103 protein-coding genes, 4 tRNA genes and 1 pseudogene (2 of these 108 cut by a window edge) are annotated in these 115,343 nt (G+C 54.3%); 63 read left to right on the top strand and 45 right to left on the bottom strand.

The window, feature by feature from the left end; translation table 11 throughout:
* From Y017_RS01065 to Y017_RS01025, 9 genes are all read left to right on the top strand, one after another.
* Positions 1-441, top strand: partial view of a protein-L-isoaspartate(D-aspartate) O-methyltransferase gene (locus Y017_RS01065; protein WP_011588452.1) — the 3' portion only. It extends 222 nt beyond the left edge of the window; only the last 441 of its 663 coding nucleotides appear in the window; the start codon falls outside the window, past its left edge; it ends in the stop codon at positions 439-441.
* Positions 442-554: 113 nt separating this feature from the next.
* Positions 555-1,466, top strand: coding sequence for a DUF368 domain-containing protein (locus Y017_RS01060; protein ID WP_011588453.1), 912 nt, complete (start codon positions 555-557; stop codon positions 1,464-1,466).
* A 108-nt stretch (positions 1,467-1,574) separates the two neighbouring features.
* Positions 1,575-2,336: a peptidoglycan DD-metalloendopeptidase family protein gene (locus tag Y017_RS01055; protein WP_011588454.1), complete on the top strand. Its 762-nt coding sequence runs from the start codon at positions 1,575-1,577 to the stop codon at positions 2,334-2,336.
* Positions 2,337-2,365: 29 nt separating this feature from the next.
* Positions 2,366-3,280, top strand: coding sequence for a cation diffusion facilitator family transporter (locus tag Y017_RS01050; protein ID WP_081737549.1), 915 nt, complete (start codon positions 2,366-2,368; stop codon positions 3,278-3,280).
* A gap of 133 nt (positions 3,281-3,413) precedes the next feature.
* Entirely contained in the window at positions 3,414-4,055 is a 642-nt protein-coding gene (locus Y017_RS01045) for a hypothetical protein (RefSeq protein ID WP_035458322.1), read from the top strand.
* Complete coding sequence (locus tag Y017_RS01040) at positions 4,052-5,617, top strand: FAD-dependent oxidoreductase (RefSeq protein ID WP_035458321.1); 1,566 nt, start codon at positions 4,052-4,054, stop codon at positions 5,615-5,617. The genes Y017_RS01045 and Y017_RS01040 overlap by 4 nt, the downstream gene beginning before the upstream one ends.
* Positions 5,618-5,884: 267 nt before the next feature.
* Positions 5,885-7,042: an iron-containing alcohol dehydrogenase gene (locus Y017_RS01035; protein ID WP_035458320.1), complete on the top strand. Its 1,158-nt coding sequence runs from the start codon at positions 5,885-5,887 to the stop codon at positions 7,040-7,042.
* Between the two features lie 54 nt (positions 7,043-7,096).
* The gene (locus Y017_RS01030) at positions 7,097-7,540 is read left to right on the top strand and encodes a thioesterase family protein (protein ID WP_035458319.1); all 444 of its coding nucleotides are present in this window, start codon (positions 7,097-7,099) and stop codon (positions 7,538-7,540) included.
* A 126-nt stretch (positions 7,541-7,666) separates the two neighbouring features.
* Positions 7,667-8,782 carry a 4-phosphoerythronate dehydrogenase gene (locus tag Y017_RS01025; protein ID WP_035458692.1) on the top strand — a complete coding sequence of 372 codons (1,116 nt, stop codon included), beginning with the start codon at positions 7,667-7,669 and terminating at the stop codon, positions 8,780-8,782.
* Here the strand turns inward: Y017_RS01025 and Y017_RS15285 are convergent.
* Positions 8,757-8,930, bottom strand: a complete 174-nt coding sequence (locus Y017_RS15285) for a PA1571 family protein (RefSeq protein WP_011588461.1) — start codon at positions 8,928-8,930, stop codon at positions 8,757-8,759. The genes Y017_RS01025 and Y017_RS15285 overlap by 26 nt on opposite strands.
* An 89-nt stretch (positions 8,931-9,019) precedes the next feature.
* Here Y017_RS15285 and Y017_RS01020 point away from each other — a divergent pair, with 89 nt between their 5' ends.
* Positions 9,020-10,168 (top strand): ATP-NAD kinase family protein, encoded by a 1,149-nt coding sequence (locus Y017_RS01020; protein ID WP_035458318.1) that lies wholly within the window; start codon positions 9,020-9,022, stop codon positions 10,166-10,168.
* Positions 10,169-10,314: 146 nt separating this feature from the next.
* Here Y017_RS01020 and htpX read toward each other — a convergent pair whose 3' ends face one another.
* Positions 10,315-11,211 carry a protease HtpX gene (gene htpX, locus Y017_RS01015; protein ID WP_011588463.1) on the bottom strand — a complete coding sequence of 299 codons (897 nt, stop codon included), beginning with the start codon at positions 11,209-11,211 and terminating at the stop codon, positions 10,315-10,317.
* 211 nt (positions 11,212-11,422) lie between these two features.
* Between htpX and Y017_RS01010 the strand changes: the two genes are divergently transcribed.
* Positions 11,423-12,367 carry a class I SAM-dependent methyltransferase gene (locus Y017_RS01010; protein WP_035458317.1) on the top strand — a complete coding sequence of 315 codons (945 nt, stop codon included), beginning with the start codon at positions 11,423-11,425 and terminating at the stop codon, positions 12,365-12,367.
* Positions 12,368-12,458: 91 nt separating this feature from the next.
* Here the strand turns inward: Y017_RS01010 and Y017_RS01005 are convergent, their stop codons facing one another.
* Together Y017_RS01005 and Y017_RS01000 are read right to left on the bottom strand one after the other, a co-directional pair.
* On the bottom strand, positions 12,459-12,941 hold the full coding sequence (locus Y017_RS01005) for a hypothetical protein (protein WP_035458311.1): 483 nt from the start codon (positions 12,939-12,941) through the stop codon (positions 12,459-12,461).
* A gap of 71 nt (positions 12,942-13,012) precedes the next feature.
* Positions 13,013-14,242, bottom strand: coding sequence for a pyridoxal phosphate-dependent aminotransferase (locus Y017_RS01000; RefSeq protein WP_035458310.1), 1,230 nt, complete (start codon positions 14,240-14,242; stop codon positions 13,013-13,015).
* Positions 14,243-14,349: 107 nt separating this feature from the next.
* On the opposite strand from Y017_RS01000, the gene Y017_RS00995 reads away from it, so the two are divergent.
* From Y017_RS00995 to Y017_RS00985, 3 genes are all read left to right on the top strand, one after another.
* A complete protein-coding gene (locus tag Y017_RS00995; RefSeq protein WP_035458309.1) occupies positions 14,350-15,018 on the top strand; it encodes a DNA-3-methyladenine glycosylase I in 669 nt (222 codons plus the stop codon).
* Positions 15,019-15,126: 108 nt separating this feature from the next.
* Positions 15,127-17,037, top strand: coding sequence for an FTR1 family protein (locus Y017_RS00990; RefSeq protein ID WP_035458307.1), 1,911 nt, complete (start codon positions 15,127-15,129; stop codon positions 17,035-17,037).
* A 388-nt stretch (positions 17,038-17,425) separates the two neighbouring features.
* Positions 17,426-18,382 (top strand): zinc transporter ZntB, encoded by a 957-nt coding sequence (locus Y017_RS00985; protein ID WP_035458305.1) that lies wholly within the window; start codon positions 17,426-17,428, stop codon positions 18,380-18,382.
* Positions 18,383-18,422: 40 nt separating this feature from the next.
* On the opposite strand, the gene Y017_RS00980 is transcribed toward Y017_RS00985, so the two are convergent.
* The 3 genes from Y017_RS00980 to Y017_RS00970 all read right to left on the bottom strand — a co-directional run bounded on the left by Y017_RS00980 (position 18,423) and on the right by Y017_RS00970 (position 20,935).
* Complete coding sequence (locus Y017_RS00980) at positions 18,423-18,911, bottom strand: DUF934 domain-containing protein (RefSeq protein WP_035458302.1); 489 nt, start codon at positions 18,909-18,911, stop codon at positions 18,423-18,425.
* Positions 18,904-20,550, bottom strand: a complete 1,647-nt coding sequence (locus tag Y017_RS00975) for a nitrite/sulfite reductase (RefSeq protein ID WP_011588471.1) — start codon at positions 20,548-20,550, stop codon at positions 18,904-18,906. The genes Y017_RS00980 and Y017_RS00975 overlap by 8 nt, the downstream gene beginning before the upstream one ends.
* Positions 20,551-20,683: 133 nt before the next feature.
* Complete coding sequence (locus Y017_RS00970) at positions 20,684-20,935, bottom strand: DUF2970 domain-containing protein (protein WP_011588472.1); 252 nt, start codon at positions 20,933-20,935, stop codon at positions 20,684-20,686.
* Between the two features lie 268 nt (positions 20,936-21,203).
* Between Y017_RS00970 and nfuA the strand changes: the two genes are divergently transcribed.
* The gene (nfuA, locus tag Y017_RS00965; protein WP_035458300.1) at positions 21,204-21,800 is read left to right on the top strand and encodes a Fe-S biogenesis protein NfuA; all 597 of its coding nucleotides are present in this window, start codon (positions 21,204-21,206) and stop codon (positions 21,798-21,800) included.
* A gap of 130 nt (positions 21,801-21,930) precedes the next feature.
* On the opposite strand, the gene Y017_RS00960 is transcribed toward nfuA, so the two are convergent.
* Positions 21,931-22,719 carry a M48 family metallopeptidase gene (locus Y017_RS00960; protein WP_011588474.1) on the bottom strand — a complete coding sequence of 263 codons (789 nt, stop codon included), beginning with the start codon at positions 22,717-22,719 and terminating at the stop codon, positions 21,931-21,933.
* Positions 22,720-22,727: 8 nt separating this feature from the next.
* Positions 22,728-24,389 (bottom strand): AarF/UbiB family protein, encoded by a 1,662-nt coding sequence (locus Y017_RS00955; RefSeq protein WP_035458299.1) that lies wholly within the window; start codon positions 24,387-24,389, stop codon positions 22,728-22,730.
* A gap of 182 nt (positions 24,390-24,571) precedes the next feature.
* Between Y017_RS00955 and Y017_RS00950 the strand changes: the two genes are divergently transcribed.
* Positions 24,572-24,895 carry an SET domain-containing protein gene (locus Y017_RS00950; protein ID WP_011588476.1) on the top strand — a complete coding sequence of 108 codons (324 nt, stop codon included), beginning with the start codon at positions 24,572-24,574 and terminating at the stop codon, positions 24,893-24,895.
* A 14-nt stretch (positions 24,896-24,909) separates the two neighbouring features.
* Here the strand turns inward: Y017_RS00950 and Y017_RS00945 are convergent, their stop codons facing one another.
* The 5 genes from Y017_RS00945 to Y017_RS00925 all read right to left on the bottom strand — a co-directional run bounded on the left by Y017_RS00945 (position 24,910) and on the right by Y017_RS00925 (position 30,979).
* Positions 24,910-25,524: a pseudouridine synthase gene (locus tag Y017_RS00945; RefSeq protein ID WP_101234989.1), complete on the bottom strand. Its 615-nt coding sequence runs from the start codon at positions 25,522-25,524 to the stop codon at positions 24,910-24,912.
* A 49-nt stretch (positions 25,525-25,573) separates the two neighbouring features.
* Complete coding sequence (gene lon / locus Y017_RS00940) at positions 25,574-27,958, bottom strand: endopeptidase La (RefSeq protein ID WP_035458297.1); 2,385 nt, start codon at positions 27,956-27,958, stop codon at positions 25,574-25,576.
* Positions 27,959-28,012: 54 nt separating this feature from the next.
* A complete protein-coding gene (locus Y017_RS00935; RefSeq protein WP_011588479.1) occupies positions 28,013-28,648 on the bottom strand; it encodes a methyltransferase in 636 nt (211 codons plus the stop codon).
* Positions 28,649-28,997: 349 nt separating this feature from the next.
* Positions 28,998-29,954, bottom strand: coding sequence for an alpha/beta fold hydrolase (locus Y017_RS00930; RefSeq protein WP_011588480.1), 957 nt, complete (start codon positions 29,952-29,954; stop codon positions 28,998-29,000).
* Between the two features lie 179 nt (positions 29,955-30,133).
* The gene (locus Y017_RS00925) at positions 30,134-30,979 is read right to left on the bottom strand and encodes a DMT family transporter (protein ID WP_011588481.1); all 846 of its coding nucleotides are present in this window, start codon (positions 30,977-30,979) and stop codon (positions 30,134-30,136) included.
* Between the two features lie 236 nt (positions 30,980-31,215).
* Between Y017_RS00925 and thpR the strand changes: the two genes are divergently transcribed.
* Positions 31,216-31,653, top strand: a complete 438-nt coding sequence (thpR, locus tag Y017_RS00920; RefSeq protein WP_035458691.1) for an RNA 2',3'-cyclic phosphodiesterase — start codon at positions 31,216-31,218, stop codon at positions 31,651-31,653.
* Between the two features lie 164 nt (positions 31,654-31,817).
* Entirely contained in the window at positions 31,818-32,450 is a 633-nt protein-coding gene (locus Y017_RS00915) for a YbhB/YbcL family Raf kinase inhibitor-like protein (protein WP_035458295.1), read from the top strand.
* A 56-nt stretch (positions 32,451-32,506) separates the two neighbouring features.
* On the opposite strand, the pseudogene Y017_RS15545 reads toward Y017_RS00915, so the two are convergent.
* The 4 genes and pseudogenes from Y017_RS15545 to Y017_RS00900 all read right to left on the bottom strand — a co-directional run.
* Positions 32,507-32,796, bottom strand: a pseudogene (locus Y017_RS15545) (integrase core domain-containing protein); the annotation flags it as partial.
* Positions 32,797-33,146: 350 nt separating this feature from the next.
* Positions 33,147-33,329, bottom strand: a complete 183-nt coding sequence (locus Y017_RS15145; protein WP_155849232.1) for a hypothetical protein — start codon at positions 33,327-33,329, stop codon at positions 33,147-33,149.
* A gap of 223 nt (positions 33,330-33,552) precedes the next feature.
* Positions 33,553-36,153: a bifunctional aconitate hydratase 2/2-methylisocitrate dehydratase gene (acnB, locus tag Y017_RS00905; RefSeq protein WP_011588484.1), complete on the bottom strand. Its 2,601-nt coding sequence runs from the start codon at positions 36,151-36,153 to the stop codon at positions 33,553-33,555.
* Between the two features lie 193 nt (positions 36,154-36,346).
* A complete protein-coding gene (locus Y017_RS00900) occupies positions 36,347-37,255 on the bottom strand; it encodes a lysophospholipid acyltransferase family protein (protein ID WP_035458292.1) in 909 nt (302 codons plus the stop codon).
* Positions 37,256-37,375: 120 nt separating this feature from the next.
* On the opposite strand from Y017_RS00900, the gene Y017_RS00895 reads away from it, so the two are divergent.
* The gene (locus Y017_RS00895) at positions 37,376-37,990 is read left to right on the top strand and encodes a tRNA-(ms[2]io[6]A)-hydroxylase (RefSeq protein WP_011588486.1); all 615 of its coding nucleotides are present in this window, start codon (positions 37,376-37,378) and stop codon (positions 37,988-37,990) included.
* A gap of 112 nt (positions 37,991-38,102) precedes the next feature.
* On the opposite strand, the gene Y017_RS00890 is transcribed toward Y017_RS00895, so the two are convergent.
* Genes Y017_RS00890 through Y017_RS00880 form a run of 3 tightly spaced genes read right to left on the bottom strand, consistent with a single transcriptional unit; the run spans position 38,103 to position 39,960 of the window.
* Positions 38,103-38,834, bottom strand: coding sequence for a UDP-2,3-diacylglucosamine diphosphatase (locus tag Y017_RS00890; protein ID WP_035458289.1), 732 nt, complete (start codon positions 38,832-38,834; stop codon positions 38,103-38,105).
* Positions 38,835-38,836: 2 nt separating this feature from the next.
* Entirely contained in the window at positions 38,837-39,457 is a 621-nt protein-coding gene (locus Y017_RS00885; RefSeq protein ID WP_051428668.1) for a peptidylprolyl isomerase, read from the bottom strand.
* Between the two features lie 5 nt (positions 39,458-39,462).
* Positions 39,463-39,960: a peptidylprolyl isomerase gene (locus tag Y017_RS00880; protein WP_011588489.1), complete on the bottom strand. Its 498-nt coding sequence runs from the start codon at positions 39,958-39,960 to the stop codon at positions 39,463-39,465.
* 155 nt (positions 39,961-40,115) lie between these two features.
* Between Y017_RS00880 and Y017_RS00875 the strand changes: the two genes are divergently transcribed.
* The gene (locus Y017_RS00875) at positions 40,116-41,801 is read left to right on the top strand and encodes a glutamine--tRNA ligase/YqeY domain fusion protein (protein ID WP_035458288.1); all 1,686 of its coding nucleotides are present in this window, start codon (positions 40,116-40,118) and stop codon (positions 41,799-41,801) included.
* A gap of 181 nt (positions 41,802-41,982) precedes the next feature.
* Here the strand turns inward: Y017_RS00875 and folD are convergent, their stop codons facing one another.
* A complete protein-coding gene (gene folD, locus Y017_RS00870) occupies positions 41,983-42,828 on the bottom strand; it encodes a bifunctional methylenetetrahydrofolate dehydrogenase/methenyltetrahydrofolate cyclohydrolase FolD (RefSeq protein WP_035458287.1) in 846 nt (281 codons plus the stop codon).
* Between the two features lie 242 nt (positions 42,829-43,070).
* Between folD and Y017_RS00865 the strand changes: the two genes are divergently transcribed.
* The 10 genes from Y017_RS00865 (at position 43,071) to Y017_RS00820 (ending at position 52,232) form a co-directional block, all read left to right on the top strand.
* Positions 43,071-43,147: transfer RNA gene (locus Y017_RS00865), tRNA-Pro, on the top strand.
* Between the two features lie 24 nt (positions 43,148-43,171).
* Positions 43,172-43,248 (top strand) — tRNA-Arg (locus Y017_RS00860).
* Positions 43,249-43,278: 30 nt separating this feature from the next.
* Positions 43,279-43,354: transfer RNA gene (locus Y017_RS00855), tRNA-His, on the top strand.
* Between the two features lie 179 nt (positions 43,355-43,533).
* Positions 43,534-44,847: a trigger factor gene (gene tig, locus Y017_RS00850; protein ID WP_035458286.1), complete on the top strand. Its 1,314-nt coding sequence runs from the start codon at positions 43,534-43,536 to the stop codon at positions 44,845-44,847.
* 287 nt (positions 44,848-45,134) lie between these two features.
* Positions 45,135-45,791 carry an ATP-dependent Clp endopeptidase proteolytic subunit ClpP gene (clpP, locus tag Y017_RS00845; protein ID WP_011588493.1) on the top strand — a complete coding sequence of 219 codons (657 nt, stop codon included), beginning with the start codon at positions 45,135-45,137 and terminating at the stop codon, positions 45,789-45,791.
* Positions 45,792-45,907: 116 nt separating this feature from the next.
* Positions 45,908-47,188 (top strand): ATP-dependent Clp protease ATP-binding subunit ClpX, encoded by a 1,281-nt coding sequence (gene clpX, locus Y017_RS00840; protein ID WP_011588494.1) that lies wholly within the window; start codon positions 45,908-45,910, stop codon positions 47,186-47,188.
* Positions 47,189-47,243: 55 nt separating this feature from the next.
* Positions 47,244-49,640 carry an endopeptidase La gene (lon, locus tag Y017_RS00835; RefSeq protein WP_011588495.1) on the top strand — a complete coding sequence of 799 codons (2,397 nt, stop codon included), beginning with the start codon at positions 47,244-47,246 and terminating at the stop codon, positions 49,638-49,640.
* A 183-nt stretch (positions 49,641-49,823) separates the two neighbouring features.
* Positions 49,824-50,096, top strand: coding sequence for an HU family DNA-binding protein (locus Y017_RS00830; RefSeq protein ID WP_011588496.1), 273 nt, complete (start codon positions 49,824-49,826; stop codon positions 50,094-50,096).
* A gap of 10 nt (positions 50,097-50,106) precedes the next feature.
* Positions 50,107-50,183 (top strand) — tRNA-Asp (locus Y017_RS00825).
* Between the two features lie 117 nt (positions 50,184-50,300).
* Positions 50,301-52,232, top strand: coding sequence for a SurA N-terminal domain-containing protein (locus Y017_RS00820; RefSeq protein ID WP_035458285.1), 1,932 nt, complete (start codon positions 50,301-50,303; stop codon positions 52,230-52,232).
* An 81-nt stretch (positions 52,233-52,313) separates the two neighbouring features.
* On the opposite strand, the gene Y017_RS00815 is transcribed toward Y017_RS00820, so the two are convergent.
* The 8 genes from Y017_RS00815 to gloB all read right to left on the bottom strand — a co-directional run bounded on the left by Y017_RS00815 (position 52,314) and on the right by gloB (position 63,161).
* Positions 52,314-53,111: an enoyl-ACP reductase gene (locus Y017_RS00815; protein ID WP_035458284.1), complete on the bottom strand. Its 798-nt coding sequence runs from the start codon at positions 53,109-53,111 to the stop codon at positions 52,314-52,316.
* Between the two features lie 243 nt (positions 53,112-53,354).
* The gene (locus tag Y017_RS00810) at positions 53,355-54,956 is read right to left on the bottom strand and encodes an ABC transporter ATP-binding protein (protein ID WP_035458282.1); all 1,602 of its coding nucleotides are present in this window, start codon (positions 54,954-54,956) and stop codon (positions 53,355-53,357) included.
* On the bottom strand, positions 54,953-55,996 hold the full coding sequence (locus Y017_RS00805) for an ABC transporter permease (protein WP_011588500.1): 1,044 nt from the start codon (positions 55,994-55,996) through the stop codon (positions 54,953-54,955). The genes Y017_RS00810 and Y017_RS00805 overlap by 4 nt, the downstream gene beginning before the upstream one ends.
* Positions 55,996-57,072 carry a microcin C ABC transporter permease YejB gene (locus Y017_RS00800; RefSeq protein ID WP_035458686.1) on the bottom strand — a complete coding sequence of 359 codons (1,077 nt, stop codon included), beginning with the start codon at positions 57,070-57,072 and terminating at the stop codon, positions 55,996-55,998. The genes Y017_RS00805 and Y017_RS00800 overlap by 1 nt, the downstream gene beginning before the upstream one ends.
* Positions 57,072-58,877, bottom strand: coding sequence for an extracellular solute-binding protein (locus Y017_RS00795; protein ID WP_035458279.1), 1,806 nt, complete (start codon positions 58,875-58,877; stop codon positions 57,072-57,074). The genes Y017_RS00800 and Y017_RS00795 overlap by 1 nt, the downstream gene beginning before the upstream one ends.
* Positions 58,878-58,889: 12 nt before the next feature.
* On the bottom strand, positions 58,890-60,722 hold the full coding sequence (locus tag Y017_RS00790; protein ID WP_011588503.1) for an extracellular solute-binding protein: 1,833 nt from the start codon (positions 60,720-60,722) through the stop codon (positions 58,890-58,892).
* Entirely contained in the window at positions 60,700-62,319 is a 1,620-nt protein-coding gene (locus tag Y017_RS00785; protein WP_011588504.1) for a LysM peptidoglycan-binding domain-containing protein, read from the bottom strand. Before Y017_RS00785 ends, Y017_RS00790 begins: the two co-directional genes overlap by 23 nt.
* A 68-nt stretch (positions 62,320-62,387) precedes the next feature.
* The gene (gloB, locus tag Y017_RS00780; protein WP_035458278.1) at positions 62,388-63,161 is read right to left on the bottom strand and encodes a hydroxyacylglutathione hydrolase; all 774 of its coding nucleotides are present in this window, start codon (positions 63,159-63,161) and stop codon (positions 62,388-62,390) included.
* Positions 63,162-63,256: 95 nt separating this feature from the next.
* Between gloB and Y017_RS00775 the strand changes: the two genes are divergently transcribed.
* From Y017_RS00775 to dnaQ, 3 genes are read left to right on the top strand one after another with little or no spacing between them, the layout of a single operon-like run.
* Positions 63,257-64,033: a class I SAM-dependent methyltransferase gene (locus Y017_RS00775; protein ID WP_035458277.1), complete on the top strand. Its 777-nt coding sequence runs from the start codon at positions 63,257-63,259 to the stop codon at positions 64,031-64,033.
* A gap of 4 nt (positions 64,034-64,037) precedes the next feature.
* A complete protein-coding gene (gene rnhA, locus Y017_RS00770) occupies positions 64,038-64,493 on the top strand; it encodes a ribonuclease HI (protein ID WP_011588507.1) in 456 nt (151 codons plus the stop codon).
* Positions 64,493-65,236 carry a DNA polymerase III subunit epsilon gene (dnaQ, locus tag Y017_RS00765; RefSeq protein WP_011588508.1) on the top strand — a complete coding sequence of 248 codons (744 nt, stop codon included), beginning with the start codon at positions 64,493-64,495 and terminating at the stop codon, positions 65,234-65,236. Before rnhA ends, dnaQ begins: the two co-directional genes overlap by 1 nt.
* Positions 65,237-65,331: 95 nt before the next feature.
* Here the strand turns inward: dnaQ and nhaB are convergent, their stop codons facing one another.
* Positions 65,332-66,924: a sodium/proton antiporter NhaB gene (gene nhaB / locus Y017_RS00760; protein ID WP_011588509.1), complete on the bottom strand. Its 1,593-nt coding sequence runs from the start codon at positions 66,922-66,924 to the stop codon at positions 65,332-65,334.
* A 394-nt stretch (positions 66,925-67,318) separates the two neighbouring features.
* Here nhaB and Y017_RS00755 point away from each other — a divergent pair, with 394 nt between their 5' ends.
* The 9 genes from Y017_RS00755 to Y017_RS00715 all read left to right on the top strand — a co-directional run bounded on the left by Y017_RS00755 (position 67,319) and on the right by Y017_RS00715 (position 76,193).
* Positions 67,319-68,998: a hypothetical protein gene (locus Y017_RS00755; RefSeq protein WP_035458276.1), complete on the top strand. Its 1,680-nt coding sequence runs from the start codon at positions 67,319-67,321 to the stop codon at positions 68,996-68,998.
* Between the two features lie 22 nt (positions 68,999-69,020).
* Positions 69,021-69,821 (top strand): NAD(+) diphosphatase, encoded by an 801-nt coding sequence (nudC, locus tag Y017_RS00750; RefSeq protein ID WP_035458275.1) that lies wholly within the window; start codon positions 69,021-69,023, stop codon positions 69,819-69,821.
* A 12-nt stretch (positions 69,822-69,833) separates the two neighbouring features.
* On the top strand, positions 69,834-70,481 hold the full coding sequence (locus Y017_RS00745) for a hypothetical protein (RefSeq protein ID WP_011588512.1): 648 nt from the start codon (positions 69,834-69,836) through the stop codon (positions 70,479-70,481).
* 175 nt (positions 70,482-70,656) lie between these two features.
* Positions 70,657-71,682: a protease SohB gene (gene sohB, locus Y017_RS00740; protein ID WP_231483321.1), complete on the top strand. Its 1,026-nt coding sequence runs from the start codon at positions 70,657-70,659 to the stop codon at positions 71,680-71,682.
* A 32-nt stretch (positions 71,683-71,714) separates the two neighbouring features.
* Positions 71,715-72,707 carry a YhdH/YhfP family quinone oxidoreductase gene (locus Y017_RS00735; protein WP_011588514.1) on the top strand — a complete coding sequence of 331 codons (993 nt, stop codon included), beginning with the start codon at positions 71,715-71,717 and terminating at the stop codon, positions 72,705-72,707.
* 412 nt (positions 72,708-73,119) lie between these two features.
* Positions 73,120-74,046, top strand: a complete 927-nt coding sequence (locus Y017_RS00730) for an NAD(P)-dependent oxidoreductase (RefSeq protein ID WP_035458273.1) — start codon at positions 73,120-73,122, stop codon at positions 74,044-74,046.
* Entirely contained in the window at positions 74,046-74,834 is a 789-nt protein-coding gene (gene hyi / locus Y017_RS00725; protein WP_035458272.1) for a hydroxypyruvate isomerase, read from the top strand. Before Y017_RS00730 ends, hyi begins: the two co-directional genes overlap by 1 nt.
* The gene (djlA, locus tag Y017_RS00720) at positions 74,834-75,673 is read left to right on the top strand and encodes a co-chaperone DjlA (RefSeq protein ID WP_035458271.1); all 840 of its coding nucleotides are present in this window, start codon (positions 74,834-74,836) and stop codon (positions 75,671-75,673) included. Before hyi ends, djlA begins: the two co-directional genes overlap by 1 nt.
* A gap of 286 nt (positions 75,674-75,959) precedes the next feature.
* Positions 75,960-76,193, top strand: a complete 234-nt coding sequence (locus Y017_RS00715) for a YdcH family protein (protein ID WP_035458270.1) — start codon at positions 75,960-75,962, stop codon at positions 76,191-76,193.
* 58 nt (positions 76,194-76,251) lie between these two features.
* Here the strand turns inward: Y017_RS00715 and Y017_RS15365 are convergent, their stop codons facing one another.
* From Y017_RS15365 to Y017_RS00685, 7 genes are all read right to left on the bottom strand, one after another.
* Complete coding sequence (locus Y017_RS15365) at positions 76,252-76,440, bottom strand: hypothetical protein (RefSeq protein WP_148201434.1); 189 nt, start codon at positions 76,438-76,440, stop codon at positions 76,252-76,254.
* 88 nt (positions 76,441-76,528) lie between these two features.
* On the bottom strand, positions 76,529-78,469 hold the full coding sequence (locus Y017_RS00710; RefSeq protein WP_035458269.1) for an acetoacetate--CoA ligase: 1,941 nt from the start codon (positions 78,467-78,469) through the stop codon (positions 76,529-76,531).
* Positions 78,466-80,475: a biotin carboxylase N-terminal domain-containing protein gene (locus Y017_RS00705; protein ID WP_011588520.1), complete on the bottom strand. Its 2,010-nt coding sequence runs from the start codon at positions 80,473-80,475 to the stop codon at positions 78,466-78,468. Before Y017_RS00705 ends, Y017_RS00710 begins: the two co-directional genes overlap by 4 nt.
* Positions 80,476-80,686: 211 nt before the next feature.
* Positions 80,687-81,460, bottom strand: a complete 774-nt coding sequence (locus tag Y017_RS00700; RefSeq protein WP_011588521.1) for an enoyl-CoA hydratase/isomerase family protein — start codon at positions 81,458-81,460, stop codon at positions 80,687-80,689.
* A gap of 54 nt (positions 81,461-81,514) precedes the next feature.
* Positions 81,515-83,122: a carboxyl transferase domain-containing protein gene (locus Y017_RS00695; RefSeq protein ID WP_011588522.1), complete on the bottom strand. Its 1,608-nt coding sequence runs from the start codon at positions 83,120-83,122 to the stop codon at positions 81,515-81,517.
* 68 nt (positions 83,123-83,190) lie between these two features.
* Positions 83,191-84,354: an isovaleryl-CoA dehydrogenase gene (locus Y017_RS00690; protein ID WP_035458268.1), complete on the bottom strand. Its 1,164-nt coding sequence runs from the start codon at positions 84,352-84,354 to the stop codon at positions 83,191-83,193.
* Entirely contained in the window at positions 84,347-84,745 is a 399-nt protein-coding gene (locus Y017_RS00685; protein WP_011588524.1) for a MerR family DNA-binding transcriptional regulator, read from the bottom strand. Before Y017_RS00685 ends, Y017_RS00690 begins: the two co-directional genes overlap by 8 nt.
* Before the next feature lie 123 nt (positions 84,746-84,868).
* On the opposite strand from Y017_RS00685, the gene Y017_RS00680 reads away from it, so the two are divergent.
* The 6 genes from Y017_RS00680 to Y017_RS00655 all read left to right on the top strand — a co-directional run bounded on the left by Y017_RS00680 (position 84,869) and on the right by Y017_RS00655 (position 91,799).
* Complete coding sequence (locus Y017_RS00680) at positions 84,869-87,169, top strand: RND family transporter (RefSeq protein WP_035458266.1); 2,301 nt, start codon at positions 84,869-84,871, stop codon at positions 87,167-87,169.
* Positions 87,170-87,309: 140 nt separating this feature from the next.
* A complete protein-coding gene (locus tag Y017_RS00675) occupies positions 87,310-89,451 on the top strand; it encodes a response regulator (RefSeq protein ID WP_035458265.1) in 2,142 nt (713 codons plus the stop codon).
* Positions 89,448-90,140 carry an NAD(P)H-binding protein gene (locus tag Y017_RS00670; protein WP_011588527.1) on the top strand — a complete coding sequence of 231 codons (693 nt, stop codon included), beginning with the start codon at positions 89,448-89,450 and terminating at the stop codon, positions 90,138-90,140. Before Y017_RS00675 ends, Y017_RS00670 begins: the two co-directional genes overlap by 4 nt.
* A 43-nt stretch (positions 90,141-90,183) precedes the next feature.
* The gene (rraA, locus tag Y017_RS00665) at positions 90,184-90,666 is read left to right on the top strand and encodes a ribonuclease E activity regulator RraA (protein ID WP_011588528.1); all 483 of its coding nucleotides are present in this window, start codon (positions 90,184-90,186) and stop codon (positions 90,664-90,666) included.
* Between the two features lie 93 nt (positions 90,667-90,759).
* Positions 90,760-91,170, top strand: a complete 411-nt coding sequence (locus Y017_RS00660) for a CBS domain-containing protein (protein WP_011588529.1) — start codon at positions 90,760-90,762, stop codon at positions 91,168-91,170.
* Between the two features lie 50 nt (positions 91,171-91,220).
* Positions 91,221-91,799, top strand: a complete 579-nt coding sequence (locus Y017_RS00655) for a DUF805 domain-containing protein (protein WP_035458264.1) — start codon at positions 91,221-91,223, stop codon at positions 91,797-91,799.
* Between the two features lie 129 nt (positions 91,800-91,928).
* Here the strand turns inward: Y017_RS00655 and Y017_RS00650 are convergent, their stop codons facing one another.
* A complete protein-coding gene (locus Y017_RS00650) occupies positions 91,929-92,909 on the bottom strand; it encodes a malate dehydrogenase (protein WP_035458261.1) in 981 nt (326 codons plus the stop codon).
* Between the two features lie 143 nt (positions 92,910-93,052).
* Between Y017_RS00650 and Y017_RS00645 the strand changes: the two genes are divergently transcribed.
* Positions 93,053-94,141, top strand: coding sequence for an NAD(P)/FAD-dependent oxidoreductase (locus Y017_RS00645; protein WP_035458258.1), 1,089 nt, complete (start codon positions 93,053-93,055; stop codon positions 94,139-94,141).
* Here Y017_RS00645 and Y017_RS00640 read toward each other — a convergent pair.
* Positions 94,123-95,160, bottom strand: coding sequence for an AraC family transcriptional regulator (locus tag Y017_RS00640; RefSeq protein WP_231483320.1), 1,038 nt, complete (start codon positions 95,158-95,160; stop codon positions 94,123-94,125). The genes Y017_RS00645 and Y017_RS00640 overlap by 19 nt on opposite strands.
* A gap of 558 nt (positions 95,161-95,718) precedes the next feature.
* Between Y017_RS00640 and Y017_RS00635 the strand changes: the two genes are divergently transcribed.
* The 6 genes from Y017_RS00635 (at position 95,719) to modC (ending at position 101,246) form a co-directional block, all read left to right on the top strand.
* Positions 95,719-97,236 (top strand): carboxylesterase/lipase family protein, encoded by a 1,518-nt coding sequence (locus Y017_RS00635; protein ID WP_035458257.1) that lies wholly within the window; start codon positions 95,719-95,721, stop codon positions 97,234-97,236.
* A 141-nt stretch (positions 97,237-97,377) separates the two neighbouring features.
* Positions 97,378-97,737, top strand: a complete 360-nt coding sequence (locus Y017_RS00630) for a BolA family transcriptional regulator (protein WP_011588535.1) — start codon at positions 97,378-97,380, stop codon at positions 97,735-97,737.
* The gene (locus Y017_RS00625; protein WP_011588536.1) at positions 97,734-98,687 is read left to right on the top strand and encodes a rhodanese-related sulfurtransferase; all 954 of its coding nucleotides are present in this window, start codon (positions 97,734-97,736) and stop codon (positions 98,685-98,687) included. The genes Y017_RS00630 and Y017_RS00625 overlap by 4 nt, the downstream gene beginning before the upstream one ends.
* A gap of 81 nt (positions 98,688-98,768) precedes the next feature.
* Positions 98,769-99,497 (top strand): molybdate ABC transporter substrate-binding protein, encoded by a 729-nt coding sequence (modA, locus tag Y017_RS00620; RefSeq protein ID WP_035458255.1) that lies wholly within the window; start codon positions 98,769-98,771, stop codon positions 99,495-99,497.
* A complete protein-coding gene (gene modB, locus Y017_RS00615) occupies positions 99,487-100,173 on the top strand; it encodes a molybdate ABC transporter permease subunit (RefSeq protein WP_035458254.1) in 687 nt (228 codons plus the stop codon). The genes modA and modB overlap by 11 nt, the downstream gene beginning before the upstream one ends.
* Positions 100,170-101,246 carry a molybdenum ABC transporter ATP-binding protein gene (modC, locus tag Y017_RS00610; protein ID WP_035458253.1) on the top strand — a complete coding sequence of 359 codons (1,077 nt, stop codon included), beginning with the start codon at positions 100,170-100,172 and terminating at the stop codon, positions 101,244-101,246. The genes modB and modC overlap by 4 nt, the downstream gene beginning before the upstream one ends.
* Here modC and Y017_RS00605 read toward each other — a convergent pair.
* On the bottom strand, positions 101,224-102,372 hold the full coding sequence (locus tag Y017_RS00605; RefSeq protein WP_035458252.1) for a prolipoprotein diacylglyceryl transferase family protein: 1,149 nt from the start codon (positions 102,370-102,372) through the stop codon (positions 101,224-101,226). The two genes, modC and Y017_RS00605, sit on opposite strands and share 23 nt — an antisense overlap.
* A 135-nt stretch (positions 102,373-102,507) precedes the next feature.
* Entirely contained in the window at positions 102,508-102,765 is a 258-nt protein-coding gene (locus Y017_RS00600) for a hypothetical protein (protein ID WP_011588541.1), read from the bottom strand.
* A gap of 223 nt (positions 102,766-102,988) precedes the next feature.
* Here Y017_RS00600 and Y017_RS00595 point away from each other — a divergent pair, with 223 nt between their 5' ends.
* The gene (locus tag Y017_RS00595) at positions 102,989-104,557 is read left to right on the top strand and encodes a GMC oxidoreductase (protein WP_035458251.1); all 1,569 of its coding nucleotides are present in this window, start codon (positions 102,989-102,991) and stop codon (positions 104,555-104,557) included.
* Positions 104,558-104,584: 27 nt separating this feature from the next.
* On the top strand, positions 104,585-105,169 hold the full coding sequence (locus Y017_RS00590) for a hypothetical protein (RefSeq protein ID WP_035458249.1): 585 nt from the start codon (positions 104,585-104,587) through the stop codon (positions 105,167-105,169).
* A 208-nt stretch (positions 105,170-105,377) separates the two neighbouring features.
* Here the strand turns inward: Y017_RS00590 and Y017_RS00585 are convergent, their stop codons facing one another.
* Together Y017_RS00585 and Y017_RS00580 are read right to left on the bottom strand one after the other, a co-directional pair.
* Positions 105,378-105,935, bottom strand: a complete 558-nt coding sequence (locus Y017_RS00585; RefSeq protein WP_231483318.1) for a YecA family protein — start codon at positions 105,933-105,935, stop codon at positions 105,378-105,380.
* Positions 105,936-106,058: 123 nt separating this feature from the next.
* Positions 106,059-107,147, bottom strand: a complete 1,089-nt coding sequence (locus Y017_RS00580; RefSeq protein WP_231483317.1) for a diguanylate cyclase — start codon at positions 107,145-107,147, stop codon at positions 106,059-106,061.
* A 152-nt stretch (positions 107,148-107,299) separates the two neighbouring features.
* On the opposite strand from Y017_RS00580, the gene Y017_RS00575 reads away from it, so the two are divergent.
* The 5 genes from Y017_RS00575 (at position 107,300) to Y017_RS00555 (ending at position 113,754) form a co-directional block, all read left to right on the top strand.
* Entirely contained in the window at positions 107,300-108,394 is a 1,095-nt protein-coding gene (locus Y017_RS00575; RefSeq protein ID WP_035458246.1) for an acyl-CoA dehydrogenase family protein, read from the top strand.
* Positions 108,395-108,403: 9 nt separating this feature from the next.
* Positions 108,404-109,600 (top strand): acyl-CoA dehydrogenase family protein, encoded by a 1,197-nt coding sequence (locus tag Y017_RS00570; RefSeq protein WP_035458245.1) that lies wholly within the window; start codon positions 108,404-108,406, stop codon positions 109,598-109,600.
* 112 nt (positions 109,601-109,712) lie between these two features.
* Complete coding sequence (locus Y017_RS00565; protein ID WP_035458244.1) at positions 109,713-110,510, top strand: SDR family oxidoreductase; 798 nt, start codon at positions 109,713-109,715, stop codon at positions 110,508-110,510.
* Complete coding sequence (gene ttcA, locus Y017_RS00560) at positions 110,510-111,364, top strand: tRNA 2-thiocytidine(32) synthetase TtcA (RefSeq protein WP_011588549.1); 855 nt, start codon at positions 110,510-110,512, stop codon at positions 111,362-111,364. The genes Y017_RS00565 and ttcA overlap by 1 nt, the downstream gene beginning before the upstream one ends.
* Positions 111,365-111,594: 230 nt before the next feature.
* Complete coding sequence (locus Y017_RS00555; protein ID WP_011588550.1) at positions 111,595-113,754, top strand: malate synthase G; 2,160 nt, start codon at positions 111,595-111,597, stop codon at positions 113,752-113,754.
* A gap of 160 nt (positions 113,755-113,914) precedes the next feature.
* Here Y017_RS00555 and Y017_RS00550 read toward each other — a convergent pair whose 3' ends face one another.
* Positions 113,915-114,679, bottom strand: a complete 765-nt coding sequence (locus tag Y017_RS00550) for a hypothetical protein (RefSeq protein ID WP_035458243.1) — start codon at positions 114,677-114,679, stop codon at positions 113,915-113,917.
* A gap of 165 nt (positions 114,680-114,844) precedes the next feature.
* Here Y017_RS00550 and Y017_RS00545 point away from each other — a divergent pair, with 165 nt between their 5' ends.
* Positions 114,845-115,343, top strand: partial view of a tRNA (guanosine(46)-N(7))-methyltransferase TrmB gene (locus Y017_RS00545; RefSeq protein ID WP_035458242.1) — the 5' portion only. Its footprint extends 179 nt past the window's final position; only the first 499 of its 678 coding nucleotides appear in the window; the start codon lies at positions 114,845-114,847; its stop codon lies off the right edge, out of view.

Below are 115,343 nucleotides of genomic sequence, written 5' to 3'. Positions count from 1 at the left end.
GCACGGATGACCGAGCTGCTGATTGCCAAGGGCAAGCCCCGCAAGGTGCTAGAAATTGGCACTGGCTGTGGTTACCAAACAGCGGTGCTGGCGCCTTTTTGCGACGAGCTTTATTCGGTGGAACGTATTCGCCCGTTACAGGATCTGGCACGCAAACGTCTGCTACAGCTGGGGCTGGCCAAGGTCCAGCTCAAACATGCTGACGGCGGCTTCGGCTGGACAGCGGAGGCGCCATTCGATGCTATTCTTGCGGCCTGTGCCCGCGTGGATATTCCTGAGGGTTTATTATCGCAGTTGGCAGATGGTGGCCGCCTGGTGATGCCTGTCGGCGGCGATCGTCAGCAGGTTCTCACTGTGGTTGATCGTGACGGTGACCAGTTCCGTAGCCAAACGCTGGATTCGGTACGGTTTGTGCCTTTTCAGCGCGGGGTGTTGAGGTAAGGTGGCTAAAAGCTACAAGTCGCGTTGAAGCTCGTTGTTTGCTTCTTCAGCGGTCGAGAAAATTCATTCCCACCCCGCATTGATGTGTGCAGCGTGATGCATGAGGCGTAAAGATGATTCGACCCGGTATTTTTTTTCGTGGCATGGCCATGGGAACGGCTGATGTGGTGCCCGGTGTTTCCGGTGGTACTCTGGCGTTGATTACCGGTATCTATGAAGAGCTGATCAATACTCTGGGGGGGATCACTCCCCGGTTGCTGGTCGTGTGGCGCCAGCAAGGTTTCGTTGCTGTCTGGCAGCAGGCCAATCTGACTTTTCTTTTTACCTTGCTGGCCGGTATTTTTACCAGTATCGCGGTGTTGGCACGGCTGATTACCTGGCTTTTGGAAACCCATCCAGTACCGATTTGGGCGTTTTTTAGCGGTTTGATACTGGCCAGTATCCCGCTGGTTTTAAAACCCTTGCAGCAGCGCGGGGCAATACAGATTGGTGCCTTTTTTCTGGGCACAGTGGTCGCGGTGGCGATTGGTTTAGCGCCGGCATTGTCCGCGGCAGGTAGCGGAGCATTGGTTTTTTTCTTCAGCGGCATGCTGGCTATTTGCGCCATGATTCTGCCCGGCATTTCGGGCAGTTTTATTCTTCTTTTACTGGGCATGTATCAACCTGTGCTTGAAGCTGTGAAGCAGGCGCAGTTTTCATTACTGCTGGCATTTATGGCGGGTTGTGCGGTTGGCTTGTTGAGCTTTGTACATGTGCTCAAGTGGACGCTACAGCGTTTCCATGACACCGTCATGGCGCTATTGGCAGGCTTTATGGCCGGTTCGTTGTTGAAGCTGTGGCCGTGGCGAATCAGTGGCGAGCAGGGTATTTCCGATCAATGGCTGTGGCCAGCACAGTATGCCCAGGTTACGGGCCAGGGGGCGCAATTACCCCTGTCGTTGATAATGTTGGTTGTGGCTGCAGTAGTGGTCTGGTTACTTTATCGGGCTGCTCCGGTACATAATGTTGCACAAGCTAAGGACTGAATGCTGGCTCAGTATGGGTTACGGTGCAGTAGGCACTTCAAATTCGGTTTCCTGGTAACGGGGAGGGTTAATGGCAGTAACAATTCACACAGGCACTGATAGGTACTGATGCGTTCTCTGGCAGCGTTTGTGGTGTGGGTTCTGTTCAGTGGTTGTAGCGCGGGCAATTTTGCACCGGTGGTCGATATTTATGGCCAGGAGCCGAAGCCGCGTAAAGTGACCTCTGGTACCCACCATGTGCGTGAAGGGGAGACCCTATACTCCATTGCTTGGCGTTATGGGTGGGACTTTCGTGCCCTAGCTCGCGCCAATAATATTCCTGCTCCTTACACCATTTATCCCGGCCAGCGCATTTCCATGGCTCTCAAGGCACCCGATTCCGGCGTAGCTAGTAAGCCGAACACATCGTCGTCAAAGCCCGCTAGCAAGCCCTCCGTGTCAAAGCCTACCTCCAAACCCACGCCGAAGCCTGCTCCAAGCTCGAAAACACCCGTGGGGCTAGTAGAGTGGCGTTGGCCGGCCAGCGGCCAGGTGGTGGAATCATTTTCCTCTGCTAGCCAGGGCCGTAAGGGCATTGCTATTTCCGGGCGCCTTAATAGCCCTGTGGTGGCGGCAGCATCGGGCCGAGTGGTTTACCGGGGCAGTGGGCTTACCGGTTATGGTAACTTGCTGATTATCAAACACAGCGAACGCTGGTTAAGTGCCTATGCCCATAATGATAAAATGATGGTGAAAGAAGGGGATGCGGTGAAAGCTGGGCAGCAGGTTGCCACTATGGGTGCCAGTGGCACCTTTCGCACCCAACTACATTTTGAAATACGTAAAGATGGTAAGCCTGTGGATCCCATGGGGTATTTGCCTAAGCGTTAATTTTTTGTACCTACTAACGGAACACTTGCATGCCCCGCGATAACGCCCGTGAACACCGTTTATTGATATTGGCTGGTTTGGCCTCCGTGTTCACCGCGCTGATCCTGATTGCGGCCAAGGCGATTGCCTGGTTGATGACTGGCTCGGTAAGTTTGCTGGCCTCGCTGGTAGATTCTGTGATGGATTCGCTCGCGTCATTGATTAACTTTTTTGCTATCCGCTATTCGCTGGTGCCAGCGGATGAGGAGCACCGGTTTGGGCATGGTAAAGCAGAAGCGTTGGCGGGCTTGGGCCAGGCGATTTTTATTGCTGCTTCTTCTGTGTTTTTGATCTATCAGTCTATATTGAAACTGATGGAGCCAAAGCCTATTGAAGAAAACGCGGTGGGGGTGGCTGTGATGGTGTTTTCCATCGCCATGACCTTCGGGCTTTTGCTGATTCAGAAATACGTGGTTCGGCAAACCGGTTCTACCGCGATTGAGGCAGATTCTCTGCACTATCTGTCTGACCTAGCTGTGAACGTGGGTATTATTCTGGTATTGGTTGTCAGTCAATTTGGCTATCTGTGGCTCGATGGGGTCGTCGGGTTGGTCATCGCCGTATTCATTTTATTTAGCGCCTGGCAAATTGCCTCTGAATCGGTTCAGCTGTTGCTTGATCGAGAGATCCCTGGCGATGTGAGAGAGGTGATTAGCGCGATTGTGGCGGATCATCCTCAGGCGCTGGGCTTTCATGATTTGCGTACCCGGCAGTCCGGGCGCACTCAGTTTATTCAGCTGCATGTGGATATGGACCAGAATCTGACATTGCTGAAGTCTCATGATTTGGCCTCACGGATAGAAACGCGTATTCAGGACGCCTTTCCCATGGCCGATGTGATCATCCACCAGGATCCGGTGGCCGTTGGCCCTAAAGTAACGTTGGACGATCGCCCTCCGGCCTGATGCCTTCCTCTCTACCCCTTGTCTCGCTTGGTTTGTGCTGTGCGGTCAAACCGGGCTGTGCAGGTAAACATATTGTATTCATAAGGGCTTTTCAGTAGCGTCAACACTGACTTTTTTGTGTTGAGGACAGGCCATGAAAAAAATCCATTCCGCCCCCATTGTGGCGGCGACCTGGCAACGGGGCATGGCCCGCCGGCGCTTTTTGAAATGGGGTTTGCTGGGGTCTGCTGGTGTTGCGGCTGTCGCCGCTGGCGGCTTTGCCTTTCTACGGCGCTCGCCGTTGGATAAACAGCCTGTACCCGCATGGGTAACGGGGCTTTCGGCCGCAGAATATCATTTGTTCGATCGCGCTAGGCAGGTGTTATTGCCGGTGGAAGGCACCCGCCTGACGCCCAGCGATCAGGTGCCGGTTGTGCGCAACGTGCAAGCCCTGCTCGATAATTTGGACCCGGAAATCCGCAAGGAAATGGCGACAGGTTTGGGCCTGTTCGATAATGCGGCTGTGCTGAGCCATGGGCGCCGTTTTGTGGATTTGTCGGACGCGGATGCCTGTGCCTATTTCGATAGCTGGGGGCACGCCAGTGTCATTCAACGCACCCTCGTTACAGTGATCAAGCAGCTAACGTACACGGCCTATTGGCAGGAGTCGGCCACTTGGGCACCGACGGATTTCGATGGGCCGGTTAGCGACAAGTGGGGCCTGGCTTACCTTGGCAATGCGCCGCTGCCTGCAAACGATGTACTGCAGATTAATCAGCCGGAGGGGCGGGCATGAGTGAAACAATAACAGCAACAACAGCCAGCTCGGCGAAGTGGCAGGCAACAGGCCTTGCCGTACACCAAGCCAGTGATGTAACAGACACAAACATCGAGATTCAGGCGGATGTTGTGATTGTGGGGTCTGGAGCCGGGGGAGCGGTTAGTGCTTATGAGTTGGCACGGCGGGGCTTTAAGGTGGTGGTGTTGGAAGCGGGCGCTTATGTGCCCTCCAAGGACTTTACGGAACGTTTCAGTGAGAGTCTGGGTACTCTTTATCAGGATCACGGTGCACAGACCAATAGCAGTGGTGATTTATTGGTGCTGCAGGGGGCCTGCGTGGGTGGCTCCACAGTAGTTAATGGCTGCGTTTGTTTCCGTACCCCGGATTTCATTTTGCAGGACTGGCAGCGAGATTTTGGCCTTAGCGATCTGACCACCGCAGAACTCACTCCCTATTTTGAGGAAGTAGAAAAGAATCTGTCGGTGGACGACAACGGCGAACATGAGATTCCGAATCACAGCCGTCTAATTCGCGCTGGCGCTAACCGTCTTGGTTGGTCGGTGAAACCGTTAAAACGCAATATTCGTCAATGCGGGCTTACCGGGCACTGCTTGTCTGGTTGTAAAACGGAACGCAAACAATCCATGTTAGTGACCTATCTGCCTTGGGCAGCAGCCCATGGTGCGCAGATTTATGCGGATACTCGAGTGGATAAAATTCTTACTGAGAATGGTAAAGCCAGTGGAGTAAACGCGACGGTCACCCATCGTGATGGCACTGTGGCCGCGCGCATGACGGTAACGGCGCCGCGGGTGGTTGTGGCGGCTGGCGCGGTACAAACCCCGTTGTTGATGCTAAAAAGTGCTCTGGGCAACCGTTCTGGCCAAGTGGGTAAAAACTTTGCTTGTCACCCGTCATTGTATGTTCCGGCCCGCTATCCGGAGCCGGTGTATCCGTGGCGCGGTGCCCTGCTTGGTGTCTATGTGGACGAATTCATGCCTCTGGATAAGGGTGGTTTCATACTTGAAGACGGAGGTTCTGGCCTGGTGGAACTCACCATGGGGGCGGAGCCGGGCACTGGCAAACCGTTTATGGCGTATATGGAAAAGGCTAAATATCTGGGTGGCTTGGTTACTCTGATCCACGACCATAATGTAGGAACGGTAGAATGGGATGGCGAACGTAAAAAAATCGATTATCAGTTGAGTGACATGGATTTTCCTTCCATGCAGCGAGCCTTGAAAGCGGCAGCACGCCTACATTTAGCGTCCGGTGCGGAAGAGGTTTATGTGCCTGCTAGTGACCATCGAGTAATCCGTAGCGAAGCGGATATCGATACCATGGTCGACAGTCTGGAAAATCAGCCACAGCATTTGCGCATGGTCAGCTACCACCCTCAGGGTACCTGCAGGATGGGGGTGGACCCGGATAACAGTGTGGTAGGCAGTGATGGGCAGAGCCATGATGTGCCTGGCTTATACGTGGCAGATGCGAGTGTTTTGCCCACCTCTATTATCGTTAATCCGCAAATTACAGTGTATGCACTCGCCACCCGCATTGCCCGCCAAATGAGCTAAACGGGGAGGGTAGGATTACTCTCATACCCATTAAGTCACCGTTTTTGACTATGCTGATTACGCCCCCGGTTATGCCGGGGGTTTGGGTGTGTATAACGCTTCTTTATGCACTCAAAACATAATCATGCTTGGCAAATATCCGTCCACCAATAACCACAAGCAATCATAGCAACCAGGCTAGCCAAAGAGTAATATCCGTGCGCCTTGGGCCATTGCCACCTGTGCTAGCATGAAATTCACATTCCAATATGTTGATGGAGAAACACCATGGTGGGGTTTGAATTTGCCACCACGCACCGCGTGCTGGTGGAAGTGGGTGCAGCCAAGCGGCTCCCTGAACTGTGTCAGCAGCTTGGCGGCAGTCGGGTCATGTTGGTTACGGATCCAGGTATTCGCAGCACGCCGTTACTGAAGCCAGTGGAAGATAGCTTCCGTACTGCAAACATGACCCTGGTGATTTTCGATCAGGTCAGTGCCGACCCGGCTGATTCGGTGGTGCTTAATGCCGCGGAGCAGGCTCGCGATGCCGGTGCTGATTTAGTCATTGGTTTTGGTGGTGGCTCTTCTATGGATGTGGCCAAACTGGTGGCATTGCTCTCGCACCCCAAGAGCAGCCAGCAATTATCCGATATTTACGGCGTTGGTTTGGCTGCCGGCCCACGGTTGCCGCTGCTGCAGGTGCCGACGACGGCGGGGACCGGGTCAGAAGTCACGCCGGTGGCGATTGTGACCACCGGGGCGACCACCAAGGCGGGCGTTGTCGCTCCGTCGCTCTTACCGGATCTTGCGGTACTGGATGCCGAGCTAACGCTGGGCTTGCCGCCTCAGGTAACGGCCGCTACCGGGGTGGATGCCATGGTGCATGCTATCGAGGCTTATACCAGCGCCCATAAGAAGAACCCTTATTCCGACATGTTGGCCCGCGAAGCGCTGCGGCTGCTGGGAGGGAACCTGGCCACTGCCGTAAAAGAGGGCAGTAACCTGGCGGCCCGTGAAGCTTGCCTGTTGGGCGCCATGATGGCAGGGCAGGCGTTTGCCAATGCCCCTGTGGCGGCGGTGCACGCACTGGCATACCCGCTGGGTGGTCACTTCCATATTCCCCATGGTTTGAGCAACTCCCTGGTGTTACCGGAGGTGTTGCGCTTTAACCTTCCCAAGGCTGTACCGCTGTATGCGCAGCTGGCGTCGATTCTCAGTGATCGCCCCTTTGCAGACCATGAAGATGGCGCCGGGGTGCTGATTGCGGCATTGGAGTCGCTGATCAATGAAGTGGGTTTGCCAACAAAACTGCGTGAGGTCGGTGTTAGTGAAGACAGTTTGGACGTTCTGGCTTCAGATGCCATGTTGCAGCAGCGGTTGCTGGTCAATAACCCGCGGGAAGTGACTGAGGCAGATGCGTTGAATATTTATAAAGCAGTGTATTGATAAAAGAGGCGCAGCGCAGCCCTTAACACGCGCTGCTTTTGCAAGGATAAACCCATGAGTGATAAACCCAAACGCCCGCTGCGCGAGGAGTATGGCTACCTTTGTCCGGTGGATAGTCGCTGGAGCGATAACGATATCTACGGTCACATTAACAACGTGGTGTATTACAGCTATTTTGACTCCACCATTAATCGTTACTTAATCAACGAAGGTGGCTTGGATATCGATGAAGGCGAGCATATTGCCTATGTGGTCAGCTCTGGCTGTGACTATCTGGAAGCGGCAGCGTATCCCGAATCGCTGGTGGTGGGAATGAAGGTGGACAAGCTGGGAAACAGTTCTGTGCGTTATGGCCTGGCATTGTTCGGCGGCGAAGGTGGGGCCAAGGCCACCGGTTTTGTGGTGCATGTATTTGTGAATCGTGCAACGGGACGGCCTGTGGCAATCCCTGATGCCCTGCGCGAAGCGTTAGCAAGGTTGGCTATGATCGAGGTATAAAGCAGTCATACCGACAGTAAAAAAGTAGCGTGCCCATAGCCATAATATAGGTCGACTTAGGAGTAGCCGTAAGCCGACACAGTGGCTCTAAATTTTTTTATAGGCAGCCTAACTCCGAGGACAATGATGCACATTATTGCCGATGCCAATATGCCGGGGCTGGAGCCCTTTGAGGCGTTTGCTACCGTTGAGCGAGTAGATGGTCGTTCCCTGACTCGGGAGCAACTGGGTGACGCTGATGTTCTATTGGTGCGTTCAGTCACCCGTGTTAATAGGGCCTTGCTAGCCGGCTCGCAGGTGAAATTTGTGGGGTCTGCGACCATTGGCACAGACCATGTAGACCTGGCGTATCTTAGTGAGGCGGGAATTCAATTCGCTCACGCGCCGGGGTGCAATGCTCGTGCAGTGGCAGAATACGTCCTGCAGGCGGTGTTGTTGCTGTGTGCTAGGCAGGGACGAGAAGTGCAAGGGGCCCGTGTGGCGGTGGTCGGCCTAGGTAATGTGGGACGGCGGGTGGCGGATTGGCTCAGCGCCCTCGGCATTGAGGTGCGCGGCTGTGACCCTCTGTTGGATGCTCAGGGCTACGCGGGGCCAGTGGCACTGGCACCGTTGGATGATTTGCTGGATGCGGACATTATCACCTTGCATGTGCCGCTAACCCAGAGTGGAGAGCATGCCACCGGGCATTTGCTGGATGCTTCTAGGCTGTCCCGCCTTGGGCCTGGGCAGATGCTGATCAATACCTGTCGGGGGCCAGTTATCGATAATCTGGCGCTTTCAGAGCAGTTGGCCAGTGGCACTGGGCCGATGACGGTGCTGGATGTGTGGGAAACGGAACCGCAGGTACCAGCCACCCTGTATCAGCAGGTAGTGATGGGGTCACCACATATCGCGGGGTACAGTCTTGAAGGCAAGCTCAAAGGCACGAGCATGCTCTACGACGCCGTGTGCCAATGGTCCGGGCAGGGGATTGCATCAGGAACTGCGATGGCAGATGCTCCGCCGCTGAATCCTGCAGTGAACAGTGAGGCTGATTTATTGGCGTTACTACAGGTGGCTTATCGGCTTGAAGACGATCATCGGCGATTGGGCGAAAGCCTGCATGATACAGACCCTAGCGCTGCCTTTGATCGCTTACGCAAGCACTATCCGGTTCGCCATGAACTGCACTATTGGCAATATGACGGAAGTGTGGACGATACTTGGAGGGCTATTATTAGCCGTCTTTTTGAGCCCGATTGAATTGCGCAGTGGGGTATTGCCAATGATTTTCCAAGTGTTCACAGGCGCGCTGGATCATTTCTTCAGTGATGGGAATTTCCCGGCCTTGCTCATCAATGATGGCGGCGCCATGGAATGGTGATGGTGAGGTTGTGTTGTTTAGATTCATGACGTATTTCTTCCCTGTGCCTTTGATTTAAATTTACTTTGGCTGTCGATGACAGCAACGCCATTTTTGTATCTGGATATGACCCTTCTATGAAAGTCGATCAAGGTCTTTGTTTCGCAGTGCTGGTTAATCCTTATGCGGGCCTGGGGGGCAGCGTGGCCCTGAAAGGCAGTGACGGGGAGCAAACCCGTGATGAGGCTCTGCGCCGTGGCGCTGAGCCCCAGGCGCCGCAACGAATGAGCCGAGCGCTGAAAGTCTTACCCGCCGATGCGAAGGTATCTGTTCTGACCTGGGGCGGTGAAATGGGCGAGACCAGTTGTCGGCTGGCTGGGCTGCCCTGCACAGTGATCGACGAGTCTTCCATGCCCAGTACCCCAGAGGATACTCGTACCGCTGCTGCCGCCTTGAAAGCGGCAGGTGCCGAATTGATTTTGTTTGCCGGTGGCGATGGCACGGCCCGGGATTTGGTCGATGCTATTGGCTTGAGTTCTCCTGTGCTGGGGGTTCCGGCGGGCTGCAAAATGCACTCCGCCGTGTATGCGGTAAACCCTGAAGCGGCGGGTCAGTTGCTGGCGGAATTGGCCGGTGGAGGCCTTGTTGCCTTGGAGAATGCGGAGGTGCGAGATATCGATGAGGCCGCTTTTCGTGAGGGGGTGGTCAAGGCGCGACATTATGGCGAGCTACAGGTGCCCGCAGAAGCGCGCTATCTGCAACAGGTCAAATGCGGTGGCCGGGAAGTGGAAGATCTGGTGATCACCGAGGTAGCCGCCTGGGTAGCTGACACCCTAGAAGAGGATACCTGGTATTTGATGGGCTCCGGCTCCACTGTGGCCGTGGTTATGGAGCAACTGGGGTTGGACAATACCTTGTTGGGGGTGGACTTGGTCCGCAATGGTGAAGTGGTCGCCTCCGACTTGGGCGCTCAACAATTGCTGGAGTTCATTGGCGATGCGCCGGCCAAAGCGGTGATCACGGTGATTGGTGGGCAGGGTCATTTGTTTGGTCGTGGCAATCAGCAATTCAGCCCCGCGCTGATCCGTCGCCTGGGTAAGGAGAACATCCAGGTACTGGCCACGCGTAGCAAACTGGAAACCTTGGAAGGGCGGCCCTTGCTGGCGGATACCGGTGATGCCGATCTGGATAAACAGTTGTGTGGGCTATGGCCGGTGACGACCGGGTATGAGGATACGATTTTGTATCGAGTAGGGACCGATGCGTCCTTAATTGATAATGGCTAGTGGACAGTTGATAGCTCGCGCTTGAGCGTTCATTAAGCCTGAAATGAAAGAGGCCACGCTCATGGGCAGCAGCGCGGCCTCTTTGCTTTGTGTTCATCGCCACGTGTGTTCGGGCTATGAACACAATCAACTGTCAATTTTCACCCTCATCCGTGCCGTTTCTCCTGTAGCGCGGCGATACGATCATCCAGCGGTGGGTGCGAAGAAAATAGCGCTTTCAGGCCTTGTTTGACGCCGGAGTTAATACCAAAGGCCACCAGCGAATCTGGCATTTGGTTGGGAACCTTGGCTTCCGCTTTTAGCCGTTGTAGAGCCGAAATCATATCGCGGCGGTCGGCCAGTTGGGCGCCCGCCACGTCCGCCCGGTATTCGCGAAAACGGGAGAACTTCATCACGATAGTGCTGGCAGCAATACCAAAGATGATTTCCGTTACGATAACCACAATGTAGTAACCGAAGCCTAGGCCGCCGCCGCCGTCGCGGCGCATGAAGCTGTCGATGACATAGCCCACCACGCGGGCAGCAAAAATTACAAAGGTGTTCACTACGCCCTGAATCAGGCTAAGGGTAACCATGTCGCCATTGGCCACGTGACCAATTTCGTGGGCCAGCACGGCACGTACTTCTTCGGGGCGGAAACGGGTCAATAGCCCCTGAGAAACGGCCACCAACGCATCATTCTTGTTCCAGCCGGTGGCAAACGCATTGGACTGCTGGGCGGGGAAAACACCCACTTCCGGCATCTTGATGCCGGCCTTATCAGACAGCTCTTTTACCGTATCGAGTAACCAGCGTTCAGCCTGATTGCTGGGCTCATTGATGGTCTGGACCTTAGCGGACCATTTGGCCATGGGTTTGGAGATCAGCAGTGAGATCAACGAACCGGCAAAGCCGAATACGGCGCTGAAAATCAGTAGGCTGGTCAGATTTAGACCACTACCGTTCTGGGCTAAATAGCTGTCTACACCAAGCAGACTGAGGGTGATACTGGCAACCACAATCACCGCCAGGTTGGTAAGCAGATAAAGCGCTATGCGCATCATCGTAGGGTTTCTCCGTCAGATAGATAATAATTTATTGGGGGCAAGGCGCGTGGGTTCAAGGCTTTGAAGCCTATGGATAATGCCTTGTCTAGGCATGTAAGGCGTTATTCAAAGACTCCCCTGAGCTATAATTAGCCCTTGTCAGCTGGAGAGAAGCATCCTGTGTTTCTGCCAGCATGCTTTGTCTCTCTTACTGCTTGTATTGATCCCTATGCTCTCGACCCAGCTATCAGACCTGCTTGCTCCGTATCTGGTTCCATTGTCTCAACCAAAACATCGCCTTTTTCATGGTCGCGGTAAAACGGTGCCATCCCTAGAATGGCTGACGATAGATTGCTTTCCTCCTCTGCTGGTGGCCACTCTGTTTCGCGCACAGGAAGCGGAGGTGTTGGCGGCGCTGGAGGTTTATTTAAGCGAAACCATGGCGTCACTGGGCTGCGATGTGCTGGTTTTTCAACATCGTTATGATGGCAAGGCCGATAATGTTGTCGTGAAGGGTGAAATGCCCTCTCACTCTGTGGCCACAGAGCAAGGGCTGGTTTTCAAACTGGATTTTCAGCGCGGCCAGAACTTGGGATTCTTTGCCGATATGGCTCAAGGCCGGCGCTGGATACGCGAACGGGCTGACGGCAAGAAGGTGCTCAATCTGTTCAGTTTTACGTGTAGTTTTTCTGTGGCTGCACTAGCAGGTGGAGCCCATTCCGTGGTGAATATTGATTTATCTGATGCGGCGCTGACCCTAGGTAAACAAAACCATGCGTTGAATGGTTTCCAGGACGCCCGAGTTCACTATTTACCGCACAATATATTTCGGAGTTGGAAAAAACTGAATCAGTTGGGCCGCTATGAATTGATTGTGATTGATCCCCCCAGCGCCCAGCGTGGCAGCTTTATGGCGCAAGAGGATTACCCAAGAGTGCTGCGCAAGCTGCATAAATTGTTGGCGGTAGAAGCAGAGTTACTGGTCTGCCTCAATGCCCCTTGGCTGGATTATGATTGGCTGGAACAGTGCGTGGAAAAAAATCTTCCCGGTGCAGAAAAAGTCTCTAGATTGCCGGGGGCGATCGGTTTTGATGAAGTCGGTGAGCCGGCGTTAAAGACTGTGCATTATCGTTATCGTCGCCCTCAGGCTTTGGATGAAGGTAATACTCCGTAGTCACTCAAGTTTGCTGGTTGGCAACAGCGGGCAACCCCTTTATGCACTCTGGCCGGTACTTTTGTCGCCGCGGAGTTAACGCTCGCCCTGGTTACAGCTTGGCCCCGATGGGAGCGAACTCCTCCTTGCCCACCGGTTGCGGGTTACGCGAAAGCAAATAGCGAACGAGTGCGGTGGTACGCGATGAATCTTGTGCGCGAATAGCGTGAATGATTTGTTCGGCGAGGGTGGCTTTTTCCAGCCGCACGGTGGCGGGTAATTGCGGGTCTGTTTCCTCAAAGCGCAAATCGCTGAGGGCGGTGAGTAATACAAAGGCGCGGTTAGTTAATACTGCTTGTTCAAGCCCCTCCTGAAAAATCGTGGCCTGGTAGCGCAGATAGCCTTCGTCGGCCAGCCACAGCATGGCGCCCAAGCAGCTCATATGACGAGTGCTGTGCAAACCCACATCATCCACTTCGGTTGGGCCGACAATATCTTCCACATATAAGGCTACTGGGCGAGGGAAGCTCATGTAGCACTGCATGAGAATGCGTGCCACATCGTGGGTGAAGTCGTCGATATGCAGGTGGGACATGGGCCGCTCTTTGATAGGGTAGGGCGCCGCTAGCGGCGCTCCTACAAACACATTTTCGGGATTAATCCCTGTTATTTTTTTCGTGCCCGATCCAGGTAGCGCGCAATGCGGCCGATGGAATCTTCCAGGTCATCCGGGCGGGGCAGGAATACTACGCGGAAGTGATCCGGATCCGGCCAGTTAAAGGCGGTGCCCTGGACGATCAGCACTTTCTCTTCGCGCAATAGGTCCAGTGCGAAGGCTTCGTCATCTTCAAAGGGAAAGACCTTAGGGTCCAGCTTCGGAAAGAGGTAGAGGGCAGATTTTGGTTTAACGCAGCTTACCCCTGGAATCGAGTCGAGCATTTCCCAGGCTAGGTCACGCTGGCGCCCCAGACGCCCGGTGGGCAGAACTAAATCATCAATGCTCTGGTAGCCGCCCAGGGCCGTCTGGATGGCATGTTGGCTGGGCACATTGGCGCACAGCCGCATGCTGGCGAGCATGTCTAGGCCTTCGATATAGCTTTCCGCCCGGTGTTTGGCCCCGGAAATAACCATCCAACCCGCGCGGAAACCGGCGGCGCGGTAGTTTTTGGATAGGCCGTTAAAAGTGATGAATAGCAAATCATCAGCCATGGAGGCGATGGAGGTGTGTTCTTCGCCGTCGTAGAGAATCTTGTCGTAGATTTCATCGGCGAATACGATCAAGTTGTTCTCGCGGGCTATCTGCAATAGCTCGCGCAACATGGCAGGTTCGTAATTGGCCCCGGTGGGGTTGTTCGGGTTGATAATGACCAGCGCTTTGGTGTTCTTATTGACCTTAGCGCGAATGTCTTGCAAAGAGGGCTGCCAATCTTGCTGTTCATCGCACAGATAATGCACTGGGGTGCCACCGGATAATCGCACCGAAGCGGTCCACAGCGGGTAATCTGGGGCGGGCAATAGTACTTCATCGCCACTGTTGAGTAGGGCCTGCATGGCCATGACGATCAGCTCGGACACCCCGTTGCCAATAATCACGTCATCCACGGTGACGCCTTCAATGCCCTTGGTTTGGGTGTACTGCATTACCGCTTTGCGAGCAGGGAATAGCCCTTTGGAATGGCAATACCCAGTTGATTCCGGGAGATTGGCGATCACGTCCTGAAGCAGTTCTTCCGGCGCTTCAAAGCCAAAAGGCGCCGGGTTACCGATGTTCAGTTTGATGACCCGGTGGCCTTCATCTTCCAGCCGGTGCGCTTCACGCAGCACGGGGCCGCGGATGTCGTAACATACGCCGTTGAGTTTGTCGGATTTGCTGACGTGATATTGATCGATTGTCATGAAGTTCCCGCAGGTCGACTCGAAGAGGACAGGGGAGTGATTCTACAATGCGTCCTTTTCACTGTATATCTGGCGCTTAGATGCAATGGCGCAAACTGGAGTAGGGTATGACCCCATTCAAGGATTTATTGGCGCTGGCGGTGAACCGTAAAGGTTCACTAAAGGCTGTGCAGGCTCAGCTGCCCACGGTGGCCGATTCAGATACTTTGCGCCATCGTGATGATGCATTTTATATGTCTGCGCTGACTCGCCGCATTTTCCGAGCCGGGCTGAAGCATTCCCTGGTGGACAATAAATGGCCTGCCTTTGAGAAGGCTTTTTTCGGCTTTGACCCACAAAAGCTAGTGTTAATGCCGGACACCATGCTTGATGACCGTATGCAGGACGCTAGCCTGATTCGTCACTGGGGCAAGATGAAAGCGATCCGCCATAACGCTCAGTTGGTCCTCGACTTGGCAGAAGAGTACGGCAGTGTGGGGAACTGGCTGGCGGACTGGCCGGTGGACGATACCGTGGGTATGTGGTGGTTGCTGAAAAAACGGGGCAAGCAACTGGGAGGTAATTCTGGGGCGGCTTTCTTGCGTATGGTAGGCCGCGATACGTGGTATTCCACCGCCGATGTAGTGGCTGCTCTAAAGGCACAAAATATCATCGACAAGCCGCCAGCAAGCCAGCGAGACCAAAAGGCTGCCCAGGCCGCCTTCAACACGTGGCAAAGGGAAAGCGGTTGGCCGCAGTCCCATATCAGCAAGGTGCTGGCCTTTACTGTGGGCTGAGCGGCGACGGAACATCTGCTCCTTATTAAGGGTCCCGATTCCCTTGATGCAGGCGTGAACATAAATGATAATGACTCGTCTTTAATGTTATGAATTGGGTTCACTCCTATGCCGCGTACCTTCTTGCCCCGCCACTTTTTTGCGGGCCTGCTCGCGTTTTTCTTTTTCTCCCAGTCTGCTTTTGCCGCCAGCCAGACCGCTCTTGTGCAGTTGGTCGAGTATGTGGGGGCGGACTATATCAATGCTGTGGTGGATGGTGAGATTGTCAGCCCGGAAGAATATGCCGAGATGGCAGAATTTTCTGCGTTACTCGCTGAAGGCGTGGCAGAGTTACCCGTTGCGCAGGGTCAACAGACGTTGCAACGCCAGGCTAACAGCCTGCAGCAGGCGGTGATCGATAAAGCCGCGGAAAGTGAGATCAAAGGCCTAGCGCAATCTATTCGTGCCACCTTGGTGAGTGTCTACGGTATTCCTGTATCGCCCAAGCAGGCCCCGGATCAAACGCATGCTGTTGAGTTGTATCAAAGTCACTGTGCCGCGTGCCATGGTGCGCAAGGTAAGGGCGATGGCCCTGCCGGAGTAGCACTGGAGCCCGCCCCCACGGATTTTACCGAGGTAGAGCGCTATAACGGCCGTTCACTGCTGGGTTTGCACACCACCATCACGCAAGGGGTGGATGGGACCGGGATGGCTGCCTACGCGGATACCTTGAGCGAGGAAGACCGGTGGGCGTTGGCGTTCTATGTGGGCGCCAAGGCCGTTACCGATGATGTGGCCGAAGATGGCGAACAGATCTTCACCACCGTGCCCGGTATGAAAACCGCCCTCGACCTAGACACTCTGGTGGCTCAGGCCCCGGAAGATGTGCTCAAGGAACAAGGGCCGAAGGCTTACGCGGCTTTGGGCTACCTTCGACGTACCCCCGACGCGCTATTCAATAAAAATCGGTTTATCGCACTGAGTCATGACAAGCTGGACGTTGCGGATGCTGCCTATCAGGCGGGTGATAAAAAGACGGCCAAGGCGGCGGCACTTTCTGCTTACCTGGACGGTTTTGAAATGATCGAGCAGCAGCTGTCTGCCGTGGACAGCGAGCTGATGCGCAGTGCAGAGTCCCGTTTCATGGCCGTGCGCGAAGCCATTGACCGTGATCGTACTGCCAGCGAAGTGAGTGAAAAGGTGGCTGCAGCCCAGCAAGGCTTGGCTGAGGCCAGTGATGCCTTGGCTGGCGATGGCCTCAGCCCAGCGGCAACGCTGTCGGCCAGTTTTTTCATCTTGTTCCGTGAAGGCCTCGAGGCCCTGTTGGTGGTGGCGGCGTTGCTAACCTTCACCCGCAAGGCCAACGCCGTGAAAGCCACTCGCCATATTCATTATGGCTGGATTACTGCGCTGCTGGCGGGCGGGCTGACTTGGTACGTGGCTAATACGTTGATTACCTTCAGCGGGGCATCGCGGGAAATGACTGAAGGCTTTGCCGGGGTAATTGCGGCGGGCATTTTGTTCTATGTGGGCTTCTGGATGCACAGCAATAGCAATAGCCAGAAGTGGATGGGTTACATCAAAAACAAGGTAGACAATGCCCTTGGTAGCGGCACCATATGGGTGTTGGCGTTTGTCTCATTTATTTCCGTTTATCGCGAGATTTTCGAAACCATTCTGTTCTATGAAGCGCTGTTAAGTCAGGTGACCGCCGCCACCCAGCCCTATGTGTTCTACGGTATTGCCGCAGCGATTGTGGCTCTGGCGGTGGTGTGCTTCCTGTTCTTTCGCATCGGTATGCGCTTGCCGCTCAGCCTGTTCTTCCGTGTGACCAGTATAGTCTTGCTGATGTTGTCGGTGATTCTACTGGGCAGTGGGATTGCTGCCTTGCAGGAAGCTGGAGTGATCAGCGCCTTTTACCTGGGCGTGCCGACCATTGAATGGCTGGGGCTCTATCCCACGATGCAAGGGGTGGCTGCGCAAGGACTGGTAATTATCCTCAGTGTGATCTTCTGGCTACGTGGGCGTAACGCTCAGTAGCCTGGCTGTTTATGATGACAGCACACATAGCAAAAGCAGCTAAGATTCTCTGTTGTCCCACAATTTAGGGACAAATGAAAAAGCCTGAACCGAACGGCTTACAATGATTCTGCGGAAAAACATGGTGAGCAGGGAGGTTCAGGCTTTTTCACATCATAAGGCGGCCTTCCTGCAATGGTTGCTCAAGCCTGAATGACATATTTTTTGCGTTAAGAGCCCACTGTACCCGATGGGTGTGCACCACTGGTTCCCAGCAGCTGTAGGCTTTATCTAGCACTATCGCTGTTTCGCGGGGAGCGCGCGATCAACCTTTTGTTTGTACGTCTTTGTCAGCTCAAGCATGCTGTGATGCGACCACATGTGGTGTGGTTCGGAATGAAGGATGCGTATGAACGAGTCCCATTGGTTGAAAATAGCTCTGACATTGGATGGGCAGGGCGGGGCGAGCCCCCTTGATGCTCAGGTGTCACTGAACGAAACGGTGCCATATTGGGTTCATCTGGATTATTCACAGCCTGAAAGCCAACACTGGCTGGAGCAGCAAGACATTGCGCCGATGGTGATTTCGGCACTTACGACCATGGAAACTCGGCCTCGCGTTACAGAGGTGGCGGGGGGCTTGTTGGTTTACCTGCGTGGCGTCAATCTTCATCCTGGAGCGAGACCTGAGGACATGATTGCCTTGCGCTTGTGGGTTGGCCCCAAGGGGCTGGTAAGCACCCAGAAGCGAGCGCTGTTGTCGCTAATAACGGTGCAGGAGGAGCTTGAGCGTGGAGAGGGGCCTGCCGACATTCCCGGCTTAGTGGCGCGGTTGGTTGATCAGTTAATTTGGCGAATGGAAGATGTCATTGAAAACTTAGAATCCGAGGTGGAAGACTGCGCGTTATCCATCGAGGAGTCACCTACCATTAGTTTGACGCCGCGTCTTAGCCAGATTCGCCGTCGATCCATTACGTTGCGCCGCTTCTTCGCGCCGCAGCGTGAAGCGTTGATGAAATTGCAGAACGAATCCATGTTCGCAGGGGGAGATGCTTTGCTGCTTCGCGAAGCCGGTGACCGGCTACAGCGTCTACTGGAAGATCTGGATGCAGCCCGTGAGCATGCGACTTTGTTGCAGGAAGAAGTGTTCTCTGTGCAGAACGAAGCAATCAACGACCGGATGTACCTGTTGGCGATGATTACGGCTTTGTTTCTTCCTTTGGGCTTTCTTACCGGTTTATTTGGTATCAATGTGGGCGGGCTGCCCGGTGTCGATGATCCCGCAGGCTTTTGGTGGTTTATGGCGGGAATTGGCGTGGTGAGTTTGGGGGTGTTGGTATGGATGCTAAAACGCCGCTGGCTTTAAAGCGACAGCGGCGTCTTGTCAGCGCGATAAAGCCGTTTGACTAGCCTCGACGGTATAGGGGCCGAGGCTCATTTACGTCACCTTGATAGGTCACACTGAAATCATTCAGACTCTCAAGCGCTTCTTCGATGCTGCGATCTTCGCGCACTTCAAACGCATTGAAACCACAGCGGGTCATGTAGAAGAGCTGGTCACGCAATACGTCGCCGGTGGCGCGTACTTCACCCTTAAAGTGGTAACGGGTGCGCAGCTCACGGGCATAAGAATAACCGCGCCCGTCCTTGAAGGCCGGGAAATGGATGGCAACCAAGGGCAGGGAGCTCAGGTCGTCTCCTAGGTCTTTTGGTTCTTCACCTGGCGCCAGCCACACGGCCACATCGCCACGGCTTAGCAGAGCCTCTCGGTGGGCCTGCCAGTAGGCGAGCGGTACAATGATCTTGCCGCCGGGTAGCTCAGCATCCAGAGCCTCACCCTCAAGGCATTGCCATTGATTGTCTACGATGGCGCCATCAATGATGACCTTATCCATAGATGCGCTCCTTGAACGGGTCCATGCCAATACGCTCGTAGGTGTCGATAAACGGTTCGTTCTCGAGGCGTTTCTCTACATAGAGATTAATGATTTTTTCCACGACGTCGGTGATTTCTTCGGACTCAAAAGAGGGCCCCATTTTCTCTCCGATACGGGACAGCTTGTCGCCACGGCCACCGAGAGTGACCTGATAGAACTCTTTGCCTTTCTTGTCCACGCCAAGAATGCCGATGTGGCCAATGTGATGATGGCCACAGGCGTTCATACAGCCTGAAATATTCAGGTCCAGCGGGCCCAAATCGTGGAGGTAATCCACATCATCAAAGCGGCGTTGAATGGATTCGGCAATGGGGATCGACTTGGCGTTGGCCAGGGCGCAGAGATCGCCACCGGGGCAGGCCACGATATCTGTCAGCAGACCCAAGTTCGGAGTGGCAAAGCCGAGTTCGTCCAGTGCTTTCCAAAGATCATAGAGATCATGTGCCGCAACATCAGACAGCACCATGTTCTGCTGATGGCTGTTGCGCAGTTCGCCAAAGCTGTACTGGTCAGCCAAGTCTGCCACCGCTTCCAGCTGATCATCACTGATATCGCCAGGTACACGACCTGTACGTTTCAGTGTGAGGGTAACCGCACGGTAGCCGTGCTGTTTGTGAGCACGGGTATTGGTGTGGTACCAGCGGCTGAAAGCCTTGTCTTCGGCCAGCTTGCTCTGCAGAGCAGCGGTGTCTGGGTTCTGGTAGTCGGGGGCAGTGAAACAGCCCTTAATGCGAGCCACTTCTTCGCTGGTCAGGGTCATCTCGCCGCCTTTCAGCTCGGCAAACTCCTGCTCGACCAATTCGCGGTATTTTTCAGCTCCTAGTGCTTTCACCAGAATCTTGATACGCGCCTTATATTTGTTGTCCCGGTTACCGTACTTGTTGTACACCCGAAGGATGGATTCAAGGTAAGCAAGCAGATCCTGCCAGGGCACAAATTCACCGATGACGGCACCGGTCATTGGGGTGCGGCCCAGGCCGCCACCAGCCCATACTTGAAAACCGGTTTCGCCATTGGCGTTGTGTACAATTTGCACACCGATATCGTGGACACCAATGAGTGCGGGGTCCGCGTCAGGAACGGCGTTAACCGCAATCTTGAATTTACGCGGCAGGTAAGCGAATTCCGGATTGAAGGTGGACCATTGGCGGATGATTTCGCACCAAGGGCGTGGATCTTCAATTTCTTTTGGATTGACGCCAGCAAATTCATCGGTGGTGATATTACGGATGCAGTTACCGCTGGTTTGGATCGCGTGCATCTGTACGTCGGCTAGTTCTGCCAGAATATCCGGCACTTCTTCTACGCAAGGCCAGTTCAGTTGAATGTTCTGGCGGGTGCTGACATGGCAGAAGCCTTTGTCATAGGTCCGCACGATATGAGCAAGACGACGCAGTTGGCGACTTGCCAGCAGGCCGTAAGGAACGGAGATACGCAGCATTGGTGCATAACGCTGGATATAAAGGCCGTTTTGCAAGCGAAGGGCCAAAAACTCATCTTCGCTGAGCTCATTGGCGAGAAAACGGCGGGTCTGGTCGCGATACTGCGCCACCCGCTCTTCCAGCAACCGTTGGTCGTATTCCTGATAGACGTACATGGGACTGTATCACCGTCCTTAAATGCTTAAAATTCAATAGGTAAGCTCTGCTCCCAGAGGGCGCAGTGCGGCACTCTAACAAAGCGCCCTTATAGTGAAAAGAAATATCTTGGCATATCGCTATTACTTAGCGCTATTTGGCGGCGGCATCGATTACCAAGTTCACGGCGACAACCATTCCGATCACTAGCGCTACCACTAGCACTACGTAGACACCAATAAAGTTGCCTGCGTCGCCTTTGGTGAAATCACGCTCCCGATTCTTACTGCTCTGCACACCAAGCAGACCGGCGAGAATACTGTGAATGGTCTGCCATAGTGTCGGTTTGCCACTGCTCGGGTCATGATCTTGGGTTTGATTCTGTGTGGGTGGTCGATCTGACATGGGTGATCCTGTGTTTTGGCTGAAAGGCTAAACGTTGGATGTTCACGGGCGGTGACTATATGACAGGGCGCCCAAGGGGGCATATTGTACCCCTGACTGCTTCACAGCGACAGGGTTGAGCGGTAGGCCTTGAATTATACGTGGGTTGATGCCATTGCAACTGCTCAGTACCTGACTAAAATAGTCAGGAAAGAAAGCTTGCGTACGTCGCTGCTTTACCTTTTACGCTTATTGTTGCGTATGGGTTCATTCATCTCAACCAGGAATTATGATGGCAGAGCAGTTGATCGACATTACCGAAACCGCCAAGGATTACTTGCGTGACTTGCTAAGCAAGCAGGATCAGGCAGAGATTGGTGTGCGTATCTTTGTCGAGCGTCCAGGTACGCCGCACGCAGAGTGCTGTATGGCGTATTGCCCGGAGGGCGAGCAGGAAGAAAGCGATGTTCGCTACGATTATGAAGGGTTTCATGCTTGGATTGAGGGAAAAAGCGTTCGCTATCTCGAAGATGCGGTAATCGACTACAAGAAAGATAGCATGGGCGGACAGCTCACTTTCCGAGCGCCTAAGTCTCGGGTGCCGGATATCAGTGAAGACGCGACTATCGAAGAGAAGATTAATTACGTGCTTTACGCTGAGATCAACCCTAACTTGGCAGCCCACGGTGGTAGTGTGCAGTTGTTGGAACTGACCGATGATAATGTGGCTGTTTTGGAATTTGGCGGAGGCTGCCAGGGCTGCTCTGTGGTAGATGTGACCCTGCGTGACGGGGTGGAGAAAACCCTCCAGGAGCGGATTCCGGAACTCGCCGGCGTTCGCGACAAGACCGACCATACCGTGACGGATAACGCATATTACAGCTAACAGGTAAGCTTCTAGCTACAAAAAAACCGCGCCCGAAAGGGTGCGGTTTTTTTGTTTCAAGCCGTGGCTCAGCGTGAGGCTCGGCATTTCTAGCAAGAGGAGTTTACTTAGTGCCGTGGCTTGCTGTTCTTTACCCGCATTGCGGGTTTCGGCCAGCCGCTTTCGCCTGATTATACAGTGGCATAACTTCAGGGATACGTGCTTCAAGGCCATTGATACGGGTGCTGTTCGAGGGGTGAGTTGACATGAATTCCGGTGGCTCTTCGCCGTTAGCGGCACTCATATTTTGCCACAGGGACACGCTCTCGCGTGGATCAAACCCTGCCTGTGCCATGAGCTGTAGCCCGATAATATCGGCTTCGGCTTCATGTTTGCGGCTGAAGGGGAGGGTTAGTCCGTATTGAGCACCTACGCCTAGGGCCGCGAGTACGCCTTGTTTGGCGGCGCTGTCTGCTCCGGCCAGAGCCCCCAGCACTTGCATGCCGCCTTGGGTAGCGTATTGCAGCGACATTCTTTCATTGGAGTGCTGCGCTTGGACATGGCCAATTTCATGGCCAATCACCGTGGCAAGCTGACTTTGGTTGTTGGCTACTTTCAATAGCCCCGTGTTAACCCCGATTTTTCCACCGGGTAGAGCAAAGGCGTTGGCGGAGTCATCTTGGAAGAGATTGATTTCCCACTGCTGAGAATCATCCAAGGTGCTGGTAATTGCGGTGGCGACACAACGTACATAAGCCGTTTGTTGTTCGCTGCTACTTAACGGGTTTTCCTCCTTCATCTGTGCGTAGGCGGTCACGCCCATTTCATCTACCTGATTCGCAGGCAATAACAGGAACTGTTGCCGGCCAAGCGGAGAGGTGGCACAGGCGGCAAGGCTTGCGGCCAGTACGCCAAAAGTGAAAAAGTTACGCAACGTCATGGTCTATTTTACTCCCATTCCCGAAGAAAGCGTCGGGACACAAACATTAGCCAGGCAGCCCAGCCGGCACTGGAAATAAACATGATAAAGCCAAACACCGAGATTCCCCAAGGGGCAGGTGGGACTCGACCACTAAGCATGATAGCACCGGCTAACAATCCCCCTGTTATAAGCAAGGTTTGTACCTGTCGATATTGACCTCGTTCAATCCGGGTGATCAGCCGTTCGAGATGCCTTGGATCAATGCCGGCTTCCCCTGGGGACGTTTGGCCTGATACGGGGGGTGGGGCGTATACCTTATCCACCACGTCCAACGCTCGCAGGCTAAGGTTCTTGGCCAGCCGTAGCGGGGAATAACGGGTGCGAATCATACGCTTAAGAAGCGGCTCGGCTTCGCTAATCAGGTCGAAGTTCGGATTTAATAACCGGCCGAAACCTTCCAAGGTGATAATCGCTTTGATGAGCAAAGCGATATCGCTGGGTAGAACCAGATTATGATTACGCACCAAGGCGGTAATGTCGTTAAGCAGGGCGGAGATATCCAGCTGAGAGAGGGAGACGCCGTGATATTGGTTGATCACGTCTTCTACATCGGAAACCAGCTGATCAAATTTGATGGGTTGGCCCTCTGCCCAACCCGCCAGCACTCCGGCGCATTGCTCCGCTTCACGCATGACCATTGCCCGCGTGATCTGTAGGATTTGCTCACGGCGACTGTCGCTGAGTTTGCCCACCATGCCAAAATCGAGCATGGCAATACGGTTCCCAGGCATAATGATAAAGTTGCCAGGGTGCGGATCAGCATGAAAAAAGCCGTCTTCCAGCGCCATTTTCCATGCGGCCAAGGCGCCTCGACGCGCGATTAATACCCGGTCTAATCCCGCTGACTCAAGCCGTTCCACGGATTTAGCAGGAATCCCCTCAATTTGTTGCTGAACCTGAACCGTCGACGATGACATTTCCCAATATACTTTGGGAATGCGGAGCCATTTAAACTCCTTCAGATTTTTACGAATACGCTCTGCATTGCGTCCTTCAATGGTGAAGTCCAATTCGCGAATTAATGAACGTTTGAATTCGCGCACCAGTTCCACAGGGCGATAGCGACGTAGTTCTATGGAGTTATCGGCGGCCAGTTTGGCCAGTTGATCTAGGAGGCGAAGATCCGAGTCGATCTTGTCACCGATGCCGGGCTTCTGGATCTTCAAAATTACTTTTTGGCCTCGCCGGGTCAGGGCGCTGTGTACCTGGCCGATAGACGCGACCCCGATCGGGTCTGGATTGATGTGTGAGAATAGGGTGTCGATGGGTTTTCCCAGCGCGGCTTCTATGTGAGGTGTCAGCGTGCTGAAGGGGATGGGTTGTGCCTGATCCTGCAATTTTTCGAACTCGGTGATCCAGTCCATGGGAAACATATCCACACGGGTTGCCAGAACTTGGCCGAGTTTAACGAAGGTGGGGCCCATTTCCTCCATGGCATGGCGTAACCGCTGTGCGGTGCCCATGCGAAGCATGTCGGGCTTCATGCTGCTGCGAACCAGTTTTCCCGCATGCTCCACCGGGGTGGAAAGGCCAAGCCGGCGAATTACATCGGCGAAACCGTATTTGAGCAGAATCGCGGCCAGTTCATTCATGCGCAGAATATTTTTGCCAGTGTGCACAATGTTCACAACATATGTCCCTGTAGGCTGGTGCTGTACCGTTCGTTTTGGCCCTGTTGTCGCAAGGCTGCAACAGGTTACTGATAGTACGGTGCCCTTTCTGCAGGCCCCAAGGTGTTCCACCTTCGCTAACAGCATTCATGATTTTCTGGCAAGATGCCATGGCAGTCACAGCAAGGTAAAGCGTAAACATGTCTGAACATTATCTACGTGATGATCTGGTTGAAGTCCGTGAAAGTCCGGTACACGGGCGGGGCCTTTTTGCGAGCCAGAATATTCCCCGCAATACTGAATTGGGGCAATGCAAAGTGAAACGGGCTAAGGGTAGCGGGCCCTACGTTTTGTGGCTGGATGACGATGGTGAAGAACGCTATCGGGTTCTGTGCGACTTACGATTCATCAACCACAGTAAACGCGCCAATGTGGTTTATTACGATGATTTCAGTGTGGTAGCCCTGAAAACCATTAAAGCTGGAGAGGAACTGTTTCACGATTATGGCGAAGAGTGGTGTTAGCTGACTTTATCCTGTTAGAAAGGGCAGGGGGACGTGAACTCTTGCCACAATCCAGTAAGTGGGTGGTTGAAGGCCAGCCATTCTGCATGGAGCAATAAGCGAGGGCTCAGTGCTTCGATTTCCGCAGGAGCGTACATGTCGCAACCGATGATCGGGTGCCCCAGTTCACGGCAATGAATTCGTAATTGGTGGCTACGCCCGGTGACTGGGCTCAGCGCTAGCCGAGTGCGATTTCCAGGGATGTCTCGTTCCAGAACGCGATAATGGGTCAATGCGTTTTTGCCTGTCTCGTGACAGACCTTCTGCAAGGGGCGCTTGGGCCAGTCTGCGATCAAGGGAAGGTCGATGCTACCGGCGTTCTTCTCAACCAGCCCATGCACAATCGCTTGATAGCGTTTTTTTACTGTTCGAAGCTGAAATAGCCGGCTCAACTTACTTTGTGCAAAGGCGGTGAGCCCGAACACCATGATCCCAGAGGTATCCAAGTCCAGTCGATGAACCAGCCGGATATCCGGGTAACGCTGCTGCAGACGGCGAATGGCACAGTCTTTATTTTCTGGTGCACGCCCTGGCACGCTTAACAGGTAGGCGGGTTTGTTGATGAGCAGGAGGTGCTCATCGCGGTATATCGTCCCCACCCGCTCATGGCAGAAGGGGACGATATAGTAGGGTGAGCTCTCAGGCCCAGAGGATGCGGAAGACATCGCTGTATTGTTCGGCAAAATGTACGCTGAGACCGTGTTTGAGGTAATCAGGGAGTTCGTCGAAATCGCGACGACAGGCCTCTGGAAGAATGATCTCCTTGATGCCTACCCGCCGAGCGGCGATTACTTTTTCGCGAATCCCTCCCACCGCTAGCACCTGGCCGGTGAGAGTAAGCTCGCCGGTCATGGCAACCTTACGGGGGACCCGTTTTTTCATTAGCAGTGAGAGTAGTGCCGTAGCCATGGTGATGCCAGCACTGGGGCCGTCCTTCGGGGTGGCTCCTTCAGGCACATGCAGGTGCACAAAGGCATCATCCAGCTGTTCCTTGCTTAGGGAGAACAGCTCAAGATTACTCGCCACATAGCTGTAAGCAATTTCGGCAGACTCTTTCATTACATCACCCAGCTGCCCGGTGAGTTTGAAGCCCCGTTGCTTACTGTGCACCACGTTGGCTTCAATGGACAGGGTTGCGCCCCCCATGGATGTCCAGGCCAAGCCGGTGACGACACCCACGCCCCGTTGGGTCTTCTCGGTCTGGAAATACGGTTGGCCAAGGAAGTCCGTCAGGTTTTTACCGGAAATACTGATTTTCTTCTCTCCGGCCAGCAGTTTTACTGCCGCTTTACGGATCATCTTGTTGAGCTGTTTTTCTAGATTCCTTACCCCTGCTTCGCGGGCATAGCCTTCGACCACCTGGCGCAGGGCACTGTCACTGATTCGTAGCTGAGCGGGTTTTACTCCAGCGCGTTCCAGTGACCGAGGCCATAAGTGTTGCCGGGCGATGGCCACTTTCTCTTCGGTGATGTAACCGGAGAGACGAATGACCTCCATGCGATCGAGCAGAGGGCCGGGGATGCTGTCCAGTGTGTTGGCGGTACAGATGAAAAGGGCATGGCTCAGGTCCAGTCGCTCGTCCAAGTAATGGTCGAGAAAATCCTGATTTTGTTCCGGGTCCAGCACTTCCAACAGCGCTGAGGCCGGATCGCCTTGAAAGGACTGGCCCAGTTTGTCGACTTCGTCGAGCATAATCACCGGATTGCTAGTGCCGGTTTCTTTCAAAGCCTGGACCAGCTTGCCGGGCATGGCGCCGATATAGGTGCGCCGGTGCCCCTTGATCTCGGCTTCGTCACGCATACCGCCCAAGCTAAATCGGTAGAAACGGCGACCCAGTGCATCGGCAATGGATTTACCGATACTGGTTTTGCCCACCCCGGGTGGGCCTACCAAAAGAATGATTGAGCCTTTGACTTCCCCCCGTAGGGCTCCCACGGCAAGGAATTCAATGATGCGATCTTTGACATCATTCAAACCAGTGTGATGCTCTGAAAGCACAGCCTGTGCGTGTGCTAGGTCTAGATTATCATCAGTGTACTGTCCCCAGGGCACGCTGGTTAGCCAGTCAAGATAATTGCGGGTAACGCCGTATTCTGGCGAGCCGGTTTCCAACACGGAAAGCTTATGCAATTCGTCATCAAAACGCTTTTTTACTGGCTCAGGCGGTGACAAGGCGTCCATGCGTTCGCGAAAAGTATCGGCTTCCGCGGTTTTGTCATCTTTGCTCAGGCCCAATTCCCGCTGAATAATTTTCAGCTGTTCGCGCAGGAAGAACTCACGCTGATGCTGACTTACCTTTTCGTTCACCTCGTCAGAAATTTCGCTTTGCAGCCGGGCAACCTCCAGTTCCTTTTTAACTAGAGTGAGCACTTTTTCCATGCGCGGCTTCAGTGGCACAGTTTCTAGAATGGTCTGTAACTCTACGCCGTTGGCACTGGTTAGTGCGGCAGCGAAATCTGTAAGTGGTGATGGTTCACTGGGGGAGAAATTCTGCAAATAGTGCCGCAGACCTTCATTGTATAGAGGGTTCAGTGGCAGTAGTTCTTTAATGGTGTTGATGATTGCCATGCCATAGGCTCGGATGGTTTCATCGGCATCCGCCCGTGGTTCCGGGTAGCTGACTTCCGCCATGAAGGGGCGTTTACGATTCAGCCAGGTATTGACCCGAAAACGGGCCGTGCCCTGAGCCACTAGCTGGAACTGATCATGCTCTTCATTGAGGGCATGAACTTTGACTAGGCAGCCATACTCAGGAAAATCATCAACGCTAACCGAGTCGGGGTTTTTTTCGCCAACGTACACCAAGCCCAACGATTGGTGGGGGGTTTGGCTTACACGCTCTAAAGTTTGTTGCCAGCGTTTTTTATCAAGCATTACAGGCTGCACCAACCCAGGCATGAAGGGGCGATGCTTGACCGGAATCAAATAGATTCGCTGGGGTGGTGTGTGGTCCGGCACGGAAAGGCTGCCGGACAGCGGTTGCGCAGTGTCGTTATCGTGATGGGCAGTATCGTTGTCAGTCATAATCCTGTCACTTCCATGGTCCGTGAGATGAACATGGTGGCGAGGCTGGAAAATTCAATTGTCGATGATTAATAGATCTGCGCAAAGGGGTTTTGGTGTTTGGGTGCGGCGCTCAACCACGCGGCTGTTGAGTTTCCCCGCTTCGCACTTCTCTGCCAGCGCATAGAACGGGGAACGACCAGGGTCGGCAATGACAATTTGCTTAACACCGGCCCGCAAGCTGCGGCGAATAAGGTTATACAGTACAGGGGTGAGTTCATCCCAAAAGCAGATATCGGCACCAACGACGATATCCACATTTGCAAGCCTTGCCTTGGTCAATTTTTCAAACCGCGTCTGGAGAGGCGTTACCTGAACTTTATTGATGGTGGCGTGCAGGTCCAGATAGGGGTACACATCCGGGTCCGCATCCACGGCGGTTACCTGGCAGCCGAAACGCTTGGCACTGAAAATGGATAACGGGCCCCAGCCGCAGCCGATATCCATCAAATGCTGATCAGCAGTCACCTTGCTTTTGGTAAGGTGATCCATGATCAGGTAGCTGGAATTCCAGATTTTATTGCCATGAATGGATGGCGTGTGGTTTGCCCGTTTCAGGCGCCGGATTTCCTTGTGGCCGGAACGCAGCAAGGTAATGCCACGGGTGCGAATGGTGTGGGGGTCTCCAGCACGTATAACGGTTCCTGACATGGTTCGCTCATCAGCGGCAAAGTTTGGAAACAGTACGGTTAAGCCTGCTGTGATTCAAGTATCAAATCACAGGCGCCTTGCAAGCATGGCGACACCCTTGGCCAAAACCAATGATACGAACGCTATCTTTGTATTTTGTTGGCTTGCCGGGCACTGCCACCTTCAAGAGAGCCACTCTTGTGAATGGCCCATCCATACCGGAATCAAAGAGCCCTCCACACTGCAGTGTTCGTGGACATTACGGGAAACGTTGATGCCCACAGTTGAGCGCCTTATCCACGCTCTTTGGCCTTGGTTATTATCGAAAGAGAGGGCGTTTTACCTCTCTCTTTACGTTTGCAGCAAGCGCTTAGGGGCGAACTTCGCGCCAGAACGCCCGGAATGCGTCAGCGCTTTTGCCAGGGGCTTCGGCCATGGGTACGTGACCAATGCCATCGAGAACAATGGCTCGAGACTGAGGTAGCTCTTCAAGAAAGGCTCCCACATTATCTACGCCGAGCAATCGATCTTCGCGGCCCCACAGTACCAGCGTCGGAATCTGGATGGAGGGCAGTACGTTTTTGTCTTCGAGCATCATGCCCGGGTCCTCCAAGAGGTCACGCCAGACTTTCTCCGCGACCGCTGCATTAGCGGCCTTCTTCTTGCCCATGATATCCACGACAAAACTTGGCAGGTAGGGTGGCTCTTCCATCGCCCATTGGAGTGTGGCTTGAAACTGTTCTGCGGTATGAGGAATTAATGGGTTGCTATTACTATCTGCCAGAATTGTCTTGAACCCTTCGGTTTGGCGGGTCAGCCCGGCTGAATCGATCAGCCCTATGGAAAGAACCCGCTGCGGTGCTTGCTGTGCCAATGCAAGAGAGATAGCGCCGCCCATGGAGTTGCCTGCTACGTGGAAGTGTTGAATCTGTAACGCGTCCATCAGTGTCAGCAGTCGGGTTGCCTGAGCGCTCATGGTGTAAGTCAGGTCCAGGTTGCGCGTGGTTTCGCCGTGGCCAGGCAGGTCCGGCACAATGAAAAAGAAGTCGCCTTCAAGTTCATTGGCAAAGCGTACCCAGTTACTGGAATCGGCACTGAATCCATGAATCAGTAATACCGCTTCCTTTTCAGCGATAGGCTCAGCACTCGTCTCGCTGGTTAGGATGTGCCAAGTGATGCCGTCTGCGGTGGTCAAGATCTGGTCCTTTAGGCCCGCGCGGTTTTTCTCCATGGCCAGACCCTTTTCGTAAGCCCAGTTCGTTATGTCTTCGCAGCCGCTGAGGAAAAAGGAACAAACAATAAAAAGAAAAAGGTGTTTCAGTTGCATGCAGGACTCTCCGTTGTATGGCCTGACATCCGGGGGGCTGGCGGCCTTATGATGTAAAGGGCATGGTAAATAAAGCTTATTACCTCGACCCAAGCTGAGCCAAGCATAGGGGAAATAATCGTCAAGAAGCCTTCTTAACGGGCCATTTTATAAAGTCATTAGCGGAATTATGGCAACGGTTAACGGGATTTAAGATTCCAGATTCCGGCAGCCACAATCAACAAGGTCCCGAGGATTGTTGTTAGCACTAAGGTTTCCCCCCAGAACATCCAACCAAGTAATGCGGCCCAGATGACGGAGGAATAATTGTAAACCCCGACTTGGCCGGGACGGGCAATTTGGTAGGCTGTGGTCATGGCGTATTGCCCGCCGGTGGCCACAAGCCCGATGGCCAGTAGCCAAAGGTAGTCGGAGCCAGCGGGTATCGTGTTGGCCCAGAATAGGGGGAAGGCGGAAAACAGGGTGGCAAAGAGGGCAAAATAGAACACCACTCTTTGTGCCGGCTCGGATATGGCCATGCGGCGTATGCTCACCTTGGCAATGCTCATGATGGCGGCACCGGCCAGTGCCACCCACATCACTGGGTCAATTTCTCCTTGTCCTGCACGCATGATCACAGCAACCCCGACAAATCCGGCGATAATGGCCAGCCAGGTGTGCAATCCAATACGTTCACTAAGCCATAACCAGGCGATTACCGGGAGAAAAAATGGCACGGTCATTTTCACCAGCACCGCCTCGGTCAGCGCAATGTGTCCTATGGCATAGAAAAAACAGAACATGGCGCTAACGCCGGTGAAGGCGCGAATCAGATGCAGATGCACAAAGCGGGTACGTAATTGGCCAAAGCCCCCACGGGTGCTGATTATCATCAGCAGAAACATCAGCCCGAACAGATTTCGGGCAAACACAATGACCTCGGTGTCGAGATGGTCCGACAGGTGTTTGACCATGGCTGCCATCACGGCTAACAGGCCTTCCCCCAGTACCAGTAACAAGGCACCTTTTAGTGGTTGGTCATTCATTGGCACGGTATCCGGTGGTGGCAGAGCTGTGGGTTATGCGGGGGTTGGGTTGCGTCTCTGTGCCGAGGTAATGTTCGTCGTCGCGGCGCGAATAGTCATCAGCGTGCGGCTGGGCCAGTATGCGATGGACGGGCTCCTGCGCTTCGCAGTTATCGGGCGGCATTCTATCGTTGTCCCTGTCTGGACGCTATGCCAGTAGCGTGAAGGGAAAAAGGGTAAAAGGAGTAAAATGATATATGCGTTGTTTTATCGGGATTCCGGTTGTCCGACCGCTTGCAGATCAATGCAGGATGTTGTCCCAGGGCATGGGGCTTGCTACCCCCGCGGCAAATCTACACCTTACCCTCGCGTTTTTGGGTGAACAGAGCGCATCGGATCTGAATGGCTTAAAAGGATCGGTGTCAGCACTGGCCGATAAGCATGCGTCGTTTGCACAGCTCTTCGATCGCTGTGAGCCGTTTCCCCGTGATCAAGGGCCGTTTATTGCGTTAACAGGGAAGGCCAGTTCGCCGCTTCAGCAGCTCCACGCTGGCCTGGAGGAGTGTCTTGAATTTCACGGCTTGCCGTTGGAGAGCAGGTCGTTTCGGCCACATATTACTCTGGCTAGGCCTGGGGCTGCGGTGACGTCTTTTCAGACTACGGGTGAGTGGGTGTTGCCGGTTAACGCGCTGTAGTTATTCGCTGGGCGGCCAAGGCCGAGCAATGTCTGTTTCAGCCACACGCCTTGTTATTTTATCTTGGCAGCAGATGAGGCGCTTGGCTCCAGCAACTTGAAATAGCGGTTATTGCCCGCATGGCTGATACCGTAGGCATGTAGTGCAACAAGGAGAGATTATCCATGCAGTTACTCAGCAACAGCCTCACCGATCAGGCGCCGATTCTGGAAAAATTTGCCTTTGCGACGATAAACCCGGACACCCATGTATCCTTAGCCAGTAATATTAACCCGCATTTAGCTTGGAAAGGTGCTCCTGAAGGGACGCGTTCCTTTGCCATTGTGTGCGTGGACCCGGATGCGCCTAGTGCAGCAGATGATGTGAACAAGGATGACAGAGAGGTTCCGGCTGACTTGCCACGGGTGGATTTTTATCACTGGACTCTGTTCAACATTCCTGCTGAACAGAGTGAAATTCGTGAGGGTAGCCACTGTAATAAAGTGACTCCGAAAGGTAAACCTGGGCCCGCTGCGCCAGATGGTCAGCGCCATGGGCTAAATGATTACACGGGTTGGTTTGCAGGTGATGCTGATATGGAAGGGCAATACTTTGGTTACGACGGCCCGTGTCCACCCTGGAATGACAGCATCGTCCACCGTTATGTTTTTACCGTTTATGCACTGGATGTGCCGGCGTTGCCTGAAGAGAAAGACCTGAGTGGTGCAGCGCTGGCTGAGCAGATTAAGTCTCACTCCTTGGATCAAGCGAGCCTTACGGTAAGTTACACACTGAACCCACGCTTAGCGCAGGGATAAACATTTTTGCAGGATTTCAGAGTCTAGTCCTGAAATAGGTTGTCACCTATTTCGGCTCAACACGCCCGCTGTACTGCATCGGGCGTGCTGTATTTCAGAGCCAGATGCGGCGGGTTATGGTTATAGAGGGCCACCGATTCATCGACCATCGTACGGGCTTGATCCCAGTCCCCAGGCTGCGCCAGTAAAATTCAGTCTTGAATATCCCCTTTATTCGCTCTGCCAGGGCATTCTGATAGCAATCGTAGCCGTCAGTCATCGAGCACTGAATATCATGCTTACGATGGATTTTTGGGTAACGGTCACAGCAGTACTGGATGCCTCGATCTGAGCGGTGGATTAACGATTCCTTATCTGGCCGTTGCCGAAACCTGTTCCGGCCCAGACTTGAGGAGATTGGGGTGGCGAGGCAAGTGGTGACGACGGTGTGTGGTCTTATGATAAGCCCGCCGACGTGCCATTAGAGGACGCCGGGTGCGTAACAGTAGGAACAAACGGTCACGGCCCAGATGCAGTGCTTTATCCCGTTGCGGGTGCAGAAGATAGTGAAGCTTGCGGGTACCAATGCGGGGCTGGAAGCGCCGGAGAAATAGTACGAAACTCAGCTCCTTCTACTCCTGAGCCTCCCGGATCTGCTGCGGTCGATCAGCCTGATCCCAAGCTTGACGGCTGATTCCCAGAAAGCGGCCTGTCCCGCTAATTGTCAATTCGGCAATGCGTTCTTGGATGAGGGCTTGCCGGGCTGCTTTTTACGGGCACCCCGTAATCTTTCTCCATCACATCAACAAAGGCTTCGAAGAATTGGGCTTTCTGCTCAGTGAGCCGCAGCTTTTCTTCAAGCTCCTTGATACGTTGTTCTGGGGTCAGCGGTTTAGGCACGGCAAGATCCCGACTGAGACGCTCTGGGGCACCAGGATGCTAGTCCTGATGACCATATCGACGTAAGCACGTTGCGTACGCTTAACCCGTTGATTCATCACGTTCTCTCATAATAAAGACGGGAACGTGCCAACTCTATCCAGGAGCGGGGCAGTAGACACAAAAAAGCCCGGCTTCGCAGCCGGGCTTTTCTGTGTTCCGTGAAGCGGTTAGTCAGTCGTCGTTATACGGACTGGGCAACCGGGATCTTCACGGTGTCTGCCACTTCCTGGTATTCGGCCATTTGGTCGAAGTTAAGGTAGCGGTAGATCTCGGAGGACATGGAGTCGATGGTGTTCGCATACTCCATGTACTCTTCCTTGCTTGGCAGCTTGCCGAGGATAGACGCCACAGACGCCAGCTCAGCGGATGCCAGGTATACATCTGCACCCTGACCCAGACGGTTCGGGAAATTACGGGTGGAGGTGGATACCGCAGTGGACTTCGGCGCAATGCGAGCCTGGTTACCCATACATAGGGAGCAGCCCGGCATCTCGGTACGCGCACCGGCGCTACCGAAGATGTTGTAGTAGCCTTCTTCGGTAAGCTGGTGCTGATCCATCTTGGTCGGCGGAGCGATCCACAGACGGGTCGGCATGGTGCCGCTTTCCACTTTCTGCAGCAGCTTACCGGCGGCGCGGAAATGACCGATGTTGGTCATGCAAGAACCAATGAAGACCTCATCGATTTTGGCACCCGCGACTTCAGACAGAGTTTTAGCATCGTCTGGGTCGTTCGGGCAGCACAGTACCGGCTCGCTGATCTGGTCCATATCGATTTCGATGACGGTGTGGTACTCAGCATCGGCATCGGCACGCATTAGGCTCGGGTTTGCCAGCCACTCTTCCATGCCCTGAATACGGCGTTCGATGGTGCGCGCATCGCCGTAGCCATTGGCGATCATCCACTTGAGCATGGTGATGTTGGACTTCAAGTACTCGGTCACGCTGTCTTCGGACAGAGTGATGGTACAGCCAGCAGCGGAACGCTCGGCGGATGCATCAGACAGTTCGAACGCTTGTTCAACGGTCAGATCATCCAAGCCTTCAATTTCCAGTACGCGACCGGAGAAGACGTTAACTTTACCTGCTTTTGCAACGGTTAAGTGGCCATCTTTGATCGCCTGCATTGGAATGGCGTGTACCAGGTCACGCAGGGTGATGCCGGGCTGGCGTTTACCCTTGAAGCGAACCAGCACCGACTCCGGCATGTCCAGCGGCATAACGCCAGTGGCCGCGGCGAACGCAACCAGGCCGGACCCGGCCGGGAACGAGATACCCATGGGGAAACGAGTGTGGGAGTCGCCACCGGTACCCACGGTATCCGGCAGTAGCATGCGGTTCAGCCAAGAGTGGATGATGCCGTCGCCCGGGCGCAAGGAAACACCGCCACGGTTCATGATGAAGTCAGGCAGGGTGTGCTGCGTTTCCACGTCAACCGGCTTGGGGTAAGCGGCGGTGTGGCAGAAAGATTGCATTACCAGGTCGGCCTGGAAGCCCAAGCAAGCCAGATCTTTCAGCTCGTCACGGGTCATTGGGCCAGTGGTATCCTGGGAGCCAACGGTGGTCATCTTCGGCTCGCAGTACATACCGGGGCGAACACCGTCCATGCCGCAAGCTTTGCCGACCATTTTTTGAGCCAGAGTGAAGCCCTTGTCGGAATCGCCAGGCTGTTCCGGCTTACGGAACAACTCGGAAGGTGCTAGGCCGAGGGCTTCGCGCGCCTTAGTGGTCAGGCCGCGACCGATGATCAGGTTGATACGGCCGCCGGCGCGTACTTCGTCCAGCAGAACCTGTGAGCGAAGATTGAACTCAGCGATAACTTCGCCGTCTTTTTCCACCTTGCCTTCGAAGGGGTAAACATCGATTACGTCACCGGTGTTCATTTTTTCTACATCGCACTCGAAGGGCAGGGCGCCGGAATCTTCCATGGTGTTAAAGAAGATCGGAGCGATTTTGCCGCCGATGCAGACGCCGCCTGCGCGCTTGTTCGGTACAAACGGGATGTCGTCACCAAAGTGCCATAGCACAGAGTTTGTAGCGGACTTACGGGAAGAACCAGTGCCTACAACGTCGCCCACGTAGGCAACCGGGTAGCCTTTTTTCTTCAGCTCGTCCATTTGGGTCAGCGGGCCGATTTCGCCGTCTTTTTCCGGGATGATGCCTTCACGAGCATTTTTCAGCATGGCGTTGCCGTGCAGAGGAATATCCGGGCGGCTCCAAGCGTCCTGTGCAGGGGACAGGTCGTCAGTGTTGGTTTCACCGGTGACCTTGAATACGGACAAGGTCATTTTTTCGGCCAGATCGGGACGCTTAGTGAACCATTCTCCTTCCGCCCAAGACTCGATGACTTCCTTAGCCTTGGCGTTGCCGGCTTTCATTTTGTCTTCCACATCGTGGAACGCATCGAAAACTAGCAGGGTGTGCTTGAGTTGCTCGGCCGCTTCATCAACTAGCTCGGCATCGTCCAGTGCGTCAATCAGCGGGGCTACGTTGTAGCCACCCTGCATGGTGCCCAGCAGCTGCACGGCACGTTTCTTATCAATAAGAGGGGAGCTGGCTTCACCTTTCACAATCGCGGTTAGGAAAGCGGCCTTAACATAGGCGGCTTGATCCACACCCGGCGGAACGCGGTTTACGAACAGGTCCAGGATAAACTCTTCTTCGCCAGCCGGCGGGGTTTTCAGCAGTTCTACCAGGTCGGCAACTTGCTGTTCGGTAAGCGGCTTGGGCGGTACACCTTCAGCGGCGCGCTCTTCTACATGTTTGCGATAGGCTTCTAGCACAGCGTTTCCCTCATCGTCGTCTTTGCTGATTTCTTTTAGAAATCAGTCTTTTAGGGTGTTACTGGGGGTTGGAATAGCGCGCGGAGTATAGCGGAATAGCCATCAATTGTTAAGCCAAACCACGATTGCAGCCATTCATTCCATGAATACTCATAATCACTGAGAACATGGGCCTGCATTCAAGGCAAAGTAATCAGTACGGTGTGTCACTCCCGGGAGGGGGGCGGCGAAAACGTTTGTAGCTCCAAAGATACTGATTGGGTGATTCGTCGATTAGCTGTTCGATGGAGTGGTTCATGGCCGCAAGAGCGTTATCCAGATCGTCGTCGGCTATCGCGGTGTCGGCTGGGCGAACTCGGATTTCGTAGCCCTGGGTGCCGGGCAGGCGACGAGCCCAAGCCATGAATGTGACAGCTCCGGTTTGGCGAATAAGTTTGCATGCCAGCGTGCCGGTATAGGCCGGGTGCCCGTAAAACGGCACATGGCGACCACTTCGGCGGTCGGGAACCTGATCGGGGAGAATGGCAGTGAGTGCGCCCTTTTTCATGGCACGTACTAGGCCCGCAACGCCGCGGGCCGTAGTGGGATACATTGTGGAACCAAAATGCTCCCGGCCACTGCGTACCAGATTATCCACTTCGGGTAGCCCGGAGGGGGCAAACATGGCATGCAGGCCAAATTCAGTGGCCAGCCAGAAATTGAGCACTTCCCAGCAGCCAAGATGAGGCGCCAGGATCATGATCGGTTTGCCATCCGCAACAGCCTGGCGTAGAGGGGCATCACCGTCTACCGCTGCTACGCGCTGCAGTCCCTGGGCGGGGCGTCGCCAGAACAAGGCGATTTCAAAGGTGTTCTTGATACTTTCAATCAGTGACTCACGGGCCAGTTGCGCGCGCTTGGCATCGGAAAGTGCAGGATAACAAAGTGCCAAATTCGTTTTGCTAACCTTTAGCGCTTGGGTCGGTAGCCGGGCCACGATCACACCAATAATGGTGGCAAGCGCACGGTTAATGACAAAAGGTAAGGCGCCAATCAGTCGCAATGCGACAATTGCAATCTGACCTTTGGCCCGCTGTATTCGAGGATGTGTTTTTCTGCCCATGGCGCGACAGTATACGGGCGCGGCGGGAGAGCACCAGCGGTGCGGATGAGATTGCGTACAAAAACGCTATAATGCCGGCGCCTGTCTGCGGATAGGTTACCTTGAGCCAACGAGAGCCCCATGCACGACATTTCCCATATCCACGATTTTCTCCCCTGCGCCACACCGTCAGCTTGGGTCGACTGGGCATTGCAGCACCCGGATATTCTGTTGATTGACCATGCGCACTGCGAAAAGAAAGCGGCCAGCACAGCGATTAACTTGATGTTTCGTTATGTGGATCGTCCTGAGCTGCTGGACACGTTGAGCCAGCTGGCCCGCGAGGAGTTGCTACATTTCGAGCAGGTGGTACAGCTGATGCGTGAACGTGGTGTGCAATACGATCATATGACGCCGGCACGTTATGCCAAGGGGTTGCGCCAGCACATTCGCACCTCTGAGCCTGGCCGCCTGGTCGACACCATGATTGTGGGAGCGTTGATTGAGGCGCGTAGTTGTGAGCGTTTTGCGGCGCTGGCGCCCCATGTGGATGAGGAGCTTGGTCGTTACTATCGATACCTGTTGAAAAGTGAGTCGCGACACTTCGAAGATTACCTGAAGCTGGCCGAGCAATACGCCGGCGCGCCGATCGAACAGCGAGTGGCGTTTTTCAAAGAAGTGGAGCGGGAGCTGGTGGAGTCGCCGGATTCTGAATTCCGGTTTCATTCGGGAGTGCCTAGGGCCGTTGACCGCTAACACTCGCGATTTTGCTGTGATCATTTTGAAATGTAAGAGGCCGTGTCCAAAGGGTGGGCACGGCCTCTCGCGTTTCATCTTACAACAAACTGTTTCGCGCAGCGTTCAACGCTCAACTAATCTCAAAGCTTTCCAGCGTTAGCCCAGTTTTACTGTCCGCCACAATCTGCCAGCCAAGTTCACCCCAGTCCCCCAATACCCAGCGCTTGCCTGTTCCCTCAGGCAGAGCGATGTCGTGCACGTCCGGGCGGTGGGTATGGCCGTGGATCAGGTGCTGAACGCCGGCCTCCTGCATCTCCCGAACCACTTCTTGTGGGGTAACATCCATGATGTTTTCCGCCTTGTTGGCATTGTTGCCCTGGCTTTGCATGCGCATGCCTTGGGCGATCATGCGCCGCTCTTCCAGCGGTTTGGCAAGCATCCCCTGTTGCCATTGAGGGTCGCGGGCCATGGTGCGGAACTGCTGATAGGCGGTGTCCAGGGTGCACAGGCTGTCGCCATGCATCAGAATGGCGGCGGTGCCGTAGAGATCCACTACGGTGCCCTCATCCAGCAAGGTGCCGCCGCAGGCAGCGGCGAAATCGTTGCCGAGCATGAAGTCCCGGTTGCCGTGCATAAAGTAGAGCTTGCTGCCGCTGTCAGAAAATTGGCGGAAGGCAGCGATGGCCTCTAGGTTGAACGGGGTGTCATCATCATCGCCGATCCAAGCTTCAAACAGGTCGCCCAGAACATAGAGGGCATCGGCTTTGCCGGCATGTTGTGCCAGCAGTTTTTTCAGTCCATCCAGATGCTCAGGGCGTGCCGGGTCCAGATGCAGATCAGAAATGAAGAGGCTGTAACTCATGGTTATTGAGCGTCCTTCACTTCGCTTGCCGGCTGCTTTTCTTGAGCGGACGTAGTGTCGTTATCAAGACGGTAAGCCTTGGTGATCAGAATGGGTACTTGCGGGACGTCGCGTGCCATCATGCCGTTAAGGCGCTGGCTGGTGGTAGGTTCCTGGGCAATGTTGTCGGCCACATTCATGCCCTCGGTGACGGCACCAAAAACCGCATAGCCCCAGCCTCGGCTGTTTTTGCCGGTGAAATCTAGGCTGCGGTTATCGACCAGATTAATGAAGAACTGGGCGGTGGCGGAGTGTGGGTTGCTAGTGCGGGCCATGGCCAAGGTGCCGCGCTTGTTCTTGAGGCCGTTGTCGGCCTCGTTCTGAATAGGCGCGCGTGCGGCCTTACGCTGGCCGCTCTGGTCAAAGCCACCACCCTGAATCATGAACCCGCGGATAACGCGGTGAAACTGGGTGTTGTTGTAGAAGCCACTATCGACATACTGAAGAAAGTTGGCGACGCTTTTGGGGGCTTTGTCTTCGTAGAGCTCAATGGTCACCGGGCCGGCGGTGGTCTCTAGACGGACCAGCGGATTAGCCAGCAACAGACCAGGAAGCAGGGCGAGCAGGGCAGCAGCAAGGCGCATGGCTATCAGTCCTCGATCAGCTCGGCGGATTCGATCAGAACCGGTTCTACCGGCACATCCTGATGGCCGCCTTTATTGCCGGTGGCAACGTTGCGGATTTTTTCCACCACATCCATGCCATCGGATACGGCGCCAAATACAGCATAACCCCAGCCATCCTGGCTGCGTTCCTTATCTAAGAAATGGTTGTCTGCTACGTTGATGAAGAACTGCGCGGAGGCTGAGTGCGGATCCGGTGTGCGTGCCATGGCAATGGTGCCGGCTTTGTTGGACAGGCCGTTACCCGCTTCATTCTTAATAGAGGCACGTGTCGGTTTTTGCTGCATATCTTCGCTGAAGCCGCCACCCTGGATCATGAAGTTGCTGATGACGCGGTGGAAGATGGTGCCGTTAAAATGGCCATCTTTAACGTACTGCACGAAATTTTCAGTGGTTCCCGGCGCTTTCTCTGCGTCAAGTTGCAGGGTGATTTTGCCGTAAGTTGTTGTCAGCAACACTTTCATTGATGTTTCTCCGCAGGGGTGGGCCCGTCAACTAACGCCTATTTGCGCGCAGAAGAGCCCTGAGTCTTTGACTGTTGGGGGGGCTACAGTACACTAGCGCACCTTCATTTTCACTGTACCCATTTACCGTATCTCTATCCGGACTGGCCAAGGCAATGAGCGAAACGAAAGCGCCAAGCAATTTTATCAGACAGATCATCGACCGTGACCTTGCAGAAGGTAAAAATGACGGCAAAGTAGTGACCCGTTTTCCACCGGAGCCCAATGGTTATCTGCACATTGGTCATGCTAAATCTATCTGTCTTAACTTTGGTATCGCGGAAAGCTATGGCGGCAGCTGTAATTTGCGCTTTGACGATACTAACCCGGAGAAAGAAGAGGACGAGTACATCCAGTCCATCAAACAGGATGTACAGTGGCTGGGTTATCAGTGGAGCGGACAAGAGCGCTTTGCCAGTAACTACTTTGATCAGCTTTATGATCTGGCGGTGGGCCTGATCCAAAAAGGGCTAGCGTACGTGGATAGCTTAAGTCCGTCAGAAATTGCTGAATACCGCGGTAATTTTACCACTCCAGGCAAACCGAGCCCCTATCGTGAGCGTTCGGTGGAGGAGAATTTGACGTTGTTCGAGCAGATGCGCGACAACAAACTAGAGGAGGGGGAGGCCGTACTGCGTGCGAAAATTGATATGCAGAGCCCGAATATCAGCCTGCGTGACCCAATCCTTTACCGTATTCGCAAAAAGACCCACCACCAGACCGGTGATAAGTGGGTGATCTATCCTATGTATGATTTCACGCATCCGTTGTCTGATGCTATCGAAGGCATTACGCATAGTCTATGCACCCTGGAGTTTGAGGATCACCGCCCCTTTTATGATTGGGTGGTGGAAAATACGTCAGTGACGACCACTCCGCGCCAGTACGAATTTGCCCGCCTGAATTTGAATTACACGCTAACGAGCAAGCGCAAACTCAAGCAATTGGTGGACGAAGGGTATGTAAACGGCTGGAATGACCCGCGCATGCCGACCATCTCTGGGCTGCGACGCCGTGGCTATACGCCAACCTCCATTCGAACTTTCTGTGAATCTGTTGGCGTTAGTCGTGCGGATTCTGTGGTTGATATGGCCATGCTTGAAGCGGCGATTCGAGATGACCTTAACCAGCACGCTCCTCGAGCTATGTGTGTGATGAACCCGTTGAAACTGGTAATCGAGAATTGGGATGAGGGCAAGGAGGACGTTCTGGTGGCTCCGGTGCACCCTCAGAATGAGGCCAGAGGTACCCGGCAGGTACCGATGACGCGTGAGTTGTATATTGATCGCGAAGACTTCCGAGAGGAGGCTAATAAGAAATTCAAACGTTTGGTGTTGGGCGATCGTGTGCGTTTGCGTTACGGCTATGTTGTTCGGGCCACCGATGTTGTGCGTGACGATCAAGGTGAAATCGTGGAGGTGCGTTGCACCTATGATCCTGACACCTTAGGCAAAAACCCCGAGAACGCAGAGGGGCAGGGGAAAATGCGTGGCGTCATTCACTGGGTGAGTGCGGATAAAGCGTTGCCTTGCGAAGTGCGTTTGTACGATCGCCTATTCAGTGTCGCCAACCCCAACAAGGAATTAGAAGAAGGGCAGACTTTTCTGTCACACATCAACCCAGACTCTCTGACCGTTCTGGAGAACTGTTTAGTAGAACCGGGGCTTCGTGGTGCCTTGGCTGAGACTCGTTATCAATTTGAACGGGAGGGGTATTTTTGTGTGGATCAGGACAGTACCGAGAACCGGTTAGTATTCAATCAGACCGTGGGGTTGCGCGAATCTTGGCCTAAGGAAGCCTGAGTTCGGGTGAGGGGCCGCTTTTGAGAAAACCGTACCTAAAAGGGGTGCGGTTTTTTTATGTCCACTCCCCAACGGGATAAATTGCGTACAATGAAAGTGTGGGAGTGTTGGCTTGGCGAGAGGGGGCGAACAAGAGAATGCAGAGAGAGAGAAGGGGGGCGCTGTTGGGCCCCCGTTGCGCTTAGCCGAAGGCTTTCTCACCGGATTGCAGGGTCTGGAAAATCAGTGTGTTGATGGTCATGGGTCCAACACCTCCGGGGACGGGGGTGTAGGCGGCTACGCGATCAACCAGTGGTGCCAGCTCGATGTCTCCGCACCGTTCCGGGTGGAAGCCGGCGTCCACGACTACGGCTCCATCTTTTATCCAGTCTGCTTTGATGAATTCTGGCTTACCTACTGCGCCCACCACGATGTCCGCTTGCTTGACCAGCTCGGGCAGGTTTTGAGTACGACTGTGGCAAATAGTGACGGTGGCATTAGCTTCTAGCATCATCATGGCCATGGGCTTGCCCAAAATGGCACTGCGCCCCACAACCACCGCATGTTTACCTTCCAGTTCGACTTGATAGTGCTCTAATAAGCGCATGATACCCTTAGGCGTTGCACAGCCATAGGCTGCCTCTCCCATGCTCATGCGGCCAAAGCCGAGGCAGGTCACGCCGTCTACATCCTTCTCTAGGCTGATAGCGTCGAAACAAGCGCGTTCATCAATTTGAGCCGGCACTGGATGTTGAAGCAGAATGCCATGCACATCCTGGTTGTTATTCAGCTCATCAATTTTGGCCAGTAACTGTGCGGTGGTGGTTTCTTCGCTCAGTTCGATGGCGACGGATTCCATTCCGACCCGCTGACAGGCGTTGCCTTTCATCTTTACATAGGTAGCAGATGCCGGGTCGGCACCCACCAGAATGGTGGCAAGAATCGGCGTGTGGCCGTTGGCCTTAGCTTTCAGGGCGTCGACACGCAGGCGCATCTCCTGTTCAAACTGTTGGGCCAAGGTTTTGCCATCAAGAATCTGGGCAGTCATGTGGGCGGTCTCTCTGAAATTGACAACAGTGGGGGGCTTAGTAAGGTTGCGACTATTATCGCAGCCTACTGGGGGTAGCCGTGGACGGCGCGATTCTCGCATGTGGAGGCCTTGCGCGCAAAAGTTGTCTAAAATCTGAGCGTTAGAGATTTTTTGTATCAAATACCGTTGACGCTCATGGGGGTGCCGAGTATTATGCGCGCCTCGCTTTCGAGCTTAGTCACTGACGCAGCTTTAAGAGACGGGGTGTAGCGCAGCCTGGTAGCGCGCCTGCTTTGGGAGCAGGATGTCGGGGGTTCGAATCCCTCCACCCCGACCAGTTGGCTTGATGGCGAACCTGCAAGCGCCTGTAGCTCAACCGGATAGAGCAACGGCCTTCTAAGCCGTCGGTTGCAGGTTCGAGTCCTGCCAGGCGCGCCAGGCAGGTAGAAGAAAGCAAACAGTTTTATGGTGATTGTAGCTCAGTTGGTAGAGCTCCGGATTGTGATTCCGGCGGTCGTGGGTTCGAGCCCCATCAGTCACCCCATATAAAAAGCCTCCGGGATCGATCCCTGGAGGCTTTTTCGTATGGGCTTCAGTTGTTGCGCTACAGGCAGACTGTAGGCAGAGAAGCTCCCTTGAACTATAATCTTCGCCCTTCATTAGGCCGTCTTCGCGTTATTTCGGCGGCGGGCAGAGATATAAGTCTTTTTTAAAGAGGATGTTATGCAGGTTTCTGTTGAAACGACTTCAGGTCTTGAGCGCCGTGTGACGGTGGGTGTACCCGCAGAAAAAGTGGACGTGGCAGTAGAAGGCAAGCTGCAGGAAGCCCAGAAAACAATCCGTCTGGACGGCTTCCGTCCAGGTAAAGTGCCCATGCGTGAAGTAAAGCGTCGCTTTGGCGGGGCTGTGCGTAACGAAGTGCTGGCTGACGTCATGCGCGAAGCTTTCATTGAAGCAGTTGAGCAGGAAAAACTGCAGCCAGCAGGCATGCCGGGCTTTGAGGCTACCACTAACGAAGCGGGCAAGGATCTAGAATTTGTTGCCACCTTCGAGGTTTATCCGCAAGTCGAGCTGGCAGCGTTCGATAGCATTGAGGTTGAGAAGCCCCAGTCTGAAGTTACCGATGCTGATGTGGATACTATGATCGAAACGCTGCGTCAGCAGCGCGCTGAGTTTGCTGATGTAGATCGCGCCAGTGAGATCGGCGACCGCGTTAATATTGATTTTAAAGGCCTGAAGGACGGCGAAGCCTTTGAGGGTGGCACCGCTGAAGGCCAGAACCTTGAGCTGGGCTCTGGCCAGATGATTCCGGGTTTCGAGGATGGCATCGTCGGTATGAAAGCCGGTGAAGAAAAAGACATCGATGTGACCTTCCCGGAAGATTACCAGTCCGAAGACCTTAAAGGTCAGGCAGTTGTGTTCCATATCAAGGTCAACAAAGTAGAAGGTAAGGCTTTGCCGGAAGTGGACGCTGAGTTCATGGAAGGATTTGGCGTTGACGACGGCGACGAAACCAAGTTTAAGGCTGAAGTGCGCAAAAATATGGAGCGTGAGCTCAAAAACGCTATCACTAGCAAGGTGAAAGAGCAGGCAATGGACGGGTTGGTCAACTTGCACGAGTTTGACCTGCCGGGTGCTCTGGTAACCCAGGAAATTCAGCGCATGCGTCAACAGATGATGCAGCAGTTCGGTGGTGGTCAGCAGTTCGACCCCTCCATCCTGCCGGATGATCTATTTAAAGAGCAAGCTGAGCGCTCCGTGCGTTTGGGGCTGGTTGTTCGTGCCATTCTCGACAAAAACGAAATCAAGGCCGATGCCGATAAGGTAAAAGCTCGGGTTGAAGAAATTTCCGAGCAGTACGAAAAGCCTGAAGAAGTGGTGAGCTGGGTATACAGCAATCCTCAGCAGTTGCAGCAGATTGAAGGCGCTATTCTTGAAGAGCAGGTTGTTGATCTTGTGCTGGAAAGCGCAAAGGTTGAAGAGAAAACCATGCCCTACCAGGATGCAGTGAAGCCCCGCGAGCAAGCGGAAGGCTAACGGAAGCTCCTCTGTTGGACCTTCGAAACGGGGCCTTTGGGCCTCGTTTTGCGTTATTTATGCACAATTTGCGCAAGAATTGCGCACTTGAACCTTTCTCCTGCCCGCTTTTATAGACGCCCCCTTTGGTACCGTCATAAGATGTTTGGACACCTACTTGCGGTGGCTGCCTTGCATTATGGCCTTTAACCCCCCAAGACAGCCCAAGTACATGCCGGTTGTTGACCGCCGACATCAATAAACAGTTGAGAGTGTCCACGGACAATCAACGAGAAGGATAGCGCTACATGATCGACTTCAGCCGTATTAACTCGCTTACCCCGGAAATGAGTCAGCTCATCAAAGATCCGACTAACCTGGGTTTGGTACCGGTGGTGATCGAGCAGACTGCCCGTGGAGAGCGTTCTTTTGATATTTACTCCCGCCTTTTAAAGGAGCGAGTGATCTTCATGATCGGTCAGGTGGAAGACCATATGGCCAACCTGATTGTGGCGCAGATGCTATTTCTAGAATCTGAGAACCCGGACAAAGATATCCATCTGTATATCAATAGCCCAGGGGGTTCGGTAACAGCAGGGATGTCCATCTACGACACCATGCAGTTCATAAAGCCGGATGTATCCACTATGTGTATTGGCCAGGCGGCCAGCATGGGCGCTTTTCTGCTTACCGCGGGTGCTGCTGGCAAGCGTTTTGCGCTACCCAATGCCCGGGTGATGATTCATCAACCGCTGGGTGGTTTTCAGGGTCAGGCGTCAGATATCGAGATCCACGCCAAGGAAATCCTAAAAATCAAAGGCCAATTAAACAGTTTGCTGGCGCATCACACCGGCCAGCCAATTGAACAGCTGGAAAAAGATACTGACCGCGATAACTTTATGAGTGCCGACGAAGCAAAAGAATACGGCATCATTGACGCGGTATTGAGCCAGCGCCCTGTTTAATAGGCTTGTTGGTACAAGAACAGTTCTAACGGTGCGGTATAGCAGCTCGGTGGGCTTGAAAAACAGCGGGCGACACGGCATCTTCAAAGCAAATACACAGGTTTAGAGGCAATTCGATGACCGATTCCACTGGCAAGGGCGACGACGGCAAGTTGCTGTATTGCTCATTCTGCGGCAAAAGCCAGCATGAGGTACGCAAGCTAATTGCGGGGCCCTCGGTCTTTATTTGCGATGAATGCGTGGATCTGTGTAACGACATTATCCGCGAGGAAGTGCAGGAAGACACCAGCGAGACTGATGGCGAACGCCTGCCTAAGCCCAATGAAATTAAAGATACCCTCGACGAGTACGTGATTGGCCAAGAAAGGGCCAAGAAGGTGTTGGCCGTGGCGGTTTACAACCACTACAAGCGCCTGCGCAGTGGTGGCAAAGGCCGTGATGAAGTTGAGTTGGGTAAGAGTAATATTTTGCTTATTGGTCCTACCGGTAGTGGTAAGACCCTGTTGGCAGAAACGTTGGCCCGCATGTTGAACGTGCCCTTTACCATTGCTGATGCCACCACCCTTACCGAAGCCGGTTATGTCGGTGAGGACGTGGAAAATATTATTCAAAAATTGCTACAGAAATGTGATTACGATGTGGACAAGGCTCAGCGCGGCATCGTTTATATCGATGAAATCGATAAGATTTCTCGCAAATCGGACAATCCCTCTATTACCCGTGATGTGAGTGGGGAGGGTGTTCAGCAAGCGCTGTTGAAGTTAATTGAAGGCACTGTAGCCTCAGTGCCACCTCAGGGTGGGCGCAAACATCCTCAGCAAGAGTTTCTGCAAGTAGACACCTCGAACATGCTATTTATCTGTGGCGGAGCCTTCGCGGGCCTGGACAAGGTGATCCGCGAGCGCTCTGAAAAGGGGGGGATTGGTTTCTCCGCTGAGGTGAAGAGCAAAGATAATACGCGCAATCTGGGTGAGCTATTGGTCGATGTTGAACCAGAGGATCTGGTCAAGTACGGCCTGATTCCAGAGTTTATTGGTCGCCTACCCGTTATCGCTACTCTGGAAGAGCTTAGCGAGGATGCACTAATTCAGATCCTCACAGAGCCGCGCAATGCATTGACCAAGCAGTATGCTCGCCTGTTCGAGATGGAAGGGGTGGAGCTGGACTTTCGCGAAGATGCATTAAAAGCGATTGCCAACAAGGCGATGGTGCGCAAAACGGGTGCCAGGGGCTTGCGTTCAATTCTGGAAAGCGTGCTGCTTGATACCATGTATCAGGTGCCATCCATGGAGAGCGTTGCCAAGGTAGTTATTGATAGCCCTACTATCAAAGGCGAATCTGAGCCCTTGTTGATTTACGAAAACAACGAGCAGTCTTCCAAGGTCGCGCCGGATTGAGATCTGGACAGAGTCCGGATCCGTCCTTGTGCAACCTAAGTCATAGAGGCAATACGTGCTGAAAGATATTCCGCTTTTACCGCTGCGTGATGTAGTAGTGTACCCGCACATGGTTATTCCGCTGTTTGTTGGCAGGGAAAAATCCATTGCGGCTCTCGAAGCTGCGATGGCCGCCGATAAGCAGATTATGCTGGTAGCCCAGCGTAATGCTTCCGATGACGATCCATCTGTGGATGACGTTTACCGGGTGGGCACTATTTCCACCATTCTTCAGTTGCTTAAATTGCCCGACGGGACGGTTAAGGTTTTGGTTGAAGGCGGTCAACGTGCGCATTTGGCCAAGGCCGAATTTGGCGACAATGGCGCAGTTGCGGATGTCCGCGAACTGGAAGAAGGATTGCCTGAAGAGAGCGAACAGGATGCGCTATCTCGTTCTTTGCAAGGTCAGTTTGAAGACTATGTGAAACTGTCAAAGAAAGTGGCTCCAGAGGTTACCGGCTCCGTTTCTTCTATTGATGAAGTTAGTCGCTTGGCCGATACCATTGCCGCCCATTTACAGCTCAAGCTTGAAGAAAAGCAAGATGTGTTGGAAATGGTAGACGTGCGAGAGCGCGTGGAGCATTTGATTGCGCTGATGGAATCAGACATCGATGTGCTGAAAGTAGAAAAGCGCATTCGTGGCCGCGTAAAGAAGCAGATGGAGAAAAGCCAGCGCGAGTACTATCTGAACGAACAGATGAAAGCCATCCAGAAAGAGTTAGGCGATCTGGAAGACGGTGGTAACGACCTAGACGATTTGGAAAAGAAAATTGACAGTGCGGGCATGCCTAAAGAAGCCCATGACAAGGCACTGGCTGAACTGAATAAACTTAAGATGATGTCACCCATGTCAGCGGAAGCCACGGTGGTACGCGGATACCTTGACTGGATGACGTCGGTGCCATGGAAAAAGCGCAGCCGAGTTCGTCATGATCTTAAATATGCGAAAGAGGTTTTGGACCGGGATCATTACGGTTTAGAAGATGTTAAAGACCGCGTGCTGGAATTTCTTGCAGTCCAAAGTCGGGTAGGCAAAGTGAAAGGGCCGGTGTTGTGTTTGGTCGGCCCGCCGGGTGTCGGCAAGACTTCGTTAGGACAATCCATTGCCAGTGCAACCAACCGAAAGTTTGTGCGCATGGCTCTGGGTGGCGTTCGAGATGAAGCTGAAATTCGTGGCCATCGCCGTACTTATATTGGCTCCCTACCTGGTAAGGTAATTCAGAAAATTTCTAAAGTGGGAGTGCGTAACCCGCTGTTTCTATTTGATGAAATAGACAAGATGGGCATGGATAGTCGTGGCGATCCAGCATCTGCTTTGTTGGAAGTGCTCGATCCAGAGCAGAATGATACGTTCAGCGATCATTACTTGGAAGTGGATTACAATCTGTCTGAAACGTTGTTTATCTGTACTTCTAATTCCATGAATATTCCAGCGCCACTGCTGGATCGCATGGAGGTGATTCGCCTTCCTGGTTACACAGAGGAAGAAAAGATCAATATTGCTTCGCAGTATCTGATTCCCAAGCAAATCAAAAACAACGGTTTGAAAAAAGGTGAGCTGCTTTTTGATGAAGCCGTGTTACGGTACATCGTGCGTCATTACAGCCGTGAAGCGGGTGTGCGTGGTCTCGAACGTGAGATCAGCAAGATCTGCCGCAAAGTAGTGAAGGAACATTTGCTAAGCGGCGAGGCCAAAACAGTCACCATGACCGAAGAGCTGCTTGAGCATTATCTTGGTGTGCGTAAGTTCAGTTTTGGTCGTGCTGAAGAGCAAGATCAGATCGGGCAGGTAACGGGACTGGCTTGGACATCCGTTGGTGGAGAGCTGCTCACTATTGAAAGCGTTTCTACACCGGGTAAAGGACGTGTGATTTCTACAGGCTCCCTTGGTGATGTGATGCAGGAATCTATTCAAGCTGCATGGACAGTGGTTAAAAGCCGCGCAAGCACCTTGGGTATTCGGCGCCGAGCCTTGGATCGTAACGATCTGCACATGCATGTCCCCGAAGGGGCAACGCCGAAAGACGGCCCCAGTGCGGGTGTGGGTATGTGCACGGCCATGGTGTCTGTGCTTACGGGCATTCCGGTACGTGCTGATGTGGCGATGACCGGTGAGATTACTCTGCGTGGGCAGGTGCTACCAATTGGCGGCCTCAAAGAGAAATTACTTGCTGCCCATCGTGGTGGAATTAAGACAGTATTGATTCCAGATGAGAATGAGCGGGACCTCAAAGAGATCCCCGATAATATCAAGGCGTCCTTGGATATTCGACCAGTAAAATGGATTGACCAGGTACTTGATGTGGCTCTAAGTCGTCAACCAAGCCCGCTTTCTGAAGCGGAATTGGAAGAAGATTTGGCGTTAGCAGATGAGAAAAACCAGGAAGGTAACAAGCGTCCTAGTACTCATTAATAGATCACTTTTGAACATTTTAAATAGTTGATCTGCAAGGTATTTTCAATACGTTTAACTTGGGTGAGATCGTACTTTTCCTTTCTTGACGCCCCTAGTACCCGTTGGTATAAAGGCGGCCTTGCATAAGGAGAGTGCATCCGCCTCGACCATAAAACCGGAAAATAGAGAAAGGGGAACTTTGTGAATAAATCAGAGTTGATTGATGCGATTGCCGCTAGCGCGGATATTTCCAAAGCCGACGCTGGTCGCGCTCTGGATTCTACTTTGGAAGCGGTAACTGGTGCCCTGAAAAATGGTGACAGCGTTTCTCTAGTAGGTTTTGGTACTTTTGCTGTTAAGCGTCGTGAAGCTCGCGATGGTCGTAACCCGCAAACAGGTCAGACTATCAAAATAGCTGCTGCCAACGTGCCGGGCTTCAAAGCGGGTAAAGCGCTGAAAGATGCGGTGAACTAAACTGTTTGCAGGAGCGGTAGTTCAGCTGGTTAGAATACCGGCCTGTCACGCCGGGGGTCGCGGGTTCGAGTCCCGTCCGCTCCGCCAGTTTGAGAAAGCGTACTCGTAGCGAGTACGCTTTTTTGCATTATAAGGGAACCCGCAGCGACTTGTCGGTTCTGAATAACAAGGTCCAATTACAGAATATCCTTACGGAGTAATTTCATGCAGGAGTTCAGACGGTTTGTCCGCGGTCCCGTGGGCAAGGTCCTGCTTGCCGCTATCATTCTTCCTTTCGTGATTTCCGGCTTTTATGGCTATTTTGTCGGAGGAAGTACTGGCGATGTGGTAGCTGAAGTTGAAGGTAGTAAGATCACTCGTGGCGTAGTCAATCAACGGGTTGAGCGGGTTCGTAACATGCTTCGCGAGCAGAGCCCGAACATGAACCCCGCCTTGCTAGATTCCTTTGTGCGTCCGGAAATGGTGTTGGATGGAATTGTTAACGAGCAATTGATCCTTTCAGCGGCTGAGCAATCAAATATGGTGTTCAGTGAAAAACAGGTTGCCGCCGATATTTACAAAGTGCCGTTATTTCAAGTAGACGGAAAGTTTTCTGAACAACGATTTGAACGTGAGCTGCGCGCCCGTGGCATGAATCCACAAACCTATGTTCAAGGCCTACGTCAGGACATGCTTAAAGAGCAGTTCCGTGCCGGTTTTATGCAGACGGATTTTTCGCTGCCCTTAGAATTGAACGAGCAGCGACGTTTGGGTGAACAGTCACGGGACATTCGCTATGTACAATTGGATATCGATTCTCTGCGCAAGCAATTCACCGTATCGGATGAAGACGTCAAAGCGTTTTACGACGACAATCAGGGTGAGTTCATGCGTCCTGAAGAATTCAAGGTTTCCTACGTTGAATTGTCCGCTGATAAGTACACAGATCAGGTCAGCGTGACTGACGAAGAGGTAAAGGCGGAATACGACGTTCGCAAATCCATTATGGAAGAAGCGGGCGCCGGTGACGCACGGCGTCATGTGTCGCATATCCTCATCGAATTGAATGATGATCGTGATCTTGATCAGGCAAAGGCCCGTGCCCGTGAAGCGGCTAAAGCCATTGCAGATGGTGCTTCTTTTGCGGACGTCGCTGCCCAATATTCCGATGATTTAGGCAGTGCCCAATCCGGTGGTGAGCTGGGCGTGGTATCTAAAGGAGCCTTGCCTGAAGAAATGGAAACAGCGATTGCAGAGTTGTCGCCTGGAACCGTTTCTGCTCCGGTGGTTACTGATGCAGGTGTGCACCTTATATTCGTAACGCAAGAAGACACTGCGACAGCGTTGCCGTCATTAGCCGATCTGTCTGATCAGATCCGTGCTGATTTGACTAAAGCCCGAGCAGAATCGTTGCTGAACGAGGATGTGTCGAAGCTTGAAGAGCTTCTTTATGAGCATCCAGACCTACAGAGTCCAGCTGAGCAAGTAGGTGTTTCCGTGGTGACGACTGATTGGATTGATCTTGCTGCTGCAAATGCACCGTTATCGTTGCCGCAAGTGCAACAGGCTCTTAATTCAGAGCAGGTTCGTCAGCAAGGCCATAACAGTGATTTAATTGAAGTGGATTCCACGCATTATATCGCTGTGCGTATTGCTGAAGATAAGCCTGCTGAGCCGATGCCCCTTGACGAGGTTTCTTTTGTCATTCGCGAGCGGTTGAAAGGTGAGCTAGCGATGGACAAAGTACAGCAACTGGCAAAAATGGCTGAGAAAACGATCGAGGAAGGTGGCAACCTGGAATCAGTGGCTACATTGTTTGATGTGGAAATCGCCGAACAGGAAGGCTTGCAACGTGGCGGCGCCGAACCCGCGATGGAAGTGGTAAATGGTGCCTTTAGTGCTCCTCGCGCTGCAGAAGGTGACGCTTCACCAGTCTCGATTACTCGTTTGGGCAATGGTTCAGTTGTTGCCTATCAGGTAACCAGTGTCGCAGACGGTAATGCAGAGCCGCTGAGTGCTGCCCAACAGCAGGCAGCTCTTATAGAGCTTGGCAACGTCGAAGGCCAACGAAACTTCCGTCAGGTGGTTGCTTTACTCCGTGATGAAGGTGATGTGGAACTGTATCCGTCTCGATTGAGTGCCAACCAGGGCGAATAATACTCTGAAAGTTCCGCCCACAAAAAAGCCCACCTAAGCGGTGGGCTTTTTTGTGGGCGTTAATAAGTAAGAAAGACGTTCTTAAAGCTCCAGTTCAAACGGCATAGACACAGTGCTCGCACCAGCATCAACGTAGGTGATTTCGCCGGTGATGCCGGAGGCCAAGTCTGAGCATAGGAAGGCAGCAGTATTGCCCACTTCCTCAATGGTTACGTTGCGGCGTAATGGTGCTTTGGCCGCATTGTAATCCAGCATGCTGCGAAATTTCTTAATGCCGGAGGCTGCAAGGGTACGGATAGGGCCGGCAGAGATGCCGTTTACCCGCACACCGTCTGGTCCCATGCTGGCGGCCAGGTAACGCACTGAGGCTTCCAGGCTGGCTTTGGCCATGCCCATCACGTTGTAGTTCGGTACAGACTGGCGCGCAGCATGGTAGGTAAGGGTGAGCAGGGCGCCATTACGGCCAGCCAACATGCTTTTTCCGGCCTTGGCCAGAGCTACGAAGCTATAGCTGGAAATGTCATGGGCAATCTGAAAACCCTCGCGGGTGGCTACATCGACAAAGTTACCATCCAGTTCGTTAGCGGGGGCGAAACCGACGGCGTGCACAATGCCGTCGAGGCCATCCCATTGTTTGCCGAGTTCAGAGAAAACGGCATCAATAGCCTCGTCGCTGGTGACATCACAGGGGAAACACAGGGCTTCACTGCTGCCATAGCGCTCTGCGGCTTTGAGTACGCGGCTTTTCAGCTTGTCATTCTGATAGGTGAAAGCTAAGTCAGCACCTTCGCGGTGCATGGCTTCAGCAATTCCGGTGGCAATGGAGCGGTCGCTGGCGACTCCGACAATCAGGTAACGTTTGCCTGCAAGAAATCCCATGTTCATCCTCGATATACTTTTGAGTCGAAAGTTGAAAGTTGAAAGTTAATAAGCACGATCTGGCTTGCTTGCTATCGGCATAAACCATTCCCGAGCCTGGAAGTAAACAGCTCTACTACCGCAAGGTTTACGATGAAGGTAGTCCAGATTGCCGCTAATGTGATCTGCGCTTTTAACTTTCAACTTTGAACTTGTCACTAATTATAGGCAATTAGTCCGGTTATTACGCCCGATCGAGGGCGATCAAAGTGCAACCGTCTGTTTCCTGCTGTTGGCAAAGGCCGCATCGATCAGCGTTTGGGTGTACGGTTGCTGTGGGTTTTCAAAAATGGCCTCAGTATCGCCCTGTTCCACGGTTTTGCCGTCTTTCATCACCAACACACGGTGACAAATAGCACGGATAACTTTCAGATCATGGCTGATAAACAGATAGCTGAGTCCCCGTCGCTGTTGTAGTGCCTTCAGCAATTCCAGTATCTGGTGCTGAACACTGCGATCCAGCGCTGAGGTGGGTTCGTCCAGCACCAGTAATGCAGGCTCCATGATGAGCGCACGGGCAATGGCAATGCGCTGGCGTTGCCCGCCAGAAAACTCATGGGGGTAACGGTGACGAACGGTAATGGGCAACCCGACCTCCTCGAGAATGCGGCAGACACGATTTTCCCGCTCTGTACTCGTCAGCTCTGGAGCGTGAACGGCCAAGCCTTCGGCGACGATTTGGCCTACTGTCATGCGCGGGTTGAGGCTGCCATAGGGGTCCTGGAATACCACTTGAAAATGGCTGCGCCATTGCCGTAATCCTGTGCGAGAGAGGGCGCGAATATCAGTGCCATTCATGTCAATGTCACCGTCACTCTTGATCAAGCGCAGTAAAGCCAGGGCCAGGGTCGATTTACCTGAGCCAGATTCACCAACGATACCCAGGGTTTCACCCTCGCGCAGGGTAAGATTGATGTGGTCTACCGCGTGTAGCAGGCTTGGTGGCGTGAATAGAGACTGGCGCTTGCCCTTGAAAGTGACGGCAATGTTGGTGGCACTCAGCAGCACGGGGGTGCCATCGGGCAATGGTTTCGCGCGCCCCTGTGGCTCCGCCTCGATAAGGTGACGGGTATAATCCTGTGTTGGTTGGCTTAATACCGTCTCGGTGGGGCCAGATTCCACACGCTTGCCGTTATGCATGACCACAATGTCCTCGGCAAAACGGCTGACTACACCTAAGTCGTGGCTGATCAATAGTATGGAAAGATTCAATTCTTTCTGTAAGCGTTTGATCAGATCGAGAATGGTTTCTTGTACCGTTACATCCAGGGCGGTGGTCGGTTCATCAGCGATGAGTATCTGAGGTTCATTAGCCAGCGCCATGGCGATCATGACCCTTTGCCGCTGGCCGCCGCTAAGTTGGTGCGGATAACGGCTCAGCATATCGGCTGTGGCGGGGAGCTCGACTTGCTCCAGCAACGACAGGCAGCGCTCACGGGCCCGCTGCTTGCTCATGCCCTGATGGACGAACAGGCTTTCGCTGATTTGCTTCTCTACCGTATGTAAGGGATTGAGGGCGGTCAGCGGTTCCTGGAAAATCATGCCGATACGGCCACCACGCAGTTTACGTTTCTGTTCGCGGTTGAGTGACTGTAGATCGGTGCCATCCAGCTGCAGGCTTTCTGCCTGCCACTGTGCGTTTTCCGGCAGCAGATCCATCACCGACAGGGCAGTGAGGGATTTTCCGGAACCAGACTCGCCCACCAGCGCCAGCATACGGCCGGGATGGAGTTCCAGCGACATGTCATCAACGGCAAGCTGACCGGCGAAACGAATACTCAGCCCTTCGATGCGTAACAGACTCATTGCAGAAACTTCCTTGTGTCGAACGCATCGCGAATGGCTTCACCGATAAATACCAGCAAAGTCAGCATCAACGTGAGAGTGGCGAAGACGCTGATGCCTAACCAGGGAGCATGCAGGTTGGCTTTTCCCTGGCCGACCAGTCGGCCCAGCGAAGGTGCATCTGGCGGCATGCCGAAGCCGATGAAATCAAGAGAGGTGAGGGTGACCACTGCGCTGTTGAGAATAAATGGCAGGAAAGTAATAGTGGCGACCATGGCATTGGGCAGCATATGCCGGAACATGATAACCGGAGTGCGAACGCCCATGGCGTGGGCGGCACGGACATAGTCCATGTTCCGGCAACGCAGAAACTCTGCCCGCACCAGATCCACCAGAGCCATCCAGGAAAATAGCAGCAGGATCACCAGCAGTGTCCAGAAACTGGGTACCACAAAGCTGGAAATGATGATGATCAGATACAGCGTGGGCATGCTCGACCAGATTTCCAGAAAACGCTGGCCGGCCAGATCCAGCCAGCCGCCATAGTAGCCTTGAATTGCCCCGACAATAATGCCGACGATGCTGGAAAGGATGGTCAATACCAACCCAAATAGGACAGAAATACGAAAGCCGTAAATCAAGCCTGCCAATACATCACGGCCTTGATCATCTGTGCCGAGCCAGTTTTCGGCTGATGGTGGGGCCGGTGCTGGCACCGCCAGATCATAATTGATGGTGTTATAGCTGTAGCGAACCGGTGGCCACAGCATCCAGCCCTTATCGTTAATCAGTTCTTTGACGACTGGGTCGCGATAATTGGTTTCCGATTCGAAAAAACCGCCAAAGGTGGTTTCCGGATAGGTATTGAAGACGGGAACGTAGAATTCGTTATCGTAGCTGACCAGTAGCGGCTTTTCGTTGGCAATCAGCTCGGCACCGAGGCTGATGACAAACAGGGTGACAAAAATCCATAGCGCCCAATAGCCGCGTTTGTTTGAACGAAACGCCTGCCACTGGCGTTGCCAGACCGGGTTGCGCGTGAGCGGGTTGCTAAAGGCCATTAGCTCTGCCTCCGCTCAAAATCAATGCGCGGGTCCACCCACATGTAGGTCAGGTCGCTGACCAATTTCAGCAATAAGCCAATCAGTGTGAAGATAAACAGGGTGCCAAACACCACCGGGTAGTCCCGGTTAATCACTGACTCGAAGCCGAGCAGGCCAAGGCCGTCGAGGGAAAAAATAAACTCGATAAGCAGTACCCCGGTGAAAAACATGCCCACAAAGGCCGCGGGGAAGCCGGCGATAATGATCAACATGGCGTTGCGAAAAACATGGCCGTACAACACCTGTTTTTCGCTTAGCCCTTTGGCTCGAGCGGTTTGCACGTACTGTTTGCGAATTTCATCCATGAAAGAATTTTTCGTCAGCATGGTCAGGGTGGCAAAACTGCCAGCGACGATCGCGAGGGTAGGTAAGGTGATATGCCACAGATAATCAGTCACTTTGCCAAACAGACTCAGTTGCTCAAAATTATCCGAGGTGAGGCCCCGCAGGGGGAACCATTCAAAGTAAGAACCGCCGGCAAACAGCACGATCAACAGGATACCAAGCAGGAAACTGGGAATGGCAAAACCGATGACAATGGCGGTGCTGCTCCAGATATCAAAACGTGATCCGTCTTTCACGGCTTTGCGAATGCCCAGGGGAATGGAAACCATATAGGCAATCAGGGTGCTCCACAGCCCCAGTGACAGCGATACCGGGATGCGCTCGACGATAAGTTCGGTTACTGAACGGTCACGGTAGTAGGATTCGCCGAAATCGAAGCTCAGGTAGCTTTTCACCATCAGCCAAAAACGTTCCGGCGCCGGTTTATCAAAGCCATAGAGTTTTTGAATTCGTTCTACCAGTTCCGGCGGAAGGCCTTTGGAACCTCGGTAGTCGCCACCACTACTGAGTGTATCCACGCTGCCACCCGCAAAACTGCCGCCAGCGCCCCCGCCAATGCCCTGCAATTCCGCCAGGGTTTTTTCCACTGGGCCACCGGGGGCTGCCTGCACCACCACAAAGTTCAGTAATAGAATGCCGAACAGGGTGGGGATGATGAGCAGCAAACGTTTGGCAATATAAAGTCGCATCATTGCGCGTTGCTATCCCACCAGGTGTCGATGGCACCATCAATGCCAACGTATTCAGGCAAGGGTGGGTGTTTCAGGCGGCTGCGATAAGATAGGCGATGGTGGTCCGCATACCAATTTGGGATCACATAGAAATTCCATTGCAGTACCCGATCCAGGGCACGGCTGGCGATAACCAACTGGTCGCGCGTGGTGGCGGTGACAATGGCATTAACCAATGTGTCCACGGCTGGATTCTGGATACCGATGATGTTGCGGCTGCTGGGGTCTTTGGCGGCTTTGCTGCCCCAATACTCCAGTTGCTCATTGCCCGGGGAGGAAGATTGGGCAAAGGAGCTGACCACCATGTCGAAGTTGAAGTTACGAATGCGCTCTACGTATTGGCTAGTGTCTACCTTGACTACCTGTGCATCAATGCCCAGTGCTTTCAGATTGCGAGCAAACGGCAGAAGAATGCGTTCAAATGCGGGCTGATGCAGCATTATCTGGAAGCTTACTGGCGCGCCGTTTGGGGTGTGCAATTGACCGTCGCTGATTTGGTAGCCTGCTTTTTTCAACAACGTTTGGGCTCGCGCCAGATTGGCTCGTGGGCGGCCGCTGCCATCACTTTTCGGCGGTTGGTAGCTTTCCGTGAAAACACGCTCGGGAATCTCGTCGCGTAGCGGTTCAAGTAGTTTCAATTCCGCTTCGGAGGGTAGGCCGGTGGCGGCCATATCAGAGTTCTGGAAATAACTGCGCGTGCGGTTGTACTGGCCATAAAACAAGTTGGCATTGGACCATTCGAAATCCAGTGCGTAGGTCATGGCCTCACGCAGAGCAATATCCTGAAATAGCGGATTGCGCAGGTTATAGACGATCCCCTGCATTCCTGCCGGGTTTGAGTGGGGAACCTCTTCCTTAACCAGCTGGCCCTCGTCAAAGGCTTTGCCCTTGTAGCTGGTGGCCCAGTTCTTTGAGCTGATCTCGAAGCGCCAATCATAATCGCCACGCTTGAATGCTTGCAGGGCAACGGTGTCATCCAGGAAATAATCGAAAGAAATCGTATCGAAGTTATTGCGGCCGCGGATGATGGGCAGGTCTTTGGCCCAGTAATCCTGGCGGCGTTGGTAGGTGATTTTTTTTCCAGTATCGACTTTACTGACGGCATAGGGGCCGGAGCCAATCGGTTTTTCCAGGCCGGCATTGGTAAAATCACGGGTTTCCCATACGTGCTTGGGTAGAACCGGCAGTTGGCCAATGATTAGGGCCAGTTCACGGTTATCACCGGGTTTGAAGTGGAAAGTCACGGTGTGTGGGTCATCGGCGGTAACGTGGTCGACGCCACTGTAATAAAAACTGTAGAAGGGCGCGCCGTCATTGATCAGTGTGTTAAAGGTCCACACCACATCGCTGGCCTGCACCGGCTTGCCGTCGCTGAAGGCGGCTTTCGGGTTCAGATGAAAGCGTACCCAGCTACGGTCGCTGGGCCATTCGATGGTTTTGGCCAATAAGCCATACTGGGTAAAGGGTTCGTCCTCGGCGCGGGCGGTAAGGGTGTCATAGACAAGGGAGCCTATACCGGCGGCGGCGGTGCCTTTAGGCACAAAAGGGTTGAGGCTGTCGAACGTACCGATGACGTGACGGCGTAATATTCCGCCTTTGGGCGCCTCCGGATTCACATAATCCAGGTGCTGAAAATTTGCCGAATATTTTGGGGTGCCATGCATGGCCATGGCGTGGCTGCGGTGAATATCGGCATGTGCCAGGCCGGAAAGAGCGCACAAACCCACCAATAGCCCTCGCAGCAGGCTGCGGTTAACGGCCATAAAGACTCCTTGTTATTGTTTAAACCACCAAGTGTCCAGACCCAGCCCATAGGGAATTGGTTCCGGCGGGCGGGCAAACTTGTCCCACCAGGCAATACGATGGTCGTTGATATAGTAGTTCAAGACCCCGTACTGCTGGTAGCGCAACATACGATCCAGCGCCTGCAAGCTAAGTCGGTAATCGGTTTCATTGTCCGTGCTGAGTGCATGCTCGACAAGAAAGTCCACCACCGGATTACGGATGCCAGCCAAGTTCCGGCTGCCGACGACCTTGGCGCTGGCCGACGCAAAATAGTCTTTCAGTTCCGGCCCCGGGTACGCCTGAACGGGAAGTACAAAAAGCACTACATCGTAATCGAAGGTGTCCAGGCGCTGCTTGTAGGCGGCAGGATCAATTTCACGGTATTGGGCCTCAATGCCCAGCCGTTTCAGATTACGAAACCAGGGCGCAAGAATGCGGTATATGCCGGGGTTGTGATAGTTCAAGACAGTGAACTGTAGCGGGCGGCCTTCGGCGTTAACCAGGGTTTGCCCATCCAGTTTCCAGCCGCTTTCTTTCAGCAGTGCCAGGGCTTCGCGCATTCGATTACGAATCTGCCCGCTACCATCGTTAATCGGCGCGCTGATGTCGGCGGTGAAGTAATCATCAGGGAGCTGTTCGATGAAGGGGCTGAGCAGGGCTTTTTCCGCGTCAGAAGCGGGTGTTGTTGCGCTGTATACACTGTTGGGGAACCAGCTTTGTGTGCGCTTATAGGCGCCGCTGAACAGGTTCTTGTTGGACCATTGAAAATCGAACAGCAAGTTGGCAGCACGTCGGACATTAATATCATTGAAGGGTGCGCGCCGGGTGTTAAAGAAGAAGGCTTGTACTGGACGGGGAATACGATGAGGGACGTTAGCCCGTTTTACTTTGCCTTCTTTCAGCGCCGAGAATTTGTAAGCCGTGGCCCAGTGCTTGGAACTGTAATCATAATGGACATCGTAGCCACCGGCTTTAAACGCTTCAAAACCCACATCAGCATCGCGGTAGAACTCGAACTCTACGGTGTCGAAATTATAACGGCCACGATTCACCGGTAAATCTTTGGCCCAGTAGTCTTTTACCCGGGTAAAGGTGACTTGCCGACCAGCCTTCACTTCAGTGACCTTGTAAGGCCCGCTAGACAGAGGTGGGGTCAGTGAGGCGCTGTCGAAATCATGCTGTTGCCAGTAGTGGCGGGGCAAAATGGGAATAGCTCCGGCTACTAAGGGCAAATCGCGACGGCCGCGATGAAAGGTAAATTTCACCGTTTGTGAATCGATCGCTTCAATGTTAGCAATGTCCGCCAGACGCAGAGCGAATTCCGGGTGGCCTTTCTCGCGCAGAATATTTACCGAGAACACCACATCGTCAGCCCGGATCGGGTGACCGTCATGGAACTGTGCTTCGTCACGAATATGGAAGATGCACCAGCTGCGATCCTCTGGATATTCCAGCCAGTCAGCAATCAAGCCGTAAGCTGCTCCAGCTTCATCGCCCAATGGATTATGGGGCTGGCTTCCCATCAACAGGCTGTCAGCAATTTCGGTGACCCCATACATTTGAATGCCTGGGGTGTCAGCAGGGCTTCGCCCTTTGAGAATGTAAGGGTTCAGGCTGTCGAAGGTCCCCTGGCCAAACAGGCGCAGGGTGCCACCTTTCGGAGCGCCGGGGTTAACGTAATTGAGATGCTGGAAATCGACGGGGTACTTGAGACTGCCGAATGGATGGTAACCGTGGCTACGGGTAGGCTCGGCGTGGCATATCACGCCGAGCAGTAGGCCCAGAAAGGCAAAAGTAAGTTTAGTGCGTTTGGCGAATATCAACGTAGAGTGTCAGCCGTTGCCCAGGTTGTATGTATTGATTGCTGGCTACACTGTTGTTCCAGCTTTTTATGTCGTTGACCGATACATTAAAGCGGTCAGCAATGGCATACAAGGAATCGCCGTTACGAATCGCATAGCGGACTTTGCGTACCATATTAGGATTGCTGGCAGCAGGCACGCTAGCGGGGCTGCCTGCCAGGCTGCCTTTGGTCCATACCGCCAAGCTCTGGCCCACACGCAGGTTGTCTTTAGGGGCTATTCCATTCCATTTTGCTAGCTCTGGTACGCCGACTTTATGGCGACGGGCAATTTCCCATAGGGTCTCACCGGATTGAACCGTGTAGTCGATCCGTTGGCGTCCTTTAGGGCGTTTCGATTGTGTTTTGGCCAGCCGTGTTTCAGCGCTAAGGCTATCATTACTGTTGGTGGAGGCGGGGCCGGGAATTAACAGGGTGCGGCCAGCAATAATGGTGTTGTTCTTGAGGTGGTTGATATTGCGCAGTACCTGGGGGGTGGTGCGGTACTGGCGTGCAATAGCGCCCAGATTATCACCGGGGCGAATTTGGTAACGGCCCCACTGCATGCGCTGATCCTTGGGGAGGTGGACCAGCTTGTTCCTGAATCGTTCGGCCCGATTGACCGGGACGAGCAAGCGGAAGGGGCCGTCGGGTGAGGTGGCCCAACGGTTATAGGACGGATTTAGCAGGTAAAGCTCTTCCACGGAAATGTCTGCTAGCCGTGCGGCCTGCGCCAAATCAATCTGGCCGCCTGTGTTAACTGTAATGAAGTAGGGTTCGTTGGCGATCGGGTGTAGGGGCACATTATAGGTGTCCGGGTCTCCTATAATTTGTGCGATTGCGAGCAGCTTAGGCACATAGGCAGTGGTTTCGCGCGGCAGATTCAGGTTCCAGAAGTCGGTGGGTTTCCCTGCTTCTTCATTGTGTCGGATAGCCCGGGAAATGGTGCCGCCACCGGCATTGTAAGAGGCTAGTGCCAGCAGCCAGTCACCGTCGAAACGGCTGGAAAGTTTTTGTAAGTAATCCAACGCAGCGTTGGTGGACTTAAGAATGTCGCGGCGTTGGTCTTCCCACCAAGTGCGCTGCATACCGAAATAATCGCCGGTGGAGGGAATGAATTGCCAAGGGCCAGCAGCACGGCCATGGGAATAGGCAAAGGGGTCGAAGGCACTTTCCACGATGGGTAGCAATGCCAACTCCAGTGGCATGTCACGAGCCTCAGCCTGTTCGATAATGTAGTGTAGGTAACGCTCAGAGCGCCTAGTGACACGAGTGAAGTATTGAGGATGGCGAGCGTACCATTCGCGCTGCACGCGAATGCGATCGTTTTCTATGTTCAGATCCAATCCGTAGCCGGCACGTAGTCGCGCCCATAGATCGTCATTATCTGTTGCCTGTATTGCCTGCTTATTTTTGTCGTCCACTGGGGCCGGTTCATCCATGCCGTTGCCCAATTTTAGGTCATCCACAGAGGGCTTAGCGGCCGGCATGGGAGGGAGATTTTCTAGGGAGTCATTGGTGGCACAGCCACCGAGAGCCCCCAAGCCAAATAAAAAGGCCAAAGGAATAATGTGTTTCATAATTATGAACAACGCTAAGAATTTGATGCATTCTGGCGTCGCAAAGACGATACGGCAAGGATGCGACGCTAAGCGTTATCCTTCCAGCGACGCAAGGCTGCAAAACACTGAATATCAGATTCTCCGCATCCGGGCTCATGGCGTTGACAGGACGCTTTCACCTCTTCGTTATCACTGCGTAAAAAGGGATTGGTGGCTTTCTCTTCGGCGAGGGTGGAAGGCAGCGTAATTTTACCTTTTTTACGCAGTTCGGTGACTGCTTGAAGGCGTGTTTGAACCGCTGAATCATTTGGGGTTACAGCGGCAGCGAATGTCAGGTTGGCCTGTGTGTATTCGTGAGCACAAAATACTAGAGTGGCTTCGGGCAGGGCAGCTAAGCGCTCAAGTGAATGGAACATCTGCGCTGCCGTTCCTTCGAATAGGCGGCCACAGCCCCCGGCAAATAGGGTGTCTCCGCTGAATAACCAACCGTGTGAGGCGTTAATGAAGGCGATGTGTCCGAGGGTGTGGCCTGGAACCTCCATGATGGTGAACGCTAGATCTGTACCCGCCGGGGTGATGGTATCGCCTTCGTGTAGAGGGTGGCTCATAGCCGGAATGGATTCCTTTGCGGGGCCGTAGACTGGGATGTCGCGGTGTTTGGTAAGCGCTGCGACACCGCCGACATGATCGGGGTGATGGTGTGTAATCAGCAGAGCGGATAGCGACAGGCCGTTCTCGCGCAAATAACGCTCTACAGGTTCTGCGTCACCGGGGTCGACCACCACACATTGATCTTGTTGGTGAAACGCCCAAATGTAGTTGTCATTGAAAGCAGGGATGGCGATAGGGCTGGCTGTCATGTGTGTTACGCTCCTGTTTACGTGCTATAGATTCTGCACGGGTTCGGTGCTTTATAAGCATGAATTAACATTCATGAATGAAGAGATTGTCCGCCATGCAGCTACCTCCACTCAACCGTATTTCGTTTAATACCTCTTCCGGTGAATTGGGCAGAGGCTTTGATGAATGGCTAGACAGTGAGCCGGGGCAGGCGCTGTTGAATGACGAAAAGGCCATGCTGACTGATTGGCTTCGCAGTCAAGCTGGGCAGCGCGCGGTGGCGGTTTATTCTAGCGGCGGTCGTGATCTTATGTCCGAATCGCCGTTGCGTTGGCAAACCAGCATTGCGCCACCCGGTTTTACCGGTGTGAAGCTATATTCACAGCTGGATTTACTGCCGATTGCAAAAAACAGTGTAGATGTGTTGTTGCTTCACCATACCATGGACTTCTCCGCTGACCCTCATCAGGTATTACGTGAGGCTGCCCGCTGTATGGCTCCCGGCGGGAAGATAGCGATCATTGGCTTTCATCCACTTAGTATTATGGGATTGGCACGCTGGCTGCTTTGGTGGAAGTCACCGGGTTGGATGGGGCGCTACTACCGGCCCAACCGCTTAACGGATTGGTTGCAGGTTCTAGGATTCGAGGTCGATGGTATGGCCAGTGGCTTCTATACTATGCCGTTGTCCGACCGTGGTCGCAGTCGAGTGCGGATGCTTGACTGGCTGGGTCGCTATTTATGGCCTCGCCACGGTAATACGTACCTCCTGGTGGCGAGGAAGCGGGCGGGTGTTGTTCGTCCGTTGGCCAGCCGACAACGCAGAGTGCCGCGCAATGCTGTGGTGCCAGTACCAGTGGCCCGCTGGGGCCAACAGAACAGGGAGCCTTGAGTCTTTGAAAAATGTGATTATCTACACTGACGGCGCTTGCCGTGGTAATCCCGGTCCGGGTGGTTGGGGCGCTATTCTTCTCTATGGTGATAAGGAGAAAGAGTTATTCGGCGGTGAGCCGGAAACCACCAACAATCGTATGGAACTGATGGCGGCGATTGTCGCGCTTGAAACGCTCAACACGCCCTGTCAGGTGGTCTTGACCACGGATTCAAAGTACGTGATGGATGGCATTACACAGTGGATGGCGAACTGGAAAAAGCGAGGCTGGAAAACGGCATCCAAGCAGCCTGTAAAGAACGTTGACTTATGGCAGCGCCTAGATGCGGCAGTGCAACGCCACGACATCGACTGGCAGTGGGTCAAGGGACACAGTGGCCACCCAGGTAACGAGCGCGCTGACGCGCTGGCTAACCGGGGGATTGATGAAATGAAACACAAGCAGGGGCAAGCTAGCTAATGCGTCAGGTTGTATTGGATACGGAAACCACAGGTCTTGAGCCGAATGACGGGCACCGGGTGATCGAAATTGGTTGTGTGGAGATGGAAAATCGCCGCCTTACTGGAAATAGCCTGCACCTGTACCTGAACCCTGAGCGGGAAATCGATGCGGGGGCATTGGCGGTTCACGGTATCAGTAGCGAGTTCTTGGCGGACAAGCCTACGTTTGACAAAGTGGTTGATGAATTTTTGGCGTTTGTAGATGGCGCTGAATTGGTTATTCACAACGCCCCTTTTGATGTGGGTTTTCTCAACCATGAGTTGCGCCGGCTTGGCACACGCTATGGGACCATTGAGCAGCGTTGCGGGGTGCTGGATACACTGGTCATGGCGCGGCAGAAACACCCAGGGCAGAAGAATAGCCTTGATGCTCTATGTCGCCGTTATTTCGTGGAAAACGGGCACCGTGAATTGCACGGAGCCCTATTGGATGCGGAGATTCTAGCAGACGTTTATCTTGCCATGACCGGGGGGCAAACTCGCCTTTTTTCGGGCGGCAACGATAGCAGTGAGCGGGGCGGTGGCGCCGCAGCAGAGACCATCAGGCGCTTGAGTGCCGATCGCGTCCCGCTTTGTGTGGTGCGTGCCAGTGAGAATGAACAACAACGTCACCGCAACAAGCTGGCCGCTATTGCGAAAAAGAATGGGGTGCCCACGGTTTGGCAGAGCCTTGGGCAAAATAGCGATACGCCCCTGCAATAGTTAATCTGCCGTCTGTGCAGGGCCTACGGGCTCGAGCCCACCCAACTAGCACGTTTCTTCGCCATCCCCATTTCACATCGGGGTTCCCAGGGCAATCAGTGCCCTGGGATTAGCGGCGTTTCTTGAAGATCTTCCACCTGATGATGCTGAATCCAGCCATTTTCGTACAGGTAGTCAGTGGCAGGTTCAAGCACCGTGGCGGTCATGACCAGGCCGGTAATTGACATCACGATGGTATAAGGCAGGGCCATGATCACCATGCGTCCATAGGATAACCGCACCAACGGCGCCAGCGCTGAAGTTAGCAGGAACAGGAATGCCGCCTGACCGTTTGGCGTGGCCACAGAGGGGATGTTGGTGCCGGTGTTAATGGCTACAGCCAGCAGGTCGAAAGTATCGCGGTCAATTTCATTCTTCAGCAACGCTTGACCCACTTCATCCACATAGACGGTTGCCACAAAGACGTTATCGGACACTGCCGAGAGTATGCCGTTAGCCATGTAGAACGCGGGTCCCTGCACCTGCTTCTCCAAAGAGAGCACGTATTCAATCACCGGCGCGAAAAGCTGCTGGTCAGCAATCACTGCTACCACCGCGAAGAATACCGTGAGCAGGGCGGTGAAAGGGAGGGCTTCCTCAAACGCGGCGCCCAAACGATGCTCTTCGATGATCCCAGTGAATGAAGTGGCGAGGATGATTACAGTGAGCCCTACTAAACCAACGGAGGCAGCATGGGTGGCCAAGCCGATGACTAGCCAAACAGCGGTGATCGCCTGAATAACCAAGGCGGCGCGATTTTGTGGGGTGCGTTTGCGGTCCTGCTCCAGGGCGTACTGGCGCATAATGCCGCGGACTTTTTCAGGGATATCCTCGCCGTAGCCGAAGCTGCCGCTGAATTCCAGGAAAGCACAGGTGAAGAAGCCCATCACCAGTACTGGTAGGGTAATGGGCGCCATGCGCAGGAAGAATTCACCGAATTCCCAGCCGGCCTTATTGGCGATTAGCAGGTTTTGGGGTTCACCCACTAGCGTGCAGACGCCGCCCAGAGCGGTACCGACGGCGGCGTGCATTAGCAGGCTGCGCAGGAATGACCGAAAGCGGCGCAGGTCTTCACGGTGCAATTCTTCCACCGTGGTGTCGTCACCATGGTCATGTTTTTGCTGGAACGTTTTACCGGAAGCCACCTTGTGGTAAATGCCGTAAAAACCGGTGCATACGGCAATCACCACGGCGGTAACCGTTAATGCATCCAGAAAAGCAGACAGCAAGGCCGCAGCGGCACAGAACAGCAGGCTCAGCGTGACCTTGGATTTAACGCCGAGCAGAATGCGGGTGAACATGAACAGCAGTAAATCTTTAAGGAAGTAGATACCGGCGACCATAAAGATCAGCAGTAACATTACTTCAATGTTGCCGACTACCTTATGTAGCACTGTTTCTGCGGAGGTCAAGCCGATCATTACCGCTTCAATAGCCAGTAGCCCGCCAGGCTGTAACGGATAGCACTTGAGTGCCATGGCCAGTGTGAAGATGAATTCGGCGAGCAGTAGCCAGCCTGCGGTTACCGGGCCCAGTGTCAGGGCGACCAACGGGTTGATAAGCAGAAAGGCGACGATGGTGTACTTGTACCAGGCAGGAGCCTGCCCCAGGAAGTTCTGAACAAAGGCGCGGCCTAGCGTGGCTGACATTACGAGTTCCTGCTGAACGGCGAATGGTAGAGGTGTGCCCTGGCTGTGCGCGGAGTGGCAGGAGCTGGGCGCGGCAATAATAAGGACTTGCTATGTCTCAGTACAGGATAAACAGTTGGGCAATTTGTCCTAGATCAATGGAGAGATTGGCGTAACCGGCTGGTCTAGGCGCTGGTGAATCGCATATAGTCGTCTAGAGTAGTGTGGCCAGGTTAACAAAACATCAATAAATCAGTTGTTTACAAATGAAAGTTGACGCAGTCTTTAATTGCGTGCAAAAGTTGATACAGCTTGTTTTACAATCTTAAATTGAATGTTGCGGGTATAACCGGGGGTTGCGTACTTTACGGGACAGCCTCGATGATAATAACAGTTTGGTGCTTGCGGAGAGTCCATGGTTGCCATAACAAATACCACCTCCCTGACTTTTCTCAAAGAAGCCCTAGATGCCACCCTGACTGAAGCAGAAACACAGCTTGAAACGTTTTCTGATGACCATAGTCGTCAAGATGAGTTGCAGCATTGTGCGCAAGCTTTTCAGCAACTTCGAGGTATCTGCCAGCTTGTTGAGCTGCCTGCGGCGGCGTTGATGAGTGAAGAAATGGCGCTGGCCGCGCGGGAGTTACAAGAGAAATGCTCTGACGCCCGTATTCAGGCGTTGAGCCACGCTATTGTTCTGCTTACCCGTTATTTCGATTACGTGCAATTGAAGAACCGCACGTTACCGGCACTGTTAATTGGTGGCATTAATGAGCTGCGACGGGCCGCTGGCAAGGGCCTGATCCAGGAAAGCCACTTCTTCTATGCCGATTTATCCCATCAACGTGTACCTCAAGCTCCGCAACGGAGCATGACCGTTAGTGAATTGTCCGACCTGGCGCGACGCTTTCGGCATATGTACCAGGTCGGGCTGCTTGGGGTGCTTCGTGGCCAAACTAACCGCACTAACCTAAAGCTGATGGCCCGGGCCCTGGTACGGCTGGATCATGCCGCAGGACAATGTGGTTTAAGTCGCTTTCTGTGGGTGTCCCAGGCAGCGTTAACGGCCATGTACCGCGACCAGATGGCGATCACTCCGGCCCGAAAAGCGCTGCTGTCACAGTATGACCGCCAGTTGAAAAAGCTGGTCTACAGTGGTGATCAGGCAGTGACGGAAGACGCTCCGTTACTGTTGATCAAGGAAAGCCTCTACATCGTTTCGTTGTCCGCACAGAACAGCGGTGTGATCGGTAACGTTAAGCAGGCTTTCGGTTTGAAATCTGAAGTGAATGATGTTGTTTTGCAGCGAGAGTTGTTATTCATGACGGGCGCCAGCGGATCGGTGACTCGTTCTGTGGCCAGTGCTATGCGTGATGAAATTGCCGATTTGAAAGAGAGCCTGGATTTGGCCTCCCAGGGGGTGGCGGACACTAATTATGAGTCGGTGGCGGCAGGCCTGAATCGTCTGGGTAGCACCCTGGATATGATCAATAAAGATAAAGAATCCCGTGCTATCAAAGAGCGCGCACAGGACGTGGCTCGCTGGGCGCCTGATCAGAACGTTGAAGGGGAGGCGTTCCATGCGCTGGTGGATGATCTACTGATTGTAGAAAATGTGGTTGCGGGTCTAGAGCGAAGCATTAACCCTGAAGATGATGTGCATCGCTCAGCAAACAATAGCCGTATTTCCCTGTATCAGTTAAATGACGCTCGCATGACAGTGGTGGGCGAGTGCCGTGCTGGTCTGGCGCTGGCTAAACGCTCTATTTCCTCGTTCATGGATAACAACTGGGATGCTATGCATCTGTCTAATCTCCCCGGGACGTTCGCTTCCATTGCGGGGGGGTTAATGTTCTTAGAACTGGATCGTGCCAAGGCGGTGACCGAAGCTTGTCACAAATATATCAGTAACCGGTTGCTCAGTGGTGACCAAGTGCCGACCCATGAAAACATGGAAACCCTGGCCGATGCCCTGACCGGGGTGGACTACTACTTGGAAAGTATGGAAGAGCAAAAGCCCATTGGTGATGGTGTTCTGGAGGTGGCTGAGCAAAGCATGAATGTATTAGGCTTTCCCGTGTCAAAGGGTGTTTGAGCCCATCGCAATAGAGACAGCCATGATTGACCTTTCTTCACCGGAATCCCAAGACGCAGAAAGCGCTCGCTGTTATATCATTCATGAGCAGGATGTGTTGATCTGCGCACATGCGGATAGGCCGTTCCCAGAACTGCCTGCCAAGTGGCTTCGGCAGCATCCTGATTATCACTTCTTGGGTTTTCTGGATGGCCAGCCTTGTTATGTCTGTGAATTTGCCTGCCATGAATTTGATGATGGCCGGTTACAGCGTGTTCCGTTGCGCAGACTTATCGGTGCCACCTTAAATGACGCCGAATTTTCCATGGCGAGCAGGGCCTTACAGTTTCTAAGCTGGCGCAAAAATCATCGTTTTTGTAGCCGATGCGGCTCACCGACTGAGCCACATCCTCGCGACTTAGCGATGACCTGTGCCGGTTGCGGCTATTTTCAGTATCCCCGTATTACTCCATGTATCATTACGTTGGTGACGGATGGTGAGCATGCTTTGCTGGGGCGTTCTGCCCGTTTTCCGGAAGGCTTTTACTCCTGTCTGGCCGGCTTTATGGAGGCAGGTGAAACCGCTGAGCAAGCTTTGGCACGGGAGGTGATGGAAGAAAGCGGCATTTCGGTGAAAAACTTGGAATATTTGAACAGCCAGTCGTGGCCTTTTCCCCACTCCTTGATGCTTGGGTTCATGGCTGAATATGCAGGTGGAGAGATCCGCATTGATGACGATGAAATCGTCGATGCAGCTTGGTTTCATTATCAGGATCTGCCCATGGTTCCACCGGTGGGAACTATTGCCCGTTTGTTGATTGACCAATGGATCGCACGTTTTTAGAAGGACGTAAGCATGAATTACACTTTAGCTCCCTTGGTGCTAATCGTTTTCAGTCTACTTTTGGTATTGATAGGGGCGTGGATTCTGCTGCGGCAAAAATGGGTGCTGCAATGGTTGAAAGGCACAGCCGGCCTGTTGTTGGTGGTGCTGGCTATCTATATGAGCGTGTTCGCGCTCAATCTCTATGGCTATAAGGAATATGCTCAGGAAGTGTCCGTAGCCACGGTGAGCTTCCGGGAGTCGGGCGATCAGTCGTTTATTGCTACGGTAACCCGCACGGATGGGAGTTCGGAAGAGTTTCGTCTGAAAGGGGATCAGTGGCAACTGGATGCTCGCATTATCAAGTGGAAGATGCCCTTTAGCCTGCTTGGCCTGAAGCCCGGCTACCAACTGGATCGGATGCAGGGCCGTTATTATGCCCTTGAAGACGAGCGTTCCCGGGACCGTACCGTCTACAGCTTGCATCGTGATCCAGTAGGCTTGGATGTGTGGTTGCTGGCAAAAAAAGGCTGGGGCCTGATTATCGATGCTCGTTACGGTAGCGCGGCTTATCTGCCGATGGCAGATGGCGCTCTGTTTGAAGTTACCGTGGCGCCCACAGGGCTCGTGGCCCGTCCTATGAACGGCAGTGCACAAAAGGCGATCGCCGGTTGGGATTGATGCTTCTTTCCCGGTAACCTGTGTTTTGCTCGACCTTTAATCCCCTCTGATTACCGCAATGGCTCTGGCTTATGTAGAATCAGCCAGAGTTCGATTTCCGTGAATTGACTGGCGCTGGGCGCCAGGCCCCTTGGAGAGTAGATAAACTGTGATCGCGTTTTTAATGGAATACGGCATGTTTCTAGCCAAGGTTGCCACCCTCGTAGTGGCAATTTTGTTTATTTTTGGTGGCATTGCGGCGGCGGCCTCACGGAGTCGTGGTAAGGGTGACCAGGATGGTGAACTGAAAGTCCGCCACCTCAATGAAGAGTTCGATGATCTCAAGGAGTCTCTCGAGGCGGAAATTATCCCGGAAGCCCAGCGCAAAAAAGCCCACAAGGCTAAGCGAAAACAGGAGAAGCTTGAAGCCAAACAAAAAAAGAAAGCCGGCACCGAAGACAAAATTCTGCCGCGTTTGTTTGTGCTTGATTTCAATGGTGATGTACAGGCCAGCGATGTGGATCATATGCGCCGGGAGATTACCGCCATTTTGCAGGTTGCCACCCAAGATGACGAAGTACTGGTTCGCCTGGAAAGTCCGGGTGGTCTGGTACACAGCTATGGGCTGGCATCCTCGCAGTTGCGCCGTATCCGTAACCAGGGCATCAAACTGACCGTCGCCGTGGACCAAGTGGCTGCTAGCGGAGGTTATATGATGGCCTGTATCGCTGACCGTATTGTGGCGGCACCCTTCGCCATTATCGGCTCGATCGGTGTGGTCGCGCAGATTCCCAACTTTCACCGTTTGCTGAAGAAAAACGATATTGATGTGGAACTGATGACTGCCGGTGAGTACAAACGCACCATGACCATGTTGGGCGAGAATACCGAAAAGGGTCGGGCTAAATTTCAGGAAGAACTGGAAGAGACTCATCAATTGTTCAAGGGATTCGTCCGGGATAATCGCCGTGGGCTCGATTTGGATAAGGTTGCGACTGGCGAACATTGGTTTGGCAGCCAAGCAAAGGAGCTGGGACTTGTCGATGAAATCATGACCAGCGACGAACTGTTACAAGTGCGCAAAGACAGCCAAACACTCTACCTAGTACAGTGGGAAGCCAAACGTAAGCTGGGTGAGAAGCTGGGTTTCTCTCTAGAAGCAATGGCACATCGGGTGTTGGAAAAGTTTTGGCATCGTGGCAGCCAACGTCAGATTCATTAGTACCTTTACCGAACACTGCAAAGGAGTAGCTCATGACATTTAAGGCATTACAGACCCGCGAAACCGAGGCCGGTTACAGTAACGTGCTGGTTGACCGCGAGCTAAGTGAGCTGGGCGAAGGCGGTGTATTGGTACGGGTGCAATGGTCGTCTCTGAATTACAAGGATGCACTGTCAGCCACCGGCAACAAAGGCGTTACCCGCCAATTCCCTCATACCCCAGGCATTGATGCGGTTGGCGTGGTTGAAGAGGCGAGTGATGGGCCTTTTAGTGCGGGCGATGCGGTGATTTGCACAGGCTATGATCTGGGGATGAACACGGATGGCGGTTATGCAGAATATATCCGCGTACCGGCTGAGTGGCTAGTGCCGCTACCAGAAGGCCTTGCGCCTCGCGATGCAATGTTGCTTGGTACGGCAGGGCTAACCGCAGCCTTGAGTGTTGAATCGTTGCTGGATACGGGCGTTAACCCGGATCAGGGGCCCGTGCTGGTGACTGGCGCGACTGGTGGCGTGGGCAGCATTAGTGTTGCGATACTGGCTAAGTTAGGTTTTGAGGTGGTGGCCGTTAGTGGCAAAGCAGACGCCCACGAATGGCTCACTGAGCTTGGTGCATCACGCATCATTGATCGCAATGATTTTCTGGAAAGTGCCGCCAAGCCCATGGCCAAAGAGCAGTGGTCGGGCGCTGTGGATTGCGTGGGGGGTGAAATGCTGGCCGCTGCTCTGAAGGGTCTAAAGTACGGAGGTAGTGCCACTTGCTGTGGGTTAGCCGGTTCTCCCAAGCTTGAGATGACGGTTTTTCCATTCATTTTGCGCGGAGTAAATCTGTTAGGGGTAGATAGCGTTGAATTACCCTGTGAAATTAAGCAGCAAATGTGGCAGTTACTGGCGGATGAATGGATGCCGAAAGACCTTTCACTGCTGGAAGCGGCGCAAACGGAGCTTTCTGGGGTGACCGATTGGGTGGATCGCATTCTGGCTGGAGGAGTTCGCGGGCGGGTCGTGGTTAAGCTGCCTGAGTAATAGCTACAGGGTTTTGAGAGCAGCGCATACAGCACATTGTTTTCTCATCGTCGACAATCATTGTCCTCGTATTCCCTCGATGCCCGCTTGATCAAGCGGGCAATTCCCCTGTCTTCTTGGGCTCGATGTCGAATCGAGTTTTTCTTGAAGATCATAAAACAAAACGTGAAGAGTAAAGGGCTCGTTGGCAGGCTTCGCAACGTGACCTAACCCATCAGAGAATAATTGAGCCTTCCATTTTGGGCAGCCTAAACAAGTGGCCTCAGCGCGGCTTTTTGTTGCCGCTTTGCGACGGTAATAGCGCTTCATAGCAGGCGACGCAACACACTTACGTCTACGTCTGGCGGTCGAATTCCTACAGTCATTGACGTGGATCGCGTAGACTTTTCGCTCAACCAGCTCTGGAAGTATTATGCGTAATATCTGTTTCCTCGGCATCGGTTTGATGGGCGAGCCTATGGTGGCACGGCTGTTGGATGCCGGTTTCTCTTTGACTCTCTGGAATCGCACTGTTGAAAAGGCGCAGCCGTTTAGCGGACGGGCGCGTATTGCCAGCAGCCCAGCCGAGGCGGTGGCTGAGGCTGATGTGGTCATTACCATGCTTGAAAATGGCACCGCAGTCGAGCAGGTGCTGTACCAGAGTAATGCCATTGCCCGTTTATCTCCGGGGGCCTTGGTTATCGATATGAGCTCCGTCGAGCCGGCTACTGCCCGGCGTCATGGGGCGCGGGTAGCAGAGCTGGGCGGATGTTATCTGGATGCGCCAGTGTCTGGCGGCACCCGTGGTGCACAAGCCGGTACGTTGTCGATCATGGCGGGGGGCAATGATCAAGACTTTGATCAGGCAACCGCGGTGTTTCAGGCCATGGGCCGCGCCACGCTTATTGGCCCTGTGGGTAGCGGGCAGCTGGCCAAGTTAGCTAATCAGACGATTGTCGGCATCACCATTGGCGCTGTGTCAGAGGCTTTGCTATTGGCTGCAAAAGGCGGCGCCCGGCCAGAAAAGGTTCGCGAAGCGCTACTCGGTGGCTTTGCCGGAAGTAAGATTTTAGAGCAGCACGGCGAGCGTATGTTGGCACGGAATTTTGAGCCCGGTGCTCCGGCGCGAATTCAGCTCAAGGATCTGGGTATGATCCTGGATGAAGCTCGCACGGAGGGATTGACGCTGCCCTTGAGCCAGCGCGTGTTCGAGCAATATCGTGCGCTGCTGGCCAGTGGTCATGGCGAAGTTGACCACAGTGGTCTGTTGCTGGAACTAGAAAGGCTAAATGGCGTGCAGCTCAACCCCGATGCCGCTGATCACTTTAGTCCAACTGACTTGGATAAGGAGACGCACTAATGCCACGGTTCGCTGCCAACCTGTCCATGTTGTTCACCGAATTACCCTTTCCTGAGCGCTTTGCCGCCGCTGCAGACGCCGGTTTTAAAGGCGTCGAATACCTGTTTCCCTATGATTGGCCTGCACAGCAACTGGCCCAATGGCTGGCGGACAATGGCCTGACCCAGGTGCTGTTTAATTTGCCGGCCGGAGATTGGCAGGCGGGGGAGCGGGGGATTGCGTGCCTGCCGGACCGAATAGCCGCATTTCGCGAAGACGTTTTTATGGCCATGGAGTATGCCCAGGCGCTGGATTGCCAGCAGGTGAACTGTTTGGCGGGTCTAAAACCCGATGAACTATCCTCGGAGGTAGCCTTTACAACGTTGGTAGAGAATCTGCGTTTTGCCGCGGATCTATTCGACGCTCAGGGGCTGACTTTGACGCTGGAAGCGATAAACTCTCGAGTAGATATGCCAAGTTTTTTGGTGGATACCTCCGCCACGGCCATGGCGGTCATAGAGGCGGTTGGTCGTGAGAATATTCGTTTGCAGTATGATCTCTACCATATGCAGATCATGGAAGGGGACCTGTGTCGTTCCCTTTCTCAACTTTGCCCCCATATAGGACATATTCAGTTTGCCGATAATCCTGGGCGTAATGAGCCCGGTAGCGGCGAAATTCATTTTGATACCGTGTTTGCCCACATCGATTCCTTGGACTATGCAGGATGGGTAAGTGCGGAGTATCGACCGTTGACAGATACGGCAACCAGCCTGGGCTGGTTTAACGCAACAAAACAGGAGCCGTGATGCAATTCAATTGGGGTGGGAAGATCATCCTTGGCCTGCTCGGCATGCTTGTGGGTGGGCCCGTTGGCCTGGGCATAGGCTTGCTGATTGGACATATGCTCGATAAAGGCACCGAGCGAGTGCAGACGTTTAATCCATTTCGCCCCTATGGGCCAGGCGAACAGTCACAAATTCAGCGGGCTTTGTTCGATACCGTGTTTTCTATCATGGGGCATCTTGCGAAGGCGGATGGTCGGGTTAGCGAGGACGAAATTGCCCAGGCTCGAGCGGTAATGGACCGCATGCAGTTGTCAGAAGAACAGCGCAAGCAAGCGATTGCCCTATTCAATCAAGGCAAGGAGGATAATTTTCCTTTGGATCAGGTCGTGGCAGCATTCGCGACAACCGTTAAACACCGTAAACAGTTGATTCTGGTATTGCTGGAAATCTTGCTACAGACCGCGCTGGCTGACGATGAGCTGGACCCTGCAGAGGAAGCGATTCTAGTGAGAGTGGCCGAAGGCTTGGGGGTGCCGCGAGCTCAGTTTCAGCAGATCCTTAATATGTTGCTGGCACAGGCTCAGTTCTCCGGTAGCCGCGCCGGCGGCCATTCCTACCAGGGGCAGCCAGCAGGGCCGTCTCGACCGTCCCTGTCCCAGGCGTATAAGGTCTTGGGTATCACTGACAGCGCCAGTAATCAGGAAGTTAAAAAAACCTATCGCAAGTTGATGAGCCAGAATCATCCGGACAAGTTGGCGGCCAAAGGTGTACCGGAAGAAATGATTCGGGTAGCCACGCAAAAGACCGCCGAAATCAGTAAAGCCTACGAAATGATCAAAGAACATCGCGGTTTTAAATAAACAACGCCGTAGGTTTAACGCAACATGCAGCACGCGCCGATTCGCGGAGCCGCTGCCAGGCTTCCCAGTAGGCGAGTTGGTAGCGCAGCCGATCCGGGACAAGGCAGATCCCGACATGAACATGTTGCTATGTTCATTTTTATCTCACGAGCATGGGTGATTGAATCTAATCAAAGAATGTGGTGATTTGAACAGAAGAGGGAACAGTGTACCGTTTCCTATCGTCGGATCCATTAGGCTAACCGTATTGGCTGGCCTGCCATTACCATTCAAAGGAGCGAGCTTCATGTTGGGCGAAAATCACAGCATTCATCACGAATTTCCGGATTTTCACCAGAAGATAGACGCGCTTGTTGACGCAGACCCTACCTTCAAAGCACTGGTTCTGGAGCACGATAAATTAGATAAACAGATACGCGGTCTGGAGATGCGAGAGAGTCCAATTTCTGATCCTGAAATGGAACGGTTAAAGCAGGAGCGAATACGCCTGAAGGACAATATCTACCATCGGTTAGGCTAATACTAAATAGAAAAAGCCTCTGGAATCAGAGGCTTTCTTTAACTTACTTGATGCGTAATCAGGCGTTGAGTTCTGTCAGCTCATGCACTGATAAATGCCAGGCAGGCGCTGGCGCTGCTAGAAAGGCTCGTTGAGTGAGTAAATGGAAGGGGCTCAGCCAGTGCCAAACCAAACTCAGCTCCCCGGAACGGTGTTTTCCTACATCCGAGAAAAGACCAGCGGTAATGCCCGCGTGGCTTCTGGTCACATTTTAGCCTCCCGCTTGCTATCGTAGAAAGCATTGCTAACCCGATAAAACATCTGGGCCGGGCCGCAAAGACCCGGTCACCGGACCATTATTTTTCAAGCTCAATGCGCTGGGCGAAATGGTTCAGGGCGTCAGGATTGGCAAGCGCATTGCGATTGGTCACGGGTCGCCCATGGATCACTTCGCGGACCGCTAGCTCCACTATTTTTCCACTGACAGTGCGAGGAATTTCCGGCACGGCCAGAATTACCGCAGGCACGTGCCGGGGTGTGGCGCCCTGGCGAATGGCCTTGCGGATGCGAGCTTGCAGCTCTTCGTCCAACGTAACGCCCTCCGCGGTCACCACAAACAACACCACTCGCACGTCGCCGTCAAACTGTTGACCGACCACTATGGCCTCACGAATTTCAGCCAAGGTTTCCACTTGTCGGTATATTTCCGCTGTGCCGATGCGTACGCCACCTGGGTTAAGCACCGCATCAGAGCGGCCGTGGATGATCAGCCCCTGGTGGTGGGCATGTGGAACCAACTGTGCATAGTCACCGTGGGCCCAGACACCGTCAAAGCGCGCGAAATATGCATCGTGAAAACGTTGGCCATCCGGGTCATTCCAGAAACTGACCGGGCAAGAAGGGAACGGCGATCGGCAAACCAGCTCGCCCTTGCTGTCTGCCAGCGGCTTACCTGCGTCATCGAAAACGGCCACATCCATACCGAGCCCGAGGCACTGCAGCTCACCGCGGTATACCGGCAGCATGGGGTTGCCCAACGCAAAGCAGGAAACAATGTCAGTACCGCCTGAGATGGAACTGACGAGTAATGAAGATTTTACCTGCTGGTAAAGGTAGTCGTAGCTCTCGTGAAGGAGCGGCGAGCCGGTGGAGAAAAGGGTTCGCAAGGTGCCCAAATCATGACTGTCTTTGGGGCACAGACCGGATTTTTCCACGGCTTGCACAAATTTGGCGCTGGTGCCGAAGTGGGTAATCCCTTCCGCGTCAATTAAGTCAAATAAGCGGCCGGTGTTCGGGTAGGCCGGGTTGCCATCGTAAAGCACCAAAGTGGCACCTGTGTGGAGCCCGCAGATGAGCCAGTTCCACATCATCCAGCCGCAGGTGGTGAAATAGAAAAAGGTATCGGTTGCACGGACGTCCGCGTGCAGGTGTAGTTCCTTGGTTTGCTGTAGCAGGGTGCCGCCGGCGCCGTGCACTATGCACTTGGGCTGGCCGGTAGTGCCGGAGGAATAAAGGATAAATAATGGGTGATTAAAGGGTAGGCGAATAAAGTCCGGGGCGGGGCCGGCCGCCTCTAACCAAGCACCCCAGATGAGAGCCTTGGGCACGACACTGCTATCGCCGCGGCCGGGCACCACAATAAACAGCTCGGGTTTCAGCGCCTCGTGTAAGGCCTCAATACGCTCGCCCAGATCAATCCATTTTCCATTGTAATGATAGCCATCGCAGGCCAGAAGCACTTTGGGTTCAATCTGGCCGAAACGATCAAGCACACCGGAAACACCGAAATCCGGGGAACAGGAGGACCATACGGCGCCGATCCAGGCGGCGCCAAGGGCGGCAACCAGGGTTTCGATACGGTTGGACATGAAGCCGGCGACCCGGTCACCCGGTTTGATACCGGCAGCCTGCAGTTGAGCGGCGACCTTGCCGGCGGCCACACGCAAGGCGCTGTAACTGATCTCAGAGCGTGTGCCGTCTTCCAACACGCTGATTACAGCGGTATGGCTGTCGTTGCGCTTCAGCAAATTTTCCGCGTAATTGAGTTCGCCGTTGGCAAACCAGCGGGCGCTTTGAAAGGTTTTACCGGTAGTTAGCACCGTATCGCCGGGGTTGCCAATGACACCGCATTGATCCCATACCTGCTGCCAAAATGCCGCCGGCTGTTCAACGGACCAGCGATGTAGTGACTGGTAGTCTGGCAGTGGCTGGCCGCTATTGTCGCGCGCCTGTTGCCAAAAGTTGGCCAGTTGAGAGTTCTGGCTTTCGTCACCGGGTTGCCAGAGCGCAGTGGTCATTGGTTGCCTCCCGTTGCGCCGTTATCCGTGTCCTCGTCTTGGGCGGTGAAGTCCACCAGTAGCGTTCCTTCACTGACGCTGTCTCCCGCCGCAACGGTGAAATTGTTTACCGTTCCGGGCACGGTGGCACGCAAAGTGTGTTCCATTTTCATGGCTTCCAGTGTGATCACCGCATCGCCGGCTTCAACGCTATCGCCGGGGACCACATGCAAGGCGACAATGGTACCGCTCATGGGAGCACTAAATCCGCCGGCATCGTCATGCTGGGCCGTATCACGGCTGGGGTTCAGGGTCACCGGGTAAGCCTGACCGCCAACGAACAACGTCAGTCTGTGGGCATTTTGCCAAGCAAAACGGGCCGCCAAGCTATCGGTGCCCCAGTGCAGACGCAGGCTGTGTTCGGTTGTGTTAACGCTGAAGCTCAGTGGCGCGCTGTGCTCGCCTATAGTGGCGTGTTGCTGGTCCTCGCGTACGGTGAGTTGTTCGCCATTGGCTTCGACACGGGTTTGCCGCAAACGCTGGTTGAGCGGGCGCCAGCCGTTAAGTGAATGCCAGGGAGAATCGCTGGCGACATTTTCTGCCTGCAAGCGTGTCGCGGCCAGCGCCAGCAGTTCAGTATTGACGGCGGTGGCGTCCATTAACTGCGGGCGGTGCTCCAGCAAACGGGTGTCCAGCTCAGCACCGGCAAATGCATCGTCATTAAGGACTCTGCGTAGGAAGGCGGCGTTGTGATGGATACCGTCCAGCTCCAACGCGTCGAGTGCATTGATCAGTTGTTGACGGGCGGCATTGCGATCGCTGCCATGGCAAATAAGTTTGGCGATCATCGGGTCGTAGTGTTCGTCTACTCGGTCGCCCTGTTCGTAGCCCGCATCCACCCGGCTTTGGCCATGAGGCCAGCGCAGGTGGTGGAGTAAGCCGGAGGAGGGCAGGAAACCCTGTTCCGGATTTTCCGCATAGAGACGTACTTCCATGGCGGCACCATGGCGTGTAATTTGCTCTTGTTGCTTAGGCAACGGTTCCCCGGCGGCCACGGACAGCTGCCAAGCCACCAGGTCTTCGCCAGTGATCATCTCGGTCACCGGGTGCTCTACCTGCAAGCGGGTATTCATTTCCATGAAAAAGAACTGCCCACCGTCAGCGTCACCACCGGCTGCAGGGGGCGAGTAAAGAAATTCCACGGTGCCGGCGCCACGATAATCAATGGCTTTGGCTGCTTGCACTGCGGCATGGCCAAAAGCGTTACGGGTTGCTTCATCAAGACCCGGCGCGGGAGCTTCTTCAATAATTTTTTGGTGGCGACGTTGTACCGAGCAATCACGTTCGAACAGGTGGACGGCGTTACCATGATTATCTGCAAACACCTGCACTTCCACATGGCGGGCGGTGGCCAAATAGCGTTCCAGCAGCACTCGATCGTCGCCAAACGCATTGGCCGCTTCTCGGCGTGCGGCGGCCAAGGCTTCATCGAATTCCCCGGCAGCATTCACTACACGCATGCCTTTTCCGCCGCCCCCGGCCACGGCCTTGATTAGCAGAGGGAAGCCGACCGTTGTTGCGGCGGCGGTTAGCTCGCTGTCGCTGGCACCTTCTTCATCGAAACCGGGCAGAACCGGAACGCCGCTTTGCGACATCAATTTCCGGGCGGCGGCCTTGTCGCCCATTACTTCGATGGCTCGGGCGTTGGGGCCCACAAAAATGATACCAGCCTGGTCGCAAGCTGCGGCAAAGTCGGTGTTCTCGGATAGAAATCCGTAGCCGGGGTGAATAGCATCGGCCCCGGTGGCCTTGGCGGCGGCGATTACCTTGTCGATCACCAAGTAGCTTTCCCGTGCTGCGGCCGGGCCCAGGCACACAGCCTGATCCGCTTCCATTACGTGGGGTAAGCTGGCGTCGGGTTCGGAATAGACCGCCACCGTGGCAATACCCTGTTGGCGGCAGGTGCGCATGATGCGACGAGCAATTTCGCCGCGGTTAGCGATCAGGAGTTTTTTTATCTTTGCCATAACAGAGCCTATATCAGTGGCAATGGTCGGAGCGTCGCTGGCAGCGCGATCATGATGCGTTCAAGGTTCAAAAGTGTGAGATAGCGCATTATCTTTTTTGAGATTCGTGCCCGCGAAACTTCTAGAATCTGGCCGATTTCGCGTTTCAATTTTACACTTTAAACATTCAACGGTTTCTCATTTCGCCGCTAGCGATGCTTCTTGCGTGTGGTTAGACCCAGTGCGGGCTGCGTTTTTCTAAAAAAGCGCTGAGCCCTTCCTGGCCTTCATCACCGGTGCGTAGTCGGGCGATGAAGGAAGCGGTGTCATTGATCATGGCGTCGTTAATGGGGCCATCACTGACTCGGGCAATAAGTGCTCGGGCTTCTACTTGTGCCTGGGGGCCACCCGCAAGTAGTGCGTCGATCAACCCGTCTACGGTGCTGTCCAGGGCGTCTTCGCTAACCACCTCGTGGACAATGCCAATCTGTTGAGCTCGCTCGGCGGGAATCACTTCTGCAGTCATGAAAAAGCGGTTAGCCTGTCGGGCGCCCATGGCACGAACCACGTAGGGGCTGATTACCGCGGGCACGATGCCGAGTTTTACTTCACTGAGGCAGAAACGGGCATTGTCTGCCGCCACCGCCATGTCCGCCGCGCAGATCAACCCCAAAGCGCCACCAAAAGCGGCCCCCTGCACGCGCGCAATCACCGGCTTGGCGCATTGATCAATGGCCTGCATCAGCGTCGCCATGCGCAAAGCGTCCTGTTGGTTTTGCTTGGCGTCCAATTTGCCCATGGCACGCATCCAGTTAAGGTCTGCGCCGGCGGAAAAATGCTTGCCAGCGGCCTGCAGTACCACCACGCGGACGCTGTCGTCACTGCCGGCCTGTTTAAAGGCTTCAGTGAGTGAGGCGATGATGGTGTCATCAAACGCATTACGCTTGTTCGGGTTATTCAGCGTAATCCGGGCCACCTGGTTTTTGATGTCTGTGGTAACACTCATTGTTGACGTCCTGTTTTGTATCTGGCTTTGGGCATTAGGCTTTCTGCCGCCTGTTCACATCCGGAATACGCCGTAGCGTGTTTCTTCGATCGGTGCGTTAAGACTGGCGGAAATGGCGAGGCCAAGGACATCGCGGGTGTCCGCCGGGTCGATGACGCCGTCATCCCAGAGCCGGGCGCTGGCGTACCAAGGTTGCGCCATTTCCTCGTAGCGCTGAGTCATTTCAGTTTGAAATTCGAGGGCTTGTTCGTCACTCCAAACTTGACCTTTTTTCTTCAGGGAAGCTTGCTTCACTTGGGTCAATACACTGGCGGCCTGTTCGCCTCCCATTACCGAAATGCGGGCATTGGGCCACATAAACATGAACCGCGGGTCGTAGGCTCGACCACACATGCCGTAGTTGCCGGCCCCGAAGCTACCACCGGTCACCACGGTGAATTTGGGGACGGTGGCGCAGGCCACCGCGTTGACCATCTTGGCTCCGTGCTTGGCAATGCCTTCGGCTTCGTATTTCTGGCCGACCATAAAGCCGGTGATGTTCTGCAGGAACAGCAGAGGGATCTTGCGTTGGTTGCACAGCTCGATGAAGTGCGCCCCTTTCTGGGCAGATTCCGAGTACAGCACGCCATCGTTGGCAAGAATGCCCACCGGGTAGCCGTGAATTCGGGCGAAACCGCACACCAGAGTGGTGCCGTAGCGGGATTTGAATTCGTCCAGTTCCGAGCCATCCACGATGCGAGCAATCAGTTCGCGAGCGGGCATGGGTTGGCGTGTGGTTGTGGGAATGACGCCGTACAATTCGTCAGGGGCGTAGGCTGGTGCCTGCACAGGCAATCGTTTTACTTGATCCGGTTTGTGCCAGTTCAAGTGGGCAATACATTGTCGCGCTAGCTCGAAGGCGTGGGGTTCATCTTCAGCCAGGTGATCCGCAACGCCTGATTGTTCGCAATGCAGGTTGGCCCCGCCCAGGTCTTCAGCGCTGACCACTTCACCGGTAGCCGCTTTTACCAGCGGTGGGCCGGCCAGAAAGATAGTGGCTTGTTCTTTCACCATAATCACTTCGTCTGCCATGGCGGGCACATAGGCGCCGCCAGCGGTGCACGAACCTAACACCACGCTGATTTGAGGAATCCCCCGGGCGGACATGTTGGCCATGTTGAAAAAAATACGCCCGAAATGTTCGCGGTCAGGGAATACCTCATCTTGACGGGGCAGGTTCGCTCCGCCGGAATCCACCAAGTAGATGCAAGGCAGGCGGTTTTCTGCAGCAATGGTCTGGGCGCGCAGGTGTTTTTTAACTGTAAGGGGGTAATAGCTTCCGCCTTTCACAGTGGGGTCGTTGGCGACGATCATGCACTCTACGCCTTGTACCCGACCGATTCCGCCGACGCAGCCAGCGGCGGGGACATCCTCCCCGTAGACACCGTCAGCGGCGAGGGCGGAAATTTCCAGAAACGGAGAGCCCGGATCAAGCAGGAAATTGATACGCTCACGAACGGGAAGTTTGCCGCGCTCACGCAAGCGCTGCTCCGCCGCTTCACCACCGCCATGGGCAATGTGGTCAAGCTTGTCCTGCAATTGCTGACGCAGTTGCAAGTTGTGCTCCCGGTTGGCCAGGAAATCAGGGCTGTTGGGGTTGATCTGGCTATTAATTTTGGGCATGGATTATCTCGCAGGACGCCAGACGCAGAACGTCTGACGCCATAGTTTCCGGCGTTGGGCTTCAGGCGTCAGGCCGTTTCATTAAACAACTCGCGGCCGATAAGCATGCGGCGGATTTCACTGGTGCCGGCGCCGATTTCATAGAGTTTGGCATCACGCAGTAGGCGGCCAGTGGGGTACTCGTTGATGTAACCGTTACCGCCCAAGGCTTGAATGGCCTCCAGTGCCATTTTGGTGGCGTTTTCGGCACAGTAGAGAATCACACCAGCGGCATCCTTGCGGTTAGTTTCGCCGCGGTCGCACGCTTTGGCCACGTTATAGAGGTAGCTACGGCTGGCGTTAAGCGTCACGTACATATCGGCGATTTTGCCTTGCATGAGCTGGAATTCGCCGATGGCCTTGCCGAATTGTTTGCGTTCATGAACGTAGGGAACCACTACATCCATACACGCTTGCATGATGCCAGTGGTGGCGCCGGATAGTACGGTGCGCTCGTAATCGAGGCCACTCATTAGTACTTTGACCCCTTCGCCTACAGAGCCAAGAACGTTCTCTTCCGGTACCCGACAATCTTGAAATACCAATTCACAGGTGTTGGAGCCGCGCATGCCGAGTTTGTCGAGTTTTTGGGCTTGCGAGAAGCCGGCAAAACTGCGCTCAACAATAAAGGCTGTGATGCCGCGTGGCCCTGCGTTGGTATCTGTTTTGGCGTAAATTACATAGGTGTGTGCGTCGGGGCCGTTGGTGATCCACATCTTGTTGCCGTTGAGCACATAGTGGTCACCTTGTTTGTCCGCGCGCAGGGTCATGCTAACCACGTCGGAGCCGGCGCCGGGCTCACTCATGGCAAGGGCGCCGATATGCTCGCCGCTGACCAGTTTGGGCAGGTATTTTTCACGCTGGGCATCGTTGCCGTTGAGATAGATCTGGTTAACGCACAGGTTGGAATGGGCACCGTATGACAGGGCAATGGAAGCAGAAGCCCGAGAAATTTCTTCCATCACCAAGGTGTGGGCCAGATAGCCCATATTGGCGCCGCCATATTCTTCGCTGACGGTAACGCCAAGGACACCAAGGTCGCCAAGTTTTTTCCACATCTCTACCGGGAACTCGTTACTGCTATCGACTTTGGCAGCGATGGGGGCGATTTCTTTCTGGGCGAAATGGCGGACGCTGTCGCGCAGGGCAATCAGAGTTTCGTCTAAGTCAAAATTAAAAGTGCTCTCAAACATGATCGGGGTTCTCCAAGGCAGTGAGGGCGTCTTCGCAGCGCTGGTCGGCGTCGTCCAGCTCCTGCTGTAGAGCCTGAATATCTCTAAGTTGCTGGTTCAGCTGGTCTCGACGCTGCTGGATTTTGTCTTGCAGTGCCAATAGCTGATTGCGGTTATCACCGCTGGGCTGATACATCTTGATCAACTCTCTGGACTCGGCCAGGGAGAACCCAAGGCGTTTGCCACGCAGAATCAATTTCAATGTGACCCGGTCTGCGGGGGAGTAGACTCGTGTCTGCCCCCGTCGGGCCGGGCTGAGCAGCCCCTGATCTTCATAAAAGCGAATGGTGCGAGTCGTCACGTCAAATTCCCGCGCCAGTTCACCAATGCTGTATATCTGTTTTTTGGGCATGGCGAAATCCTAGGGGAGGTTTACGTTAACGTAAAGTGGTGATTTTGGCCTTTCCGGTCCGTGACACTGTATTTACCTATGCCTAGACTCCCAACGTAATCTATGGGGACAGTGGGACTAACAATGAAAGAGACTTGGAGTCGCTGGGTGGTGGCGCATCCAGTGTGGGTGCTATTGATTTGTAGTGCGCTATGCGTAGTCATGGCCACCGGACTGCAGGGGTTTCGCAATAATAACGATCCACGCATTTTCTTTACCCAGGAAAACCCTGATTTCAAACGGTTTATGGCTCTGGAAGACAGCTTTACCGCCAATGAGGTGGTGTTGTTTGTGGTACACCCGAAGAACGGTCGGGTGTTCGAACCGCAAACGTTGGCGGCGATTGAGTCACTGACTGACGATGCTTGGAGGCTACCGTACTCCACTCGGGTGGATTCCCTGACCAACTTCCAGCATACCGAGGTAGATGGAGACGAACTGTACGTGGCACCTCTGGTGGAAGATGCCGCAGACATGGCACCGAATGAGATAGCCTTGGTACGCGAAATTGCCCTGAAAGAACCTGCATTGGTTGGGCGGCTGGTCTCTGAAAAGGGGCATGTGGCGGGCATCGTGGCTACTGTAACCATGGATGAGGGCAACACCGAAGCGCCGGTGATTACCCAGGCGGCCCGCGAGATGGCACAGGCCTACCGGGAGCGTTACCCGGATATCGAGTTTATGGTCACCGGTACGGTGGTGTTTTCCCAGGCTTCCGCCGATGCCACCGAACAATCCATGGTGACCACCTTGCCATTGGCTTTTGTGGTGATGCTGCTGTGTCTGTGGCTGATTATGCGCAGTGCCATTTTTGTGGTCGTGACGGTGATGGTGATTGGGTTTTCCATCGCCTCGGCTATGGGCATTGCCACGTGGCTGGGGATAGAGTTTTCGCCCATCGTGGGTATGGCGCCCGCCATGATTCTGACCCTGGCAGTGGCGGATTCAGTGCATATTCTGGCCAGCTACCGGCACGAATGTTTGCAAGGCAAGGAGCGGGCGGCGGCTATGCTAGAAAGCCTGCGCATCAATATTCAGCCGGTCTGGCTCACCAGTTTTACTACGGCGATTGGCTTTGCAATTCTGAATTTCTCCGAGTCTCAACCGTTCCGTGCTTTAGGGAATGTGGTATTGATTGGGGTGCTGCTGGCGTTTGTGTTCTCGGTCGTGCTGCTACCGGCTCTGGTGATGTTGCTGCCGAACCGTATTGAGCCGGGTAAGCAGCGGGATTTTGCTCCCTTGATGGGGGCGCTGGCCGCACATCTGAATCGCCATTTCAAACCCTGGTTGCTGGGCATGTCAGCGGTGGTAGTGGTGCTAACCGCCGCCATCGGCTTGAACCGCATCAATGATGTGTTTAATGAATATTTTGATGAAACCTTTGAGGTTCGTCAGGTGAACGATTTCGCCATGAGCAATCTTACCGGCATGCATCGTATTGATTATGCGGTGCACTCCGGGGAGTCTGGCGGGGCCATGGAGCCTGCGTACCTGAAGCACATTGATGATTTAATTATCTGGTTGGAGCAACAGGATGAAGTGGTCTATGCCTCAGCCTATTCAGATGTCATTAAGCGGCTTAATCGAGACATGCATGGCGGTGATTCGCAGTGGTATCGCATTCCGCAATCCCGCGAGCTAATTTCTCAGTACACCTTGCTGTATGAATTATCGTTGCCCCAAGGGCTAGGCTTGGAAGATCAATTGGATATCGATAAGGAACAAGCGAGGGTGATCGTCTTGCTAGAAAACATTGGTTCGCACCCGGTACTGGAGTTCAATGAACGAGTTGAAGCGTGGATGGAGGATCATTGGCCGCAATACATGCACAGCAAAGGCACCGGCATGGACATTCTGTTTGGCCGGGTCACCATGCGCAATATTCAAAGCATGCTCGGGGGTGCGCTGGTCGCCTTGGTTAGTGTTTCGGTGCTGTTGGTCATAGCGCTGCGATCTGTGCGCTACGGGGCCTTGTCATTGCTGCCCAACCTGTTGCCGGCGGCCATGGCTTTTGGGTTATGGGGGCTGGTGAACGGCGAAATTGGACTGGCAGTGTCAGTGGTGGCCTGTATGACCTTGGGGATTGTGGTCGATGACACGGTGCATTTCCTCAGCAAATATGTGCGTGCCAAACGTGAATTAGGCCTTAATACTGAACAGGCGGTGGAATATGCCTTGCGCACCGTTGGTGTGGCACTGGTGGCCACATCGGTGGTATTGGTGGCCAACTTTGCGGTGATTGGTACCAGCCATTTTTATCCTAATTCCAGCATGGGGCAGTTATCGGCAATCACCATTGCCATGGCGTTGATTGTAGATTTCTTCTTTTTCGTGCCGTTGCTGGTTGCACTGGACCGCCGTAAGCAGATTAGGGCGGGTGCATAGGCTCTAGCCAGTGTGATAAGGCGGTGTTAACGTAGCTCGAAACCGGTTTTCCCGTTTCTTCGGAACAAAACACAGTGTCATACAAGAAAGATCGAAAGGTTCTTAAACGCGTAGATTATGGGGCCGCCAAGAACTCCTTGATGGGAGTCCTGGCGGCCCTTCTGGTTTATGCAGTTGTCTTTACCTGGGGACAGGTCTACCAGAGCTTCGAACTGGAAGCGCTAATAGGGGGGGGCGCCGTACTGATCGTTACCGCTTACCGGTTATGGCTGGTGGCGCGTTTTGATGCCCTCCATGGTTCTGGCCCCGCACGTTGGCGACGTTTGTTCGGGGTGGGCCTGGCGCTGCATGCTTTGTTGTGGGGCTTGCTACCAGCCTGGCTAATTTGGCGATTGGGCACCGGCTTTAATTTCTTCGTAGTGATTCTTTATAACGTCGGCGTAACGACGGCCCTAGGCAGCTCCTGGATGGCCGGCTTACGGGTGCGCCAAGCGTATATCGTACTGATGTTTCTGCCGACATTGGCGGTATTACTGTTTGCGGGAAGCGTGCACGATTGGGTTTTGGCGGCATTGATTGGCTCCTATGCATTTTACTTGTTCCGCCTTTACCGCGGGCAGTACGAGACATTCTGGCATGCCATGACCCGTGAGCGGCGGGGTTCTGTGGAGCCTAAAAAGCCGGTGCGCAGTAGTACCGAAGTGCAGCTGAGTTTAGTGTACCGACTGGCCCACGAACTACGCACGCCGATGAATTCGTTGATGGGTATGATGTCGTTGCTAGAAGACACCCGCCTGAATGACGAACAAAAAGACTATCTACAAGTGGCAGGGCAGAGTGGCAAGTTGCTGCTGACTCTGATTGATGACGTTCTGGATTATTCCCGCATTCTTTCCCGCCGCATTACCCTTAACTCTGATTATTTTGACTTTCGGGCAGCGATTGAACAGTCGCTGGAAGCCTTTGGGCCTATGGCCCAGACATCCGGTCTGGAATTGACCTGTGTGATTGACCGGATGTTGCCCAAGCGTATTCGCGGTGATCGTGAGCGGTTGATGCAGGTACTTAATAACCTGTTCAGCAATGCCATCAAATTCAGTGAAAAGGGTGAAATTCGTCTCGATGTGGATTTTACCGTGGAGAGGGAAAACGCTGGTGTGCTCAGGGTGCGGGTTAGCGACGAAGGCGCAGGCATGGACCCGGAAACCTTGCGCCACTTGTTCCAAGATCGCTTTATTGAAGAGGGGCAGGACGTCTACAGCAGCCATCATACTGGTTTCGGTTTGCTGGTCTGTAAGGGGCTAATTGATGCTATGGGGGGCACACTGGGCGCAGAAAGCGTGCCAGGCGAAGGCTCTACTTTCTGGTTCACCGTGCCGGTGCAAATGCAGCCGGATATGCGCGAAGCCCAGAGTTTGATACGGGCGCTAGATGGCGTCCAGGCCTTGGTGGTTGGCGCTGCCTCGGGCACGGTTTCGAGTATCCAGGAAGAATTAGAAGCGCTGGGTTGTCAGGCTTCCTCTGCGATGGGGTATGACCATGCACTTCAAGCTTTGCGTGCGGGGCATCGTGAGCAAAGTGACTTTGATGTATTGTTTGTTGATACCTGGTCACGGGGAGAGTTGGCGCTGAATCTATGCCGTAACGTACTTGAAGATCCCTCGCTACGTCCGGTACGTCTTGTGCTTTTGGCCACCATTGAAGAGCGTAGCCATGCGGCAGTGCAACAGCTAATCGATAAACATGATCTGGTGGTGCTGGTACGGCCAGTACATCGCAGCGTATTGCGCCAGGGTTTGGCAAGGTTGATGGGGCTGCAACGGCAAATTCCAGTTGGTGATGCTCCTCTTCAGACGCCGGAAGAGCGGCAGCGCCGCAAACGCTTCCGGCTGATGCTGGTGGAGGACAACGAAGTGAATCAGCTGGTTACCCGGGGCATGCTAAGTAAGTTGGGCTATCAGGTAAAAACCGTGAGCAACGGTGAAACGGCACTGGCGTTGCTGGAACAAGAACCCTTTGATCTGGTGTTGATGGATTGCATGATGCCGGAGATGGATGGCTTTGAAGCAACCCGTCGCCAGCGAGAAATGGAACACAGCAAAGCGAGCCCGCGTACCCCGATTGTTGCGATTACCGCCAATACCGCGGAAGGCGTTCAGGCCCGTTGCCTAGCTGCTGGCATGGATGATTTTCTTGCCAAACCGGTGCATCTTGATGCACTAGAAACAGTATTGCGCCGCTGGCTGCCCGAGCAGCCCGTCAGAGATGAGGATGAACAATGACAAGAAAAGCCTTGCTGCTGGGAGCAACCGGGTTAGTGGGTCGTGATTGCTTAGAAAACCTACTTGCCTGCGATGACTATGAAAAGGTAATTGTGCTGACTCGCCGTCCTTTATCGGTGGAGCATCCCAAGCTAGATGTGCAGCGGGTAGATTTCGATAATATCGAGGCGCACAAGAATAGCTTCCAAGTTGATGATGTTTTTTGTTGTCTGGGCACGACCATGAAAAAAGCCGGTTCGCGACAGGCATTTCGGCATGTGGATCATGACCTTGTGGTGCTGGCCGGCAGCATGGCGAGGCGAGCCAATGTGCAGCGCTTTCTAGTCGTTTCGGCGGTGAGTTCCAATGCTCGCTCGCCGTTTTTCTACTCGCGGGTAAAAGGGCAGATGGAACGCGCGTTGATCAAGCTCGACCTGCCACTGTTGGCCATTCTGCAGCCGTCACTGTTACGCGGCGAGCGTGAAGACAAGCGCCGGGCAGAGGACTGGGGCAATATTTTCAATCGAGTGATTGAGCCACTGACACGCTGGACCGATGCCCACTGGCTTCCCGTGGACAGCGGCAAGGTGGCTGATGCCATGGTTGGTATGGCATTGATGGGGCCAGATACTGGCTTGTACCGATTGCGTTACCGGGATTTTCTGGTGTTTGCCGGCAAGTTCCGCGAGAAAATGAATAAGACAGCCTGAAAGGCTTTGGCTACAACCTGAACAAATAACCGAAGGAGTTAGTATGACCTTTGTGACTTGCGATCTTTGTGATGACAACGCCGATAGCGTTTGCGTGGTAACCGGACTTAACTGGCTCAGCTATGGCGGCCGCGACGCATTTGGTGGCGAAATCGTCACGGTTAAGTGCTTTGAAGACAACAGCCGAGTAAAGGAACACTTGGGCACCGACGGTAAGGGCAAGGTGCTTGTGGTTGATGGTGGTGGCAGCCTGCGCAATGCGTTGATCGGCGATATGATTGCGGAAAATGCGGTGAAAAATGGTTGGGAAGGCGTAATTATTTACGGCGCCTGCCGGGACGTGGACGCGCTAGCCAAGTTGGACATCGGTGTCATCACCCTAGGTTGCGTGCCGATTAAATCGGTTCGTCGTGATGAAGGGCAGCTGAACATTGAGATCACTTTCGGTGGCGTTGTTTTTCGCCCGGGTGAATTCGTTTATGCGGATAATAATGGGATCATCACTGCGCCCAAGGCCTTGGTATAAGGCTTGTCATTGACGATTCTTGGCAGGAACTCTGCTATAAAAGAATAGGGATGAGCCGGCACGACGCCGGCTGCGATCGCACAAGGAATAATTATGCTTAAGTCCATGCGGGTAGCGGAATACATGAGCCGCCGTCTTATCACCTTTTCCCCCGATATGTCCGTCAGTGAAGCCATTCGTACCTTGCTGGAAAATCAAATTTCCGGTGGCCCGGTGGTGAATGAGGCGGGCAGCGTGGTAGGGGTCTTTTCCGAATCTGATTGCCTCAAGGGGGCGCTGGAAGCAAGCTACCACGATACGGAAATTGGTTCGGTAAAAGAATATATGAGCGTGGATCTGCAGACCGTAGAAGGCTCGGATTCTATTCTTGATGTGGCAGAGATTTTCCTTGCGGATCACCGTCGTCGGCTGCCGGTGATGGATAACGGAAAGCTGGTTGGCCAAATCAGCCGCCGGGACTTGCTTCGTGCCATGGAAGACTTTGGGCATCGCCACACACTGTAGTGCTTGATTCAACTTCTTTGAACGCTGTTTGAACTCCGGGGGGAGTCACCATGAACCAACCTTACCAAGCGCCTAAGGCGGATGTTTCTATGGCCGGAAGTCAGGAGACGTATCAGCCCAAGTTTCTATCGCTGTCTGGTCGTATCGGGCGTATGCGGTATTTTGTCTATGCGGCGGGCCTTACGCTGCTTTTCTATTTGGTCATGGGCATTGCTGCAGCACTCGTGATCCCTGGCATTATGAGTGCTGGCCAAAGTGCTATTGGTGTGGGTGCCGTGATAATAGGGTTGATTGTCATGGTGGGGTTTATTGCTTTGATGGTGATGAGCTGGGGCTATATGGTGCGTCGCCTCAATGACATCAACGCCAGCGGTTGGTTGAGCCTGTTAATGCTAGTGCCGATTGCCAACCTAGTGTTGGGCCTGGTGATGTTGTTCAAACGCGGTAGCGAGGGTCGCAATCAGTACGGCGCGGCCCCAGTGAGCAACTCAGGCGGTGTGAAAGCAGCCTTTGTCATTGTACTGTTGCTGATGGTGGGCTATTTCGGAGTATTGTTCCCGGTCACCATGGCAAATTATGCGAATTATTCGCAACAGGCCATGCAGCAGATCGATTATTCCGAATACTGATGACTTGCGTTTGAAATTGAAAAAGGGCCATTGCGGATTCTAAGTCGTATGGACCCTGCTGCCGCTGCGCAGTACAGCGGAAACAAAAAAGGGGCTCTGAAGAGCCCCTTTTTATTGCCTGACTAAACCTTACGGCAGCAGGTGAGAAACAGCATCACGTTCTTCGGCCAGTTCCTGCTCGGTGGCTTGCATTTTGCCACGGGAGAAGTCATTGACCTCTAGGCCCTGAACGATAGTCCAGTCGCCATTCTTGCAGGTGCAAGGGAAGGAGTAGATCAGGCCTTCCTGAATGCCGTAGGAACCATCACTGTAGATGCCCATGGAAACCCAGTCACCTTCGTCGGTGCCCAGTGCCCAGGAACGCATGTGGTCCACGGCAGCGTTAGCAGCAGACGCGGCGGAAGACGCGCCACGGGCCTTAATGATCGCTGCACCACGCTGCTGTACAGTCGGGATGTAGTCGTTTTCATACCAGTCTTGCTCGACCTGATCAATGGCTACTTTGCCATCCACTTCACAGTGATGCAGATCAGGATACTGAGTGGAAGAGTGGTTGCCCCAGATGAGCATCTTCTTCACGTCATTGACGGTTTTGCCCAATTTGTTGGCCAGTTGCGCCATGGCACGGTTGTGGTCTAGGCGGGTCATGGCAGTAAACTGACGGGGATCGATGTCAGGCGCGTTGCGTTGGGCGATCAGGGCATTGGTGTTGGCCGGGTTGCCGACAACAAGAACCTTGATGCCTTTGCTGGCATTGTCGTTGATGGCTTTGCCTTGGGCGGAGAAGATGGCTGCGTTAGCTTCCAGCAGATCTTTACGCTCCATGCCCGGACCACGCGGACGAGCACCAACCAACAGCGCGTAGTCGGCGTCTTTGAAGGCCACGTTGGCATCGTCGGTACCGGTGATACCGGCAACCAGCGGGAATGCGCAATCTTCCAGCTCCATGATGACCCCGTTCAGGGCTTCCAGAGCAGGGGTGATTTCGAGCAATTGCAGAATAACGGGCTGGTCTTTGCCAAGCATGTCGCCGGAAGCGATGCGGAACAGCAGGGAATAGCTGATTTGGCCAGCGGCGCCGGTGACGGCTACGCGTACGGGTGCTTTCATGAACAATCTCCTAGCTTTAATTCGGGAGAACTTATGTGGCTGAAACCGAGAGGACCGCTGAGCAAGGTCAATGGGTCAGGGTCCATGACGGCGCGCATTATAAAGGACCCGACGGCTAATCGCACGGAATCAGAGGTATATATATGAGCAACTGGGATGTGCTGGTTATCGGCGCCGGCCAGGCGGGCTGCGCGGCAGCATGGGATTTGGCCGCAGCGGGCCTGCGTGTGGTGGTTATTTCCCGTGCCCAACCCCGTGCTAAGCCCTGTGCGGGCGGGGTTACCGAAAAGACGCTGGCTCGTTACCGGTTCAGTATTGCATCGGTGGTTCGCGAAACGGTGTCCACCCTAGCGGTGAGCCATACCTCTTCGCCCATTCGCCACCTAAGTGCCCAAGCACGGTTCTGTGTGATGACTGAACGGTCAGAATTGGATGCTCTTTGTCGCGCCAATGCTGAGCAACAGGGCGTCGTGTTCTGCGACACCGCAGGACTACGATCACTTCATCAGGAGCCTAACGGGGTTTCTGTGCAGACCCGGGAAGGTCAGCGCTTCACCGCCCCCTGGCTGGTCGCTGCGGATGGCGCCAACAGCGCTGTGGCGCGGATGCTGGGAGAGCGGCATCTGCGCGGTGCCATGGCCATCGAGGGGTGCGTACCCCGCAAAAACATACGTGATTACCCTCCCATGACGCTGGATTTTGGTGCAATTCGCGGCGGCTATGGCTGGCTGTTTCCCAAGGGGGACCATGTGAACGTGGGGCTCTATGTATGGCGCCATGGGGTGGCAGCGCCGGAGCGTTCCGCTCTGCAGCGTTACAGCCTTGCCCGTTTGGGCGCACAGGCCGAGCAGGTAGCGGGCTATCCTCTGGGGACGTGGCTGCCTAACACCCGGTTGGTTAATGGACGGGTGTTGTTTGTGGGCGATGCGGCAGGGTGCACGGAAGCGTTGCTGGGAGAGGGGATTTACGGCGCGGTACTTAGTGGGCAAATGGCTGCCCAGGCGTTACTGAGCAGTGAGCCGGAAATAGCCTACCCCGCCTCACTAGCAGGCTGGCGTGAAGAACTACACCAAGTCACTCGGCTTGGGCAGCTGTTCTATGGCCTATTACCCATTTCTACACGGCTGCTGCAGAGCCGGTTGGGGGCGACACTGGTTGATGGTTTTGCCCAGGGGCTGACCCTGGGGCAGTGCAAGCGCCAGTGGCGGGGGGCTCAGTTGTCGAAAGGCTGATGGCCTTGATGGCTCCGGTATTGCACCGGTGTGATACTGAACCAGCGTTTGAAGGCGCGATTGAAGGCACTTTGCTCGGAGTAGCCCAGATCTAGCGCGATTTGATTAACGGAACGTTCACTGTGCAGCAGCCAGTCGCAGGCTAGGCGGCGGCGCTCGTCTTCCAGTAGGCTGGAAAAATCGGTGTTCTCGGCACGCAATTGCCGGCGCAGAGTCCAAGGCTTTATACCGAGCTGATCGGCAATGGGTTCCAGCTGCGGAACGCCCTGTTGCAGGCGATTCTGGATTTCTAAGCGCACCTGTTCCAGTAAATTGTCTCGGGCGTGGTACTGGGTGACGGCGCGTTGCATACGTGAGCGGGCCACCTTGTGAACTTCCGGATCGGCATCGCGCAGGGGCAAATCTAACATGTGGGCGGGTAATACGATGGCGTTTTCTGGCTGACCGAAGCTCACGTTGCAGCGGAAGATACGCTGATATTCAGTCTCATCGCCTTGCGGTGAATGTTTGAAAAGAATCTGCGTTGGGTTCAGTTCCTGGCCAATTAGCCAGCGACCGTAAATGATTGCGGCCGCAAAATTGGCGTCCACTCGTGCTGGATAGGTTGGCAGCGCTTCCAGGTCACTTTCCCACATTAAGCATAGCGTTTTGTCTCCATGATATTCTCGCCACTCGAAGCGCAATTGGGCGTATTCAGTGGTGACTTCCATAAAGGGAATCATCAGCTCTATAGCATCCCCCAGTGTGGCACTGGACATGCTGGCATAACCCAGTTCCCCCATGAAACGCGGGCGAATCCCTTCCCCCATGTGTAGACCGAAAAGGGGGTCGGCGCTGTCGGCAATGGCCTGCGACAGTAACTGATTCTCGATGGCCATGGATATTCGTGACTGGGGGTCTTCTAGATCCTCGTTGCTAATACCAGATGCTACTAGCGCATAGCTCAGGTCCACGCCGGCACGCAGCGCTGCATCCAGCAAATATTCCACCCAGAAAGGGGCGACAGTTTTATGCTTCAAAGAGGAAGCTAGGCTAGCGCACGGCATAGGCTCGCAATTGTTGTTATGGCGTCAGAGGGTCACTAGATAACGAAACGGGGCGCGGCAAGTCAACACTTGCCGAAGGGTTAGGCCTAGATTGATGGCTTATTGAGCGAGTTAGTGAACTTATGGTCTGAACGGCGCAGTGCAGGGAAGGGCGGATGCTCACTGGCGGGCAAATAGCGGGTTGTCTTTGTTCTCCACACGGATGTAGACACCAGAACAGTATTATTGATTTTCCCTAGGGCGCTTCGGTTTTGGTAGTCACTTGCTCGTAACGTTTATTGACGCGTTTGCGATGGCGGTGGTCTTACATAATAGAGGCTTCACTTGGTAGAAATTTCAATGGGTTTTCAACGCTGTGCGCAATGGCCTCAATGAAGGGGGGAACAAGGTTAGGCGACTAATAAGTTGTGGTGGCTCATGTTTTCTAATAATTGAACAGCAAGCTCGGCCTACGCTTTAGTAAGTATTTTGTTAGGGTAATGGCCTTATTTTTCGGTCGGCTAACCGGCGTGTGAACCAGGAGTGAGGACGATGACAGCAATAATTCGTCAGGGGCGTTATCAAGGACTTAGCAGCAAGGGCGTAACGGAGTATCGAGGTATTCCGTTTGCCAAGGCACCACTGGGTGAGTGGCGCTTTAAAGCCCCTCAACCGCTACCGGACAGCGAAGACAGTGTTAACGCTGACCGTTACCCCCTGGCGTCATTGCAGCCACGCAATCCGATAATGGGAATTCAGGAATCCGGTGAAGATTGCCTTTATCTGAATATCTGGGCCCCTGAAGGTGAGGGCCCGTTTCCGGTGATGGTGTGGTTCCATGGCGGAGGCTATATGGCAGGCTCCACGTCCCAGGCTCTATATAATGGCGCAGAGTTAGCACGCAGCCAAAAAGTGGTAGTGGTTAATGCGGCATACCGTTTGGGCGCCATGGGCTTTGCGGATTTTTCGGCGGTGGCGCCAGAGTTGGATGCCGATACCAATCTGGGCCTGCGCGATCAGTTGGCGGCGCTACAATGGGTACAAGAGAATATTGCCGCTTTTGCTGGCGACGATAAGCAGGTGACGATCTTTGGTGAGTCTGCTGGTGGTTTCAGCGTCTGCTCATTACTGGCCTGCCCGCAGGCTGATGAGTTATTCCAAGCGGCCATTGTGCAGTCAGGGGGAGCGGATTTTGTGCTAGCCCCGGATCAGGTACGCAAGGTCACTGATGCGTTTGTGGCAGCCTTGCCGGGCGACGGCAGCGCCGCCGAAAAGCTGCTCAGTGCGGATAACAAGGGCTGGATTAAGGCCCAAAATGCGGCGGTGAAAGTGTTGGTGGATCGAGGCTTGCGTACCACTACACCTCAATTTGCCATGAACTTCTTGCCCATGGTGGATGGTGACGTGCTGCCGCAATTGCCGGTTGATGCCATCGCTGCAGGCGCTGCTGCCAACAAGCGTGTAATGGCTGGCGTATGTCGTGATGAATTCAACTTCTTCCAGTACGCTGGCGTGCTGGCTGGCACAACCACCATGGACGCCCTGAGGGAAATCAGCGATGAGGAAATTGTGCGCCGATTTGAGCGTGCGCTGCCCGGTAATGGCCGCCGTGCTTTTGATTATTACCAGACAGCGGTGGAGCCGGATGCACGGCGCAGCCGCCTGGACTGGTTAGCGGCTATGGAATCCGATCGTCTGTTTCGGGTGCCCACAGTGCGCCTACTTGATGCCCAGAGCCAGCATGCTCAGTGCTGGGGGTTTCAGTTTACCTGGCCCAGCGAGCCCTTCGGTGTGCCACTGGGGGCCTGCCATGTGGTGGACGTGCCCTTTGTCTTCGGTGTGACAGATACCCCAGCGGGAATGTACTTCACCGGAGGTACGAGTGAAGCGCGGGCGCTGTCTCATCAGGTGCAGGCAGCGTGGGGCACTTTTGCGCGGGGCGATGCGCCAGGCTGGAATGCTTGGCAATCGGACCGTCAGGTGTGCCAGCTGGGCCCGGGTGAGACCATGGCTTCCTTGTTGGATGAAAGTGGCGAACAGCTCTGGCGAGACATCATCCCGGTGGTTTGAACCGGATTTCCACTACCACACAAAACCCGTAGAATACGCCCCCCGTAGGGGGCGTTACGCCTTACGCACAGCTGATATAATCTCCCTATCCGCAGTACTTTCTGCAGTGCTTTTCTGAAACGGTTCCGGCCGAGGTGGACTATGAGTGTAGCGACATTGATCGAGCGCAAGGTTTTCGAGGCGGTGCCTGTGGCACATTTCGCCCTGGAAAATGAAAGCCACAAGCACAGCGTGCCGCCAAACTCGGAAACCCACTTCAAGCTGGTGCTGGTGAGCGAGGTGTTTGCCGGCATGATGCCGGTGCGTCGCCATCAGATGCTCTACAAAATTCTTGCTGAAGAGTTGGAGGGGCCTGTGCATGCGCTGGCATTGCACACCCATACGCCGGCGGAATGGCAGGCCAAGGGGGGCGAGATTTTGGCGTCACCGGACTGCCTGGGTGGCAGTAAACATGACCCGCAATTCAGCAAGGGAGAATCAACGTTGGGAGAGAAGTCGTGAGTACCCAGCATCGGGTGGAAACCCCACATAGTATTGTGGTGGCGGCGTTGTACAAATTTGTTCGGCTGTCTGGGTTCGAGCAATTGCAACAGCCGCTGCTGGATCTGATGCACGCTAACGATGTGCGCGGCACTTTGCTTCTGGCCAATGAGGGCATTAACGGCACAGTTTCCGGCCCCCGTGCCGGGGTGGATGCGGTGTTGAACTGGCTCAAGAGCGACGAACGCCTGGCGACGCTGGAGCATAAGGAGTCTTTCCACGACGAGCATCCATTTTTGCGTACCAAGGTGAAGCTAAAGAAAGAGATCGTCACCATGGGGGTGGAAGGTATTGACCCTACCCGCACCGTGGGCACCTACCTGTCACCGCAGGAGTGGAATGAAATTATTGCTGATCCGGACACGGTGTTGATCGACACCCGCAATGATTATGAAGTGGAAGTCGGTACCTTCAAAGGCGCCATTAACCCCGAGACGCGCACCTTCCGGGAGTTCCCAGAATACGTTAAGCAAACCTTGGATCCGCAAAAGCACAAAAAAGTGGCCATGTTTTGTACCGGCGGCATACGTTGCGAGAAGTCCACGGCTTATCTGAAAGAGCAAGGCTTTGATGAGGTGTACCACCTGAAAGGTGGCATTCTCAAATATCTGGAAGAGATGCCTAAGGAAGACTCTCTATGGGAAGGAGAGTGTTTTGTCTTTGATGAGCGAGTGACGGTGGATCATGACCTGAATCCTGGCGAATTTGATCAATGTCACGCCTGTCGTCGACCTATTAGCGATGAGGACAAGCGCTCAGCGCAGTTCCAGCTGGGGGTTTCCTGCCCGAAATGTTTTGATGAATCCTCACCGGAGCAAAAACAGCGCTTTGCGGAGCGGCAGAAGCAGATTGAGCTAGCCCGCGCCCGTGGCCGCCAGCACCGCGGCCAGAACCCCCGCAAATCCTCCTGACAGGGCCATCGTGCTGACTTAGACTGGACGATTCCCGGTGTATCGTTCCAGCGTAGCCTCAATATAGTCGCGGTGTAGCCCATGCGGATTTTGGTTGTTGTTTTGATGAGCGTGCTCAGCGTGCCGGTGGCAGCTGGCACCGTTCAGGTGGCGGTGGCGACTAATTTCGCACACACACTGAAACGTCTGATTCCCTTATACGCGCTGCGCCATCCGGCTGACCGGATTGGCGTGACGGTGGCGTCCACCGGCAAACTGGCGGCACAAATTCGCCAAGGCGCGCCCTACGATATCCTCCTCGCCGCGGACCAGCGTCGCCCTGAAGAACTGGCTGCGGACGGTTTTCTGGATTCTGCCTCCATTCGCACTTATGCCCTGGGTACTTTGGTGTTGTGGACACCCACTCGGGGCGTTTCGCTTGCCCCAGAGAACTTGCGCCAGGGCCATGTTCAGCCACTGGCCCTGGCCAATGCCCGCACGGCACCTTACGGGGTGGCGGCGGAATCGGCACTGCTGCATGTGAAACTGCCCCAGGGAGTGAAACGAGTTACCGCTGAAAACGTAGGCCAGAGCTATCATTTTGCCCACAGTGGTGCTGCCGCCGCAGCCTTTGTGGCATTGAGCCAAGTACAGCAGCAGGGCGGTAGCCAGTGGCGAGTGCCGGCGCATTGGTACGCGCCGATTGTTCAGCAGGGGGGGCTGCTAGGCAAGAATGATACTGCGCAGCGGTTTTATGATTTCCTTTTCAGCCCTCAAGCCCGAGCCCTAATTGAACAGGCAGGTTATCAGGTGCCCGATGATGCTTTCTGAGGGTGATTGGCTGGCGTTGAGTGTCAGTGTTCAGTTGGCGTTGCTGACCACGGTTATCCTGATCGTGATTTGCACACCGCTGGCCTGGTGGCTAGCGCGTCGCCGTTTGCCCGGCCAAGCATTGCTGGAGGCCGTGTTGGCGCTACCTTTGGTATTGCCCCCCTCGGTGTTGGGATTTTATTTGTTGATCGGATTGGGGCCGAATGGGCCTGGGGGCTGGTTGGCTAATGTGGTTGAACAACGCTCGCTGGCCTTCACTTTTACCGGGCTGGTGGTGGGGTCGGTGGTGTATTCCTTGCCCTTTGTTCTGCAGCCGCTAAAGAATGCGTTTTCCGCTATCGACTCCAAACAGTTGGATATGGCTGCAGTGACGGGTGCCGGGCCACGGGATCGATTCCTCTCTCTGGTATTGCCCCAGTGCCGGGAAGGGTATGTCTCTGCGGCGATTCTGGGCTTCGCCCATACCTTAGGCGAGTTTGGTGTGGTGCTGATGATTGGTGGCAGCCTGTCCGGACAAACCCGGGTAGCCTCGGTGGCGCTGTATGAGCATGTGGAAGCGGGGGATTATGTTAGTGCTCATCGGCTTGCCGCGGTTCTGCTTGGCCTGTCGTTGTTGCTGCTGTGGGGGCTGTTCCGCTGGCAGCGTGGCCGTTCCGGCCCAGGAGCCATGCCATGAGTCTGGCGTTGTCGATACGCGGGCGGCGTGGTGCTTTCCAGCTGCAAGTGGATGCCACCCTGCAACCCGAGGGGGTTACCGTGCTGTTCGGCGCTTCCGGTGCAGGCAAGAGTTCGTTGCTGCGCATGGTGGCAGGGCTAGACCCATGCGAAGGCACGATCCGTTTTTCCGATCAGCTGTGGCGGTCTTCGGGGCTGTCGTCTGAGCGTAAAAACGATGTGGATTTGGCGGTTTGGCAGCGGCCCATCGGCATGATGTTTCAGCAACCCACGCTGTTTCACCACCTTACCGTGCAGGGCAATCTGAACTATGTGGCGCGGCGGCGGCGCAGCCCTATTGGGCAGGTGGAACAGGTGATCAAACAGACCGGTATTGCGCCGTTGCTGTCGCGTCGCGTGGACGGTTTGTCTGGCGGAGAGAGCCAGCGAGTGGCACTTGCCCGGGCTTTGTTGGGCACACCCCGGTTGTTGCTTCTGGACGAGCCGCTCTCGGCTCTCGGGGAGGAGCACAAGCAGGGATTACTGGATCTGATTGCCTTGGCGGCGCAAACGGTGCCGGTGCTGTATGTCACACATAATATGGATGAGCTGCTACGTCTGGCAGACCAGGTCTGGCTGATGGAGCAGGGCCGGGTGGTTGCTCAGGGGCCGGTCGGCCAGGAGCTGTCACGGCTGGATGGTGTGTTGGCTCAACGCGCGGATGCAACCGCTTTACTGGCTGGCGAGGTGGGGAGCTATGTCAGAGAAGATCACTTGCAGGGCATAAGAGTGGGTAGCCACACCCTGTGGCTACCTGGTCTCCAGCGGCTGACTCCTGGCGAGCCGGTGCGGCTGCGGATTGCTGCCCGAGATGTAAGCCTGTGCCTTAGCGCGCCCAACGACAGCAGCATCCTCAATATATTGCCTGCTCAGGTGGTTGGCCTGCGCGATGTGGGTCCTGGGCAATGCCTGGTCCAACTTCGCCTGGCTGGCCAGTGTATTTTGGCGCGTATTTCCGGTCGCTCTGCACGTCAGCTTTCGCTGTTTCCTGGCACCGATCTTTATGCACAGATCAAAGCCGTGGCACTGGTGTAGTGGCGCCTGGGGGGCTGTTGCGCTGCGCGGGCTTAGCACAATGTTTATGCTTTTGCTCGCAACCCGCCTGGCTCCGCCAGTCGGCCGCTAGGCCGAAGCGAAGCTCCCCGGTGGTAATGGTGCTGGTGCCGGAGAAGAAGAACATGATTACCGTGATCAATTGCAGAGCCAAGATCACCCCCGGCGACCACAAGCTGGCCAGCCCCATGGCGAGTAGAGGCTGCAAATCGCCATGGCTAGGCAGTGCAATGCTAATGGCCACCCCGTACAGGGCGGCCAGTAAAGCCATCAGCTGGTACACCGAGAACAGGGTACTGCCACCGCGATAATCCGCCCGCAACGTTTCTGAATAGACTCGCCACAGTTGGCTACCCACCAGACTCAAAGCAAAAGCCAGCGCAAATAGCTGGTGAAAAAACAGGGCACAGCAAAATAAAGCCAATGCGGTATAAATCACGCAGGTCACCGCTTGTATGGGGATCACTTTGACGGCTTCCATTTCGCCTGCAAACGCAATTTTCTTGGTTTTGCCGATGAAGACATGATTCAGCGTAGCAAACATGCGCTGAGCCCAGAGTGGTGCATCGTGTAATGCTTTTCCGTAGCAACAGCCGAAACTGATGCAGGCCAGCCGCCCGATACCTTCCCCCATTACATAGGCAATGGACATCGCGGCAAGCATGGGCAGGGTGGGTAGTGGCGTATCCCACCAATGTTGGCTGGCCTTGTCGGCAAGCCAGAGAAAAATGGGCGCAATAATGATGCCGACAAAACTGGCGCCACCAACGGTAAAACCGTGACGGTTTTTCTCTACTAGGGTGGCGATAATTTTCGCCGCCGGGAGGCAGATGATGAGAACGCCTAGGGTGAGAGCAAGGCTGGTTACCAACGACACACCGGCAGAGGCCGTTAACAGGATGAACGTGGCGACACCGAGGCCTCCGGCCAAGCCAGTAAACAAGCCGTAGAAAGTCAGGTTAAGCCCTTGCCAAGAACCATTGTGGTTTTTCTTCAGTGGTAGTGAAGCAACAAACTGCCAACGTTCCTCCGGTAAATGACGAAACAGTAGGCGAAACCCAAGCCCGAACAGCAGGGCACAGACAAGCAAAAACAGATCCGCAGCCATTAGCTAGCTCCTTCGACGGTTTTGGCCAACACTGCGGGTATAAGGGGGCGAAGGAATGACAGAGCGATGACGCTTCAGTGACAGCGATGCGGGTGTGTAAAAGAGAGGAAGAAAGGGCAATATAAAGGAGGCTAATCAGTCACGGTTACGCAGAAAACTCTCAGCGGCCTGAACGATTAATTCGGTGACAGAGCGGTCTTCCATCAATGCCTGCATTTTTAAGCGTTTATGAAGATCGGCAGGAATGTCCGCAGTCAGGCGGCGGTAACCTTCACGAACGGCACCCTGACGCGGTGTTCTCTGGCGCGACGCGCTGGTCACTTTTGGGGGGGTAGCAGCTCGCTTACGCGGGCGGGCTTTCTCTTCGAGAGTAACGAAATCAATCTGTTCCATGGGGGCTGCTGTGGGCCGGCAAAGATGCCGATCAGGGTACTGGAAAGTGCTGTAAATAGACAGGATTGGTACTTAAATTTATAGTGCAAAAAATAGTACAAAAGATGATTGCAATGTTTGTATGACCACGGGGCCTCTGCAAAACACGATGCATGCTAAGCATGGCAGAGATCTTGTAATGGGGGCAGAGGGCAGGTTCAAAAAATAAAACACTGGGGACAACATGGAAAACGTGGATGTGCTGGTCATCGGCAGTGGTTTCGGGGGCGCTGTAATGGCATGTCGGTTAGCAGAGAAGGGCCGTAAGGTTGTCGTGCTGGAGCGGGGACGACGCTGGCTGCCTAGTGATTACCCCTCTGTTTCACAGAAAGACTGGTTCTGGGATGAAGCGGAACCGGAAAAACAAAATGGATGGGTCGATTTCCGCAATTTCGGCGATATGAGCATTGCCATGGGCGCAGGCGTTGGCGGTGGGTCGTTGATCTATGCCAATGTAAGCATTGAGGCTAAACCAGAAGCGTTCGACCAAGGTTGGCCGCAAGCGATTAATTATGCCACCTTGAAGCCTTACTATGACATCACTGGAGTGATGCTCAATGTTCAGACCTTGCCCGCCAGCCAGTGGACGCCCCGAACCCATTTGATGAAAGAGGCGGCAGATGCGGTAGGTGCGGGGGATCGATTCACGGTGCTGCCCCAGGCAATTACATTCGATCCGGATTGGCGAGCGGAAAACGACGACTCTTTCGATTATCGCCACAGTAAGATGTGGGTAAATGCCCAGGGAAAGCAGCAGGGTACTTGCACCCATTGTGGCAATTGTGATTTGGGGTGTCCGGTTAAGGCCAAAAACACCTTGGATCTTAATTATCTGGCAGCGGCAGAAAGCGCTGGTGCGCAGATCCGTCCATTGCATCACGTGCGTACCATTCGCCCGCTGGCGTCAGGAGGTTTTGAGGTGCGCGCCATGGATCTGGACGCGCGTGGCTGGCGAGTCTTTAAGGCCAATAAAGTGATTGTGGCCGCTGGCTCCCTGGGCTCCACTGAACTGTTGCTGCGTTGTCGAGATCAATACAAAACGCTACCAAAGTTAAGCCGTAAACTGGGGCATAACTGGAGCAGTAACGGCGACTTTGCCACGGCGGCGTTCTACGATGATCGACAGATTTCACCCACCCGGGGGCCAACCATCACCAGTGCTATCGATTACTTGGATGGATCGGATAACGGTGCCCGTTATTTTGTAGAAGACGGCGGTCTTCCGGATATTCTTGGAAGCTGGCTGGAGCGATTGGGCAAACAGCCTCGCTTTAGTAGCACACGGTTAGGAGCCGCGATGCTCAAGTATGGCGATAGCAGTAACCCCTTTGGGAAAATGATGCCCTGGTTTGGTCAGGCCATGGATGAACCGGGCGGTACTTTTTCCTTGGGGCGGCGTTGGTATTGGCCCTGGAAGCGTGAGCACCTGAAACTGCGTTGGGACTACCGCAAGGCAGAAAAAGCCGTGCAAGGCCTGGCCGATCGCCATTTAGCGCTAACGGCGGCCACTGGCGGTAGCCCGATGGCTCCAGTCACCTGGAGCTGGTTCAAGAATTTGGTTACCCCGCACCCTCTGGGCGGCTGCAATATGGCGGACTCTGTGGAACAGGGGGTGGTGAATCATGCCGGGGAAGTGTTCAATTACCCTGATCTCTATGTGATAGATGGCGCCATGGTGCCGCGGGCACTGGGCTTAAACCCGTCCCGGACCATCGCAGCACTGGCGGAATATTGTGCGGCTCAGATGGACTAAATTCCCAGAGAGGAGTAACGCAGAAGCATGAGTGATGCCCGTTTCCATATCGTGTTTTCCGGGAAGTTGGTCGGCGGCGCCGATTTATCCACGGTGAAGAGTAACCTGGCACGGTTGTTCAAAATGGATAATGCTCGGGTGGAGAGGTTGTTTTCGGCTCAGCCGGTGGTGATCAAGAAAAACACCGATCAGGCTACCGCCATGAAGTTTCGGGCGCTTATGAAGCAAGCGGGCGCTGAATGCGAAATCAGGCCGGTGGCTGTGCAGTCAGCTCCCGAATTGGCAGCAGCACCGGTGCCTTCGTCGGGAATGCCGGCCACATCGGTTGAGTCCTACCGGTCAGCCGGTGAGGCCCGTATCCCAAGTGCGGGCTCAGGCGGCTTGGAGACAGTAGGAACCATTCGTACCGGAGGTACCGGTTTTTCAGGTGCCTTTTCGGTAGCAGATGTGGGGGAAAACTTGAATAACGCGGAACATGCGCCGCCTCCAGCGGCACCGGATGTCAGTCATTTGAGTATGGCGCCGCCAGGGGAAAGGCTGGGGCAGCCAACTGGCGTGGCGCCTCCGGCGCAACCCGACATCCGTCATCTGTCACTCAAAGACAACGAGTGACACGTAATGCCAGGATTCGCCTCGCATTGCGAGGGCGCTAACGTTGCCTGCAAGTTGATGTTGCTCGGGTTCGGGTTCATCTCATTGAGTGGGTCGAGTCGCTTGTGGCGACCTTCTTGTACTGGATCACGCACGTTACGCTTGATTGCATTGATTAGTGATAGAAGGGGGTGGAGCAGGGCAACCGTAGCGAGGGCTGCCGCAGAGGTTAGGCTGACTCGCCGCCTTCATCCGGGCCGTGAAAACACAAAAATAGCTCTTCAATGAGCTCAGGAATGCCCAGAGCCATTTGTCTAACCACCTGAGTGTTCTCCCACAGGGCGTCAAGCGCCTCATCCTCATCAAGCCCAGAAATAAGAATAAACGGTAGCAAGAGATTAGCGATGGTTTCTTCGTCGATTGCGTACCATTGGGACTCCTTCACGAAGACGCCAGTCATAAACCCAGCACACCAGCTGGCCAGATCTTGCCCATCTTCTTCCTGGTAAGGATCAAGCAGGCAAGGCAGATTAATGGTTTCACCACTGAGTAGCTGAGTCACCAGCCGCTGGCGAAGCTGATTGAGCGCAGAGGCCACGTCTTCGGGTACAGGCATTTCTAGCTCATGGGCGTAGTCGATGCTGTCGGCAAACCCGTCGTCATGGGGGCCTGCAGCCAGGGCGCAGAGCATGCCGTGAATTTCCGTCCAGGTGGGGGCGTCGTCGCCCAAGCTGGCGAAATGCTGACGAACCGTGTTTTTTAGGCTTGGATTGGTGATCTCAGACATGCTTTTCTCCCGGTGGGGAGCAAGCATACCGGCAGACGCGTCAGGGCTCCACTGTCCTGTCGCTGTTGCCCGCTATGCCTGAACTTTTTCTGGTGATTAGCTTTGGGTGTTTATTAATGGAGGTCAGTTGGCCAGCTGAATACGGTTTCTGCCCAGGTCCTTAGCCTGATACAGAGCACGGTCGGCCCGCTTAATAAATTCTTCAGCGCTTTCCCCAGGTTGATACGGTGTCAACCCGGCAGAAAATTTGCTGCGCAGATCGCCGGAAAAGGAATAGTGCTGCTGGGCGAAGCGATTACGCAGACGCTCCATTGCAGCCTGGCAAGCCTGGGTGCTTGTATGAGGAAACAAGACCACAAATTCCTCACCGCCATAACGAGCCAGCAGGTCGGATTTGCGTAGCCCCATGGCGGCGAGCTGGGCAAAGCGATGTAGCACGTCATCACCGGCGTGGTGGCCGTAGGTGTCGTTAACTTGTTTGAAATGATCCAAATCGATGATCGCAAGATGAAGCGGGTTGTTCTCCCTGTTCGCACGGGACATCTCTTCTTCTAGCCTTTCCAGAAAGTGACGACGATTGTAAAGGCCAGTTAAGTCATCACGCACGGCAATGGCACTCAGTCGATTGTGGGCTTCGTGTAACCGTCTGCGCTGTTCTCGCACTCTCGATTGCAGATTATGGATATAGCCCCCCATATAGATAAACCAGCCGAGGCCAAGCGCAAGGATGAGCCAGTGGCCAACTAGGTAAGCGAAAATTGCTTGTTGTGGCGCCTCAAACCATTCGTAGATCAACAGACTGGTAAAACAGAGTTGCGTGAAAGCCGCAATCAATAGCATTCGACGCCGATCCAGTGCGAGTACGCCGAAGGTCATGACCATAAAATAGATGCTTAGCATAGCGCCGCGCAATTCCCGGGAATAGTGCAGGATGGCGGTGGTTAACAGGATCCCCGCGGCCATCTGCACAATGGTCAGGCTGGGGTCACGGAACTGTTCGCTGATGCCGGTGCGAATCAGGAGATAGAAGAACACATTGATGATAACAATTAGCGCAAGCAAGGCCAGAGTGGGCGTGTTCGGCTCAAAGGCTGCGAGTTCCACACCAATAAAAGTGCCTGCCCACAATAAGCAATAAGAATAGAACGCCATGAGTTGGCGTTTTAGCCGAATTGCTCGCTCCGGCGCGGCGGTGGATTTCACAGTAAACACAGGCAAAACACCTAAACGAATGGTTGTTATCTTTTAGTGCAACTTTACCGTTTTTATCGGGCTAGGTCACAGACCTGTCATTGTCGATAGTAGACAGCCAATGACAGACTGTTGTTCAACTAACTGTATGTTTGCCGGGATGAGGCCCTCGTATGTCTACACCGCTTTTTGACCTGACATTAACTGAAGAGCAACGCATGACCCGTGAAGGGATGCGCAAGCTGGTTCGAGATTCCCTGTTTCCACAATCGCGTGAAGCAGATGACGCGGCGAAGGCGAATGCTCAACTGCTAAACAGTATCGCGGGTTTTGGTCTGTCGTTGATGCCGATGCCCGAAGCACTGGGTGGCGTGGGCATGCCTCGCTCACCGCTGTCCAACGCTTTGGCGGTAGAAGACCTTGCCCAAGGGGATATTTCCCACACGTTAGCAGCCTTGCAGCCGATGGCGGCAGTGAATGCATTGATAGATTTTGGTAATGAAGACCAGCAAGAACGCTGGTTGCCATCCATGGCTACAGAAAGCTTCACTGGGGCGGCTATCGCATTGACAGAGCCCCGTGCCACTTTTGAGCCATCCTCACCGGTCACCACGGCACAAAGCGCCGATGGACAAGTGGTACTGAACGGTGTGAAAAGCATGGTGCCGTTAGCAGCACAATGTGAGTGGTTTGTGGTGGTAGCGGCGGAAAAGGATGACGTATCTGCTTTTATCGTGCCGAAAACCGCAGCAGGCCTAACAATCGAATCGCAAGCGTATATGGGACTTCGTAGTGCTGAGCTGGCCACGTTGACTTTAGAATCAGTGGTGGTTCCGGAGGCCGATCGCTTGGAGCGCTTTGACCTGAATCGTTTGCTGGGTCTGGCTCGCATTGGCCAATGCGCCTTGGCGGTGGGGTGCTGTCAGGCGGTAATGGAGTACGCCATCCCTTATGTGAATGAGCGTAAGGCATTTGGTGAACCGATTGCCTGGCGCCAGTCTGTGGCCTTTATGGTGGCCAATATGGCGATCGAGATTGAAGGGATGCGGCTGATGATGTTGCGCGCCGCCAGCCGGGCCGAACAGGGGCTGGATTTCCACAAGGAAGCCTATCTTGCGCAGCTATTGTGCATGGAAAAGGCCATGGAAATTGGCACCAACGGTATTCAGCTCTTCGGTGGAGCGGGCTTTGTTCGCGACTACCCACTAGAGATGTGGTACCGGAACTTGCGCAGCATTGCCGTGCTTCACGGCAGCCTGATGGTGTAGGAGAACAGCATGATTAATTTAGAATTGCCCGAGAAGCTTAAACAAACCCAGCAGATGGCCCAGCAACTGGCCAGCGGTGTTTTTCGCCCGATTTCACGCAAATACGACGCCATTGAACACTGCGAGACTCCGGAAGAGCTGAAACCCGTGGCGCAGATGATGGCGGCTATGCCCCGTGGGGGCGGAAAAAAAGGTGGCAGTAGCGAGTCAATTAAGAATGGCATCAACATGATGGGCATTCTAGGTGTTGAGGCCATGTGCTGGGGTGATGTGGGCCTGATGTTGTCCATTCCCGGTTCCGGGTTAGGTAATGCGGCCATTATGGCCGTGGGTACACCGGAGCAGAAAGAGAAGTATGGCAAGCTTTACTGTGCCATGGCGATTACGGAACCTGGCGCTGGTTCCGATTCTGCCGCGGTCGCTACTACAGCGGTGGCAGAGGGTGATGAATGGGTGCTCAACGGTGAGAAGATTTACTGCACCGCTGGCCAGCGGTGCGATGCTATTGTGGTTTGGGCCACGCTGGACAAATCACTTGGCAAGGCCGCGATTAAGTCGTTTATCGTTCCCCGTGATAACCCTGGCGTAGAGCTAGTGCGTGTGGAAGATAAGATGGGCTTACGGGTATCCGATACCGCCGCGTTAGCGTTTAACAATTGCCGGATACCCAAAGACCATATTCTCGGTTCTGCCGAGGTGGGTGATACGGAAGAGGCACGCAAAAAATCCTTCGGCGGGGTGATGCAGACCTTCGATAATACCCGTCCACAAGTGGCCGCCATGGCGTTGGGTGTGGCGCGTGCAGCCCTGGAGATAACTCGCGATATTCTTGAAAAAGAAGGGGTTGCGGCTGATTACTCTAAACAGCCTTACAATTCAACCGCTCGAGAGTTGGAGGTATATCGGTTGGAGGCCGACTTGGAAGCGGCGCGGTTGATGACTCTCAAGGCTGCCTGGATGGCAGACAATGGCCAGCCCAATTCCCGTGAGGCTTCCATGTGTAAAGCCAAAGCCGGACGTATGGGCAACGACGTCACATTAAAGTGCGTGGCGCTATGCGGTGAGCTGGGCTACTCCGAGCGCACCTTGTTGGAAAAACTGGCTCGAGATTCGAAAATCATCGATATCTTCGAGGGCACCCAGCAGATCCAGCAGTTAATTGTGGCAAGGCATCTGCTTGGATTGTCATCGAAAGAACTGAAATAAGCACAATAGAGCGATCAACAAAAAGCGCGGCTAAGCCGCGCTTTTTGTTTTTAAGGCAGGGCAGTAGACTCTCCCTTTGTCTTTAACAAGGTCTTTGGGCAAGGGGAATCGTATGTCTGAGTCGCTGGCTGACAAGGTTGTCTGGATTACTGGGGCCTCTTCGGGCATTGGTGAAGCTTTGGCTCGAGAATACGCCAGGCGTGGCGCTCAGCTGGTGTTGTCCGCCCGCCGGGAAGAAGAGCTGGAACGGGTGCGGGCCGGTTTGGTCAATAGCGAAGCGCATTTGGTGTTGCCTTTGGATTTAGCTAACAGCGACGCCATGGAGGCGGCGGTGGAACAGGTTCGCCAAACCTGTGGCCGGCTTGACCAGGTGGTACACAATGGGGGCATTTCCCAGCGTTCGCTGGTGGCGGATACGGATTTGAGCGTAGATCGCCAAATTATGGAGGTGAATTTTTTCGGCACAGTAGCGTTGACCAAAGCTGTTCTTCCCTGGTTTAAGGCGCAGGGTGGAGGGCGGTTCGTGGTGATTACCTCCCTGGTGGGCGAGCTGCCGACCCCGCTTCGCAGTGCGTACAGTGCTAGCAAACATGCGCTGCATGGTTTTTTCGAATCTCTGCGCGCGGAAGAGTACGATCAGGGTATTCGTGTGACGCTGGTGATGCCGGGTTTTATTCGTACCCAGGTGTCCATTAATGCGCTCACCGGCGATGGCAGCCGCCAGGGCACCATGGATGACGCCCAGCAGACCGCCATGGCCCCGGAAGAATGCGCCAAACGGCTGGTCGAAGCCGTGCAGCGTGGCCGTGATCAGGTTATTATCGCCGGCCGCGAAGGGGCGGGCATATACTTGAAGCGCTGGGCTCCCTCGCTGTACCGCCGACTGATCCGCAAAATGAAGGTCACCTGATGTCAGACAACGCTGATACCAAAAAACGCACCCGCCTGAACAAACTGCAAAAGAAACTGCGCAGAGAAACGGGCCGTGCCATTGCTGATTTCAATATGATCAGCGAGGGCGACAAGGTAATGGTGTGTTTGTCCGGCGGTAAGGATTCTTACACTATGTTGGAGATTCTACGGAACCTTCAGCACTCTGCCCCGGTGAATTTCGAACTGGTGGCAGTAAACATGGACCAGAAACAGCCCGGTTTCCCAGAGCACATCCTCCCTGAGTATCTGGAAAAGGAAGGCGTGGCATACCACATTCTGGAGAAAGACACCTATTCCATCGTCAAAGAAAAGGTGCCAGAAGGAAAAACTACCTGCGGCCTGTGTTCACGCCTGCGCCGGGGCAGCCTCTACGGGTTTGCCGAGGAAATAGGTGCCAATAAAATTGCGCTTGGTCACCATCGCGATGACATCGTCGAAACCTTGTTTCTGAACATGTTCTATGGCGGCAAAATGAAAGCCATGCCCCCCAAACTGCGCAGCGATGACAGCCGTAATGTGGTGATTCGCCCGCTGGCGTATTGCCGCGAGAAAGACATCATCGAGTTCTCGGCCTTGAAGGAATACCCGATCATTCCCTGCAATTTATGTGGCTCCCAGAAGAACTTGCAGCGGCAAGTGATTAAGGAGATGTTGCAGCAATGGGACAAGCAGCAGCCGGGACGGATTGAAAATATCTTTGCCGCAGTGCAAAACATCGCCCCTTCACAGCTGGCGGATACCCGCCTGTTTGACTTCGAAAACCTTGAGCAAGGGCAGCAGCAGGGCGGTGATCAAGCCCATCGTCTCGATGTGGTTAATCTGTTCGGGTGATCAAAAAATAACAAAACAGACTTTGTTTACCACTAAACATGATTCACGGCGCCGTTTCCGGTAAAATGCGGTCGCCTTATTTCGGGGCGCCCGCCTTTATGCGCCTTGAACCGTTCCCCCGGGCTTTCGCGATGATCCACACGGTAGCGCGCTGACGTAGACCTGTTGCCGGATTCTCTCTGAACGTCCCGATTAATCAAGATTCTCTCGACCAGAAGGGTAGGAGCACCATGACCGATCGTATTCAGAAGGGTGGCCTTGAAATCGCCGCCGAACTCCATGATCTGGTAGTCAATGAGATTGCGCCGGGTACCGGCGTCGACCCGGAGCACTTCTGGGCCGAGCTGGAAAGCATCCTTAATGACCTAGCCCCCAAAAACAAAGCGCTACTGGCCAAACGTGACGACCTGCAGAAGCAGATCGACGCTTGGCACAAGGCCCGCGTGGGGCAGGCCATCGACATGGCTGAGTACAAGCAGTTCCTAACCGAAATTGGTTACCTGCTACCCGAGGGCGAAGACTTTAACATCACCACCGAAAACGTGGATGCGGAAATTGCCACCATTGCTGGCCCGCAGCTGGTTGTGCCGGTGAAGAATGCACGCTTTGCCTTGAATGCGGCGAATGCTCGGTGGGGTAGCTTATACGATGCCCTGTACGGCACCGATGTGATTTCCGACGAGGGGGGTGCCGAGAAAGGTGGCGCTTACAACCCGAAGCGCGGCGCCAAGGTGATTGCCTGGGCCCGTGACTTTTTGGATAACTACTTCCCGCTGGCCAGTGGCTCCCACAAAGACAGCACTGGCTACGCCATTGAAGACGGCAAGCTGGTTGTGTCTCTGGGCGAAGAGAAGACCGGCCTTAAAGACGCATCTCAGCTTCAGGGTTTCCTGGGCGATGCCGCAGCCCCCACTGGGGTGCTGGTGAAGCACAACAATCTGCATGCGGAAATTCAGTTCGACGCCAGCCACCCGATTGGTGCTGACGACGCGGCCAACATGAAAGATGTGCTGCTGGAGTCTGCCATCACCACCATCCAGGATTGCGAAGACTCTGTCGCCGCTGTGGATGCGGAAGACAAAGTTGAGGTTTACCGCAACTGGGCTGGCCTGATGAAAGGCGATTTGGAAGAGAGCTTCCAGAAAGGCGGCAAGACGATGACCCGTTCCATGAATGCGGATCGTGAGTACACCGCGCTGGACGGTTCCTCCCTGACCCTGCACGGTCGTTCGTTGCTGCTGGTGCGTAACGTGGGTCACCTGATGACCAACCCGGCCATTCTGCACAACGGTGAAGAAACGCCTGAAGGGATTATGGATGGCATGGTCACTGTACTGGCCGCCATGCACGACCTGAAAAAAATCAACAAGCTGAGTAACAGCCGCACCGGTTCGGTCTACATTGTGAAGCCGAAAATGCACGGCCCGGAAGAAGTGGCCTTTGCGGTTGAGCTATTTGAGCGCATAGAAAAAGCATTAGGTTTGGCCGCTAACACATTGAAAATTGGCATTATGGACGAAGAGCGCCGCACTACTGTGAACCTGAAGGAGTGTATCCGTCAGGCCAAGGATCGCGTTATCTTCATCAACACAGGCTTCCTCGATCGCACCGGTGACGAAATGCACACCTCCATGGAAGCGGGCCCCATGGCACCTAAAGGTGAGATGAAAACCCTGCCGTGGATTAGCGCCTACGAAGACTGGAACGTGGACATTGGCCTGGAATGCGGCCTGAAAGGTCACGCCCAGATCGGTAAAGGCATGTGGGCCATGCCCGATGAAATGGCACAGATGATGGCCAACAAGGCGGGTCACCCGAAAGCGGGCGCCAACTGTGCCTGGGTGCCGTCACCCACTGCCGCCACCCTGCACGTAACCCACTACCATGAGATCAACGTGGCCGAGGTTCAGGAAAAGCTGGCCGGCCGTGCCCGCGCTTCTCTGGACGACATCCTCACCATTCCACTACTGACCCGTGAGCTGAGCGCTGAAGAAATCCAGCAGGAGCTGGATAACAACGCGCAAGGCATGCTCGGCTACGTGGTTCGCTGGATCGATAGCGGTGTGGGCTGCTCCAAGGTACCCGACATCAATGATGTGGGCCTCATGGAAGACCGTGCAACCCTGCGGATTTCCAGCCAGCATGTCGCTAACTGGCTGCACCACGGTATCTGCAGTAAAGAACAGGTACTGGAAACCATGAAGCGGATGGCGGAAGTGGTAGATCGTCAGAATGCCAATGATCCCGACTATGTGCCCATGGCCAAGGACTTCGACGGCTCCGTTGCCTTCCAGGCAGCCTGTGAGTTGGTATTTGAAGGCTGCGCTCAACCAAGCGGCTACACCGAACCGGTTCTGCACCGTCGTCGCCGTGAACTGAAAGCGAAGTAACGCTTTCAGCACACAAAAAAGCCCCGCGAGTCGGGGCTTTTTTGTGTGTAAGCCTCAAGCCAGATGATGATTGCCGTGCCGGCGGCTGGTGCTGAAAATTAAAAATCAGCAAGCGGCCAACTAAAATCCGTCCCCTTATCCATGTCCTTGCAGCGTGCGACTACTCTTTCTCCACCATCACCTCTAACGGCAAGGTCAAGCTTTGCTGCCGACCCTGATAGCTTCCAATGCTCTGGTCGGTTCCGCTTTGAGTCATGTTAATGCTCCCCATGGGCTGCCAACGCCCGAGGGTAACCCGCAGGGTCGTGGCGCTGTGTTTGGTGCGCGCGGTGTTGTGACGAGTGGGCTGGTCAAAGCGCTGGCTGATTTGCAGGACCACGCTGCCGTCCGTGCCCAACTGGGGCAGTACCTGAATGCCCTGATCGAGCTGCACAAGCTGGGGTCCGTAATAACTGCCGCTGAGCGCCACAAGCGAGCCTTGGCTGATGTAGGCGGGGTAACCATTGAGAGTGCGGATTTGGTAGTGATCTTCACGTTGTTGTTGCTGGTTCTGCTGGTCGATGCGCACCTCGCCCTTGATAATCGGCGCTTGGCCCGATTCGATGCGGCCCCGTACGTCAGTATCAATGCGGGCTTGTTGGCGGGCAGCGCTATGCTGGCGACGCAGATGCACGATCAGCGTTGACGGGGCAGTCTCCAGCCTGCCCAGTACGCTTTGCAGTTCCTGCATGTTGGCCTCACTGGTACGCACAATCAGTTTGCCCCGGTAGGCCCGTACGCTGCCGCCGACCGGCAGTAGTGGTTCAATCACCGGCACCAGGGCCGGTGCGTCAGGGCGCTCCAGCACATGGATGGTCATGCCTTCAGCGGTGCACGGGACGGGAAAGGTGAGCATGATGACGAGCAGGCTGAGGCACAGGCGCATGGCGTCCTTCGGGGTTTCAAGGTTGGTCGTGCTGCTTTTACAGTAACAGTAGCGCCGCTAGGCACCGCTTGTCACTTACTGCGCAAATTCCACCAAGGGCTGGCACTGACGGCTCTTATCCCTACAATGTGCCTCCCCCAAGTCGCTTTGATGGTTAGAAACGCCATGTTTGCCAATAGCCGTGCGGTTAGCTCGAATCAGACGGGCATTCACGAGGATCTGGAGAAAGTGGTGCGCCGGCATCTGGCCTCGGTTTGGCGAGCGCCCATTGCAGACCATGACCACGCGTCGTTCGAGCAGGTTGTCACATGGCGCAATGAAAACGGTTTGGAGCGTCCGCTGATGGTGGACTCGGGTTGTGGAACCGGGCGCTCGTCAGTGCTATTGGCGCAGGCGAACCCCGAGGCGCTAGTGATCGCGGTAGACCAGTCCGCTAACCGTTTGGAGCGCGGTGGTCGTCGCTGGCTGCAGCCCCCGAAAAATCTGTTGTTAGTCCGTGCCGATTGCACCGGGCTGTGGCGACTAATGCAACAGCAGGGCTGGTTGCTTGACCGACATCAGATTCTCTATCCGAACCCGTGGCCGAAAAGTGCACACCTGAAGCGGCGCTGGCACGGCCACCCGGTGTGGCCAACCGTGCTGGCTCTAGGGGGAGAGTTGGAGC

Origin of the sequence: Alcanivorax sp. 97CO-5 (assembly GCF_000524665.1) — a bacterium.
In the GTDB taxonomy this organism is placed as follows: Bacteria; Pseudomonadota; Gammaproteobacteria; order Pseudomonadales; family Alcanivoracaceae; genus Alcanivorax; species Alcanivorax borkumensis.
This window is presented reverse-complemented; position numbering and strand designations above follow the sequence as displayed.

Coding starts and splice junctions, on each gene's coding strand:
- Y017_RS01060 (WP_011588453.1), top strand. CDS start 555: ATGATTCGACCCGGTATTTTTTTTCGTGGCATGGCCATGGGAACGGCT.
- Y017_RS01055 (WP_011588454.1), top strand. CDS start 1,575: ATGCGTTCTCTGGCAGCGTTTGTGGTGTGGGTTCTGTTCAGTGGTTGT.
- Y017_RS01050 (WP_081737549.1), top strand. CDS start 2,366: ATGCCCCGCGATAACGCCCGTGAACACCGTTTATTGATATTGGCTGGT.
- Y017_RS01045 (WP_035458322.1), top strand. CDS start 3,414: ATGAAAAAAATCCATTCCGCCCCCATTGTGGCGGCGACCTGGCAACGG.
- Y017_RS01040 (WP_035458321.1), top strand. CDS start 4,052: ATGAGTGAAACAATAACAGCAACAACAGCCAGCTCGGCGAAGTGGCAG.
- Y017_RS01035 (WP_035458320.1), top strand. CDS start 5,885: ATGGTGGGGTTTGAATTTGCCACCACGCACCGCGTGCTGGTGGAAGTG.
- Y017_RS01030 (WP_035458319.1), top strand. CDS start 7,097: ATGAGTGATAAACCCAAACGCCCGCTGCGCGAGGAGTATGGCTACCTT.
- Y017_RS01025 (WP_035458692.1), top strand. CDS start 7,667: ATGCACATTATTGCCGATGCCAATATGCCGGGGCTGGAGCCCTTTGAG.
- Y017_RS15285 (WP_011588461.1), bottom strand. CDS start 8,930: ATGAATCTAAACAACACAACCTCACCATCACCATTCCATGGCGCCGCC.
- Y017_RS01020 (WP_035458318.1), top strand. CDS start 9,020: ATGAAAGTCGATCAAGGTCTTTGTTTCGCAGTGCTGGTTAATCCTTAT.
- htpX (WP_011588463.1), bottom strand. CDS start 11,211: ATGATGCGCATAGCGCTTTATCTGCTTACCAACCTGGCGGTGATTGTG.
- Y017_RS01010 (WP_035458317.1), top strand. CDS start 11,423: ATGCTCTCGACCCAGCTATCAGACCTGCTTGCTCCGTATCTGGTTCCA.
- Y017_RS01005 (WP_035458311.1), bottom strand. CDS start 12,941: ATGTCCCACCTGCATATCGACGACTTCACCCACGATGTGGCACGCATT.
- Y017_RS01000 (WP_035458310.1), bottom strand. CDS start 14,242: ATGACAATCGATCAATATCACGTCAGCAAATCCGACAAACTCAACGGC.
- Y017_RS00995 (WP_035458309.1), top strand. CDS start 14,350: ATGACCCCATTCAAGGATTTATTGGCGCTGGCGGTGAACCGTAAAGGT.
- Y017_RS00990 (WP_035458307.1), top strand. CDS start 15,127: ATGCCGCGTACCTTCTTGCCCCGCCACTTTTTTGCGGGCCTGCTCGCG.
- Y017_RS00985 (WP_035458305.1), top strand. CDS start 17,426: ATGAACGAGTCCCATTGGTTGAAAATAGCTCTGACATTGGATGGGCAG.
- Y017_RS00980 (WP_035458302.1), bottom strand. CDS start 18,911: ATGGATAAGGTCATCATTGATGGCGCCATCGTAGACAATCAATGGCAA.
- Y017_RS00975 (WP_011588471.1), bottom strand. CDS start 20,550: ATGTACGTCTATCAGGAATACGACCAACGGTTGCTGGAAGAGCGGGTG.
- Y017_RS00970 (WP_011588472.1), bottom strand. CDS start 20,935: ATGTCAGATCGACCACCCACACAGAATCAAACCCAAGATCATGACCCG.
- nfuA (WP_035458300.1), top strand. CDS start 21,204: ATGATGGCAGAGCAGTTGATCGACATTACCGAAACCGCCAAGGATTAC.
- Y017_RS00960 (WP_011588474.1), bottom strand. CDS start 22,719: ATGACGTTGCGTAACTTTTTCACTTTTGGCGTACTGGCCGCAAGCCTT.
- Y017_RS00950 (WP_011588476.1), top strand. CDS start 24,572: ATGTCTGAACATTATCTACGTGATGATCTGGTTGAAGTCCGTGAAAGT.
- lon (WP_035458297.1), bottom strand. CDS start 27,958: ATGACTGACAACGATACTGCCCATCACGATAACGACACTGCGCAACCG.
- Y017_RS00935 (WP_011588479.1), bottom strand. CDS start 28,648: ATGTCAGGAACCGTTATACGTGCTGGAGACCCCCACACCATTCGCACC.
- Y017_RS00930 (WP_011588480.1), bottom strand. CDS start 29,954: ATGCAACTGAAACACCTTTTTCTTTTTATTGTTTGTTCCTTTTTCCTC.
- Y017_RS00925 (WP_011588481.1), bottom strand. CDS start 30,979: ATGAATGACCAACCACTAAAAGGTGCCTTGTTACTGGTACTGGGGGAA.
- thpR (WP_035458691.1), top strand. CDS start 31,216: ATGCGTTGTTTTATCGGGATTCCGGTTGTCCGACCGCTTGCAGATCAA.
- Y017_RS00915 (WP_035458295.1), top strand. CDS start 31,818: ATGCAGTTACTCAGCAACAGCCTCACCGATCAGGCGCCGATTCTGGAA.
- Y017_RS00900 (WP_035458292.1), bottom strand. CDS start 37,255: ATGGGCAGAAAAACACATCCTCGAATACAGCGGGCCAAAGGTCAGATT.
- Y017_RS00895 (WP_011588486.1), top strand. CDS start 37,376: ATGCACGACATTTCCCATATCCACGATTTTCTCCCCTGCGCCACACCG.
- Y017_RS00890 (WP_035458289.1), bottom strand. CDS start 38,834: ATGAGTTACAGCCTCTTCATTTCTGATCTGCATCTGGACCCGGCACGC.
- Y017_RS00885 (WP_051428668.1), bottom strand. CDS start 39,457: ATGCGCCTTGCTGCTGCCCTGCTCGCCCTGCTTCCTGGTCTGTTGCTG.
- Y017_RS00880 (WP_011588489.1), bottom strand. CDS start 39,960: ATGAAAGTGTTGCTGACAACAACTTACGGCAAAATCACCCTGCAACTT.
- Y017_RS00875 (WP_035458288.1), top strand. CDS start 40,116: ATGAGCGAAACGAAAGCGCCAAGCAATTTTATCAGACAGATCATCGAC.
- folD (WP_035458287.1), bottom strand. CDS start 42,828: ATGACTGCCCAGATTCTTGATGGCAAAACCTTGGCCCAACAGTTTGAA.
- tig (WP_035458286.1), top strand. CDS start 43,534: ATGCAGGTTTCTGTTGAAACGACTTCAGGTCTTGAGCGCCGTGTGACG.
- clpP (WP_011588493.1), top strand. CDS start 45,135: ATGATCGACTTCAGCCGTATTAACTCGCTTACCCCGGAAATGAGTCAG.
- clpX (WP_011588494.1), top strand. CDS start 45,908: ATGACCGATTCCACTGGCAAGGGCGACGACGGCAAGTTGCTGTATTGC.
- Y017_RS00820 (WP_035458285.1), top strand. CDS start 50,301: ATGCAGGAGTTCAGACGGTTTGTCCGCGGTCCCGTGGGCAAGGTCCTG.
- Y017_RS00815 (WP_035458284.1), bottom strand. CDS start 53,111: ATGGGATTTCTTGCAGGCAAACGTTACCTGATTGTCGGAGTCGCCAGC.
- Y017_RS00810 (WP_035458282.1), bottom strand. CDS start 54,956: ATGAGTCTGTTACGCATCGAAGGGCTGAGTATTCGTTTCGCCGGTCAG.
- Y017_RS00805 (WP_011588500.1), bottom strand. CDS start 55,996: ATGGCCTTTAGCAACCCGCTCACGCGCAACCCGGTCTGGCAACGCCAG.
- Y017_RS00800 (WP_035458686.1), bottom strand. CDS start 57,072: ATGCGACTTTATATTGCCAAACGTTTGCTGCTCATCATCCCCACCCTG.
- Y017_RS00795 (WP_035458279.1), bottom strand. CDS start 58,877: ATGGCCGTTAACCGCAGCCTGCTGCGAGGGCTATTGGTGGGTTTGTGC.
- Y017_RS00785 (WP_011588504.1), bottom strand. CDS start 62,319: ATGAAACACATTATTCCTTTGGCCTTTTTATTTGGCTTGGGGGCTCTC.
- gloB (WP_035458278.1), bottom strand. CDS start 63,161: ATGACAGCCAGCCCTATCGCCATCCCTGCTTTCAATGACAACTACATT.
- Y017_RS00775 (WP_035458277.1), top strand. CDS start 63,257: ATGCAGCTACCTCCACTCAACCGTATTTCGTTTAATACCTCTTCCGGT.
- dnaQ (WP_011588508.1), top strand. CDS start 64,493: ATGCGTCAGGTTGTATTGGATACGGAAACCACAGGTCTTGAGCCGAAT.
- nhaB (WP_011588509.1), bottom strand. CDS start 66,924: ATGTCAGCCACGCTAGGCCGCGCCTTTGTTCAGAACTTCCTGGGGCAG.
- Y017_RS00755 (WP_035458276.1), top strand. CDS start 67,319: ATGGTTGCCATAACAAATACCACCTCCCTGACTTTTCTCAAAGAAGCC.
- nudC (WP_035458275.1), top strand. CDS start 69,021: ATGATTGACCTTTCTTCACCGGAATCCCAAGACGCAGAAAGCGCTCGC.
- Y017_RS00745 (WP_011588512.1), top strand. CDS start 69,834: ATGAATTACACTTTAGCTCCCTTGGTGCTAATCGTTTTCAGTCTACTT.
- sohB (WP_231483321.1), top strand. CDS start 70,657: ATGTTTCTAGCCAAGGTTGCCACCCTCGTAGTGGCAATTTTGTTTATT.
- Y017_RS00735 (WP_011588514.1), top strand. CDS start 71,715: ATGACATTTAAGGCATTACAGACCCGCGAAACCGAGGCCGGTTACAGT.
- Y017_RS00730 (WP_035458273.1), top strand. CDS start 73,120: ATGCGTAATATCTGTTTCCTCGGCATCGGTTTGATGGGCGAGCCTATG.
- hyi (WP_035458272.1), top strand. CDS start 74,046: ATGCCACGGTTCGCTGCCAACCTGTCCATGTTGTTCACCGAATTACCC.
- djlA (WP_035458271.1), top strand. CDS start 74,834: ATGCAATTCAATTGGGGTGGGAAGATCATCCTTGGCCTGCTCGGCATG.
- Y017_RS00715 (WP_035458270.1), top strand. CDS start 75,960: ATGTTGGGCGAAAATCACAGCATTCATCACGAATTTCCGGATTTTCAC.
- Y017_RS00710 (WP_035458269.1), bottom strand. CDS start 78,469: ATGACCACTGCGCTCTGGCAACCCGGTGACGAAAGCCAGAACTCTCAA.
- Y017_RS00705 (WP_011588520.1), bottom strand. CDS start 80,475: ATGGCAAAGATAAAAAAACTCCTGATCGCTAACCGCGGCGAAATTGCT.
- Y017_RS00700 (WP_011588521.1), bottom strand. CDS start 81,460: ATGAGTGTTACCACAGACATCAAAAACCAGGTGGCCCGGATTACGCTG.
- Y017_RS00695 (WP_011588522.1), bottom strand. CDS start 83,122: ATGCCCAAAATTAATAGCCAGATCAACCCCAACAGCCCTGATTTCCTG.
- Y017_RS00690 (WP_035458268.1), bottom strand. CDS start 84,354: ATGTTTGAGAGCACTTTTAATTTTGACTTAGACGAAACTCTGATTGCC.
- Y017_RS00685 (WP_011588524.1), bottom strand. CDS start 84,745: ATGCCCAAAAAACAGATATACAGCATTGGTGAACTGGCGCGGGAATTT.
- Y017_RS00680 (WP_035458266.1), top strand. CDS start 84,869: ATGAAAGAGACTTGGAGTCGCTGGGTGGTGGCGCATCCAGTGTGGGTG.
- Y017_RS00675 (WP_035458265.1), top strand. CDS start 87,310: ATGGGAGTCCTGGCGGCCCTTCTGGTTTATGCAGTTGTCTTTACCTGG.
- Y017_RS00670 (WP_011588527.1), top strand. CDS start 89,448: ATGACAAGAAAAGCCTTGCTGCTGGGAGCAACCGGGTTAGTGGGTCGT.
- rraA (WP_011588528.1), top strand. CDS start 90,184: ATGACCTTTGTGACTTGCGATCTTTGTGATGACAACGCCGATAGCGTT.
- Y017_RS00660 (WP_011588529.1), top strand. CDS start 90,760: ATGCTTAAGTCCATGCGGGTAGCGGAATACATGAGCCGCCGTCTTATC.
- Y017_RS00655 (WP_035458264.1), top strand. CDS start 91,221: ATGAACCAACCTTACCAAGCGCCTAAGGCGGATGTTTCTATGGCCGGA.
- Y017_RS00650 (WP_035458261.1), bottom strand. CDS start 92,909: ATGAAAGCACCCGTACGCGTAGCCGTCACCGGCGCCGCTGGCCAAATC.
- Y017_RS00645 (WP_035458258.1), top strand. CDS start 93,053: ATGAGCAACTGGGATGTGCTGGTTATCGGCGCCGGCCAGGCGGGCTGC.
- Y017_RS00635 (WP_035458257.1), top strand. CDS start 95,719: ATGACAGCAATAATTCGTCAGGGGCGTTATCAAGGACTTAGCAGCAAG.
- Y017_RS00630 (WP_011588535.1), top strand. CDS start 97,378: ATGAGTGTAGCGACATTGATCGAGCGCAAGGTTTTCGAGGCGGTGCCT.
- modA (WP_035458255.1), top strand. CDS start 98,769: ATGCGGATTTTGGTTGTTGTTTTGATGAGCGTGCTCAGCGTGCCGGTG.
- modB (WP_035458254.1), top strand. CDS start 99,487: ATGCTTTCTGAGGGTGATTGGCTGGCGTTGAGTGTCAGTGTTCAGTTG.
- modC (WP_035458253.1), top strand. CDS start 100,170: ATGAGTCTGGCGTTGTCGATACGCGGGCGGCGTGGTGCTTTCCAGCTG.
- Y017_RS00605 (WP_035458252.1), bottom strand. CDS start 102,372: ATGGCTGCGGATCTGTTTTTGCTTGTCTGTGCCCTGCTGTTCGGGCTT.
- Y017_RS00600 (WP_011588541.1), bottom strand. CDS start 102,765: ATGGAACAGATTGATTTCGTTACTCTCGAAGAGAAAGCCCGCCCGCGT.
- Y017_RS00595 (WP_035458251.1), top strand. CDS start 102,989: ATGGAAAACGTGGATGTGCTGGTCATCGGCAGTGGTTTCGGGGGCGCT.
- Y017_RS00590 (WP_035458249.1), top strand. CDS start 104,585: ATGAGTGATGCCCGTTTCCATATCGTGTTTTCCGGGAAGTTGGTCGGC.
- Y017_RS00585 (WP_231483318.1), bottom strand. CDS start 105,935: ATGTCTGAGATCACCAATCCAAGCCTAAAAAACACGGTTCGTCAGCAT.
- Y017_RS00575 (WP_035458246.1), top strand. CDS start 107,300: ATGTCTACACCGCTTTTTGACCTGACATTAACTGAAGAGCAACGCATG.
- Y017_RS00570 (WP_035458245.1), top strand. CDS start 108,404: ATGATTAATTTAGAATTGCCCGAGAAGCTTAAACAAACCCAGCAGATG.
- Y017_RS00565 (WP_035458244.1), top strand. CDS start 109,713: ATGTCTGAGTCGCTGGCTGACAAGGTTGTCTGGATTACTGGGGCCTCT.
- ttcA (WP_011588549.1), top strand. CDS start 110,510: ATGTCAGACAACGCTGATACCAAAAAACGCACCCGCCTGAACAAACTG.
- Y017_RS00555 (WP_011588550.1), top strand. CDS start 111,595: ATGACCGATCGTATTCAGAAGGGTGGCCTTGAAATCGCCGCCGAACTC.
- Y017_RS00550 (WP_035458243.1), bottom strand. CDS start 114,679: ATGCGCCTGTGCCTCAGCCTGCTCGTCATCATGCTCACCTTTCCCGTC.